This window comes from Celeribacter neptunius, assembly GCF_900113955.1.
In the GTDB taxonomy this organism is placed as follows: domain Bacteria; phylum Pseudomonadota; class Alphaproteobacteria; order Rhodobacterales; family Rhodobacteraceae; genus Celeribacter; species Celeribacter neptunius.
In genome coordinates, this window is the sequence record NZ_FORH01000002.1 from 171619 (window position 1) to 286358 (window position 114740).

110 protein-coding genes and 1 pseudogene (2 of these 111 only partly in view) are annotated in these 114740 nt (G+C 62.6%); 45 read left to right on the forward strand and 66 right to left on the reverse strand.

The window, feature by feature from the left end; genetic code table 11:
* The 7 genes from BM151_RS06970 to BM151_RS07000 all read right to left on the reverse strand — a co-directional run.
* On the reverse strand, positions 1–859 hold the 5' portion of the coding sequence (locus BM151_RS06970; RefSeq protein ID WP_177213052.1) for a GMC family oxidoreductase. 665 nt of this gene lie to the left of the window's left edge; the window shows 859 of its 1524 coding nt (coding positions 1–859); its start codon is at positions 857–859; its stop codon lies off the left edge, out of view.
* A 20-nt stretch (positions 860–879) separates the two neighbouring features.
* On the reverse strand, positions 880–1488 hold the full coding sequence (locus BM151_RS06975) for a thiamine pyrophosphate-dependent enzyme (RefSeq protein WP_090059467.1): 609 nt from the start codon (positions 1486–1488) through the stop codon (positions 880–882).
* Positions 1485–1985 (reverse strand): thiamine pyrophosphate-binding protein, encoded by a 501-nt coding sequence (locus BM151_RS06980; RefSeq protein ID WP_090059469.1) that lies wholly within the window; start codon positions 1983–1985, stop codon positions 1485–1487. The genes BM151_RS06975 and BM151_RS06980 overlap by 4 nt, the downstream gene beginning before the upstream one ends.
* 115 nt (positions 1986–2100) lie before the next feature.
* Positions 2101–3024 (reverse strand): LysR family transcriptional regulator, encoded by a 924-nt coding sequence (locus BM151_RS06985; protein ID WP_090059471.1) that lies wholly within the window; start codon positions 3022–3024, stop codon positions 2101–2103.
* A gap of 8 nt (positions 3025–3032) precedes the next feature.
* The gene (locus BM151_RS06990; protein WP_090059473.1) at positions 3033–3653 is read right to left on the reverse strand and encodes a glutathione S-transferase family protein; all 621 of its coding nucleotides are present in this window, start codon (positions 3651–3653) and stop codon (positions 3033–3035) included.
* Positions 3650–4288 (reverse strand): Rieske (2Fe-2S) protein, encoded by a 639-nt coding sequence (locus BM151_RS06995; RefSeq protein WP_090059474.1) that lies wholly within the window; start codon positions 4286–4288, stop codon positions 3650–3652. Before BM151_RS06995 ends, BM151_RS06990 begins: the two co-directional genes overlap by 4 nt.
* On the reverse strand, positions 4285–4539 hold the full coding sequence (locus BM151_RS07000) for a hypothetical protein (RefSeq protein ID WP_218151335.1): 255 nt from the start codon (positions 4537–4539) through the stop codon (positions 4285–4287). The genes BM151_RS06995 and BM151_RS07000 overlap by 4 nt, the downstream gene beginning before the upstream one ends.
* A gap of 382 nt (positions 4540–4921) precedes the next feature.
* Between BM151_RS07000 and BM151_RS07005 the strand changes: the two genes are divergently transcribed.
* From BM151_RS07005 to BM151_RS07035, 7 genes are read left to right on the forward strand one after another with little or no spacing between them, the layout of a single operon-like run.
* Positions 4922–6046, forward strand: coding sequence for a BMP family ABC transporter substrate-binding protein (locus tag BM151_RS07005; RefSeq protein ID WP_090059476.1), 1125 nt, complete (start codon positions 4922–4924; stop codon positions 6044–6046).
* 14 nt (positions 6047–6060) lie between these two features.
* Positions 6061–7635: an ABC transporter ATP-binding protein gene (locus tag BM151_RS07010; protein ID WP_090059477.1), complete on the forward strand. Its 1575-nt coding sequence runs from the start codon at positions 6061–6063 to the stop codon at positions 7633–7635.
* Positions 7632–8687 (forward strand): ABC transporter permease, encoded by a 1056-nt coding sequence (locus tag BM151_RS07015; protein ID WP_090059479.1) that lies wholly within the window; start codon positions 7632–7634, stop codon positions 8685–8687. The genes BM151_RS07010 and BM151_RS07015 overlap by 4 nt, the downstream gene beginning before the upstream one ends.
* Position 8688: 1 nt before the next feature.
* Positions 8689–9624 (forward strand): ABC transporter permease, encoded by a 936-nt coding sequence (locus BM151_RS07020; RefSeq protein WP_090059480.1) that lies wholly within the window; start codon positions 8689–8691, stop codon positions 9622–9624.
* Positions 9621–11039 (forward strand): 8-oxoguanine deaminase, encoded by a 1419-nt coding sequence (locus tag BM151_RS07025; protein WP_090059482.1) that lies wholly within the window; start codon positions 9621–9623, stop codon positions 11037–11039. Before BM151_RS07020 ends, BM151_RS07025 begins: the two co-directional genes overlap by 4 nt.
* Before the next feature lie 10 nt (positions 11040–11049).
* Positions 11050–11943, forward strand: coding sequence for an aromatic ring-hydroxylating oxygenase subunit alpha (locus tag BM151_RS07030; protein WP_090059483.1), 894 nt, complete (start codon positions 11050–11052; stop codon positions 11941–11943).
* The gene (locus tag BM151_RS07035) at positions 11940–13301 is read left to right on the forward strand and encodes an amidohydrolase family protein (protein ID WP_090059485.1); all 1362 of its coding nucleotides are present in this window, start codon (positions 11940–11942) and stop codon (positions 13299–13301) included. Before BM151_RS07030 ends, BM151_RS07035 begins: the two co-directional genes overlap by 4 nt.
* A gap of 18 nt (positions 13302–13319) precedes the next feature.
* On the opposite strand, the gene BM151_RS07040 is transcribed toward BM151_RS07035, so the two are convergent.
* The 3 genes from BM151_RS07040 to BM151_RS07050 are packed head-to-tail and all read right to left on the reverse strand — an operon-like array spanning position 13320 to position 15443.
* On the reverse strand, positions 13320–13832 hold the full coding sequence (locus BM151_RS07040) for an Lrp/AsnC family transcriptional regulator (RefSeq protein ID WP_090059486.1): 513 nt from the start codon (positions 13830–13832) through the stop codon (positions 13320–13322).
* The gene (locus BM151_RS07045; RefSeq protein ID WP_090059488.1) at positions 13829–14689 is read right to left on the reverse strand and encodes a VOC family protein; all 861 of its coding nucleotides are present in this window, start codon (positions 14687–14689) and stop codon (positions 13829–13831) included. The genes BM151_RS07040 and BM151_RS07045 overlap by 4 nt, the downstream gene beginning before the upstream one ends.
* Before the next feature lie 43 nt (positions 14690–14732).
* Entirely contained in the window at positions 14733–15443 is a 711-nt protein-coding gene (locus BM151_RS07050; protein ID WP_218151336.1) for an SDR family oxidoreductase, read from the reverse strand.
* A gap of 217 nt (positions 15444–15660) precedes the next feature.
* Between BM151_RS07050 and BM151_RS07055 the strand changes: the two genes are divergently transcribed.
* The 9 genes from BM151_RS07055 (at position 15661) to BM151_RS07095 (ending at position 26483) form a co-directional block, all read left to right on the forward strand.
* A complete protein-coding gene (locus tag BM151_RS07055; protein WP_090059489.1) occupies positions 15661–17247 on the forward strand; it encodes an ABC transporter substrate-binding protein in 1587 nt (528 codons plus the stop codon).
* A gap of 146 nt (positions 17248–17393) precedes the next feature.
* A complete protein-coding gene (locus tag BM151_RS07060; protein ID WP_218151337.1) occupies positions 17394–18383 on the forward strand; it encodes an ABC transporter permease in 990 nt (329 codons plus the stop codon).
* Positions 18380–19255 (forward strand): ABC transporter permease, encoded by an 876-nt coding sequence (locus BM151_RS07065; RefSeq protein ID WP_090059491.1) that lies wholly within the window; start codon positions 18380–18382, stop codon positions 19253–19255. Before BM151_RS07060 ends, BM151_RS07065 begins: the two co-directional genes overlap by 4 nt.
* A complete protein-coding gene (locus BM151_RS07070) occupies positions 19252–20898 on the forward strand; it encodes an ABC transporter ATP-binding protein (protein WP_090059492.1) in 1647 nt (548 codons plus the stop codon). The genes BM151_RS07065 and BM151_RS07070 overlap by 4 nt, the downstream gene beginning before the upstream one ends.
* A 9-nt stretch (positions 20899–20907) precedes the next feature.
* Positions 20908–22548, forward strand: coding sequence for an aminotransferase class V-fold PLP-dependent enzyme (locus tag BM151_RS07075; protein WP_090059494.1), 1641 nt, complete (start codon positions 20908–20910; stop codon positions 22546–22548).
* Entirely contained in the window at positions 22545–23843 is a 1299-nt protein-coding gene (locus tag BM151_RS07080; protein WP_090059495.1) for an NAD(P)/FAD-dependent oxidoreductase, read from the forward strand. Before BM151_RS07075 ends, BM151_RS07080 begins: the two co-directional genes overlap by 4 nt.
* A complete protein-coding gene (locus BM151_RS07085; RefSeq protein WP_245781134.1) occupies positions 23840–24334 on the forward strand; it encodes an L-2-amino-thiazoline-4-carboxylic acid hydrolase in 495 nt (164 codons plus the stop codon). The genes BM151_RS07080 and BM151_RS07085 overlap by 4 nt, the downstream gene beginning before the upstream one ends.
* A gap of 2 nt (positions 24335–24336) precedes the next feature.
* Positions 24337–25506 carry a M20 aminoacylase family protein gene (locus BM151_RS07090; protein ID WP_090059497.1) on the forward strand — a complete coding sequence of 390 codons (1170 nt, stop codon included), beginning with the start codon at positions 24337–24339 and terminating at the stop codon, positions 25504–25506.
* Positions 25507–25814: 308 nt separating this feature from the next.
* Complete coding sequence (locus tag BM151_RS07095; protein WP_090059499.1) at positions 25815–26483, forward strand: GntR family transcriptional regulator; 669 nt, start codon at positions 25815–25817, stop codon at positions 26481–26483.
* 30 nt (positions 26484–26513) lie between these two features.
* On the opposite strand, the gene BM151_RS07100 is transcribed toward BM151_RS07095, so the two are convergent.
* The 11 genes from BM151_RS07100 to BM151_RS07150 all read right to left on the reverse strand — a co-directional run bounded on the left by BM151_RS07100 (position 26514) and on the right by BM151_RS07150 (position 39619).
* The gene (locus BM151_RS07100; RefSeq protein WP_090059500.1) at positions 26514–27332 is read right to left on the reverse strand and encodes a sulfite exporter TauE/SafE family protein; all 819 of its coding nucleotides are present in this window, start codon (positions 27330–27332) and stop codon (positions 26514–26516) included.
* A 25-nt stretch (positions 27333–27357) separates the two neighbouring features.
* The gene (locus tag BM151_RS07105; RefSeq protein WP_090059502.1) at positions 27358–28944 is read right to left on the reverse strand and encodes a gamma-glutamyltransferase family protein; all 1587 of its coding nucleotides are present in this window, start codon (positions 28942–28944) and stop codon (positions 27358–27360) included.
* Positions 28945–28947: 3 nt separating this feature from the next.
* Entirely contained in the window at positions 28948–30273 is a 1326-nt protein-coding gene (locus BM151_RS07110; protein WP_090059504.1) for a TRAP transporter large permease, read from the reverse strand.
* A gap of 9 nt (positions 30274–30282) precedes the next feature.
* On the reverse strand, positions 30283–30807 hold the full coding sequence (locus BM151_RS07115; RefSeq protein ID WP_090059505.1) for a TRAP transporter small permease subunit: 525 nt from the start codon (positions 30805–30807) through the stop codon (positions 30283–30285).
* A gap of 4 nt (positions 30808–30811) precedes the next feature.
* On the reverse strand, positions 30812–31891 hold the full coding sequence (locus BM151_RS07120; RefSeq protein ID WP_090059507.1) for a TRAP transporter substrate-binding protein: 1080 nt from the start codon (positions 31889–31891) through the stop codon (positions 30812–30814).
* Positions 31892–32242: 351 nt separating this feature from the next.
* The gene (locus BM151_RS07125; protein ID WP_090059508.1) at positions 32243–33832 is read right to left on the reverse strand and encodes a gamma-glutamyltransferase family protein; all 1590 of its coding nucleotides are present in this window, start codon (positions 33830–33832) and stop codon (positions 32243–32245) included.
* 83 nt (positions 33833–33915) lie between these two features.
* A complete protein-coding gene (locus tag BM151_RS07130; RefSeq protein ID WP_090059510.1) occupies positions 33916–34794 on the reverse strand; it encodes an ABC transporter permease in 879 nt (292 codons plus the stop codon).
* Positions 34794–35741 carry an ABC transporter permease gene (locus BM151_RS07135; RefSeq protein WP_090059512.1) on the reverse strand — a complete coding sequence of 316 codons (948 nt, stop codon included), beginning with the start codon at positions 35739–35741 and terminating at the stop codon, positions 34794–34796. Before BM151_RS07135 ends, BM151_RS07130 begins: the two co-directional genes overlap by 1 nt.
* Positions 35742–35808: 67 nt before the next feature.
* The gene (locus tag BM151_RS07140) at positions 35809–37584 is read right to left on the reverse strand and encodes an ABC transporter substrate-binding protein (RefSeq protein ID WP_090059513.1); all 1776 of its coding nucleotides are present in this window, start codon (positions 37582–37584) and stop codon (positions 35809–35811) included.
* Positions 37585–37649: 65 nt separating this feature from the next.
* Entirely contained in the window at positions 37650–38630 is a 981-nt protein-coding gene (locus BM151_RS07145) for an ABC transporter ATP-binding protein (RefSeq protein WP_090059515.1), read from the reverse strand.
* Positions 38627–39619, reverse strand: coding sequence for an ABC transporter ATP-binding protein (locus BM151_RS07150; protein ID WP_090059516.1), 993 nt, complete (start codon positions 39617–39619; stop codon positions 38627–38629). The genes BM151_RS07145 and BM151_RS07150 overlap by 4 nt, the downstream gene beginning before the upstream one ends.
* A gap of 101 nt (positions 39620–39720) precedes the next feature.
* On the opposite strand from BM151_RS07150, the gene BM151_RS07155 reads away from it, so the two are divergent.
* From BM151_RS07155 to BM151_RS07215, 13 genes are all read left to right on the forward strand, one after another.
* Positions 39721–40455 (forward strand): GntR family transcriptional regulator, encoded by a 735-nt coding sequence (locus tag BM151_RS07155; protein ID WP_090059517.1) that lies wholly within the window; start codon positions 39721–39723, stop codon positions 40453–40455.
* A gap of 50 nt (positions 40456–40505) precedes the next feature.
* The gene (locus BM151_RS07160; protein WP_090059519.1) at positions 40506–41258 is read left to right on the forward strand and encodes a DUF1028 domain-containing protein; all 753 of its coding nucleotides are present in this window, start codon (positions 40506–40508) and stop codon (positions 41256–41258) included.
* Between the two features lie 374 nt (positions 41259–41632).
* On the forward strand, positions 41633–42514 hold the full coding sequence (locus BM151_RS07165) for a helix-turn-helix domain-containing protein (protein WP_218151338.1): 882 nt from the start codon (positions 41633–41635) through the stop codon (positions 42512–42514).
* A gap of 144 nt (positions 42515–42658) precedes the next feature.
* Positions 42659–43666: a TRAP transporter substrate-binding protein gene (locus BM151_RS07170; protein WP_090059523.1), complete on the forward strand. Its 1008-nt coding sequence runs from the start codon at positions 42659–42661 to the stop codon at positions 43664–43666.
* A gap of 99 nt (positions 43667–43765) precedes the next feature.
* Complete coding sequence (locus BM151_RS07175) at positions 43766–44257, forward strand: TRAP transporter small permease (RefSeq protein ID WP_090059525.1); 492 nt, start codon at positions 43766–43768, stop codon at positions 44255–44257.
* Positions 44254–45537 (forward strand): TRAP transporter large permease, encoded by a 1284-nt coding sequence (locus BM151_RS07180; RefSeq protein WP_090059526.1) that lies wholly within the window; start codon positions 44254–44256, stop codon positions 45535–45537. Before BM151_RS07175 ends, BM151_RS07180 begins: the two co-directional genes overlap by 4 nt.
* Positions 45538–45551: 14 nt before the next feature.
* Positions 45552–46394, forward strand: coding sequence for a dihydroorotate dehydrogenase electron transfer subunit (locus tag BM151_RS07185; RefSeq protein ID WP_090059528.1), 843 nt, complete (start codon positions 45552–45554; stop codon positions 46392–46394).
* On the forward strand, positions 46394–47332 hold the full coding sequence (locus BM151_RS07190; protein WP_090059529.1) for a dihydroorotate dehydrogenase: 939 nt from the start codon (positions 46394–46396) through the stop codon (positions 47330–47332). Before BM151_RS07185 ends, BM151_RS07190 begins: the two co-directional genes overlap by 1 nt.
* Entirely contained in the window at positions 47329–48594 is a 1266-nt protein-coding gene (locus tag BM151_RS07195; RefSeq protein ID WP_090059531.1) for a Zn-dependent hydrolase, read from the forward strand. The genes BM151_RS07190 and BM151_RS07195 overlap by 4 nt, the downstream gene beginning before the upstream one ends.
* A 14-nt stretch (positions 48595–48608) precedes the next feature.
* Positions 48609–49337, forward strand: a complete 729-nt coding sequence (locus tag BM151_RS07200; RefSeq protein ID WP_218151339.1) for an orotate phosphoribosyltransferase — start codon at positions 48609–48611, stop codon at positions 49335–49337.
* 26 nt (positions 49338–49363) lie between these two features.
* A complete protein-coding gene (locus BM151_RS07205) occupies positions 49364–49681 on the forward strand; it encodes a hypothetical protein (protein WP_090059533.1) in 318 nt (105 codons plus the stop codon).
* Between the two features lie 192 nt (positions 49682–49873).
* Entirely contained in the window at positions 49874–50128 is a 255-nt protein-coding gene (locus BM151_RS07210; protein ID WP_090059534.1) for a metal-sensing transcriptional repressor, read from the forward strand.
* Positions 50129–50135: 7 nt separating this feature from the next.
* The gene (locus tag BM151_RS07215) at positions 50136–51455 is read left to right on the forward strand and encodes an MFS transporter (RefSeq protein WP_090059536.1); all 1320 of its coding nucleotides are present in this window, start codon (positions 50136–50138) and stop codon (positions 51453–51455) included.
* Positions 51456–51473: 18 nt separating this feature from the next.
* Here BM151_RS07215 and BM151_RS07220 read toward each other — a convergent pair whose 3' ends face one another.
* The 5 genes from BM151_RS07220 to BM151_RS07240 all read right to left on the reverse strand — a co-directional run bounded on the left by BM151_RS07220 (position 51474) and on the right by BM151_RS07240 (position 55468).
* Entirely contained in the window at positions 51474–52859 is a 1386-nt protein-coding gene (locus tag BM151_RS07220; protein ID WP_090059538.1) for a multicopper oxidase family protein, read from the reverse strand.
* A 1-nt stretch (position 52860) separates the two neighbouring features.
* Positions 52861–53301, reverse strand: coding sequence for a c-type cytochrome (locus BM151_RS07225; protein WP_090059539.1), 441 nt, complete (start codon positions 53299–53301; stop codon positions 52861–52863).
* Between the two features lie 51 nt (positions 53302–53352).
* Positions 53353–53760: a hypothetical protein gene (locus BM151_RS07230; RefSeq protein ID WP_090059541.1), complete on the reverse strand. Its 408-nt coding sequence runs from the start codon at positions 53758–53760 to the stop codon at positions 53353–53355.
* A gap of 50 nt (positions 53761–53810) precedes the next feature.
* Entirely contained in the window at positions 53811–54215 is a 405-nt protein-coding gene (locus BM151_RS07235) for a MerR family DNA-binding protein (RefSeq protein WP_090059542.1), read from the reverse strand.
* Between the two features lie 392 nt (positions 54216–54607).
* Positions 54608–55468, reverse strand: a complete 861-nt coding sequence (locus BM151_RS07240) for a DMT family transporter (protein ID WP_090059544.1) — start codon at positions 55466–55468, stop codon at positions 54608–54610.
* Positions 55469–55592: 124 nt separating this feature from the next.
* Here BM151_RS07240 and BM151_RS07245 point away from each other — a divergent pair, with 124 nt between their 5' ends.
* Entirely contained in the window at positions 55593–56972 is a 1380-nt protein-coding gene (locus BM151_RS07245) for an aminotransferase-like domain-containing protein (RefSeq protein ID WP_090059545.1), read from the forward strand.
* A gap of 141 nt (positions 56973–57113) precedes the next feature.
* On the opposite strand, the gene BM151_RS07250 is transcribed toward BM151_RS07245, so the two are convergent.
* The 11 genes from BM151_RS07250 to atpD form a co-directional block, all read right to left on the reverse strand.
* A complete protein-coding gene (locus BM151_RS07250; RefSeq protein ID WP_090059547.1) occupies positions 57114–58484 on the reverse strand; it encodes an MBL fold metallo-hydrolase RNA specificity domain-containing protein in 1371 nt (456 codons plus the stop codon).
* Positions 58481–59536 carry an LOG family protein gene (locus tag BM151_RS07255; protein ID WP_090060108.1) on the reverse strand — a complete coding sequence of 352 codons (1056 nt, stop codon included), beginning with the start codon at positions 59534–59536 and terminating at the stop codon, positions 58481–58483. The genes BM151_RS07250 and BM151_RS07255 overlap by 4 nt, the downstream gene beginning before the upstream one ends.
* Before the next feature lie 66 nt (positions 59537–59602).
* Positions 59603–60448, reverse strand: a complete 846-nt coding sequence (locus BM151_RS07260; protein WP_090059548.1) for a F0F1 ATP synthase subunit gamma — start codon at positions 60446–60448, stop codon at positions 59603–59605.
* On the reverse strand, positions 60445–62070 hold the full coding sequence (locus BM151_RS07265) for a F0F1 ATP synthase subunit alpha (protein ID WP_090059550.1): 1626 nt from the start codon (positions 62068–62070) through the stop codon (positions 60445–60447). Before BM151_RS07265 ends, BM151_RS07260 begins: the two co-directional genes overlap by 4 nt.
* A complete protein-coding gene (locus tag BM151_RS07270; protein ID WP_090059552.1) occupies positions 62063–62794 on the reverse strand; it encodes a F0F1 ATP synthase subunit delta in 732 nt (243 codons plus the stop codon). The genes BM151_RS07265 and BM151_RS07270 overlap by 8 nt, the downstream gene beginning before the upstream one ends.
* A 12-nt stretch (positions 62795–62806) precedes the next feature.
* Positions 62807–63055 (reverse strand): F0F1 ATP synthase subunit C, encoded by a 249-nt coding sequence (locus BM151_RS07275; RefSeq protein ID WP_090059553.1) that lies wholly within the window; start codon positions 63053–63055, stop codon positions 62807–62809.
* A complete protein-coding gene (locus BM151_RS07280; RefSeq protein ID WP_218151352.1) occupies positions 63052–63753 on the reverse strand; it encodes a F0F1 ATP synthase subunit A in 702 nt (233 codons plus the stop codon). The genes BM151_RS07275 and BM151_RS07280 overlap by 4 nt, the downstream gene beginning before the upstream one ends.
* Positions 63750–64049 (reverse strand): N-ATPase subunit AtpR, encoded by a 300-nt coding sequence (locus BM151_RS07285; RefSeq protein ID WP_177213054.1) that lies wholly within the window; start codon positions 64047–64049, stop codon positions 63750–63752. The genes BM151_RS07280 and BM151_RS07285 overlap by 4 nt, the downstream gene beginning before the upstream one ends.
* Positions 64046–64375, reverse strand: a complete 330-nt coding sequence (locus BM151_RS07290; protein ID WP_090059559.1) for an AtpZ/AtpI family protein — start codon at positions 64373–64375, stop codon at positions 64046–64048. Before BM151_RS07290 ends, BM151_RS07285 begins: the two co-directional genes overlap by 4 nt.
* Entirely contained in the window at positions 64375–64839 is a 465-nt protein-coding gene (locus BM151_RS07295; protein WP_090059560.1) for a F0F1 ATP synthase subunit epsilon, read from the reverse strand. Before BM151_RS07295 ends, BM151_RS07290 begins: the two co-directional genes overlap by 1 nt.
* A complete protein-coding gene (gene atpD, locus BM151_RS07300; protein ID WP_342714551.1) occupies positions 64836–66287 on the reverse strand; it encodes a F0F1 ATP synthase subunit beta in 1452 nt (483 codons plus the stop codon). Before atpD ends, BM151_RS07295 begins: the two co-directional genes overlap by 4 nt.
* A gap of 461 nt (positions 66288–66748) precedes the next feature.
* Between atpD and BM151_RS07305 the strand changes: the two genes are divergently transcribed.
* The gene (locus tag BM151_RS07305) at positions 66749–67780 is read left to right on the forward strand and encodes a glycosyltransferase family 2 protein (protein ID WP_090059562.1); all 1032 of its coding nucleotides are present in this window, start codon (positions 66749–66751) and stop codon (positions 67778–67780) included.
* The gene (locus BM151_RS07310) at positions 67777–69420 is read left to right on the forward strand and encodes an ArnT family glycosyltransferase (protein WP_143093062.1); all 1644 of its coding nucleotides are present in this window, start codon (positions 67777–67779) and stop codon (positions 69418–69420) included. The genes BM151_RS07305 and BM151_RS07310 overlap by 4 nt, the downstream gene beginning before the upstream one ends.
* A 27-nt stretch (positions 69421–69447) precedes the next feature.
* Here BM151_RS07310 and BM151_RS07315 read toward each other — a convergent pair whose 3' ends face one another.
* The 13 genes from BM151_RS07315 to BM151_RS07375 form a co-directional block, all read right to left on the reverse strand.
* The gene (locus tag BM151_RS07315) at positions 69448–70287 is read right to left on the reverse strand and encodes a glycosyl hydrolase (protein ID WP_245781135.1); all 840 of its coding nucleotides are present in this window, start codon (positions 70285–70287) and stop codon (positions 69448–69450) included.
* A 130-nt stretch (positions 70288–70417) separates the two neighbouring features.
* Positions 70418–71401: an asparaginase gene (locus BM151_RS07320; protein ID WP_090059565.1), complete on the reverse strand. Its 984-nt coding sequence runs from the start codon at positions 71399–71401 to the stop codon at positions 70418–70420.
* 11 nt (positions 71402–71412) lie between these two features.
* Positions 71413–72609 (reverse strand): ABC transporter substrate-binding protein, encoded by a 1197-nt coding sequence (locus tag BM151_RS07325; RefSeq protein ID WP_090059567.1) that lies wholly within the window; start codon positions 72607–72609, stop codon positions 71413–71415.
* Entirely contained in the window at positions 72606–73658 is a 1053-nt protein-coding gene (locus BM151_RS07330) for a CobW family GTP-binding protein (protein ID WP_090059569.1), read from the reverse strand. The genes BM151_RS07325 and BM151_RS07330 overlap by 4 nt, the downstream gene beginning before the upstream one ends.
* Positions 73655–73987 carry a hypothetical protein gene (locus BM151_RS07335; RefSeq protein WP_090059570.1) on the reverse strand — a complete coding sequence of 111 codons (333 nt, stop codon included), beginning with the start codon at positions 73985–73987 and terminating at the stop codon, positions 73655–73657. Before BM151_RS07335 ends, BM151_RS07330 begins: the two co-directional genes overlap by 4 nt.
* A 77-nt stretch (positions 73988–74064) precedes the next feature.
* Positions 74065–74943, reverse strand: a complete 879-nt coding sequence (locus BM151_RS07340) for a polysaccharide deacetylase family protein (protein WP_090059572.1) — start codon at positions 74941–74943, stop codon at positions 74065–74067.
* A gap of 23 nt (positions 74944–74966) precedes the next feature.
* Positions 74967–76034, reverse strand: coding sequence for an ABC transporter ATP-binding protein (locus BM151_RS07345; protein WP_090059574.1), 1068 nt, complete (start codon positions 76032–76034; stop codon positions 74967–74969).
* A 78-nt stretch (positions 76035–76112) separates the two neighbouring features.
* The gene (locus BM151_RS07350) at positions 76113–77333 is read right to left on the reverse strand and encodes an ABC transporter substrate-binding protein (RefSeq protein WP_218151340.1); all 1221 of its coding nucleotides are present in this window, start codon (positions 77331–77333) and stop codon (positions 76113–76115) included.
* A gap of 79 nt (positions 77334–77412) precedes the next feature.
* Positions 77413–78165 (reverse strand): SDR family NAD(P)-dependent oxidoreductase, encoded by a 753-nt coding sequence (locus tag BM151_RS07355; protein WP_218151341.1) that lies wholly within the window; start codon positions 78163–78165, stop codon positions 77413–77415.
* A gap of 24 nt (positions 78166–78189) precedes the next feature.
* Positions 78190–78921, reverse strand: a complete 732-nt coding sequence (locus BM151_RS07360; RefSeq protein WP_090059580.1) for an SDR family NAD(P)-dependent oxidoreductase — start codon at positions 78919–78921, stop codon at positions 78190–78192.
* Positions 78918–79760 carry an ABC transporter permease gene (locus tag BM151_RS07365; RefSeq protein WP_090059581.1) on the reverse strand — a complete coding sequence of 281 codons (843 nt, stop codon included), beginning with the start codon at positions 79758–79760 and terminating at the stop codon, positions 78918–78920. The genes BM151_RS07360 and BM151_RS07365 overlap by 4 nt, the downstream gene beginning before the upstream one ends.
* 3 nt (positions 79761–79763) lie before the next feature.
* A complete protein-coding gene (locus tag BM151_RS07370; RefSeq protein WP_218151342.1) occupies positions 79764–80675 on the reverse strand; it encodes an ABC transporter permease in 912 nt (303 codons plus the stop codon).
* Positions 80675–81691: an ABC transporter ATP-binding protein gene (locus tag BM151_RS07375; RefSeq protein WP_245781136.1), complete on the reverse strand. Its 1017-nt coding sequence runs from the start codon at positions 81689–81691 to the stop codon at positions 80675–80677. The genes BM151_RS07370 and BM151_RS07375 overlap by 1 nt, the downstream gene beginning before the upstream one ends.
* 82 nt (positions 81692–81773) lie before the next feature.
* Between BM151_RS07375 and BM151_RS07380 the strand changes: the two genes are divergently transcribed.
* Entirely contained in the window at positions 81774–82991 is a 1218-nt protein-coding gene (locus tag BM151_RS07380) for a GntR family transcriptional regulator (protein ID WP_143093063.1), read from the forward strand.
* A gap of 10 nt (positions 82992–83001) precedes the next feature.
* Here BM151_RS07380 and BM151_RS07385 read toward each other — a convergent pair whose 3' ends face one another.
* The gene (locus tag BM151_RS07385) at positions 83002–83919 is read right to left on the reverse strand and encodes a LysR family transcriptional regulator (protein ID WP_090059586.1); all 918 of its coding nucleotides are present in this window, start codon (positions 83917–83919) and stop codon (positions 83002–83004) included.
* Positions 83920–84349: 430 nt separating this feature from the next.
* Between BM151_RS07385 and BM151_RS07395 the strand changes: the two genes are divergently transcribed.
* The 7 genes from BM151_RS07395 to BM151_RS07425 all read left to right on the forward strand — a co-directional run bounded on the left by BM151_RS07395 (position 84350) and on the right by BM151_RS07425 (position 89623).
* Entirely contained in the window at positions 84350–85129 is a 780-nt protein-coding gene (locus BM151_RS07395) for a 5-oxoprolinase subunit PxpA (protein WP_090059589.1), read from the forward strand.
* A 28-nt stretch (positions 85130–85157) separates the two neighbouring features.
* Positions 85158–85391, forward strand: coding sequence for an acetyl-CoA carboxylase (locus tag BM151_RS07400; RefSeq protein WP_090059590.1), 234 nt, complete (start codon positions 85158–85160; stop codon positions 85389–85391).
* Between the two features lies 1 nt (position 85392).
* Positions 85393–86769, forward strand: a complete 1377-nt coding sequence (locus BM151_RS07405) for an acetyl-CoA carboxylase biotin carboxylase subunit (protein WP_090059592.1) — start codon at positions 85393–85395, stop codon at positions 86767–86769.
* Positions 86766–87641 (forward strand): 5-oxoprolinase subunit B family protein, encoded by an 876-nt coding sequence (locus tag BM151_RS07410; protein ID WP_090059594.1) that lies wholly within the window; start codon positions 86766–86768, stop codon positions 87639–87641. Before BM151_RS07405 ends, BM151_RS07410 begins: the two co-directional genes overlap by 4 nt.
* Positions 87631–88602, forward strand: a complete 972-nt coding sequence (locus BM151_RS07415; RefSeq protein ID WP_090059595.1) for a 5-oxoprolinase subunit C family protein — start codon at positions 87631–87633, stop codon at positions 88600–88602. Before BM151_RS07410 ends, BM151_RS07415 begins: the two co-directional genes overlap by 11 nt.
* A 106-nt stretch (positions 88603–88708) precedes the next feature.
* On the forward strand, positions 88709–89188 hold the full coding sequence (locus BM151_RS07420) for a hypothetical protein (RefSeq protein ID WP_090059597.1): 480 nt from the start codon (positions 88709–88711) through the stop codon (positions 89186–89188).
* 12 nt (positions 89189–89200) lie between these two features.
* Positions 89201–89623, forward strand: a complete 423-nt coding sequence (locus tag BM151_RS07425) for a DUF1036 domain-containing protein (protein WP_090059599.1) — start codon at positions 89201–89203, stop codon at positions 89621–89623.
* A 370-nt stretch (positions 89624–89993) separates the two neighbouring features.
* Here BM151_RS07425 and BM151_RS07435 read toward each other — a convergent pair whose 3' ends face one another.
* The gene (locus tag BM151_RS07435) at positions 89994–91535 is read right to left on the reverse strand and encodes a GMC family oxidoreductase (protein ID WP_090059600.1); all 1542 of its coding nucleotides are present in this window, start codon (positions 91533–91535) and stop codon (positions 89994–89996) included.
* Complete coding sequence (locus BM151_RS07440; RefSeq protein ID WP_177213057.1) at positions 91525–92211, reverse strand: FadR/GntR family transcriptional regulator; 687 nt, start codon at positions 92209–92211, stop codon at positions 91525–91527. The genes BM151_RS07435 and BM151_RS07440 overlap by 11 nt, the downstream gene beginning before the upstream one ends.
* A 245-nt stretch (positions 92212–92456) precedes the next feature.
* On the opposite strand from BM151_RS07440, the gene ppaT reads away from it, so the two are divergent.
* Positions 92457–93641: a pyridoxamine--pyruvate transaminase gene (gene ppaT / locus BM151_RS07445; protein ID WP_090059603.1), complete on the forward strand. Its 1185-nt coding sequence runs from the start codon at positions 92457–92459 to the stop codon at positions 93639–93641.
* Positions 93642–93712: 71 nt separating this feature from the next.
* Here ppaT and BM151_RS07450 read toward each other — a convergent pair whose 3' ends face one another.
* The 8 genes from BM151_RS07450 to BM151_RS07485 form a co-directional block, all read right to left on the reverse strand.
* Positions 93713–94750: a 2,5-dihydroxypyridine 5,6-dioxygenase NicX family protein gene (locus BM151_RS07450; protein WP_090059605.1), complete on the reverse strand. Its 1038-nt coding sequence runs from the start codon at positions 94748–94750 to the stop codon at positions 93713–93715.
* A 17-nt stretch (positions 94751–94767) separates the two neighbouring features.
* On the reverse strand, positions 94768–95280 hold the full coding sequence (locus BM151_RS07455) for a flavin reductase family protein (protein WP_177213058.1): 513 nt from the start codon (positions 95278–95280) through the stop codon (positions 94768–94770).
* Between the two features lie 2 nt (positions 95281–95282).
* A complete protein-coding gene (locus BM151_RS07460) occupies positions 95283–96383 on the reverse strand; it encodes an AbrB family transcriptional regulator (RefSeq protein ID WP_090059608.1) in 1101 nt (366 codons plus the stop codon).
* Entirely contained in the window at positions 96380–97672 is a 1293-nt protein-coding gene (locus tag BM151_RS07465; protein WP_177213059.1) for an amidase, read from the reverse strand. The genes BM151_RS07460 and BM151_RS07465 overlap by 4 nt, the downstream gene beginning before the upstream one ends.
* A complete protein-coding gene (locus tag BM151_RS07470; RefSeq protein ID WP_090059611.1) occupies positions 97669–99108 on the reverse strand; it encodes an amidase in 1440 nt (479 codons plus the stop codon). Before BM151_RS07470 ends, BM151_RS07465 begins: the two co-directional genes overlap by 4 nt.
* Before the next feature lie 3 nt (positions 99109–99111).
* On the reverse strand, positions 99112–99582 hold the full coding sequence (locus tag BM151_RS07475) for a nuclear transport factor 2 family protein (protein ID WP_090059612.1): 471 nt from the start codon (positions 99580–99582) through the stop codon (positions 99112–99114).
* Positions 99583–99602: 20 nt separating this feature from the next.
* Positions 99603–101096 carry a 4-hydroxyphenylacetate 3-hydroxylase N-terminal domain-containing protein gene (locus BM151_RS07480; RefSeq protein ID WP_090059614.1) on the reverse strand — a complete coding sequence of 498 codons (1494 nt, stop codon included), beginning with the start codon at positions 101094–101096 and terminating at the stop codon, positions 99603–99605.
* A gap of 542 nt (positions 101097–101638) precedes the next feature.
* A complete protein-coding gene (locus BM151_RS07485; protein WP_177213060.1) occupies positions 101639–102196 on the reverse strand; it encodes a hypothetical protein in 558 nt (185 codons plus the stop codon).
* A 15-nt stretch (positions 102197–102211) separates the two neighbouring features.
* Between BM151_RS07485 and BM151_RS07490 the strand changes: the two genes are divergently transcribed.
* The 4 genes from BM151_RS07490 (at position 102212) to BM151_RS07505 (ending at position 106907) form a co-directional block, all read left to right on the forward strand.
* Entirely contained in the window at positions 102212–103246 is a 1035-nt protein-coding gene (locus BM151_RS07490) for a putative B6 ABC transporter substrate-binding protein (protein WP_090059617.1), read from the forward strand.
* Between the two features lie 64 nt (positions 103247–103310).
* A complete protein-coding gene (locus BM151_RS07495; protein WP_090059618.1) occupies positions 103311–104894 on the forward strand; it encodes a putative B6 ABC transporter ATP-binding protein in 1584 nt (527 codons plus the stop codon).
* 77 nt (positions 104895–104971) lie between these two features.
* Entirely contained in the window at positions 104972–105973 is a 1002-nt protein-coding gene (locus BM151_RS07500) for a putative B6 ABC transporter permease subunit 2 (RefSeq protein ID WP_218151343.1), read from the forward strand.
* A gap of 1 nt (position 105974) precedes the next feature.
* Positions 105975–106907 (forward strand): putative B6 ABC transporter permease subunit 1, encoded by a 933-nt coding sequence (locus BM151_RS07505; protein ID WP_090059621.1) that lies wholly within the window; start codon positions 105975–105977, stop codon positions 106905–106907.
* A gap of 292 nt (positions 106908–107199) precedes the next feature.
* Here BM151_RS07505 and BM151_RS07510 read toward each other — a convergent pair whose 3' ends face one another.
* The 5 genes and pseudogenes from BM151_RS07510 to BM151_RS07525 form a co-directional block, all read right to left on the reverse strand.
* On the reverse strand, positions 107200–108315 hold the full coding sequence (locus tag BM151_RS07510; RefSeq protein WP_090059623.1) for a hypothetical protein: 1116 nt from the start codon (positions 108313–108315) through the stop codon (positions 107200–107202).
* Positions 108316–108329: 14 nt separating this feature from the next.
* A complete protein-coding gene (locus BM151_RS07515; RefSeq protein WP_090059624.1) occupies positions 108330–109430 on the reverse strand; it encodes a hypothetical protein in 1101 nt (366 codons plus the stop codon).
* A gap of 12 nt (positions 109431–109442) precedes the next feature.
* Entirely contained in the window at positions 109443–112118 is a 2676-nt protein-coding gene (locus BM151_RS07520) for a hypothetical protein (protein ID WP_143093064.1), read from the reverse strand.
* A 760-nt stretch (positions 112119–112878) separates the two neighbouring features.
* Positions 112879–112986: pseudogene (locus tag BM151_RS21810) on the reverse strand (IS6 family transposase); the annotation flags it as partial.
* Positions 112987–113183: 197 nt separating this feature from the next.
* Positions 113184–114740: the 3' portion of an ABC transporter ATP-binding protein gene (locus BM151_RS07525; protein WP_090059627.1), read on the reverse strand. 252 nt of this gene lie beyond the right edge of the window; only the last 1557 of its 1809 coding nucleotides appear in the window; its start codon lies off the right edge, out of view — the gene reads right to left on this strand; the stop codon is at positions 113184–113186.

Genomic DNA, 114740 nt, shown 5'->3' on the forward strand with positions numbered 1-114740 from the left:
CAACGGCCTCGGATTTGAGCCGCACAGCAATGCCAAGCCGCGCCAGCGCCGCCTCCGACCCGATGCCCGAGAGCATCAACAGCCGCGGGGTCTCGAGCGCGCCGGCCGCCAGAATGACGCCGATGCTTGCGGTCAGATCGGCAACGCCTTCGGGCCCGCTGACTTGCACGCCGGTAGCCCGATCCCCCTCGAAAATCAGCCCGAGCGCCAAAGTCTCCGTCAGCACGGTGAGCCGCTCCGAGCCGATGATCGGCGCGAGATAGGCCGCGGCAGAGGTGTGCCGCCGCCCGGCTGCATCGATGTTGAAATTCGCCAGCCCGACGCCCAGCGGCTCCGGCCCGTTCGGGTCCTCGATCACCGGCAGCCCCATGGCCGCGCCGCCTTTCAGCATGGCCTGCGTCAGCGGATGATCCGCGTCGGGGCGAGTGATTTCCAGCGGGCCGGAGCCACCGCGCAAGGCCCTCTCACCGCCTTGCCAGCGCTCGCTTGCCTTGAACGCCGGCAGACAGTCCTCCCAGGACCAGCCCGGCGCCACGGCGTCCCAGCGGGCATAATCGGCCGGCACACCGCGATACCACATCATCGCATTGGTGGCCGAGGAGCCGCCCAACCCCTTGCCACGCGGAATGGCGATGTCCCGGCCCAGAATGCGCTCTGTCGGCGTGTAGTGATGGCCCCAGTCCCAGGCCCCGCTTTGCAGGCCGAACCATTGCGACGGGTCTTCGATCTCGGCCACGCCGAGGGTGGACCTGCCGGCCTCGATCACCGCGACCCTAGCGCCGGCGTCATGCAGGCGACGGGCCACCGCCGCACCGCCGGAGCCGGAACCAATCACGATATAATCGAAGCCCTCTGGCATGGGGTTTGACCTCATCCGCCTCAGTTGTGCTCCGACGGGCCCATGATGGTGATCCCTTCGGTCTTTTCGACATGGCGCACGAAGATGTATTTGTCCTCGCGCCCGTCGGAATGTTTGCGTTTGATTTCCGGCTGCACCGTACCGGCGACCTTCGCCACCACCACATAAGGCGTGTCGGATTTCAGACCGGCCTCGCAATGGGCGTCGAACTCTTCGAGCGTGGTGGCGGTATAGGCATGATCGATGCCCGAGGCCCGCGCGATCCCGGCGAGATCCACCCGCCCCGAGGCAGTATGGGTCTTTGGCCCGCCAATCGATTGATATTGCTCGTTATCCCAGACCACAACAAAGAGGTTCTTCGGCTGTTCATTGCCCAGGGTGGCGAGAATGCCGAGGTTGAACAGCAGCCCGCCATCGGTGTCGAGCGAGACGATCTGCCGCTCTGGCAGGCCACAGGCAAGCCCGAAGGCCTGCGGCGTCACACAGCCGAGCTGTTGCTGAAACAGCGAGGCTTCGCGCATATGCGGCGCGGCGTTGTACCATTCGTCGACGGAGGCCCCGAGCGACAGGATCACCAGCTCGTCGGAGAGCCGCGCGGCGAGTTTGCTCATACAGTCGAAACGTTTCATCGCACGAAACTCCCGGACAGGGCCACGGCCGTGTGGTAATAAGAGGAATAGGCCAGCTCATAGGCATCGACGATGGCCTGTTCGATCCGCTCTTCCTCGCGCTCCACCACATAGGGGATGCGCAGCGCCTTGAGCACCGGCTCCATGGTGGTCCCGTGCGGCACGGCCCACCAGTTGTTCTCGCCCATATCGCCGCGATAGCTCATCAGCATCACCACCGGGATACCGGCGCCGAGCCCCATGCGGGCCAAGGGTTCGACCGAGGCGCGCAGACCGGAGTTCTCCATCACCAGCGCCGCGCGTTGCCCCGACAGGAACACACCGCCGCAGATCGCGGCCCCCTCGCCCTCGTTGGTCACCTGAATGGTTCGGATATCCGGATCGGCATCAAGCGCCGGGTAAAGCTCCTTGAACAAGCTGTCGGGGAGATAACAGACGAGGGTGACACCGGCGCGCTTGAGCCCCCGGATCACCGCCTCAACGGCACTTTGTTGCATCTTTTTCCTCTGGCGTTTCTTGTTGGAATTCCCATGTGTTAGGCACAGCCTGTCAGGAAAAAGTTGTTCCGAAAAGACGATAATAATCGAACGAAATGTTCGACTTTACGCAACACTAGGCTTTCATCGCCTCGAGCATGGAGGCGAGCGTTGCCGCCAGCGCCTGCGCCGCTTCCGACACCTCGCCTTTCGGCCGTGACACCAGCGACAGACGACGCAGCCCGAGCCCCGGATCGGTCAGCGGGATGAACACCAGCTGGCCGCGGGCGATTTCGGCCTGCACCCCGATCTTGGTCTGCAGAATCGTGCCGAGCCCGCGGGTCGCCAGATCGATCATCAGCCCGATGGAATTGGTACGGGCACGGCGGGAGAACTCGACGAAGGAGCCGGAGAACATCTGTTCGACCGAGCTGCCGAGCGTCAGCGAACCGTCCGAGAGGATCACCCGCTCGCCCGCCAGATCATAGCCCTTGAGCTTGCCCTGCAACTTGATCAGCGGACTGCCCGGCGGCACCAGAACGCCAAGCGGCAGCGCCACCGATGTCAGCCGCCGGGCATTGCGCGGCACCCGCACATCAAAGGCCAGCGCCAGATCGGCTTCGCCCTGATGCACCAGATCGACCGCCTCCTGCGAACCGACGACACGGACATCGACGCTGATCTCGGGATGGCGCACCCAATAGCCCGCGAGCACGTCGGGCAGGATGCCGCGCGCCGCGCTTTCGATCACCGCCACGGTCACCGTGCCCCGCCGGAGCCCTTGCAGATCGCCGATCTCGGTCACCGCGCGGTTCATTTCCACCGCGGATTGCTTGATGTGATATTCCAGCAGCTCGCCGGCCGAGGTCAGGCGCAGCCGTTGTTTGGTGCGCTCGAACAGCGGCGTGCCGAGATCGTCCTCGAGCTGCTTGATCGCCCGCGAGATCGAGGACGGCGCGACATTGAGCGTCAGCGCCGCCTGACGGATCGAGCCGAGACGCGCCACCAGAGCGAAATGGTGGACGCGCGAGGACACAAGACCGAGACGATGAAGATCCAAGGCGGCTCCTAATGGTAATCCGGGATGCCCGGCATGGTGATGAAGCCCTCGATCTGACGCATCCGCCGCGCCCAGAGCCTGAGCTGCGGGAATTCATCGTGATCGAGGTTGAAATCGCGGCTCAGCGCAAAGGCCGGGAAAAGCGCGAGATCGGCGAGGCTCGGCGTCGCACCGGCGACGAATCCTTCGCCTTTGAGCGCTTGCCGGGTGAGATGATCGTCGAGAACGCGAAACAGCTCCCGGACCTTGGCACGCAGGGATGCGACATCGCCCGGCGCATCGAGAAGCGCCACGGCGCGTGCCTCGGCGGCCAGGGCGAGATCGCGGCAGGCAAAACCGAGCCAGTCGAACATCCGCGCCCGGGCCGCCGGATCTTTCGGCAGAAAACGCTGTTCCGAATCCTTTTCCGCCAGATAGATCAGAATCGCCGAAAGATCGCGCAGGGTCAGATCGCCGTCCTGGAGGATCGGCAGACGCCCCAGTGGATTAAGCTCCAGATAGGCGGGGGACTTTTCCTCCGCGCCCGGGAAAGCATCGACGTTCACCAGCTCCAATGCCTGATTTGTGCAAGACGCCAGCAGGCGTACCCGATAGCAATCTTCAAAAAGATCGTAATTGTGCAGGATCATGCGACCGCCTCCCGGGCTTCGACCTGCCGCCGCAGCGCCTCGCACCAGTCGAGCAGCATTGGTTTCGCCGAGTCGGGCGTGCCCTCCGGCAGGGTGATATGGAGCGCGGAACGGCGCTCACTCACGGCCTGAACCCCGATGCGCAAGGCGACGCCCGCATGTTCGATCGCGATCATGGAACCGGTGCGTTCAGCCCCGAGTGCGGCAATCACATCGGCCAGCGGCGCATCGAGATAGAGCGAGCGCAGCCCCTCCATCACGGGCAATTCCGACGCGGCTGCGGGCTCCGAGCCGAGCGGCAGATGCGCCCAGATCATGCCGCCACTTTCGGCCACGCCATAGCGGGCGACACAGATCGATTTCGGCACCTCGAGATCCGGATGCGCCGGAATATACTGGCAGGTGCCGCTCTCGTCATATTCCCAGCCGTGGTAAAGGCAGGCGATGTGATCGCCCCGCACAAAGCCGAAACTCATTTTCATGCCGCGATGCGGGCAGCGATCTTCCCAGGCATGGGCCGTGCCAGAGGTGTCGCGCCAGACGACGATCTCCGCCCCCTCCGCAACCACGCCCGCCGAAGTCCCCGGCTCGATCATTTTCGACAGCGCAACGGGCACCCAGCCGGTCTGCGTCATGGCTCAACTCCTTTGTCTGTGTCAGCATCCTCGCCGGCGCGAAACACCTCATGGACGATGCAATCGCGCGGCCCGAGGCTCATCGCCATTTCAAACGCATCGAGCAGATCGGCCTGTCCGGTCACCTGCATCTCGGCATGCGTGTCACTTTGGTTCCGCGTCACCAGACCGATCGACAACCGGGCCGCACGGTGTTGCGCAAACTCCGCAAAACTCGCCTCAGGCAAAATGCCCTGAAATGTGAATGTCACCTGTTCGGCCTTCATGATCTTCTTTCACGGGATCTGACAGAATTCCTTTGAATTCCTCCCTTTTTCGGGAGAGCCACAGCATGACGCGCCGCAGCATCGACAGTAAGACGATGGAAACATCCGCCGTCAAGTGTTGTCATGAAAGCAACATAAAGGTGTCGAAATTCGCTCTATTCAGCGCCCTAGACATTTGGAATCGTGCTCTCATCAAGACAACAGATGGGCATGTCAGACCGCCCGAGATCGAACACGAGTTTCACGTTTCCGGTTCGCCGGAAACGGAGTGTCCACGCACGTTCATTTGCGGCCCGCCGGGGACAACCCCGCTGCCAAAACCGGGGAACCGGCGCGGCCCGCACCAACAGACAAGAGGTTTCTGCCAATGATATCCACCAAATCCCTGTCCCGCCGCGGCTTTCTCAACATGGGTGCGGCTGCCGGCGCCGGGTTGCTGCTGCCGAAAACCGGGCTGATCACACCGGCCCATGCCGCAGGCCCGCTCGCCCCGGTGGCCGAGGAAGACGCGCATATCGCCTTTGGCCATACCGGCCCGACTTCGGATGAGGGCTGGACCTGGGCGCATGATCAGGGGATGAAAGCGGTCGCGGCGGCTTTCCCGAAACTGCGCACCTCTTACGTCGAGAGCATTCCCTATTCCGCCGATGCCACCCGGATCTATCGCCAATTCGTCGCCGATGACGCCTGCATGGTCTTTGCCACGTCGAACTATGGCGATTTTCTTTATGACGTGGCCAAGCGCGCGCCCGATGTGGCCTTCTATGAATGCGACGGCCGCAACCCGCTCGACAATCTCGGGACCTATTACGTCTCGCATTGGTACCCGTCCTATGTTGCGGGCATCGCGGCGGGCGCGATGTCGCCCTCGGGCAAGCTGGGCTATGTCGCCTCTTTCCCGGTGCCGTCGGTCTATTCCGGCACCAACGCCTTTTTGATGGGCGCGCGCACGGTGAACCCGGAGGCCACGCTTCAGACCATCGTGATCAACAGCTGGTTCGACCCGCAGGCCGCGACCCAGGCCGGCACCGCACTGATCGACAACGGTTGTGACGTGCTCTTTGGCATCATGGATGAGGCGGGCTATCTGCAGGTAGCCGAGGAACGCGGCGCCAAGGCCGTGATGTGGAACACCGATCTGCGCCGCTACGGCCCGAATGCCTATATTTCCTCGATCATCGTCGATTTCAAAGCCTTCTATGTCGAACAGGTGCGCCGTCGCCTCGTCGGCGAATGGACCCCGACCTATGATCTCCTGCCTTTCGGCGGCGGCGTCGATGTCGATGCCTGGGGTGAAACCGTTCCGGCCGATGTGGCGGCCAAGGCCGATGCGGTGAAAGCCTCGATCATGGACGGCTCGTTCAACCCGTTCTCGGGCGAAATCAAGGACAGCAAGGGCAATGTCAAAGTCGCCAAGGGCGAGACCATGAGCGAGCAAGAGCTCTATCACTGGAACTGGTCGATCGAGGGCGTCTCCGGTCTCGACGCCTGATCGGATCTCGCAAGATGACGGACATTCCCGATCCGATCCAACAGCGTCTCGGGCTCGCGCCCGGGACGCCGCCCATTCTCGCCCTCAAGGGGGTGAGCAAGTATTTCCCCGGGGTGATCGCCAATGAGGCGGTCGATCTCGAGGTCTACCCCGGTGAGATTCACGCGCTTCTGGGCGAGAATGGCGCCGGCAAATCGACCCTGATGAATATCGTCACCGGCATTTACAAGATGGATGCCGGCGAGGTGATCGTCGAAGGCGAGGCACGCGACTTCGGCTCGCCCACCGATGCGATCGAGGCCGGGATCGGCATGGTGCACCAGCATTTCAAACTGGTGCGCGCCTTTACCGTGGCCGAAAACATCCATCTCGGCTGGCCCGACACGCCGAAGCGGATTTCGCGCCGGGTGCTCGAAGCGCGCACCTCGGCCCTCTCCGACACATTGGGCCTGGCGGTCCAGCCCGAGGCGGTGGTGGCGGATCTTTCGACCGGCGAACAGCAACGTGTCGAGATCCTGCGGGTTCTGGCGCGCGATGCCAAGCTGCTCATTCTCGACGAGCCCACCGCCGTGCTGACCCCGGAAGAGGCGCGCGAGCTGTTCGTGGCGCTGCGGGCCTTTGTGGCGCGTGGCAATGCGGTGATCTTCATCTCGCACAAGCTCGACGAGGTGATGGAGATTTCCAACCGCGTCACGGTGCTGCGCGGCGGGCGCAAGGTGGCGACGGAATGGACCGAACGTTGCTCCGAAAAGAGCCTCGCCCAGATGATGGTCGGGCGCGAGATTGTCCTGACCGAAGCCGGCCAGCGCGCGCCCCTGCCCAAGGACACGCCCCCCTGTCTCTCGCTCGCCAATGTCAGCCTGACAAGCGATCAGGGCACGGTGCTGAAAGATATTTCCCTCGATCTGCGCCCCGGTGAAATCCTCGGCATCGCCGGGGTCGCCGGCAATGGCCAGCGCGAATTGACCTATGTGATGACCGGGCTTGCGACGCCCAGCGCCGGCACGATCACCCTGGACGGCAAAGATGTCACCCGGATCGGCGCCCGTGCCATGGCCGAGAAAGGCATCGGGCATATCCCCGAAGACCGGCTGCAGTCCGGCATGGCGCCGACGCTGTCGATCACCGACAATGCGGTATTGCGCGAATACGGCCAGCCGCCTCTGACCCGCAAGGGCTGGTTCTCGCCCCGTGGCGCCGGCAATCTGGCGCGCGAGATCGCCAAGGCGGCCGAGGTCATGGTGCCGGATTTCGCCATGCCCGCGCGCAATCTCTCTGGCGGCAACCAGCAACGTCTTGTGGCCCGGCGCGAAATGCGCATCGCCGACAAGATCCTGATCGCCGCCTACCCGTCGCGCGGGCTCGATGTCGGGGCGATCAACACGATGATGCGCTATTTCGTCGAGCTGCGCGATCAGGGCGTCGCCGTGGTGCTGATTTCCGAAGAACTGGAAGAGTTGATGAATTTCTCAGACCGGATCGCCGTGATGTTTCATGGTGAGATCATGGGCATGGTCGCCACCGAGGGCGCGGATGTCGAGGAAATCGGGCTGATGATGGGCGGCAAACGCCGGGAGGTCGCGGCATGAGCACGATCCGCCTGCAACGCATGCCGATTGCCCCGGCGCGCATCGCCCTCGTGCTGCGGCTCCTGTCGGTGGTGCTGGCACTTTTGACCACGGCGATCCTGCTCTGGGCGACCGGGCGCGATCCGATCGCTCTGGGCGCCAAGGTCCTCTCCTCGACCTTCGGCTCGTCCTTTGGCCTCGAAGATCTGGCGCTCTTGTTTTCGCCGCTGATCTATTGCGGGCTGGCGGTGGCCGTCGCCCTGCGCATCGGCGCCTGGAACATCGGCGCCGAGGGGCAGTTCAATTTCGGTGCCTTTTGCGCCACGGGAATCGCGCTCTTCGTGCCCGGCCCGACATGGCTGATGCTGCCGCTGATGGCGCTTGCGGGCATGATCGGCGGGGCACTGTGGATCCTGGTGCCGACGCTGGCGCGGGCCTATGCCGATGTCTCGGAGCTGATCACCACGCTATTGATGAATTTCATCGCCATGCTACTGGTCTATTGGGTCGCCACCGGGCCTTGGCTCGACCCGTCGGGCATGGCGCTCGCGACCACCGCGCGGCTGCCCGTCTCGGTGCCGCCGATCTGGGGCATCGTCCATTGGGGCCTGCCGGTGGCCGTGATGCTCGCCATCGCGCTGGCGCTCGTCTTCACCTACACCCGCTGGGGCTATGAGGTGCGGATCGCCGGCGCCAATCCCGGCGCTGCGGCCTATGCCGGCATGCCGGTGAAACGCCAGCTCATCGCCGTGATGCTGCTGTCGGGCGCGCTGGCGGGTCTTGGCGGCATGATGGAAGCGGCCGGAACGGTCGGCCGGCTGCAAGGCGGGATTTCCAACAATTACGGCTATATCGGCATCATGGTGGCGGTGCTCGCCCGCGCCGCGCCCTTGGGCGTGCTGGCCACGGCGTTTTTCATGGCGGTTATCCTGAACGGTGGCATCGTCCTGCAATCGCAGGGGTTGACCACGCACACCGTTCTGGCGGTGACGGGTCTGATCCTGCTCTATGCCGCGATCGGCGACGAGGCGGCACATTACAAGATCCTGCGCAACAAGACGGGGGAAAGCTGAGATGGATATTCTCGCGGGTCTCATTCAAACGGCCTTTCTCGCCGGGGGCGTGCTGGCTCTGGCGGCGCTTGGCGAAGTGCTCGCCGAACGCGTCGGCGTGGTGAACCTCGGCGTCGAAGGGCTCATCGCGCTCGGCGCCATGTCGGCGGTCGCGACCGTGGTGGGCACCGGCTCGCCCTGGCTCGGGCTCATGGTGGCGCTGCTGGTCGGTCTGGGCGCGGGGATGGTCTTTGCCACCGCCACCGTCCTCATTCGCGCCAATCAGGTGCTCTGCGGTCTGGCGCTGACCTATATCGGCACCGGCATGGCGGCGACCCTCGGCAAGCCGTTTTCCGGCTCACCGGTGCCCGCCACATTCGACGATATCCAGATCCCGATCCTCTCGGATCTGCCGTTTTTTGGACGTGCATTTTTCAGCCATAACATTCTGGTCTATGTGATCTTTCTCGCCCTGCCCTTGGCGCTTCATTACCTGATGTTCTACACCCGGCACGGGCTCAACATGCGCGCCGTGGGCGAGAACCCCGCCGCCGCCGATGCCGCCGGCATTCCGGTGATGAAAATGCGCTTCTGGTACACCTCGCTGGGCGCATCCCTCGCCGCCGGTGCCGGGGCCTATCTCACGCTCTCCTTCGTACCGAGCTGGTCCGAGGGCGTGGTGGCGGGCCGTGGCTGGATCGCCGTGGCTCTGGTGATCTTCGCGGGTTTCCGACCGGTGAACGCGGTGCTGGCCGGGCTGCTCTTCGGCTTCGTCACGGCGCTCGGCTTTGTCGGGCAGGCCCGCAACTGGCCGGTTGCCGCCTCGATCCTGTCGATGCTGCCGTATCTGGGCACCATGGCGCTGATGATCGTGCCGGTGATCACCTGGCAGCGCATGCGCCGGCTGATGGCGGCGCCCGAGGGCATCACCCAACCCTATTTTCGGGATCAACGATGAGCACCACCCTTCTGAAACACATCTCGCATCTCGCCACATTCGACGGCGCGCACCGCGACGCCGGCACTGAAATCTCCGACGGCTATGTGCTGCTCCGCGACAATGTCATCACGGCCTGCGGGCCGATGACGGAGTGCAGCGATGCGACCTGTCGCGCCGCCGAACGCGTGCTCGACATGTCGGATCACGTGGTGATGCCCGGCATGGTCAACACGCACCATCATTTCTATCAGAACCTCACCCGGGTGATGGTGCAGGACGACGCGCTTTTCGTCTGGCTCAAGACGCTCTACCCGATCTGGGCGCGGCTCGATGATCGGGCGATGGCGACCGCCTCACGCATGGCGATGGCGGAGCTGATCATGTCCGGCTGCACCACCAGCTCGGATCATCAATATATCATGCCCAATGATTGCACGCTCGACACGCCCATTCGCGTGGCCCGCGAAATGGGGCTGCGGTTTCACGCCGCGCGTGGCGCGATGAGCCGGGGCGAGAGCAAGGGCGGTTTGCCGCCCGACAGCTGTGTCGAAGAAGAGGAGGACATCCTCAAGGACGCCGAGCGGCTGATCAATCGCTATCACGACATGTCGGATCACGCGATGACGCGGATCGTGCTGGCGCCGTGCTCGGCCTTTTCGGTCACGCAAGGGTTGATGAAGGACGCGGCGGCGCTGGCGCGCTCCCATGAAGGCGTGCGGCTGCATTCGCATATCGCCGAGGTGCTCTCGGAAGAGGAATATTGCCTCGCAACCTATGGCATGCGCTCGGTCGCCTATGCCGAAAGCTGTGACTGGCTCGGTCCTGATGTCTGGTTCGCTCATGCGATCTTTCTCAACGATGCCGAGATCCGCGCCTTTGCCGAGAGCGGTACGGGGGCAACCTTCTGCCCCTCGGCGCATATGCGCTGCGGCCTTGGCATCATGCGGGCGCGCGAGATGCTCGACGCCGGCGTCACCATCGGTCTCGGGGTCGATGGTTCGGCCTCGAATGACACGTCGAACATGTTCTCCGAGGTCCGGTTTGCACAATTCCTGCAACGCGTCGCCCCGGATCGCTATCTCTCGGAGACTCCCGGCGGGCGCGGCGGCTTTGGCGGCACACCAGGGGCGCTCTCGGCGCGCGAAGCCCTTTGGATGGCGACCCGCGGCGGCGCCAAGCTTCTCGGCCGCGACGACATCGGCCAGATCGCCCCGGGCAAATCCGCCGATCTCATCGCCGTCAAACGCACCCGTCTGGGCATGGCCGGGACCCAGCGCGATCCGCTCGCCGCCCTGGTGATGTGCGGGCCGTTCGATGTCGATTATTCTTTCATCAACGGTCAGCCGGTGGTTGAAAAAGGCACATTCACCCGTCTGGATCTCGACGCCGCTCTCAGCGATCATGCGGCAACGATGGATCGCATTTACGCCTGAGGAACATGAGATGACCCAAGCCTGCCCCCCGGAACTCGACCAGGCCACGCTCGATCAATGGTATTGCATCCAGAACCTCGCCGAAATTCCCGCCGCGGGCATGACGACCCGGCTTCTGGGGGTCGATCTCGATCTGACCGGAAGAGAAAGCCCCTCGGTCGTCGCCCAAGAAACAGCAGGGCCGCGCGCCCTGCCCACCCGGCAGCGCTATGGCTATCTCTGGTCCACGCTGGGCAATCCCAACACGGATGTGCCCGATATTCCCGAGGCCGACGAAGCAGACCGGCGCTATGTGCCCTGTGGCGTGGTCAAGGTCCGCTCCTCGGCCCCACGGGTGATCGAGAATTTCCTCGACATGGCGCATTTTCCCTTTGTCCACACCGATATTCTCGGCTCGGAAGAGCATCCCGAGGTCGAGAAATACAAATGCGAGATCCGTCGCGATGTCGATGAGGTCTGGGCCACGGATTGCGTTTTTACCCAGCCGCAGGCGGCGAAATCGGCTCAGGGCGCGATCCAGACCGATTACATCTATCGCGTCACCACGCCCTTCACCGTGCTCTTGTACAAGACCTGTCCGATCTCAGACAGCCGCTGGGACGTGATCGGGCTTTTCGTGCAGCCGATGGAGCCGGGGCTGTGCCGGGCCCATCCGGTGATGTTCCTTCTGGACGAAGAGAACAGCGATGCCGATCTCATTGCCTTTCAACAGGTGATCTTCCTGCAGGATCGGATCATCCTCGAGAACCAGCGGCCGCTGCTGTTGCCGCTCGAGCCGCGCACGGAGACGCCGACCCGGGCCGATGCCTCCTCCATCGCCTATCGCCGCTGGCTCAAGGAAAAGGGCTGTGTCTACGGCACGACGCTCGGCCCCGCGCTCAATGCAGGCGATCAAGCCGCATGACCCTACCTGATCTTGCCGATCTGCGCGGGCGCCGGATCGTGTTTTCCGGCTATCACGCGCCGCGCCTGGGTGAAATCGAGGCGTTTCATGACGCGGTTCTGAGCCTCGATGAGAATGGCGTGATCACCTCCGTCGAACCGAAGCGCGCGCCGGACGGCAACACCGAAGACGCGATCCGCCTGCCCGAAGGCTGGCTCCTGATCCCCGGCCTCGTCGATCTGCATGTGCATGCGCCGCAATATGCCCAGCTCGGCACGGCGCTCGATGTGCCGCTGGAAGATTGGCTGCAAAGCTACACCTTCCCGCTCGAAGCGCGGTTTTCCGATCTCGCCTATGCCGAAGAGGTCTATTCTGCGCTGATCGACGATATGCTGGCGCTCGGCACCACCACGGCGCTGCATTTCGCCACCGTCCATGTGCCCGCGACCAAACGTCTGGCGGAGATCTGCCTTGAGAAAGGCCAGCGCGCGCTGATCGGCAAGGTGGCGATGGACGATCCCACGCAATGCCCGGCGTATTACCGCGACGCCTCGCCCGAGGCAGCGGTCGACGGCACCCGTGCGGTGATCGATCACATCCGCGCCCTTCCCGGCAATGATGGCCTGGTCTGGCCGGTGATCACCCCGCGCTTCATCCCGTCCTGTACGGACACCTGTCTCGAAGGGCTCGGGCAGCTTGCCGCCAAGACCGGCGCGCATATCCAGAGTCATATTTCGGAAAGCGACTGGCAACACGGGTATGTGCAGGACCGCTGTGGCTGCTCGGATGCCGAGGCCTTCGAGCGTTTCGGCTTGATGCGCGACAAGGCAGTCTTTGCCCATGGCACGCATCTCTCGGAGAGCGACATGGATCTGATGGTCACACGCGGCGCCGGTGTCGCCCATTGCCCGCTGTCCAACGCCTATTTCGCCGGCGCGGTGTTTCCGCTGCGCCGGGCCTTGGAGAAAGGCCTCCGTGTCGGCTTTGGCTCCGACATTTCCGGCGGGCCCTCCGGCTCGATCTGGGAAACGGCGCGGATGGGGATTGCCGCGGCCCGCCTCCGGGAAAGCGGCACCGATGCTGCGACCCCGCCAGAGGCCCGGGGCACTTCGGAGCGGCGGATCGATTTTCGCGAGGCGTTCCACCTCGCCACCCGTGGTGGCGCCGAGGCGCTCGACCTGCCGGTCGGGGCCTTTGAGCCGGGGATGCGCTTCGACGCCGTCGCCCTCGATCCGACCTGCCCGGCCGGCACGGTGCGGCTCTGGCCGGAAAATCAGGGGGATCTCAGGCTCGAGAAGCTGCTCTACACCGTGTCGAAACCCAATATCGCCACGGTCTGGACCGATGCGCAGGCGCGCAGCGGCTCGACCCGCGCCTGAATAGCCATCGCCCCATCGTCAAAGATAATTGGTCGGAATCGCCGTGGTGAATTTCAGCTCTTCCATCGAGATCATCGAATTGACCTGACTGAATTCCAGCCTCTGGATCATCTGTTTGTAGACCGCGTCATAAGAAGCCATGTCCGGCACCACCACCTTGAGGATGTAATCCACCGTGCCGGTGAGCCGATAGGCCTCGACCACCTCGGGGATTTCATCGATCAGGTCGCGAAACCGGTTGAGCCAGTCGATCTCGTGGCGCGAGGTGCTGATGCCGATGAAGACCGTCAGGGGCACATTGGCCCGGGTCTGATCGACGAGCACCACGCGTTTCTTGATCAGCCCGGCTTCCTCCATCCGCTTGATCCGCCGCCAACAGGGGTTGGTCGACAGGCCCACGGCCTCGGAAATCGCCTGAATCGGCGTATCACTGTCCTTTTGCAACATTTCGAGAATGCGCTGATCGATCTCGTCAAAGGTAATGCTTTCAATCGGTTTCGATCCGGTCTTGCGGGGACGCGGTTCTGTCATGCCGGGACAAACTCCATAATTACACCTGCTGCAAATTCCGGGCCGGTGGCGAGGCCCAGCGCGGTCTCACAAATAGTCACATTCGCATCTCTAAGGCAATCTTTTGCCGCCGCGAGGTCTTTCACCTTTACCCGCAAGACCGTGAACGCGCCGCGGGTGGTGGCCGAAAGGTCGATCCCGGGATAGGCCGCGGCCAGACGTTCCGCCGTCGCCAGAATGAGCGGTGCGGAGTTGGGCCCGGTGGCGATGCTGGTGAAGCCATCCTCGGTGCTCACCGCGCCCTCGGCCCAGAGCCGGGCGAATCCCCTGGCCTCGTCTTCGGGATCTTCCGAGATCGCCAGAATGGCCGCGAGACCACAGGCGGTGTTGGCATGGTCCAGAAGCTCCGGCACCCAGACGGTGTCGCGGGTCTTGTGCTGACACATGAAGACCATGCCACGCGGCGTGTCGGCGGGCGTGAAGGACACGGTCGAAAAGGCCGCGACGCCCTCGCTGCCATCCGGAAGCGGCACCGGGCGCGAGAAACTGCCCAGCCCCTGTGTCGCCAGACCGAGCGCGTTCAGCGCCTCTGCCGCCGCTTCGGCATCGTCGATCCGGCAGGCGATCGCATGCAGCCCCTGCCCCATCCGCGCCAGGGTCTCCCGGCGCGCGGCGTTCAGATCGGTGGCCGTCAGAATGCCCAGAAGCTCGAAATAATCCTCCGGGAACATGATGGTGTAATTCGCCGTGCCCTTGGCCGCCGAATGGGTGCCGCGCGGCGACAGGGTGAAGCCCAGCGCCCGGTATTGCGCGGCGGCCGCGTCGAGATCGTCAACGAGGGCAAAGCAATGGTCGATGCCTTTGACGGGATGGGTCATGATTGTCTCCAAATGTGCGATTTCATTGAATTTTGATGAGGTCTTAACGGCGGACCGGCGCCAGCACGATTTCCGGCAGGCTGATCCCCGGCTGCATCTCGGCCACGAAGAGCGCGGTCTTTGCCATATCCTCCGGCTGGATCATCGCCGCCATTTTCTCGGCGTCGAAACCGGGCCGTTTGGCGAGAAGCGGCGTCGCCACCTCGGCGGGACAAAGCGCGGTGGAGCGAATGCCGTTCCTGCCCTCCTCGTCATTGAGGCTGAGCGAGAGATCCGAGAGCGCGTGTTTCGAGGCACCATAGACGACGCCGCTCACCGGCGAATGGAACCGCCCGGCCCAGCTCGAGGTATGGATCATCACCCCGTCCTGTTGCGCCCGCATAATCGGCAGGCAAGCGCCGATGACATTGAGCGCGCCGGTGATATTGACATTGATCACCTGATCCCAGCTCTGCCAATCCAGCTCAGCCCATGTGCGTTTGGGGATGTTGAGCCCGGCATTGTTGCAGAGCACAGTGAGATCACCGGACCAGGCAGCGATCTCGCGGGCGGCCCCGGCCATGCCGCTGCGATCGGTGACATCGCCGGGCCGGATATAGATGTCCTCAGAGACCGGCAACGCGGCCGCGACGGCCTCGAGCGCCGCCGCATTGCGCGCCGTCAGCGCCACACGATAGCCCGCCTCGGCAAAGGCTTTTGCCATGGCCGCGCCGATTCCCGAGCCTGCGCCGGTAATCCATGCAGTTTTCTTCATGTGTTTTCCCTAATTTTTCAAATTTATAGGATCGTAACACCGATTTTTAATCAGAGTGTAGGTTAAAATACCAATTTTTGAAAAAATATTGGGTTTTAATGTTGACTGAGCGGAAAGCCTCTCGTCATGTGAAGCTGCGCAACACATGCACAGGGCCGCGAACAGGCCACCCAACCGACCGGGAGAACCAGAACACATGAATTGGAAGATGAAAAACATGAGCCTGACGCTCGCCGTGACCGGCGCGCTGTCCGGCGCGCTGAGCACCGTAGGCTTTGCCGCGGCGGCAGAGGAAGAGGTCCAGAAAGGCGGCACTGTCGTCGTTCACATGATTTCGGAACAGCGCATCCTGAACCCGGGGCTGCGCGCCTCGACCGGGGTGTACAACATCACCGGCAAGATCATGGAGCCGCTGATCGACAAGAGCTATGACGGCTATGAGCCGGTGCTGGCGACCGACTGGTCCGGCTCCGAGGATGGCAAGACCATCACGCTGAAACTGCGCGAGGAGGTGAACTGGCACGATGGCGAGCCCTTCACCTGTGACGACGTGGCGTTTTCGGCGATGGAGCTCTGGAAAAAGCTGCTGAACTATTCCTCGGCGCTGCAGGCCAATCTCGAAAGCGTCGACTGCCCGGACCCGCACACCGCGGTGTTCAACTACTCGAAGCCGATGCCGCTCGAACTGTTCGTCGCCGCCATGCCCGATCTCGGACACCCGGTGCCGAAACACCTCTATGAGGGCACCGATATCCTGAAGAACGAATACAACACCGCGCCGGTCGGCACCGGCCCGTTCAAATTCGTAGAATATCAGCGCGGTCAATATGTTCTGGCCGAAAAGAACAAGGATTACTGGCGCGAAGGCTATCCCTATCTCGACCGCGTGGTCTGGCGCTTCATCAAGGACAAATCCGCCGCCGCCGCCGCGCTGGAGGCCGGTGAAGTGCAGGAATCCGGTTTCATCGGCGTCTCGATGGCCGATGTCGAACGGTTCAGCAAGGATGACAGTTTCTCGGTCGGCACCATGGGTTATGAGAACAACGTTGCCCACTCGACCGTGGAATTCAATCACCGCAACCCGATCCTCGCCGATCTGAAAGTGCGTCAGGCGATGTATCACGGGCTCGACATCGACTATGCGATCAACACGATCATGCACGGTTTTGCCAAGCCCGGTCGCGGCCCGGTCCCGAGCGCCGGTGGCATCAACTACACCGACGATGTGCCGACCTATGATTACGATCCGGAGCTGGCCAAGCAGATGCTCGACGAGGCCGGCTATCCGGTGAAGGACGACGGCTATCGTTTCCACCTGCGTCACCGTCCTGCGCCCTGGGGCGAATATACCCAGCTCTGGGCCGAATATTACGCCCAGGCGATGAAAGAAATCGGCATCGACGTCGAGATCCTGACCAATGATGCGCCGGGTTTCTTGAACGGCGTTTACCGCGACCATGATTTCGACACCGCCAATGGCTGGCACCAGTTCCGTTCCGACCCGGCGGTCTCCACCATGGTCTGGCTGCGCTCCGGTCAGCCGGAAGGCACGCCCTGGACCAACCAGTTCGGCTGGAAGAGCGACGAGATCGACCAGATGATCGATGACGCGGCCTCCGAGCTCGATGTCGAGAAACGCGCCGCGATGTATCACGAGATCCAGGCCAAGGCGATGGCGGAACTGCCGGTGATCTTTGCCATCGAACACCCGTTCATCTCGGTCACCTCCAAGAAGCTTCACAACCATCACAACACGCCGCGGTGGAACTCGTCGAGCTGGTACGATCTGTGGATCGAACAGTGAGCTCTCCCCTGAACAAGAGCGCTGATCAGCATCCCTGATCGGCGCCCCAATCCACACCGTGACGGGCGCGCTCCCTCCCCCTTTTCGCGCGCCCGTCTCTTCCCCTCCTGCCCTTCCTGCCCCTGATCCCGAAGGATCCAAAGACAATGACATTGCACATGCCCCCGATCCTGAGCTACGCGCTCAGACGCCTGGTTCAGGCGATCCCCGTGGTCATCCTGATCATGATCGGTACGTTTCTCCTGCTCAAACTCGCCCCCGGCGACACGGTCGATGCGCTCGTCGGCGACATGGGCGGGGCCGACGCCGCCTTCATCGCCCGGCTGCGCGCCGAATACGGGCTCGATCAGCCCGTCTGGGTGCAGCTCTGGCGCTATATGGTCAAGCTCGCCTCCTTCGATTTCGGCTGGTCCTTTGTCTATGAGCAGCCGGTCTCGACCGTGCTGATGGAGCGCCTCGGCACCACGCTGATGCTGATGGCCAGCTCGCTGTCCATCGCCTTTGTCGCCGGGATCGTGCTGGGGGCCATCGCCGCGCGCCGCGCCTATTCCGCGACCGACAACCTGATCTCCGTTCTGGGCCTGGTGTTCTACGCGACGCCGTCATTCTTTCTCTCGCTGATGCTGATGCTGGTGTTCTCCGTCAAGCTCGGCTGGCTGCCAGTGGGCGGGATCAAGACCATCGCCGCCTTCTACACCGGTTGGGACCATGTCTGGGACGTGGTGCGCCACCTGATCATGCCGACCGCGGCGCTCTCATTGATCTATCTCGCCTTCTACCTGCGGCTGATGCGCGCCTCGGTGATGGAAGTGGCCGATCTCGATTACGTCCGCACCGCCCGCGCCAAGGGCGCCCGCGAAGGCCGGCTGATGACCCATCACATCATGCGCAACGCGCTTTTGCCGGTGGTCACGCTTCTGGGGCTTCAGTTCTCCACCGTTCTGGGTGGCTCCATCGTGGTCGAAACCATCTTCACCCTGCCGGGGCTGGGGCAACTGGCCTACCAGTCCGTGGTGCAGCGCGACATGAACACGCTGATGGGCATCATCTTTCTTTGCGCCATCATCGTCGTCGTCGTCAATTTCCTCACCGACCTGCTTTACGCACGTCTCGACAGCCGGATCGAACTCGCATGACCCTTGCCGATACTGAAATCGCCCCGCCCGAGCCGCCGCGCTACGTGATGTTCTGGCGCCGTTACAAACGCAACCGCGCAGCCCTTCTGGGCCTTGTGCTCTTCGCCCTCGTGGTGCTGATGGCGCTCTCCGCCGGCATCATCGATCCGGGCGACCCGCTGCGTCGCGCCGGCGAGCCGCTGACCCCGCCTTTCGTCAATTGGGAGACGCCTCTGGGCACCGACCAGCTGGGCCGCGATGTGCTGTCCGGCGTGTTCTACGGCGCCCGCATCTCGCTTCTGATCGGCGTGGTGGCCACATTGGTCGCCATCGTCATCGGCGTCGTCATCGGTGCGCTGGCCGGCTATTTCGGCGGTTGGGTCGATGACGTGCTGATGCGCATCACCGAAGCCTTCCAGACCATCCCGAACTTTGTCCTCTTGCTGACGCTGGTTGCCATCATGGGGTCCAAGATCGAATGGATCACCGTCGCCATCGGTATCGTCAGCTGGACCGCACCGGCCCGTATGGTGCGCGCCGAGTTCATGTCGCTGCGGCACCGCGAATTCGTCGATGCCGCGCGCAATTTGGGCGTGTCGAACACCTCGATCATCTTCCGCGAAATCCTGCCCAACGCCATGCCGCCGATCGTCGTTTACGCCTCCGTCATCATGGCGCTGTCGATCCTGATGGAAAGCGCGCTGGCCTTTCTGGCGCTGGGCGATCCGAACTACGCGAGCTGGGGCAATATGATTGGCCAAGGCCGCGCTGTGCTGCGCTCTGCCCCCTATTGCGCCGTCATCCCCGGCATCGCGATCATCCTCACCGTGCTGTCTTTCTCGCTTCTGGGCGAGGGGCTGAACGATGCACTCAACCCGAGGCAGAAGAAATGACCAAGACACCTCCTCCCGTCCTCGAACTGTGCAACGTACAGATTTCCCTGCCAAAAGGCGCTGACCGTCCCTATGCGCTCGAAGGGCTTGATTTGACCATCGAAGCGGGCGAAATCGTCTGCCTTGTCGGCGAAAGCGGCTCCGGCAAATCGCTCTGCGCCGGGGCCATCATGGGCCTTTTGCCGGAGCCGCATGTGCGCGTGACCGGCGGTGCGATCCGGTTCATGGGCGAAGAGCTTCGCGGGAAAACCGACGCCGAGATGCGCAAGCTGCGCGGCGCCGATATCTCGATGATCTTTCAGGAACCGATGACCGCGCTCAACCCGCAGAAGACCGTCGGCTGGCAGATCGATGAGGTGCTGCGGCTCCATACCAAGATGAGCAAGGCGGAGCGCAAGGTCCGGGCCATCGAGATGCTGGAGCGGGTACATATCCCCGATCCGGCCTCGGCCTATAATGCCCATCCGCATCAGATCTCCGGCGGGCAAAGGCAGCGCGTCATGATCGCCATGTCGCTGGTGCTCTCGCCCAAGCTGATCATCGCCGACGAGCCGACCACCGCGCTCGACGTGACGACCCAGCTGCAGATCCTCAAACTCATTCGCGAGTTGCAGGAGGAAGAAGGCGCCGGCGTGTTGTTCATCACGCACGATTTTGGCGTGGTCGCCGAGATCGCCGACAAGGTCGCCGTGCTCTGCCGCGGCGAGCTGGTCGAAAGCGGCACCACCGATGCGGTGCTCAACCACCCGCAGCACCCCTACACCAGGGCGCTGATCGGCGCCGTGCCCGCCCTCACCCCGCCGCCGATCAAAGCCGCCTCCGACGCCCCCGTGGTGCTCAAGGGCACGGGGTTGAAAAAGACCTTTGCCGCTCGTGGCGGGCTCCTGTCGGGCAAGCGCAAAGCGGTCACCGCGGTCAAGGATCTGACCTTCGAGCTGCGTCAGGGCGAAACCCTGGGCGTGGTCGGCGAAAGCGGCTCCGGCAAGACCACCGTGTCGCGCATCGTCACGCGTCTTCTGGAATGCGACCAAGGCTCCGTGGAACTCGACGGCACCGATCTTCTGGCCGCGACACCGCGTGAGCTGCGCGCCCTGCGCCAGCATATCCAGATGGTGTTCCAGGACCCGATGGCCTCGCTCAACCCGCGCAAACGCGTGGTCGATCTCATCGCGCAAGGCCCCATCGTCCACGGTGCCGATCCGGCGAAAGCCCGCGAGGACGCCAAACGGCTGCTGGAACTGGTGGAACTGTCGCCCGCCGCCGCCAACCGCTTTCCGCATGAGTTCTCCGGCGGTCAGCGTCAGCGCATCGGCATCGCCCGGGCGCTGGCGATGGAACCCAAGGTGATCGTCGCCGACGAGCCGGTCTCCGCCCTCGACGTATCGGTGCAGGCGCAGGTGCTCAAACTCCTGGCCGACCTGCGCGACCGGCTCAACCTGTCGCTTCTCTTCGTCACCCATGACCTGCGGGTCGCGGCCCAGCTCTGCGACCGGATCATCGTCATGCAAAAGGGCGAGATCGTCGAACACGGGCTGACCGCCGAGGTCTTCGCCAACCCGCAACACCCCTATACGCAAAACCTGTTGTCTTCCATTCCCGGCCGCGACTGGACGCCACCGTCGCTCCAGACCGACGCCGCTTAAGGACCTGAAATGTCACTTGAATTCAAAGATATCCGCAGCGCTCTGATTGGTGAGGGGGCGGCGATGTCCGGCCCCTTCGGACCGCGTGCCATACTCTATGCCGATTATGTCGCCTCGGGCCGCGCGCTCGCCTTCATCGAGGATGCGATCCGCACCCATGTGCTGCCCTATTATGGCAACACCCATACCGAGACCTCCTTTGTCGGGCGTCGCACCACCCAGCTGCGCGAAATGGCGCGCGAGAGCGTGCGCCGGGCGGTCAAGGCCGACGCGGATCACGCGGTGATCTTCACCGGTTCGGGCGCCACCGGCGCGGTGGACAAGCTGGTGCGCGGTTTCGCGATGAAAGGCCTCGCCCAAGGCGTTGTTTTCGTCGGACCTTACGAGCATCATTCGAACGACCTGCCCTGGCGCGAAAGCGGTGCGGAACTGGTGCGTGTACCGCTCAATGACGCGGGAACGATCTGTCTCGAGACGCTGGAACGCGAGCTTGCCGCCCATGCGGATCGCCCGCTCAAGATCGGCGCGTTCTCCGCGGCCTCCAACGTCACCGGGGTGCGCAGCGATCTGCGCGCCATCGCCAAACTGCTCCACGCCCATGGCGCCTATTGTGTCGCCGATTTCGCCGCCGCCGCGCCCTATATGCCGGTGGAGCTTTCTGAGACCTCCGAGGGCGCGGGCGACCGGATCGATGCCGCCGTGATCTCGCCGCATAAATTCCCCGGCGGCCCCGGCGCCTCCGGTGTGCTGATCGCCGAGCGCAGCCTGTTCGATGGCGCCCAACCGACGCTCACCGGCGGCGGAACGGTGAGCTATGTCACCGCCGAGGGCCACAGCTATATCGCCGATCCCGAGCACCGCGAAGAAGGCGGCACGCCGGCGATTGTCGACAACATCCGCGCCGGCATGGTGATGCAGCTCAAATGCGACATGGACGAGGCGCGGGTCGAAGCCCGCGAAACCGTGCTGACCCGCCGCATGGAAGAGGCGCTGCGCGCCATTCCGGGGATGGAACTTTTGGGGCCGTCGAACGTACCGCGTCTGGGGATTTTCTCCTTCAACCTGCGGGTTCGCGGCAAGCTTTTGCACCACAATTACGTCGTGGCTTTGCTCAATGACCTGTTCGGCATTCAGGCCCGCGGCGGCTGTTCCTGTGCCGGACCTTACGGCCATGCGCTTCTCGGCATCGACCTGACCACCAGCGCCCGGCACGAGGCCGCCGTGCAGCACGGTCACTCGATCTTTCGCCCCGGCTGGGCGCGGTTCGGCGTGAACTGGTTCTTCGACGAGGAAGATGTCGACAAGATCGCCGCCGCGATCCGCTTTGTCGCAGAGCACGGGCTCGACATGCTGGCCTATTACCAGCTCGACGCCGAGGAAGGCATCTGGCGCGCCACGCCCGGCTTCGAGGACAGCTGTCCGCCCGCGCTGTCCGCGCTCTGGCAAGAGCCGGACATGTCGGCGGGGCCGGCACCGGATTTCGCCACCTGCCTCGCGCAGGCGCAAGAACTGGCCGACAGCGCCAAGGCTTTGGGTTGTGCTGCCGGGCCGGAGCTTTCGGCGGAAGAAGAAGCATTGCGTTGGTTCTGGCTGCCGCAGGAAGTGCGCGATGGCAACACCGGGCTGAGCACGGAAGGGGCCGCAGGATGACCGTAGACTTCCCGAAATCGCTCTGGGCCGCCACGGCACCGGAGCGCCCGCTCTCTGCCCCGCTCGCAGGCATCGAGGAAACCGATGTCGCCGTCATCGGCGCCGGGTTCACCGGGCTCTCGGCCGCCATCGAGGCCCGCAAACGCGGCCATGCGGTCACCGTTGTCGAGGGCAAGGCCGCCGGATGGGGCGCGTCGGGCCGCAACAATGGTCAGGTCATTCCGATCCTGACCTCCGCCGAACCCGATGTCTGGGTGTCGCGCTATGGCGAGGCCGGCAAGCGCATGGTGCGGCTCATCGGCAATTCCGGCGATGTGCTGTTCGATCTGGTGCGCGAGTTCGACATGCAGGCCGAGGCGGAACAGAACGGCTGGTTCCAGCCGGCGCATAGCCCCGGTCGTGTGAAACTGTCGCAAAAACGCGTCGAAGCATGGCAGCGGCATGGCTTTCCGGCGGAGCTGAAAGACGCCAAGGCCTGCGCCGATCTCTTGGGCACGGAGTTCTGGTATGGCGGCATGTTCAACCCGACCGGTGGGCATATCAATCCGCTTGCCCTGGCGCGCGAAATGGCACGGGTGGCCGAGCATCTCGGTGCGGTGATCCATGAGGACAGCCCCGTGGTGTCTTATGAGCGCGTCGGCTCAGAATGGGTGATCAAGACGGCGCAGGGCGCGCTCAAGGCCCGCGCGCTGATCCTTGCCACCAACGCCTATACGGGCGAATTGGCGCCGCGTCTGGCGCCCCGCATCGCGCGCTCCGTCGTCCCCGTGCTGAGCTGGCAAATGGCGACGGCGCCTTTGGGTGACAACCTGCGTCAGAAAATCCTGCCGGGGCGGCAGGCGGTGTCGGACACGCGCGGGGACTTGCGGTTTTTCCGCTATGATGCGCGCAATCGCCTGATCACCGGCGGTGCCGTGATGGGCTCGTTCGATGTCGCCAACCGGGTGCGCAAGAAAGCCGCGAAGAGCCTTGCCGAGGCCTTCCCCGAACTGGGCGTGCCGGAGATGACCCATGTCTGGTCCGGCTATATCGGCATGAACTGGGACCGCTTCCCGCGTGTCCATAAACTCGGACCCGATGGCTGGGCTTGGGTCGGTTGCAACGGGCGTGGCGTGGCGCTCGGCACCTCTCTTGGGCGCGAGCTGGCCCGCGCCGCCACCGGTCAACCCGAAGACGAACTGGCCCTGCCGGTGACCGAGCCGCATCCCTTCCCGGTGCATGGCCTCATACGCCGCTTTGCCCCCACCTATCTCGCCTGGCTGAAGCGCCAAGACCACAAGGAGATCAACCTGTGAGTGACGAAAAATCCATGGATTTGAATGATATCCCGATCCTTCTGCGACGTCGGATCGAAGCGATGATGCTCAAACATGTGCTCGATGTGATCACCGAGCGGTCTGGCCGTGAAGAGGCCGAGGCCGTCATTGGTGCGGCGTGTTCAAAATCCGCGATCGAGCAGGGTCAGATGCTGGCCGAAGAGCTTGGCCACGCGCCCGACCTGACCGATTTCGCCGCGATCCAGCCCGCCTGGACCCGCGAGGACGCGCTTCGCATCGAGACGGTCGAAATGTCCGAGGAAAAGATGGATTTCAACGTGGTGAAATGCCGATACGCGGAGATGTATCAGGAGATGGGGCTGGGCGACATCGGTCACCTCCTGTCCTGCAACCGCGATGGCGATTTCTGCATCGGCTACAACCCGGAGATCGAAATGACCCGGACCCAGACGATCATGAAAGGCGCCAGCCACTGTGATTTCCGCTACCGCATGAAAAAGGAGGCCTGAAGATGGCTGTCGAAAATTGGGTCGCCGCACAGGTCGGAGAGCTGACGGAGTTTCGCCGCGATCTGCACATGAATCCCGAACTTCTGTATGACGTGGAACGCACGGCGCAGAAGGTCGCCGAAGCGCTCCGCGCCGCCGGGGTCGACGAGGTCTTTGAGGGCATCGGTCGTACCGGTGTGGTCGGGGTGATCAAGGGCCAGAGCAACAGCTCGGGCCGCACCATCGGGCTGCGTGCCGATATGGACGCGCTGCCGATCGAGGAAGAGACCGGCAAACCCTATGCCTCGCAGGTGCCCGGCAAGATGCATGCCTGTGGCCATGACGGTCACACCACCATGCTTCTGGGGGCGGCAAAACATCTGGCTGAAAGCCGGGGCTTCGATGGCACGGTGATCGTGATTTTCCAACCCGCCGAAGAGGGCGGCGCCGGGGCGCGGGCAATGATCGAGGACGGGTTGTTCAGCCGCTGGCCCTGCGATGAAGTCTACGGCATGCACAACCGTCCGAACCTGCCGGTCGGGCAGTTCACCATCAACTCCGGGCCGATCATGGGCTCGGTCGACGAGGTGAAAATCACCATCACCGGGCGTGGCGGCCATGCGGCCCGGCCGGAGCAGACCATCGACCCGCTGCCCATCGCTGGCGCGCTGTTGCAGGCGGTGCAGACTCTGACCTCGCGCAACCTCGATCCCATCGACAGCGCGGTGATCTCGCTCTGCACCATTCAGGCGGGCAACGCGTTCAACGTCATTCCCCAGGACGTCACGATGACCGGCACCGTGCGGACGCTGCGCGAAGAGGTGCGCGACATGATCGAGGAGCGGCTCACCGCCATGGTCGGCAATATCGCCGCGGCCTATGGTGCCAAGGGCACGACCGATTACATCCGCCACTACCCGGTGACGGTGAACCACGAACATGAAACCGGGCTGGCGGCGACAGCGGCGCAGGAGGTCGCGGGGGTCGAGAATGTCCATCTCGACATGCCGCAGACCCTGGGTGGAGAGGATTTCTCCTTCATGCTCAATGAGGTGCCTGGCGCGATGATCAATGTCGGCAACGGCCCGTCGGCGGCGCTGCATCACCCGGCCTATGATTTCAACGATGACATCATCAGCTGGGGCTGTTCCTACTGGACCACGCTGGTGCGGCAACGCCTGCCGCTGCGCTGAGGCGCGCCAGACGGATCGCAACCTGTCCGGCCCGGGTCTCGCACGATGCCCGGGCCGGATCGGTGATGCCGACTTGCGGCAGAGCTCGACAATGTGGCCGCATGCTCTCCCGGCCTCTCCCGGCGGCTCTCACGCCCAACCTGCAGGGGCGCGATCCGGTCCATGTCCCGGCTTCGGATTTTCCCGGAGAAGACGCGCAAATATGCCTGAGAAAACCAACATTTCCGGCAAATCGCATTGTCAAAAATCCACGGGATTGCTTTACTATCGGTGACCGGAAACGTCACACACCAAAGAAACGCGACGCAATGCAAGACCTCACCATCCCCTCCAAATCGGCGCCGCGCGAGCTGCACAGCACCTCGATTGCCGCCCAGCTCGAGAGCGAGATCGTCGCGGGCAAGATCAAGGCGGGGGAGAAACTCGACGAGCAATCTCTGACCAAGCGTTTCGGCGTCTCGCGCACCCCGATCCGCGAGGCGCTGCACGAGCTGGTGGCCCGCTCGCTGGCCGAACGTGTGCCCTACCGCGGCGTGCTCGTCGTCGATATCACCAAGGAGCGGATCGAGGAAATGTTCGAGGCCATGGGCGAGATCGAGGCGCTCTGCGGACGCTTTGCCGCCGAACGCATGACCGTCGGCGAGCGGGTCGAGCTCGAGGCGCTGCATCTGCGCATGTCCGAGCTCTCGGAACTGGGCGATGCGACGGGCTATGAGGCGGTGAATTCGGAATTCCACCAGCTGATCTTCCGAGCCTCACACAATGCCGATCTGATCGATCTGGCGAACAACCTGCGCCTGAAACTGGCGCCGTTCCGCAAGTCGCAGCTGCAAAGCCACAAGCGGATGAAACGCTCCAATGTCGAACATGAGGCCATCGTCACGGCGCTGATCGACCGGGATTCGAAGAAAGCCGAAAAAGCCTTGCGGCGACACCTTGTGAGTGCCGCCGCAGAAGTGATCACCACCATGTCGTGAGGCGGTCGGCCCGAGAGGCCAACCCGAAAATTACCCCAGCGCGCTGGACAGCATCCGCACCGCCGTGATCGCCAGGAAAACCGCAAAGGCGCGTTTGATCCATTTGCCGTCGAGCTTGTGCGCCAAGGCGGCGCCGACCGGGGCGAATGTGACCGTGAAAGGCAGGATCAGCAGCGCCGCCGGCACGCTGACGAAACCCAGCGAGAAAGGCGGACGATCCGGCGTGCCGAGCCCGGAGAGGACAAAGCCGATCACCGCCGGAATGGCGATCAGGATGCCAAAGGCCGAAGCGGTGCCGACAGCGCGGCGGATCTCGAAGGAAAACGCGCTGAGGATCGGCACCGACAGCGTTCCGCCACCGATCCCCATCAGCGAGGAAATCCCCCCGACGACATAGGAAATCATGACGTTCACGATACGGGCGCGCGGCATATGCGTGCTGAGCACGAGGGTTTTCGGTGTCGCCATATTGATCGAAACGAGCAAGGCGATCCCGCCGAAAATCAGTTTGAGACCGCTCGCATCGATATATTTCGCCGCCAGACCGCCGCTCAGCGCCCCGAGCACCAGTCCCGGCGCCCAAAGCTTCAACAGCCCGGCGTCCACGCCGCCGCGCTTGTAATGCGCCCGGGCCGAGGAGATGGAGGTGAAAATGATCGTCGCCAGCGAGGTGGCCACCGCCATATGCAGGGTCAGTTCCGGCGGGAAATCCGTCAGCGACAGGATCCAGAACAGCACGGGCACAAGCACGATGCCGCCGCCGACGCCCAGAAGCCCGGCCATGATCCCGGCGAGGATTGCGGTTGCGATAACGCCGATCACCAGCGGCAGAAGGTCAAGGAAAGTCATATCAGTCTTCGTTTCAGTTGTCGTTTCAATAGCAAAGCGCTGCGCCGTCGGCGCGGGGGTCGGTTGCGGCTTCCAGGAGGCCGCCGGGGTGGCGCAGAACGGCGCCGGCGTGGCCGGCCAGATCGGAGAAGGGCGCGATCAGCTCGACCTCATGGCCGGCGGCCTCGAGCGCGTCGACCAGCGCCGGGTCGAACCGGTCTTCGAGTTTCAGCGACGTTGCCGCGTCGCCCCAGGTCCGGCCCAGAAGCCAGCGCGGCGCAGTGACGGCCGCTTGCAGGTCCATGCCGAATTGCACGTAGCGGCTGAACACGGCGGATTGGGTCTGCGGCTGGCCCTCACCGCCCATGGTGCCATAGGCCAGGACGCGACCGTCCTTGAGCTCGGCCAGGGCCGGATTGAGCGTGTGGAACGGGCGTTTGCCGGGCGCCAGTTGATTGGGCCCCGGGGTGAGCGAGAATCCGGCGCCGCGGTTCTGGAAATAGACCCCGGTCTCGGGACAGGTGAGCCCCGAACCGAATTCCCAATAGACGCTCTGGATGAAACTCACCACCGTGCCCTCGGCATCGGCGGCGCCCATCCAGATCGTGTCGCCTTCTCGCGGCTCATAGGGCCACTCCAAGGCTTTTTCCCGATCGATCTTGGCCGCCATCGCATCGAGCCGGTCGGCGTCGAGCCAGCTCTGGGCCGGTTCCGCCATGCTGCGCGGATCGCCGAGCCCGGCGTTGCGCTGGAGGAAGGCCTGTTTCGTCGCCTCCACGAGGCCGTGGATATGCTCGAACCCCTCGCCCTCCTTGACGCCCAGCCGGTCGAACAAAGCGAGGATCATCAGCGAGGCCACGCCCTGGGTCGGGGCCACCATGTTGTAGAGCCTGCCGTGCGAAGTCTCGACCGAGAGCGGCGTGACGAACTCGGCTTCGCAGGCCGCAAAATCCGTCAGGCGCAGCGGGCTCCCCGCCGCTTCGAGAGTGCGGGCATGGGCCTCGGCGATCGGCCCCTCGTAGAAGCTCTTGAGCCCGTTTTCGACCAGCTTGTCGAGGGTCCGGGCCAGAGCCGGCTGGCGCAGGAGATGCCCCGGCGGCGGGGCGTCTCCGTCGATCAGAAACTGATCGGCAAACCCCGGAACCTCCTTGAGCCCCTCGAGCTTCTCGGCTGTGGTGCGCGACTGGTTGCCGGTCACCGCGATACCATTCGCGGCATAATCGATGGCCCGGGCGAGCAAGTGTGAGAGTGGTTTTCGCCGCCCCGCAGGCACCAGCGACAGCGCCTTGTCCCAGCCGCGGATCGTGCAGGGCGCGGTCAGCGCCGCCGCCCCGCCGCGGGTCGGCAGGATCTCGGTATGGCCGCGCTCGGCATACCAGTCCGGCGCCGCCAGAGCGGCGGCCTGACCACAGGCGGAGATGCCCAGCGGCGCCTCGCCCGGGCGGTGGATGATCCAGAACCCGTCGCCGCCGATGCCGTTCATATGCGGATAGGTCACGGCGATGGTGGCGGCGGCGGCGACCATCGCCTCGATTGCCGTGCCCCCGGCGTCGAGAATTTCTTGCCCGGCCAGGGCCGCGGCGCGATGCGGGGCCGAGATTGCCCCTTTATATCCAAGTGCAGAATGTAGCATGTTTCACCATCCGATTGCTTCGGGCAGCCATGTGGCCAATCCCGGAAAGAAGAACACCATCAGCAGGCCGACGAGTTGCAGGCCGATGAAGGGCAGCACCCCTTTGTAGATCTGCGAGGTCTTGACCGAATCCGGCGCCACCCCTTTGAGAAAGAACAGCGCCCAGCCGAAGGGCGGCGTCAGGAAAGAGGTCTGCAGGTTCACCGCCACCAGAATGGCGATCCAGGACATATCGACCCCGGCATTGAGGAAGATCGGCAGGAACAAAGGCAGGGCGATATAGGAGATCTCGATCCATTCAAGAAAGAAGCCCAGCACGAACAGCAGCAGCATCAGGAAGAAGATCTGACCGTTCAGCCCGCCGGGCACGAGGGCGAAAGCGTCCTGCACCAGTTTTTCGCCGCCAAGGCCACGGAAGGCGAGGCCAAAGGGTTGGGCGAAGACCAGAATGAGAAAGACCATGGCGCTGGTCACGAATGCCCCGCGCACCGCATCGGTGAGCACCGAAAGGGTAAGACGGCGGGAGAAGGCGGCCAGCAGGATACTGCCCAGCGCCCCCATGGAGGCGGCTTCGGTCGGCGCCGCGATCCCGCCGATGATCGAGCCGAGAACGGCGACGATGAGCGCAATCGGCGGCAACACCACCTGAAACACTTTCTGGCCCAGCATGGCGCGGGAATATTGCGCCCGCTCCTCGGCCTCGATGGCCGGAACCATCTCGGGTTTGAACACCCCGAGCAAGAGGACATAGGCGACGAAGAGACCCGCCAGCAGCAGCCCGGGAAAGAGCGCCGCGGCAAACAGCGTGCCAACGGATTCGCCCATGATATCGGCCAGAAGGATCAACACGAGGCTCGGCGGGATGATCTGTCCCAGCGTGCCGGAGGCGCAGATCACGCCGGCGGCGACGCCCGTGTCATAGCCACGGCGCAGGATCGGTCCTAAGGCAATGAGCCCCATGGTCACCACGGTGGCGCCGACGACGCCGGAGGCCGCGCCCATCAGCACGCCCACGAGGATGATCGCCAGCGCCATACCACCGCGCAGCCCCCCCATGGCGAGGCCTATGACGTCCAATAACTCCTCGGCGATCTTGGATTTCTCCAACATGATCCCCATGAAGATGAACAGCGGCAGCGCCAGCAGCGTGTAATTGGTGATCACGCCAAAGATCCGCGCCGGCAGCAGGGTGAAGAGAAACGGGCCGAAACCGGCATAGCCAAAGACCAGGCCGGTGATCCCGAGACAGGCGGCCACGGGGATCCCCCCGAGCAGCAGGATGAAAAAGCCCCCGATCATACACAGGGCGAGGATTTCGTTAATGGGCATCTGGGGGTCTTATTCTGCTTGAGGGGAGGAAGGGCGCAAGAGCGTCAACAGGCTGTGCCCGGTCATCGCCAGGCATTGCAGCGCCAAGACGGCAAAAGCCACGGGCATCGTGCCTTTCAACAGGTAGCGATAGCCAAGGCCACCGGGATCGGGCGAGCCCTCGTTGATCGCGTAGCTGCTCTGGACATAGGCGATGGAGAGCCAGGCGATGATCAGCGCCACGCTGGTCATCAGGAGATTGGCGATCAGATCGACAAAGGCCTGAAGCCGCGGCGACATGCGCGCGTAGAAAATATCGACCCGCACCTCGCCGCCCTGATTGAGCCCGTAGGACATGCCAAACAGCGCGCCGACGGCCATCAGGTGCCATTCGGCCTCCTGCAGCGCGACGGTGCCAAAGGAGATCAGATAGCGCGACAGCACGTTGAACGCGACCAGCAACACGAGCGCCAGCCCGGTCCAGGCCGAGATCTGGCCGATGACGCGAACGGTGCCCTGGGCACCGTTCGACAGTTTTTCGATCAGGGAGATCATCGGATCAGCCCGGCAGGTTGTGGTACGGCTTCTCGGAGATCGCCGCCCATTCCTGATGCTCGGATTTGAAAGCCATGAAAGCGTCATGCACCTTCTGCGCCGCCGGGTCCTGGGCCGCGAACTCGGCCAGCACCTTGTCGGTGACGGTCTTCAGTTCCGCCACCACCTCGTCGGGCAGAACCTGAGCGATCACGCCCTCGTTCTCGACCAGATCGCGCAGCGCCGCGGCGTTGTTGGCCTCGCACCAAGTGTGGCTCTCGAGGTTGCACGCCATGGCGGCGGTCTGAACGATCGCCTGCAGATCGGCCGGCAGGCTCGACCAGGCGGCCTCGTTGATCAACAGCTCGGTGACGTTCGACGGCTCGTGCCAACCGGTGGTGTAGTAATATTTCGCGGCGTTCTGAAGCCCCAGACGACGGTCCTGATAGGGGCCGACGAATTCGGCGGCGTCGATCACGCCACGTTCCAGCGCCGGGAAGATCTCGCCACCCGGCAAGAGTTTCACATCGACGCCGAGCGCGGCATAGACCTTGCCGGCGAGGCCCGGAATGCGCATTTTCAGATCCTTGAAATCAGCGACGCTCTCGATCGGTTTGCGGAACCAGCCGGTCATCTGCACCCCGGTGTTACCCATCGGCAGGGCCTTGAGCCCGAGCGGTGCGTAAAGCTCGTCCCAGAGCTCCATGCCGCCGCCATGGTAGAGCCAGGCGTTCATACCCTGAAAGTTCAGACCAAAGGGCACGGTGGTGAAATATTGCGCGGCGGGGATCTTGCCGGCCCAGAAATAGGCATTGCCGGCGTTCATCTCGACCGCGCCGGAGCGCACGGCGTCGAACCCTTCGAGCGCCGGGATCAGCTCGCCAGCGGCGAAATGCTGGATCTTGATCCGGCCGTCGGACATGGCCTCGACCTTTTTGCAGAAATCCGTCGGGCTGCCCGGGCCTTCGACATAAAACGGCGAGCCAGGCCCGTAGGCATTGGTCATTTTCCAGTTGAAGCTGGATTGCGCATGCGCGATCGAGGGGGCCGCGAGCGGGGCCACACCGAGCGTTGCAGAGGCTGCGAGAAACTTACGTCTGTCCATTTGTTTTCCTTTCACAAGAGAGCGTCACTTGAGGAAATGAAGACGCAAGTTTTCCCGATTCCCCATGGAAATAAGGGGTTTCACCGGAATAACACCGATATTTTGTATACAAAATATGATAATTATCGCAATCTTGAATACAAAATAAGCACGAAAAAAACGACCTGTCCGGATTTGGCCTTGCCGCAGAGCACGTGATTCCCGAGATCGTTTGACACCACGCCCTCTGACAGAGACCTCTGCCAGCGCCCCCTGCCCGCGCATAGCCTTGGCCCCAAAAACAAGAAACGCGGGCCAAGCCCGCGTTTCCCCTGCTCGATACTGGCCGCGTTTGCGGTCCCTCTTGTCGGCTCAATAACCGGCGGCATAGCCGTCTTTGCGCGGGTCGGACCCGCCGGCATAGCTGCCGTCCGGCAGGCGCTCGATCAGCTGCGCCCCGCCGAAGCCAAAGGCATTGTCCGGCGCTTCGATCTGGATCTGGTGCCCCAGCGCCCGCAGCCCGTCGAGCACCGCCTCGGGCATGGTCGGTTCACAGGCCACTTCGAGCCCTTCGATCATCCGCCAGCGCGGCGCATCGGCGGCGGTCTGCGGGTCCTGATCCCAGAGCTGGGTGCGCAGGAGAAGTTGCAAATGGCCCTGCGCCTGGATCGGTCCGCCCATCATGCCAAAGGCCATGAGCGGCGCGCCGTTCTTCATCGCGAAGCCCGGAATGATCGTGTGGAAAGGCCGCTTGCCACCGGCGACACAGTTCGGGTGCCCGATCTCGGTGTTGAAGCCGAAACCGCGGTTCTGCATCGACACGCCGGTGCCCGGCACCACCACACCGGAGCCGAAGCCCGCGTAATTCGACTGGATAAAACTCACCATCATGCCCGACGCATCGGCGACGCTCATCAAGACGGTGCCACCGCGTTTCGGCGCGCCGGGGCCGAAATCCTGCGCTTGCGAGAGATCCAAGAGCGCCGCGCGCGATTTGAGATACTCCGCATCGAGCAGCGACTCTTCGGTCACATCGGTCATAAAGCGGCGATCGGCGACGAAGGCGTGCAGGTCGCTATAGGCGAGCTTGATCGCCTCGATCTGCAGATGCACCGCCTCGAGATCGTCGGGGCCATAGTCGCGGATCGGACTGTGCTGCAGGATGCCCAGCGCCATCAGCGCCGCGATCCCCTGCCCGTTCGGCGGGATCTCGTGCAGCTCGACATCGTCGAAACTCTGGCTGATCGTGCCGCACCATTCCGGCTTGTGCGCCGCGAGGTCTTCGAGCGTCATCGCCCCGCCATGAGCCTTGGCAAAACCGACGATCTCTTCGGCGATCTCACCCTCGTAGAAGGCCCGCCCCTTGGTCTCGGCGATGGCGCGCAGGGTGCGGGCCGCGCCCGGGTTGCGGAACCGTTCACCGGCCTTGGGCGCGCGCCCGCCCGGCATGAAGGTCTCGGCAAAACCGGGCTGGCTGCCCAGCCGCTCCGCGCCGCGCTGCCAGAGCGCGCCGATGACCGGCGAGACGATGAACCCGTCCTCGGCATATTTGATCGCCGGCGCCAGAACCGTCGCCAGATCGAGCTTGCCAAAGCGTTCGGACAGTTCGACCCAGGCGCTCACCGCACCGGGGACGGTGACCGCATCCCAGCCGAGCTGCGGCATGCCATCGGGGAAGCGCTCCGGCGACCAGGCGGCAGGGGCACAGCCCGAGGCGTTCAGCCCGTGCAGCTCCTGGCCGTCCCAGAGAATGCAGAACGCGTCCGAGCCGAGACCGTTGCCGGTCGGCTCGACGATGGTGAGCGTGGCAGCGGTGGCGATGGCGGCATCGACGGCGTTGCCGCCCTGGGCCAGGATCGACAGGCCGGCCTGGGTCGCCAGCGGTTGTGAGGTGGCCACGACGTTTTCGGCCAGAACCGGCGAGCGGCGGGTGGGATATACGGGATCATGACGCAGCTGCATCAGGAGACCTCTTTCTGTTTCTTGTTCTTCTCAGATGGCGGAAATACCGGTCGGACCGAGGCCCGACCGGGCGCCGGGTGGGGTTAAATGGCCTTTTGGCGGACATCGAGCGCATCGCGCAACCAGTCGCCGATGAAATTGATCGACAGCACCACGAGCATGATCGCGAGGCCGGGGAAGACGCCGAGCCACCAGGCCTGGGTGATAAAGCTGCGGCCATCGGCGAGGATCAGACCCCAGGTCGGGGTGCTGACATCGACGCCGAGGCCCAGAAAGGACAGGCTCGCCTCGCCGAGAATGGCGTAGGACACGCTGACCGTGGCCTGAACGATGATCGGCGCCACGGCATTCGGCAGGATATGGACGAACAGCGTGCGCGGCTTGGAAAAACCCAAGGTGCGGGCGGCGTCGACATATTGCTCCTCGCGCAGCGTCAGGGTCATCGACCGGGCGATCCGGGCGAAATCATCGACGAAGGCCAGCGAAATCGCGACGATCACGTTCAGGAGCCCGGTGCCGAACACCGCCACGAGATAGACCGCGATGATGAAATTCGGGAAGGCCCATTGCAGATCGATGTAGCGCATGATGATCGTGTCGATCCAGCCGCCGAAATAGCCCGCGACGAGACCGAGGGTGACGCCGATGGCCAGCGCCAGCGCGACGGTGGAAATGCCGATGAACAGCGACACCTGCGTGCCGTAGAGGATGCGCGAGAGCAGATCGCGCCCGAGATCGTCGGTGCCCAGCGGATGCGCTGCGGACAGCCCCGCCATCATGTCGAGCGTCATCTCATTGGGATCATATTGCGCCAGAAGCGGCGCAAAGATCCCAGCCAGAGCGAAGAGTGCCAGCACGATCAAGCCGAACTGTGCCTTGCGGTCGCCGGCCAGCGTCACCAGGAGGCGCGAACGCCGCTTTGGCCGGGTGTTGTCTGCGGGGGAAAGGGTCGCGTCGCTCATCAGTGCAGCCTAATTCTGGGGTCGATCACGCCATAGAGCAGATCGACGATGAGGTTGGAAAAGACGAAGATGGCCGAAACCACCAGAATGGCGCCCTGCACCACCGGGTAATCACGATTGAGGATGCCTTCGATCAGCACCCGGCCGAGACCTTTGATGGCAAAGACATTCTCGACCACCACCGCGCCCGAGATCAAAAGCGCGAAGGCGATGCCCATCACCGTGATCACCGGGATCATCGCATTGGGCAGCGCATGGCCGAACATCAGCATTCGCGGCGTCAGCCCTTTTGAGCGCGCGGTGCGCATATAGTCGGAGCTCAGCACCTCCAAGAGAGAGGAGCGGATCATCCGGGCGATGATCGCCGAAAACGCCGTGCCGATGGCGATCGCCGGCAGGATCAGATGCCGGAGCCAGGGCCAGAAGCCTTCCGCGAGCGGGATATAGCCCACCGCCGGCAACCATTGCAGATTGGCAGCGAAAATGATGATCAACAGGATGGCGAGCCAGAAATCCGGCATCGACAGGCCGAGAAAGGCCAGGAAGGACACCGCATTGTCGGTGAGCGTGTTGCGCCGCGTCGCCGAGATAATGCCCGCGGGCAGCGCGATGACAATGGCGATGACGAAGGACAGAAGCGACAGCGACAGGGTGCGCGGGATCGCCTCGGCGATGATCTGGGTCACCGGCACGCGGCTGCCATAGATCGAGGCGCCGAGATCGCCCTGCAAGGCGTTGGAAAACCAGAGCCCGTATTGCACGAGCAGCGAGCGGTCGAGCCCGAGCTTGGCCTTCATCGCGGCGATCTCTTCCGGCCCGCCGACATCGGCGAGCATGGCGGCGATCGGATCGCCGGGGACGAGGCGCAGCATGAAAAACACCAGCGTCGCGACGGCCCACATGACCAGAACCGAGCCGATTAATCTGCGAAGCACATAGGCTGCCATGGATCTCTCCTGATTGAAACCCGGCCGGACCGGATTGCCCGGCCGGGTTGGGGGGGGGTATCTGCCCTTAGCCCAGCGTCACCCGATCGAGATCGGTGAGGCCGGGGATGCGGCTTTCGGCCGGGACATTGACCGACTTGGCGTAGACCAGCACATCGACCGGGTGATAGAGAAAGCCACAGGCGACCTTGTCGGAGGTCAGTTGGTTGGCCTTGCGCACCAGCTCACGGCGGGCTTCCGGATCGGCGGTGACGGCCTGTTGTGCCGACAGGGCATCCACTTCGCTCTCGGCAAAATAGCCAATCGGATATTTCACCGTGTCGCGGGTCCGGCCGTTGAACTTCGAATCCGAAATCATCCAGTCGATGAGACCGTCATCGGGATCGTAGTCTCCGCCCGAGCCGCCGAGGCGCATGTCGAATTCCATATTGTTGAAATCCTCGATGCCGACGGAGAATTCCTTCACCGCGAGATTGACGGTGATGCCGAGCACCTGTTTGAAGATATTGGCAACCACGAGCCCGTTGCGCTTGCCCGAAGGTGTCACCAGCATTTCAAGTTCCGGGAAGCCCTTGCCGCCCGGATAGCCAGCCTCGGCCAGAAGTGCGCGCGCGCCTTCCGGATCGAAGGCCTGCTCGGAAGTCTCTGCGATGCCCTCATCGTAATAGAAGGCCATGGCCGGATTGATCGTGCCATAGGCCGGCAGGGCGTAGCCAAAGCTCGCCTGTTGCACATAGGTGTCACGATCGAGCGCCTTGGCCATCGCCAGACGCACCATGAAACCCGGCTCTTTCTTCAACTCGTCCAGCGGCTTGTCGAAATCGGTGACCTTCATCGGATCGCGATGCGGGTTCATCCAGACCGACTGGAAGCCCGGGCCCGGCTTGATATCGACCACCAGATCGGGGTTCGCTTTGAACCGGTCGATCAGCTGCGGCGCGATCGGGTTGCCACCGATATACTGGATGTCGCCGGCTTCCAGCGCTGCGGCCAGCGGCTCCACCCCGTCGATCGGCTTGATCGTCACCTTGTCGAGCTTCGGACGTTCCGGATCATAGTAATCGGCGAATTTCTCGAGCGTCACCCCCTGACCCAGCACATGTTCGGTCACTTTGAACGGACCGGTGCCGACCGGGGCGAGGCCGTAGTCCGAGGCACCCATGCTCTCGAGCGCGCCTTTGCAGACGATGGTCATCGCCCGACCGGAGGCGCGTTCGAGAGTCTTGGTGAGGAAGGAGGCCTGCGGCTTCTTGAGGGTGAATTTCACCTCATGAGTGCCGAGTTTCTCGAGGCTCGCGACATTGGCCAGCACACCGGAATGGATCGATTGCTCCGGATCGGAAGAGCGCGCGTAGGTGTAGAGCACGTCATCGGCGGAGAACGCATCCCCATTGTGGAAGGTCACGCCCTCGCGCAGCTTGAAGACATATTCGAGACCGTCGTCGGACACGGTCCAAGTCTCGGCGAGATCGCCGCGCGCCACCAGATCGGCATCGATATGCATCAGGCCCGAGAGCACGTTCGAGGTGATCTGGAACTGCAGCACCTGACCGATCTGGGCCGGATCGAGGGTCTGGATCTCGGCCACACCGGCCCAACCGCAATTGAGCGTGCCACCCGGGGTGGCGGCTTCGGCCATGGCGGTCAGCCCGCCGGGCATCAGATGCGCCGCAGTTAGGGTGCCGGAGGCAGCCAGAAGACGCAGCGTAGCACGGCGCGACAGAACCGGGCCGGACATGTCCTTGGCGCTGAGGCCAAAGAGCGGGTCTTTCGGATCGAAATCGTGAGCCTCTTTCCACAGGGCGCGCAGCTTGCCACGCAGTTTGGTTTTATCGGCAGACATGGTCGTGGGTCCTTTTCGTTCGGTGTTCAAGGAATGAGATGTCAGGTGAGATGTGATCGGTCGCTTCAGCCCGCATTCCAGCAGGCCACGCTGTGCTCCGGCGCGACCGGCCCGAGATCGGGCGCCTCTTGCCGGCAGCGGTCCGTCGCCAAAGGGCAACGGGGATGAAAAACGCATCCCGAGGGCGGGTTGGCCGGGCTTGGCACCTCGCCTTGTAGGGGTTCGATATGCCGCCCGGCCTCGGCCGCGGGATCGGGGTTGGGCACCGCATCGATCAGCGCCCGCGTATAGGGATGGGTCGGATTGGCAAACAGCTCCTCGGAGGGGGCCATTTCGACGATCCGCCCGAGATACATCACCGCCACCTGATCGCAGATGTGACGCACCACCGAAAGATCGTGGCCAATAAACAGGTAGGTCAGCCCGAGATCGCGTTGCAGGTCTTCCAACAGGGTGATGATCTGCGCCTGGATCGACACATCGAGCGCCGAGACCGCCTCATCGGCGACAATCAGCTCCGGCCCGAGCGCCAGCGCCCGGGCGATGCCAATCCTCTGGCGCTGCCCGCCCGACATTTCATGCGGGTAGAGATTGGCAAAGCGCAGCGGCAGCCCGACCAGTTCCAACAGACGGTCGACCTCGGCCCTGACCTCGCCCGCCGGTTTGACCCCGTGCACCCGGATCGGCTCGGCAATGATCTGGCCGGCTTTCATGCGCGGGTTAAGCGAGGAGAACGGGTCCTGGAACACCGCCTGCATGCGCTTGCGAAATTTGATCCGCTCCTCACCGGTGAACAGCGAGATATGCTCACCCGCATAGCGGATACTGCCCGAAGTCGCCTCTTCGAGCCTGAGCGCGGCACGGGCGACGGTGGATTTGCCACAGCCGCTTTCGCCGACCAGACCAAAGGCCTGCCCCTTGCGAATGGTGAAGGAGACGCCGTTGACCGCGCGGATGCGGCCAACCTCTTTCTTGAAGAACCCGGCGCGGATCGGGAAATGCACATGGACATCGGTGAATTCGAGCAGCGGCAAGGCTTTGGTCATGCCAGTTCCTCCGAAATCGTCTGATCGGCCGGCACCGGGTTCCAACAGGCCACCTCATGCCCTGCCCTCTGTTCCATCTTCGGCACCTCTTGTGCGCAGGCCGCGGTGGCCGCGGCACAGCGCGGGTGGAACCGGCATCCGGGAACATGTTGCATCGGATCGGGCGGCGCGCCGGCGATGGGCCGGAGCGGCAGGTCGCGCGGCGTGTCGAGCCGCGGCACCGAGCTCAGCAGCCCGCGCGTATAGTGATGCATCGGTGCGGCATAGAGCGCGGCGGCCGTCCCCGCCTCGACGATCCGCCCGCCATACATCACCGCCACTTTCTGGGCATAACGGGCGACGATGCCGAGATTATGGGTGATCAGCACCAGACCGACGCCATGGTCGCGACAGATCCGCGCCGTCAGCGACAGGATCTGCGCCTGAATCGTCACGTCGAGCGCAGTGGTCGGCTCGTCGGCGAGGATCAGGCTCGGTTTTGACGACAGGGCAATCGCGATCATCACCCGTTGGCGCATGCCGCCGGAGAGCTGATGCGGATATTGCCTGAGCCGCTGCGCCGGATCGGAAATCCCGACCTCCTCCAGAAGCTCGATGGCCCGCGCCGTGGCCTGTTTGCGATTGAGCCCGAGCTTGAGCCGCATGCCTTCGGTGATCTGATGGCCGATGGTGCGCACCGGGTTCAGCGAGGTCATCGGCTCCTGAAACACCATGGCGATCTCGCTGCCGCGCAACTGGTTGCGCGCGCGCTCGTCAAAATGAGTGATGTCCTGCCCCTTGTAGCGAATCGTCCCGGCGCCGACCGAGAGCCCTTCGCTCAGAAGCCCCATGACCGCGAGCGCACTCAGGGACTTGCCAGAGCCGGATTCGCCAACAATCGCCAGCGTTTCCCCCGGCTCCACCGAAAAGCTCGCATCATGCACGAGGCGGTGACACGCCTCACCAACCGCCACATCGATCGCCAGATTTTCCACCGCCAGAAGGCTCATTCTTTTCCTCACTTTGCATCGATGTCTTGCTGGACATCCGCGCGACTTATCATTATCAATATTGTTATCGATAATTAAGTCCAGTCAAAAAAGAGTTGTCAATGGGTTCGAGACAGTCACTTCAGGATATGATCGCCGCTGCCCCAAAAATCGGCGGAAAAAAGTCGGATGTTGCCTACGGAATAATCAAACGGGCGATCATCTTCCGCTATTACGCACCCGGCACCCTGCTCCGCGAACAGGAACTGGCGCGCGAGCTTCAGTGCAGCCAGGGCACCGTGCGCGAGGCGCTGATGCATCTGGTCGAGGACGGGCTGGTGCAGCGCTCGGGCTATCGCGGCACCCAGGTCACCGACATCAGCCATGCCGAAGCCGCCGAGATGGTCCGCGTCCGCCTCTCCATCGAACGTTCGGTCGCTCAGGGCATCGCGCAAAACGGCATTTCCGCCGTGGATCGCGACGCCCTGGAGGCGATGATCGCCGACATGGAACAGGCGCATATTCGCGAGGACCAGTTTCAGGGTGCCGAGCTCGACCGCGCCTTTCACGCCCGTATCGCCGAGGCCGCCGGCATGGCGCTGCTTTCGCCGATTCTGCAACGCTGCTCGCTGCATATCCATCGCTTCACCCTCGGCGGGCTGGAAGTGCCCCGCGACTTCTTTCAGGAAAGCGGCGTCGGCAAGGAACATCAGGCGCTCCTCGACGAGCTTCTGTCCCGTGACGAGGCGCGCGCCACCGCAGCGATGGCCGGGCATCTGCGGCACATCCTGACCCGTTGGGCCCCCTCCCTGCTCGAGACCGTCGGCGATGCCGCCTTCAGCATGCCCGCAGCCTGAGCCCAAGAGCCCAAACGACAGCCAGCCCAAATAACAGAAGAGACACTCAGATGACCTATTCGATCGTCGCCCGGGACCCGGACACCGGCCATCTCGGCATTGCCGTCGCCAGCCGCTTTTTCGCCGTCGGCTCGCTGGTACCGCAGATCGACGGTAAGGTCGCGGTGGCCAGCCAGGCTTTCGTCAACCCGCTCTGGGGCGTCGACGGGGCTGCGCAAATGGCCGAAGGCCTCTCTGCCGCCACGGTGATCACCGGGCTGGCCGCGCGCGACACGTTTCAATCCCAGCGCCAGGCCCATATGATCGATCTCGAGGGGCGCTCTGCCGCCCATACCGGGGCGGATTGTATCGACTGGGCCGGGCACCGGATCGCCGACGGGGTGTCGGTCGCCGGCAATATGCTGGTGGGGCCGGCGGTGGTCGAGGACACGCTCGCCGCCTATCTCGATCATATGGACCTGCCCTTTGCCGAGCGCCTGCTTCTGGCGATGGAGGCCGGTGAGGCCGCCGGCGGCGACAAGCGCGGCAAACAAGCTGCGGCCCTGCGCATCCATCGTGGCGAAGCCTTCCCCTGGATCGACATCCGCGCCGACGATCACGCCGATCCGCTGGCCGAGCTGCGCCGACTGCTCTCTGTGGCCGGCGAACGCGCCCTGTTCTTTGCCGACGAGCTGGGGCATTCCGGATCGTTCAGCGGGCGCGCCGACCGCAGCATTCTCGAAGCGGGCATCGCAAAGGCCGAACAAGACCGCGCCGCGCGCGGTCTGAGCTCGCAATCTTTCGCCACCAACACAGACATCTGACCGGGCGCCCAATCGGGACCCCAATCAGAAGCCCGACAAGACGCGCAATCCGCTCCTGCAGAGATCACGATCGGCGGGGGCGACAAGCACGCCCTGCCCGATCCGCCGGTCTCTTCCGGCCGCTTTGCCCAGCCCGGGAACCGCGCCGCAACACCGGCGCGACGCAACCTCCCGCCGCCCGGCCCCACTCCACACGCATCCCCTACCCGCGGAGATCGCGAATCTGACGCGGTCAATTTATTCGGGAGGCGTTTTGGAATCCCCCTTGCGACGCCCTGCAATTCATGCTTGTCTCATATTTGAGACAAATCTCTTTGCGTGGCCAAAATTTAGGCTCCGCACTCAGATTTCATGAGATTTCAAACGAGTCCACCGTGGAAGAGACGCAAATCAATTTCAAAGACATCGGCGCGCGGCTGAAGGCCCATCGCCTTGGTCGCAACCTGTCGCCCGAGGATCTGGCCACGCGGCTGAACATTTCCCGCGCCGCCCTGTATCGCGCCGAGAAAGGCGAAATCGCCAAGATTGACATGCTGTCCGCGATTGCCGGCGAGCTGCAAGTATCGCTCCCGAGCCTCCTGGGCGTCGGCATCGAATATGTCGACAATGCCCTGAGCTTTTTCGAGCGCATGCGTCAGATCGAGGAAGATTGCGACCAGATCATCGGCCTGTTCAGCCCGATTTCCTATCTCGTCACCACCGATCAATATGACACGATCCTCAAGGATGTGCTCGAGGAGGGAGCACAGCCTGACGAGCACGAGGATATCGCAAGAATATTGGAGATCCTGAAACAAAGAAAGCGGAGTTTTGGCCAGCGGCGACCGCTGCTCGCCTCGATCATCGCCGACGCGGACATCCGGAAGTTCCTGCGCGAAGGACTTGAAGGCAGCGCCGAACTGACGCCCGAAGTGCACCGGCAGCGCCGTCAGATGGCGCTCCGCGAAGTGCGCCATATCGTGGAAATGCTGCGCTCTCCCGACATCGGCGTGCAGATCGGCGTCGCGCGCGAACCGATCCCGTCCACCTCGTTTCAGATCATGCGCCAGGCCGGGCGCTCGATCCTGACCATCAGCCCCTTTCGCCTCGGCCACAACCCGAACACCCGCATCGGCGTGGGCCTGATCACCTCTGCGCCCGAAGCTCTGGAGCTGCACGAGGGTATCGCGGAGCGACTCTGGAACACCGCCCTGAAAGGCCGCGAAGCCGCCGACCATGTGGAGGCGCTCATCGCGCATGAGGGGGTGAAAGCCTGAAACATGCGCCCAAAAATGCGGCACAAAAATAAATCAACTGATCAAAACTGAGTTTCGTCTCATTTTTTAGACTTTGCTATTGACCTCACCGGAGCTTTCGGGAGTCAATGCTGTCATAACAAACCTGACAACCGGGAGCACCTCATGCCTCACCCCCAATCCCTTCTTTCCGCTGCATTGCTTGCCGGGCTGGCGATGACCAGCCCCGCACTCGCCCAGGACTACGTGGCCCGTATCGGCCATCTCGAAAGCACCCAGCAAAGCCGCCACATCCATCTCGAGAAAGTGGCAGAGCTCGTCGCAGAGCGCACCGATGGCGATGTCGAATTCCAGCTCTTTCCGCAGGGCCAGCTCGGCAACCAGCGTCAGATGAACGAAGGCGTGCAGCTCGGCACGCTCGAGGCCACCGTTGCCCCCGCCGCCTTCCTCGGCGGTTTCAACCCGCTGGTCTCGGTCCTCGACATCCCCTATCTGATCCCGGAAGACGCCGACAAAGCCGCCGCGCTGCGCGACGGTCCCTTCGGTCAGGCGCTGCTCGACAGTTTCTCCGACAAGGGCATGGTGGCGATCGACCTCTGGCCCAATGGCAAGAAACAGTTCACCTCGAACGAACCGCTCGACACGCTTGCCGATTTCGCCGGTCAGAAATTCCGCGTGATGGACAGCTCGATCCTGATCGAACAGTTCAACGCGCTTGGCGCCTCCGCCATCGCACTGCCGTTCGGCGAGCTTTACACCTCGCTGCAAACCGGCGTTGTGGACGGCGAGGAAAACCCGCTCGACACGATCAAGGCGATGAAATTCTACGAGGTGCAAAAGAACCTCGTGGTGTCTGACCATGGCGCGATGGAGGATGTGATCCTGTTCAACCCGATGTTCTGGAACAGCCTGCCGGAAGACTACCAGACCATCATCAAGGATGCCTTTGCCGAGGTGATCCCGGATCTGACCGCGCACAAGGCCGCCGCCGTCGACGCCGCGCTTGAGACCATCAAGGAGGCGGGCACCAATGTGCGTGTCGCCGACGAGGCCGAACGCGCCGAATTCCGCGAAAAAATGTTCGGCCCGGCCTCTGCCGCCTATGTCGCCAAGACCGGCGACGCGGGCCAGGCGCTTCTGGACATCTACACCGAGGCCTACGGCAGCCTCTAAATCCCTGAGGGACCCGGGTTCATCCCGGGCCCCTCGCGCCCCGCCCCGGCCCTGTCCGACCGCGGTGCCTCTCCTTCCACGGTGATCGAAAGCCCTCTCATGAAAGCTCTCAATCTGCTCCGTACGGTCGAAAGAACCGTGCTCATCGCGCTATTTCTCTTCATGGTGTTTCTCTACACCGGCTCGGTGGTGACCCGCGAAATCGGCGGCACCTTTGCCAGCCGCTTTGCCTGGATCGAGGAAGCGGTGCGGATCATGAACCTGTTTCTGGTGTTTCTGGCCCTCGGGCTGGCGCTGGAACGCGGCAAACATGTGGGCATCACCAACCTGCGCGACAGGCTTCCGGCTCCGATCATCTCCCTGTTGTTGAAGATCATCGATCTGGTCGGCCTCGGCATGAGCCTCTACGTGGCCTGGCTGGCGCTCGATCTGGTGCAATTCGTGCTCAAAACCGGCCAGAAATCCCCGACCCTGGGCGTGCCCATGGGCTATATCTACCTCGCTCCCGTCGCCGGTTTCGCCCTCCTGGGCCTGCGCTACGGGCTGAGCCTTCTCGGCCTCATCGACCGCTATCAGGAGGCCTCCGAATGATCTTTGCCCTCATCCTCCTTCTGGCCGTCCTGCTTCTGGTGGCAGGCTTTGAAATGCTCCTCGTGCTGAGCATTCCGGCACTCGCTTACAAGGAAGCCTTCTACGCCCGCCTGCCCGACGCCGCCGTGGTGCAAAAAATCGTCGGCGGCATCGATCACTCGACGCTTCTGGCGATCCCGTTCTTCATCTTCGCGGCCAATCTCATGGGCTCGGGCCAGATCGCGCGCCAGCTCATCTCCGTCGTCAAGGCGCTCGTCGGCCACACCAAGGGCGGCATGGGCCATGTCGTCGTCGGCGGTTCCATGGCGTTCGGCGCGGTCTCCGGCTCGGCGCCGGCCACCGTGGCCGCGATGGGCCGCATGGTCTATCCGGAGCTGCGCAAGGCCGGATATTCCGACCGGTTCAGCCTCGGACTTCTGGTCTCCTCCGCCGAAACCGCGCTTTTGATCCCGCCGTCGATCACCCTGATCGTCTATGGCTGGATCACCGGCACCTCGATCTCGAAACTCTTCGCGGGCGGGCTGGCCGTCGGCATCGTCCTCGGCCTCGCCTTTTCCGTCTATGTCCGCATTCAGGCGGCCCGCGATGGTGTCAGCCATGATGCGCGCCTGCCCTGGTCCGCGCGGTTCAAGGCGATCTGGGAGGCGAAATGGGCCTTGGGCATGCCGGTGATCATCCTCGGAGGCATCTATTCCGGCATCATCACCCCCACGGAGGCCGCCGCCGTCAGCGTGGTCTATGCCATCCTTGTCGAGATGTTCGTGTTCCGCGCGCTCGATCTCAAAGGCCTCGCCAAGATCACCGAGGACAGCGCGGTGAACACCTCGATCATCTTTGTCCTGCTGGCGATGGGCGGGTTGATTTCCTTCTTCGTCACGCTGGCGCAGGTGCCGAATGAGATCATCGGCTTTCTCGAGGCCACAGGGGCCGGCAAGATCACCTTCCTGATCGCAGTCAACCTGTTGTTCTTCGTCGCGGGCATGTTCATCGATCCGAACTCGACGCTTCTGGTGCTGGTGCCGCCGCTCTACCCTGTGGCGATGAGCTTTGGCATCGACCCGGTGCATTTCGGCATGCTGGTGACATTGAACGTCAGCCTCGGGATGATCACACCGCCCTTCGGGCTCGACATTTTCGTCGCCTCCTCGACGCTCAACAAACCGGTGGCGGATATCATCCGCGGCGTCTGGCCCTTCGTGCTGGTGAACCTGATCGTGTTGTTGCTGATCACCTATATTCCGCAAATCTCCCTCTTCATTCCCAAGCTGATCTACGGCTGAGAAAAGGCAGACCAATGACCCACATTCCGACCACCGTGTCCGTCCCTGTTCCGCAGGGGCTGCGGCCCCGCTGTTCCGAAGCCACCTGTCGCGTGGTCTCGAACACCCCGGTGAATGGCGAATATCGCCTGCTCACGCTCGACGCCCCCGAAGCCATTCTCGACTGCCAGCCCGGTCAGTTCTTTCAACTGCTCTGTCCGGCACCCGAGGGGGAAAGCCCGTTCCTGCGCCGTCCGATGAGCATCTACGGCTATGACAAAGCCGCAGGCCGGCTGGAGTTTCTCTACAAGATCGCGGGGGCCGGCACGCGCGGCCTTGCCACGCTCACGCCCGGCGACGCCTTCAACGTGCTCGGCCCGCTGGGGCATGGGTTTTCCATGCCGGACGTTTGGCAGAACCTCCTGCTGGTGGCGCGCGGCGTCGGGCTTGCCACCCTCGCCCCTCTGGCGCGCATGGCGCAGGACAAGGGCCGCAAGCTGACCGCGATCTGTTCCGCACGCCGCCCCGATCTGGCGATGTCTACCGCCCTGTTCGAAAGCTACGGCGCCGAGGTGATCGTGGTGCATGACGAGGACGGCAGCTCCACCCCCGAGGCGCTGCGCCCGCTGATCGAAGCGCGCATCGCCCGTGGAGACGTGGACGCCTTCTACACCTGCGGCTCCTCAAGGCTTCTGCGCCTGTTGCAGGAGCTTGGCGAGATCCACGGCATCCCCGGCGAGATCGCCATGGAACAGCAAATGGCCTGTGGCCTCGGCATGTGTCAGGCCTGTGTGCGCAGCTTCCGGGTCGGCGAGCGGATCATTCAGCGCCGGGTCTGCCGCGAAGGGCCGGTGTTCGCCATTTCGGAGGCCATGTAATGAAAGATCTGTTCTCTCCCGACCTGAGCGCCCGGATCGGATCGCTGACGCTGCAAAACCCGATCATGCCCGCCTCCGGCACGTTTTCCGAGGACCTTGCCGATGTCTTTGACCTCGATGTTCTGGGCGCGCATGTGCTCAAGACCATCATGCACGGCACCCGCGCGGGCAATCCGACGCCGCGGGTCTGTGACATGCAATCGGGCATGATCAACGCCATCGGCATCCCGTCCAAGGGCATCGACTATTTCCGCGACGACATGCTGCCCTATTGGGCCGGGTTCAGATCCCCGCTCGTGGTGTCGATCTCGGCGCATTCCATGGATGAATTCGCAAGGCTGTGTTCCGAGGTCAGCCTGCCCGGCGTCACCGCGATCGAGGCGAATATCTCCTGCCCCAACATCGAGGCCGACGGCAACGCCTTTGCCATGCGCCCCGATACCACCCATGAGGTCGTGACGCGGCTGCGCGCGGAGACCGATCTGCCGCTCTGGGCCAAGCTGACGCCCAACACCGGCACCCCGGTCGAGGTGGCCCAGGCCGCCGAAGCCGCAGGCGCCGACGCTCTGGTCACCGCCAACACCATGCTCGGCATGTCGATCGACATCGACAGCCGCCGCCCGCGTCTCGGCAATGTCATGGGCGGCATGTCCGGCCCGGCGATCAAACCCATCGCGCTCCGCATGACCTACCAATGCGCCCGGGCCTGCAACATTCCGGTGATCGGCTGCGGCGGCATCTCGACCCTCTCCGATGTGCTCGAATTCCTCATCGCCGGCGCACGCGCGGTGCAGATCGGCACCGCGACCTTCCAGTCGCCCACCGTCATGGCACGTCTCATCACCGAGCTGCAGGGCTGGATGGTGGCACGCGGCATCGCCTCGCTCGACGAGATCATCGGCAGCATCGAGGCGCCCGAGGCCGGGGTGTTCGAATGAAACATCATCGCACAGAGGAACTCTCCGTCCTCGCGGCTGAGATATTCGAGGACATTCGCGCTCTGTCCCGCGACACGGCGGGCGTCAGCCGTCCGGCCTTTTCCGAGACCGAGAGCGAAACGCTGGACTATCTCGCCGCCCGCGCCCGGGCGGAAGGCTTGTGCGTTACAGAAGATGCGGGACACAACCTTTTGTTTTCTCTTCCGGAACACGAGGAGGCCGGCAGGTTCTCCGTCATCGGCAGCCACGTAGACAGCGTCCCCATGGGCGGGAATTACGACGGGCTCGCGGGTGTGATCGCCGGGCTGATCGTGCTGATCGCCGCCCGCCGCGGGCAGCGCAGCCTCTCTCGCCCGGTCAAGGTTCTGGCCATGCGCGGCGAGGAAAGCGCCTGGTTCGGGGCCTGTTACATCGGTTCGAAAATGCTCACCGGCACCCTGCCCGAGGGCGAATTCAACGCCGCGCACAAGGGCGACGGTCGCCCCCTGAGCGCACATCTCGAAGACCTCGGCATCGACACCGCACCGGTCAAGGCGCATCGGCCGCTCTGCGATCTGAACCGGATCGACGCCTATCTCGAACTGCATATCGAACAGGGGCCGCTTCTGGTCGAACGCAACATCCCCGCCGCTGTGGTCACCGGCATTCGCGGCAATTTCCGCTACCGCGACGCGCGCTGTATCGGCCAGGCCGGGCATTCGGGCGCGGTGCCGCGCGCCTATCGCCACGACCCGGTTCTGGCCTTTGCCGAGCTGATGCACCGGCTCGACGGCACCTGGCGGCATCTGCTCAACACCGGACAGGATCTCGTCTTGACCTCGGGCGTGGTCGGCACCGATCCGACCCGGCACGCCATCGCCCGCATCCCCGACGAGATCGCCTTTTCCCTCGACATCCGCTCGCAGGACGCCGCCACGCTCGACCGGATGCGCAGCTATCTCAAGAGCGAGATGGAGGATATCGCCCGCAGCCGTGGTGTGCGTTTCACCCTCGGCGCCGAGGTCGCCGTGGCCCCGGCGCTCATGGACCCGACACTGGTCAAAGCGCTGGAAGAGGCCATGGCAAATGTCACCGGAGAGGCCTTTTCCATGGCTTCGGGCGGCGGTCACGACGCGGCGGTGTTCGCGCAGGCGGGCGTGCCCTCGGGCATGGTCTTCGTGCGCAACCGCAACGGCTCGCACAATCCCGACGAGGCGATGGAGATCGCCGATTTCATGGTGGGCGTCGATATTCTTTCCAACTACATGGAGGCGGCATCATGAAGGACCCTCGCGCCATGCCCAAGACTCTCCCCCAGCCCCTCTCCCAGACCATGCCCCTCAGCCCCGAGACCCGGGCCGATTTCGCCCGCCGCACCGCGCTGGCGCTGCTCGACATCCGGGCCGTGGAAGTGGCCGGTGCCCGACCGTTCATCCTGTCCTCGGGGATCGCCAGCCCGGTCTATATCAACGTGCGCAAGGTGATTTCCGTCCCCGCCCTGCGCGAGAAACTCATGAGCTTTGCCACAGAGGTGATCGACGCCGAGATCGGCCGCACCAATATCGACGCCATCGCCGGTGCCGAAACCGCCGGCATCCCCTTTGCCGCCTGGATCGCCGCCCTGACCGGCCTGCCGATGCACTATGTGCGCAAGCGCGCGCAGGGCTTTGGACCAGAGGCGCATATCGAAGGCATATGGGAGCCGGGCCAACGCGTCCTTCTGGTCGAGGACCTGACCACCGACGGCGCCTCGAAACTGCGGTTCTGCGAGGCGCTGCGGGCGGCGGGGCTCGCGGTGCAGGACGTGTTCATGCTGTTCCAGTATGACATCTTTCCCGAGACCCGGGTGGCGATGTCGGAGGCCGGCATCCGCCTGCATGCGCTGGCCACCTGGCAAGATATTCTCGACGTGGCCCGCGCGCATGACCGGTTCACCCCGCAACAGCGTGATATGATCGCCGACTTCCTCGACAACCCGCTCGACTGGTCCGCCGCCCATGGTGGCGCACGCAGCCTGACGTTTTAATCCCCCGATGTTTTAAGGAGACACCGATGTTCACCTTCCTTCTCGATCTGATCACCGAAAAAGGCCGCGGCATTCACGCCTATTCGGCGGCGGCCAAAGCCGCATTCGAACGCGCCCTGACAGAGCCCGAACATGCCGCCGCCTTCTATTTCCTCGCCACCAGCGCCGAGAATTTCGTTGACCTGCACGAACGCCAGCCGCTCTCGAGCGAGGCGCTCGAACGGAACTTCAACGCTTTTCAGGCCGACATCCAGGCCCTTGAAAAAGTGGCGCAAGACAGCCCCGAAAAGCGGCTGTCCGTGCTCAACACGATGGTGAAAACCAGAATCGCGCAGAGCCGCTGAACCTGCCCGCCAACATGCCAACCTGACGGACGGCCTGGCGGCCCGGCACGAGAGGGCGAGCTGTATCCGCCCTCTCCCCTGAACACCGGAACGGGCGCCGGGCGGGGACCGAGACCGGGCGCAGACAATGGGTCGATACCGGTTGCGACCTCGCATCTTGCCACATCCTCCCCCGGGGGATAGTGATGAGCCATGACACACCCGCATCGGCATGCAAGCCACCCCAAGGTCATCGCCCGCCTCAAACGCGCCGACGGGCATCTGCGCTCGGTCATAGAGATGATCGAAGAGGGCAGGTCCTGCCGCGACATCGCCCAGCAATTGCAGGCGGTGGAGAGCGCGATCCGCAATGCCAAACAGACGCTGATCCACGACCACATGGAGCATTGCCTCGATGCGGGCGAAGCCGACCGGGCGGAGATGAAAGCCATCTCGCGCTACCTGTGAGGCCCCGATGCTCGACATTCTCAAGGACCGAACCTATCGCCATCTCTTCCTGGCGCAGATCGTGGCGCTTCTGGGCACCGGGCTCGCCACGGTGGCGCTCGGGCTTCTGGCCTATGATCTCGCCGGTGAAAATGCCGCCCTTGTGCTGGGCACGGTGTTCACCATCAAGATGGTGGCCTATGTCGGCATCGCGCCCGTGGCGGGAGCATTCGCCGATCGGGTGAACCGGCGGGCCTTTCTGGTGACGCTCGATCTGATCCGGGGCGCTGCGGCGCTCGCCCTGCCCTTCGTCACCGAGGTCTGGCAGGTCTATGCGCTCATATTCCTGCTGCAATCGGCCTCCGCCGCGTTCACCCCGACATTTCAGGCAACGATCCCCGATGTCCTGCCCGAGGAGGCGCGCTACACCCGCGCGCTCTCTCTTTCTCGTCTGGCCTATGATCTGGAGAATATCGTCAGCCCGACGCTCGCTGCGCTCCTGCTCGCGGTGATGAGCTACAACAGCCTGTTTCTCGGCACGGTGGCGGGGTTCATCGCATCGGCTCTGCTCGTAGTCTCGATTCTGCTGCCGAGCCCGAAAGCCTCGGAGCCGCGCGGCATCTATGAGCGCACCACACGGGGGCTGCGCATCTATCTTGCCACGCCGCGGCTGCGCGGGCTTCTCGCCGTCAACCTCGCGGCGGCGGCGGCGGGCGCCATGGTGTTGGTCAATTCGGTGGTGATCGTGCGCGGCGAACTTGGCCTCTCCGAGAGTGCCCTGGCCTGGACCATGTTCGCCTTTGGCATGGGCTCGATGGCGGCGGCGCTGTTTCTGCCGCGCCTGCTCGAGCGCCGGCCCGACCGGCCGGTCATGCTCACCGGGGCGGCGCTGATGATCGCGGTGCTGCTGGCGCTGGCGGTCTGGATCTCGTTGCGGGGGCTGTCATGGCCGGCGCTGCTTGCCGCATGGGCGCTCACCGGCTTGGGCTATTCGACGGTGCTGACGCCGTCGGGGCGGCTCCTGCGCCGCTCCGCCCATGCCGAGGACCGGCCGGCACTTTTCGCCGCGCAATTCGCCCTGTCGCATGCCTGCTGGCTCCTGACCTATCCGCTCTCGGGCTGGTTGATCACCCGTTTCGGCACCGTACCGGCGCTGATCGCGCTCTCGCTGCTCGCGGCCCTCGGCCTTGCCGTCGCGCTGCGCCTCTGGCCCAGGGGCGACCCGGTGGAGATCGAGCACAGCCACGACAACCTGCCGCCGGATCATCCGCATCTACAGGGGCACGCGACCCACCGTCATCCGCTGGTGGTCGACGATCTGCATCCGCGCTGGGGCACCCGGTTCTGAGCGCCCCTCGCCGGAGGTTCAGGCCACCTCGATCCAGGTGGTCATGCCCGAGGCGGCATGGCCGAGCATATGACAGTGGAACAGCCATTTGCCGGGGTTGTCGGCCGTAAAGGCAATCTCGGTCGTTTGCCCCGGCAGGCTCAGCAGCGTGTCACGCATCGGTCCCTGCACCTCCCCGACGATTTCGCGGAAATGCTGGCCGTGCAAATGCATCGCATGCGGAAAGACCGTGTCGTTGATCAGTTTCAATCGCACCGGTTCGCCGCGCGACAGCCGGGCAAACGGCGCCTCGTCCATGCCCGCCACGCCCGCCAGCGTCCAGAACATGCCGTCTTGCATCATCTGGCGAAAGCCCATCATCTGACCGTTCATCCGGCCCGAGGGCATATTGCCCATGGCACCGCCCTCCATCCGCATCTCGAGCTTTGTGGCGCGGCCGAGATCGACCGGGGCCATGCCCGGGTTGGGCGGCAACGGCAGCGGCTCCGCCGCGCGCCCTGTTGCCTCACCGGACAGATCGAACCCGACCTGCACCCGCCATTCTTCGTCATCGTCGGCGCGCAGGATGGCAACCTCCTGGGTCTCCTCGGCGCTGACATCGACGATGAGATCGACCCGCTGTGCCGGCGCGAGGATGATCTCGCCATCGACCTTCTCAGGCGCGTCCAGAGGCATGCCGTCGAGCGCCACGGTCCAGCCGGAAAGCCCGGCGAGCCGCAGCACGAAAATCCGCGCATTCGCGGCGTTGATCAACCTGAGCCGCAACCGCTCGCCACGTTTTGCGGTGAGCCGATAGCCATAGCGGCCGTTGGTGCCAATCAGATTGCCCCGGCGCCCGGCATGGCTGAGATCCATCGGATGGTCAAAAGCCGGATCGATCTGCGCCGTTTCGGGATCGAGCAGCCAGTCATCGAGCATCAGCACCTCATCGCGATCGACATCCGGGCCGTCGGCTTCCTCCACGATCAGCGGGCCATAGAGCCCGCGCGCGACCTGTTCCATCGAGCTGGTATGGGCGTGATACCAATAGGTTCCGGCATCCGGCAGGGTGAAATCATAGGTGAAGCTCTGCCCGGGCGACACCGCTTCCTGGGTCAGACCGGCCACCCCGTCCATCGCATTGTCGATGCGGATGCCATGCCAATGTATCGAGGTCGGCACCGGCAAATTGTTGAGGAGTTCGCGTCTGATCCGCCCGCCTTGCGGGAGACGGATCATCGGGCCGGGGAAGGCTCCGCCATAGCTGTAGACTTCGGTCACGGGATAGGTCTCCGGCGCGATCTGCGCCTGTGCGACCTCCGCGGTCAGCCCTTCCGGCCCTGCGGCAAGGCTTGCCCGGGGCAACAGGCTCAGCGCGCCCGTCCCGGCAAGGAACTGACGACGGGAAAATGCAATCGGCTTCATCTCAGTTGATCCCGTTCGCCAGTTGCATTTCCCGGACATAGGCGACGATCGCCTTGACGTCGCCCCGTGTCACGCCCGGTTGCGGCGGCATATTGCCGAAGCGCCAGTGATGCGCCTGCACACCGCGTTCGGCGGCCATGACAAAGGCCATGTCGCCATGATGTGAAGGCTCATAGATCTTATGCACGAGCGGCGGACCGAAGCCCTCTTTGCCGGCGGCATTTTCGCCATGGCAGGCGGCGCAGACCGCATCAAAGGCGCGTTTGCCGATCTCGGCATTGGCCGAAAGCATATCCGGCAGGGCGACCTGGACGATGGCGGCGCCTTCGGCGGGTTTCGAGGAGGCGGCCATGGGGGCGCTCGCCGGTGCGGGTTTCAAGGTGAGATAGGCCCCGAGCGCCAGTGCAATGACACCGGCTGCGGGCAGGACAAATTTGTTCATGGGTGTTTCCGTATCGAGACGTGACGCGAGGCTGCGCCACCGAAAAAAGGTTCAGACGAGGCCGAACCCGATACGGGGAGGCGGCAGATCGAGCGCCGGCGCGCGCGTCACGGGAGTTGCGATCGCAAGCGTCGGATAATCGACAAAGCGCATGGCGCGCGCGACGCGCAACTCCGCCATACCTGTCACCGTGACGATCATGCACAATGCGCCATGCGGGCATGGGATATCCCCCTGGGCGAGATCGCTCATACCCCCGGGACAGTCCGGGCAGGCGCTGTGCTGATGCGCCAAGACGATCATAGTCAACGCGGCGGCATCCTCAGAGGTAGTGTCTTGGGCGACGGCGTCCTGTGCGGCGCGCGCCATGTCATGCCCCATCCCCATCGCACCGCCTGTCCGAGGGACGGAGAACAAGGCCAGAAGCCCGATCAGCAAGAGGGTGACGATGCGATGCACGGGATCTCCGGGGTTGCTTCGTTGGACGATGTGTCTTCTCAGCCCTCAGGTCAAGCCCGGGACTGCGGCGCCCCGTGGCACAGCCCGTCGAGGATCGCGCATTCCGGGGCCTCATCGCCGTGACAGCGCCCGATCAGATCGGTGAGCCGCGCCTCAAGCGCCTGAAGGCTGGTGATCTTGTCGCGCACGGCCTGCAGGTTGTGTTCGGCCAGGGCCCGGACATCGCGGCTGTGGCGCTCCGGATCGGCATCGAGCGCCAGGAGGCTGCGGCACTCCTCGAGCGAGAACCCCATGATCCGCGCCTGTGCCAGAAGATTGAGCTGATCGAGCGCGCCGTCATCGAAGTCACGATAGCCGTTTTCCGCCCGATCCGGTCTGATCAGATCGATTTCCTCGTAATAGCGGATGGTTTTGATCGGCAATCCGCTGCGCGCCGAAGCCTGTCCGATGTTCATGGTGGTCTCCTTTGATCCCGTTCTAAACCCTCCAGCCACTGGAGGGTAAAGTCACATCGGCGTGAACACGGGGCGCCCTAGGCACGACGCCGGGCACGCGAGACAGCGAGGATGCTCGCGCGACCTTCCGCGCCCGGCAAACCTGTGACGCGCAAGTTTTGACGCAGCCGGGGAGGCGGACCGGGATGAGAGACCAGACCTTCGGCCGTTCACCGATCGGCAGCAGGCGCTCGCCCCCTGCCCGGCTCAGCGCCCGAAATCATCCCGGGACTGTGGCGGGAAAGGCCGCTGCCCCCGCATGGTCCTAGTCGCATCGACACCTGCGCCAAGGCAACTCAGACGCAGAAACCAGAGAAGGATGTGAAACATGGGGTTTCCTCGCGGGTCATTCCTCAGGCGAAACGCTTGGCGCCGGCAACGCAGAGCACGGTGATCCCGGTGCAGGCGACCATCTGCCAGGCGATGGGCTCGTTCAGCAGCAGCGCCGCCAGCAGCAGACCGAAAAAGGGCTGCAAAAGCTGCAATTGCCCGACTTGCGAGATCCCGCCGAGCGCAAGCCCGCGATACCAGAAGACAAAGCCCAGCATCATGCTGAACAGGGCAACATAGCCGAGGCCGATCCAGCCGGGGCCGGACACCGTGGACAGCGTCTCGGGCCAGGTCAGCATTGCCAGACCCGCCATCGCCGGCAGAGCGATCAGAAGTGCCCAGGAGATCACCTGCCAGCCGCCCAGACGGCGCGACAGGGTCGCCCCTTCGGCATAGCCGAGACCACAGATCACGATGGCCGCGAGCATCAACAGGTCTCCGCGCAGCGCGCCACCCGCGCCTTGCGACCAGGCAAAGCCGGAGACGGTCGCAGCGCCCAAAAGCGAAAAAAGCCAGAACGCCGGTTTCGGTCGTTCGCCGCCACGGATCACGCCGAAGATCGCCGTGGCGAGTGGCAAAAGCCCGATGAAGACGATCGAACGCGCCGCCGGAATGGATTGCAGCGCCAGCGCGGTCAGAAGCGGAAACCCGATGACCACGCCAAGCGCGACCACGGCCAGCGCGCCGAGATCACGCCGATCAGGGCGGGTCTGGCGCAGGGCCAGGAGGCAGAGCAGCCCCAGCAGCGCCGCGATCACCGCCCGCGCCGAGGTCAGGAACAGCGGCGCGAAATCCGCCACCGCCACCCGCGTCGCCGGCAGCGAGCCGCTGAATATCAGAACGCCAAGAAACCCGCTGCCCCAGCCCGTCAGTTTGTGATCCATGATGCCTCACCTCATTTTCCTCTGGGTATGTGGGAGACACCGGGATAGACAGGGACAATCCCATACAATTTCACAGAACTGTATGGGGTGTTCGAGCGATACACTTTTCCTGCGGGGGACCGGAATGGCCGCGACGAAAACCGATATGTTGATGCAGGTCCTGCGGGATCGGATTGCCCGCCGCGCGCTTGGACCCGGCGACCGCATGCCGTCGATCCGACGCTTTGCCGAGCAGATGAAAGTCTCGCCCTCGACCGTGGTCGAAGCCTATGACCGGCTCGCCGCCGAAGGCGTGATCAGCGCCAAACGTGGCTCCGGTTTCTATGTGTCGAACAGCAACCTGCCGCCGATGAAACTGACCCCGGCGGGATCGCCGCAGACCCGCAATGTCGATCCGTTCTGGGTCTCGCGCCAGTCGCTCGATGCCCAGCCCGGCGCGGTGCAACCGGGGTGCGGCTGGCTGCCCGAGGATTGGATGCCCCATGAGGCGATGCGCAAAGGGTTGAGAACGCTGGCGAAAAGCGATGCGGCGACCCTGACCAATTACGCCCCGGCGCGCGGGTCGCTGGTGCTGCGGCGCTGCCTTCTCGGGCGGTTCGCCGAGGAAAGCCTGAGCGCCACGCCGGAACACCTCATGCTGACCGCCTCGGCCTCGCAGGCGCTGGATCTGATCTGCCGGCTGCTGTTGCGGCCCGGCGACACGGTGCTGGTCGACGATCCGGGTTATTTCAATTTCCGCGCCCTGCTCCGGGCGCATCAGGTGAATGTCATCGGCGTTCCCTATACCCGGGAGGGGCCGGATCTCGCGGCATTCGAAGCGGCTCTGGCCGGGGCGCCCCGGCTCTACATCACCAATTCGGCGCTGCACAATCCGACCGGCGCGACCCTCTCGCCGCAGATCGCGCATCGGCTGTTGGCCCTGGCCGCGGCGCATGAGCTGACGATTGTCGAGGATGACACGTTCGTCGATCTCGAGCCGGAGCCGTCACCGCGGCTGGCCGTGCTTGACGGGCTCAATCGGGTGTTGAAGATCGGCGGGTTTTCCAAGACGCTCTCGGCCTCGGTGCGCTGCGGCTACATTGCCGGGCGTGCCGACTGGATCGAAGCGCTGGTCGATTTGCAGGTGGCAACGAGTTTCGGCGGGCCGAGCCCAGTGGCCACCGAATTGCTGGCCCATGTCCTCACCGGGGGCGGCTATCGCAAACATATTGCCGAGCTGCACCGCCGCCTGGCCGGCGCGCGCAAGGCCGTGGCAGCACAGCTCGCGCCTCTGGGGATCACGCCGTGGACCCTGCCCCGGGGCGGTTTCTACCTCTGGTGTCGCTTTCCGGAGGGCACGGACACCGGTGACATCGCGCAACGTGCCATGGAAGACAACGTGATGCTGGCCCCGGGCAATGTTTTCAGCCCGTCGCAATCCGCCACCCGGTTCATGCGGTTCAACGTCACCCAGATGAGCGATCCGCGTGCCCATGAGGCGCTAGCGAAGGCCATGGCCGCGTGACCGGGCATGGCAACAGACTTGGCAACGGGCCTGAAGTTGGACCTGAAGTTGGGCCTGGGGTTGCACAGGCGATGGCCCCTGCCCTGCGCCCGTGACATAAGACACCTGCGGCTCCCGTCCCGGTCGGCGCGGAGAGGTTCCTTAGAGATCGAAACTCTCATGCGGCTCGGGGATTTCGACCTTCGGACCTTTGATCCCTTCGGCGAAATGGTGCATCGCGCCCGTTTCGCCATGGACCAGAAAGACCCGCTCGACCCCCTTGATCCGGCCCAGCCAGCGGGTGAGATCCTCGGCATCGGCATGGGCGGAGAACCCGTTGATCGTGTGGATATGCGCCCGCACCGGAATTTCATCGCCAAAAAGTTTCACCTGTTTCGCCCCATCGATGATGATCCGCGCCAGCGTGCCCTCGGCGGCATAACCAACGAAAATGACGCTGCAATCCGAATGCGGCAGGTTGTGGCGCAGGTGATGGCGCACCCGCCCGCCGGTGCACATGCCGGAGCCCGCCATGATCACCGCGCCGGAGCGGATGCGGTTCAAGGACATGGAGTCATGCGCCTCGCGGATGAAATGCAGATCCGGCAGGGCAAAGGGATCGCCGCCATGTTCGATCTTCTGGCGCAGCTCGGGACGCAGGGCCTCCTTGTGGCGCTGAAAGATCCGGGTCGCAGAGATCGCCATGGGGGAATCGAGGAACACCGGCATGGTCTTGCGCAACCGGCCGCTGTTCATGCCCACCCGCAGATACCACAGCAATTCCTGCGCCCGCTCGAGCGCGAAGGTCGGAATGATCACATTGCCGCCGCGGGCATCCGCCGCTTCGACCGCCTCGTAGAATTCCTCGATCGAGGCCGGCAGGCTGCGGTGATTGCGATCGCCATAGGTGGTTTCCATCACCACGATATCCGCCTCTTCCGGCGGCGCGGCATCGTTGAGCAGCGGCCGCCCCTCCGGCCCCAGATCGCCCGAGAACAGGATCTTGCGCGTCTTGCCGTCTTCCGACAGCTCGAGCAGGATCGACGCCGAGCCGAGGATATGCCCGGCATCGTGGAAACTCGCGGTGATTCCGGGAAAGAGATGGATCGGCTGGCGGTATTTGGCGATGCGCCCGAACCGGTCCACCGCATCGAGCGCGTCCATCGTGTCATAGAGCGGCTCGGCGCGTTCACCGTGGCGATGGTGCCGACGCGCGTTTTCCTCGTGCAGATGCGCCGAATCCATCATCACCAGCCGCGCCAGATCGCGGGTCGCGGAGGTGGCGATGATCTCGCCCCTGAACCCCTGATTGACCAGAAGCGGCAGGCGGCCGCAGTGGTCGAGATGGGCATGGGTGAGCAGCACGACATCGATCTCGGCGGGCGCGAAACCGAAGGGGGCGGCATTGTCCGCATGCAGCCCGTGCCCGCCCTGGAACATGCCGCAATCGATCAGGATCTTGCGCCCGGCACATTCGATCAGATGGCAGGAGCCGGTGACCTGGTGCGCGGCACCATGGCTTGTGAGTTTCATCGTGAACCTCCTCTTTCGAGATCTTCCTCATGCGGCGCGACGATCTCGCGCCCGCTCAGCTTGTACCAATGCAGGATATCGTGCCAGATTTCCTGCGCCTCCTCGGCATACCAGAACAGATCCCGGTCCTCGGGATCGATCACCCCTTCCTCGACCAGAAAATCGACATCGAACACCCGCTGCCAATAGGCCCGCCCGACGAGAACCACCGGCACCGGGGCAATCTTGCGGGTCTGGATCAGGGTCAGGGTCTCGAACAGCTCGTCCAGCGTGCCATAGCCGCCGGGAAACACCACCAGCGCCCGCGCGCGCAGCAGGAAATGCAGCTTGCGCAGGGAGAAATAGTGAAACCGGAAACACAGGCCGGGGGTGACATAGGGGTTGGGATATTGCTCATGGGGCAGCGAGATGTTCAACCCGACCGTGCGCGCCCCGGCCTCGGCGGCGCCACGGTTCGCGGCTTCCATCATGCCGGGGCCACCGCCGGTCATCACCACGAGGCGGTTGCCGCGCGGCCCTTCGGAGGCGCCGACAATGCGCCCGAACTCGCGCGCAACCTCGTAATAGCGGCTCTTCTCGACCAGCCGTTCCGCGATCCGGCGCTGGCGCTCGAGATCCCCATCGTCGGGGCAGCGCGCGCATTGCGCCTCGAGCGCCTGCAGCCGGGTCCTCGCCTCTTCCGGTTCGGCGATGCGGGTGCCGCCGAACACGATGATCGAATGGGCGATGCCATGGGCGCGCAGCAGGGTCTCGGTTTTCTGATAGTCGAGCATCAGGCGCGTGCCCCGCATCTCCGCACGGTCGAGAAAATCCGTGTCCTCTTCGGCCATGAGGTAATTCGGATCTTGCATGATCGCCTCGACCAGTTCCGGGGCAAGACGATCCTCCTGCGAGGATTTCGGCCGGCATTCCGGCAGATCGACGAGGCGTTTCAGGGTGTGGGGCGGACGTGGTTTGGCCCCCGCCCCGCTCTGCGCCCCGGACTCCCTTTGCCCCCTTGTCTCCGTCTGCGCGGTCACACCCTCTGCAGTGTTCTTTTTCTCATCTTGCATGTTCATGCCTCTTCTTGCCCCGCATGGGGTCTCCTCCCCAGGTTGTTCTCTTGTCCGAACCTCCACTCACAGATCCGCCGTCGCCAGTTCGATGATCTCCTCGGTGATCTCTTCCTGGCGCAACCGGCGCGCCAGTCTGGTCATGTCGTCGAGCGTCTCCGCAGTATTGTCCTGTGCTGCGATCATCGCGCGCATCCGCGCTTCGTTCTCGGCCGCGAAAGACAGCATCACCGCAGCGCTCAGCTCGGCAAAGAGATATTCCTCGACCAGCCGCTGCAGCAGCCGCTCGGGCGGCAGGGTGATCCGCGGCGGCACCTGGCTCTGCGGAGGGGCGAAGCGGTCATAGTCGAAGGGCAGCAACGGCTTATGCGCGATCTGCACCTCTTCGGAGAGCGAAGGAATGGCATGCAGGATGCTGAGCGAGGTGATCTCGCCCGCCGCCATCGGCGCAAAGAGCGCATCGCCGATCCGGGTGGCAAGGCTGGCTGCCTGCGCCGCATGGGCAATCATCGGCGCGGACCAGGCAAGCTCGACGTCGTGCTCCTCGGCCATGGCGAGACCGCGCTCGCCGACGAGAAACACCAGCGGCGCCGGGTCCTGCCCGAGCTCTTGCTGCAACGCCTCGAAAATGCGTTCGGAATAGCTGCCGACGAACCCCTGTTCCGTGGCAAAGACCAAAAGCCCCGGGCGTGCCCTGCCGGCCGTCTGTGCCTCGGCCTGTGGTGCCGGGAATAGCGCCAGAGCTTCACCGATGGCACGCCCAATGGTCTCTTCGAAACGGTGAATGCTGTCGAGATGGGCCTGTGCCTCATGCACCCGGGCGGCGGCGATGCCGCGCATGGCGCCGATCACCGTGTCGAGCTTGTGCACGGTTTCGATCCGGGCGGTGATATCGGCAAAACGTTCGCTCATGGCGCCTCGCCTTCCGCGCCGGAGACAGCCGCGCCCCGTTCGGCGCTCTGTTCGGCGCCGTGTCCCGCGCCTGTCGTCGCCAGCCCTTTTGCCAGGGCCCGGACCTCCGCCACCAGCCGGTCGCGCAAGGCGTCATTCAGGGCCTTCTGCTCCGTCAACTCCCTCAACGCGTCGGGCGCCCGGGCGCCGAGCCAACCGGGCAGTTGCCGTTTCAGCTCGGGGATCGCCTCCGGCGCCAGATCATCGAGCACACCATCGGCCAGCGCCGCCAAAAGCGCCACCTGATCGACCATGCCCAGCCCGCTGAAGCGTGGCTGGGTCAGAAGCGCGCGGATGCGACTGCCGCGGGCGATCTGCGCCTTGACCCGCGGGTTGGAGATACCGCCGAAGCGGGTGAACATTTCAAGCTCGAGAAACTGCGCATAGTCCAGCCGCACCCGGCCCGAGACCATGCGCAGCCCCGGCGCCTGCGCCTTGCCGCCGACCCGGCTCACCGAGAGGCCGACATCGACGGCGGGGCGCTGATCGGCGGAGAACAGATGGCTGTCGAAGACGATCTGGCCATCGGTGATCGAGATCAGATTGGTCGGGATATAACCGGACAGATTCCCCGCTTCGGTCTGGGCGATCGGCAGCGCCGTGATCGAGCCGCCGCCCAGCTCCGGCGCCAGTTTCGCGGCGCGTTCCAACAGCCGCGCGTGGAGATAGAAAATATCGCCCGGATAGGCCTCGCGCCCCGGCGGCTCGCGGGTCAGAAGCGCCAGTTCGCGATGGGTGGCGGCATGCAGCGTCAGATCGTCGATGACGATCAACACATCCTGCCCCCGGTCACGGAAATATTCCGCCATGCTCATCGCCGCGAACGGCGCGATCCATTGCAGCCCCGGCGGAGACGAGGCCAGCCCCAGCACGAAGATACAGCGCTCCGGCGCGCCATGGTCGCGCACCGCGGCCACGACCCGTTCGACCGCCGAGGCACGTTGACCGATGGCCACATAAATGGTGATCACATCGGTGGATTTCTGATTGATGATCGCATCGACGGCGAGCGCGGTCTTGCCGGTGGCGTGATCGCCGACGAGCAATTCGCGCTGGCCGCGGCCGATGGCAAAGAGGCTGTCAACCAAGAGCACGCCGGTTTCCAACGGTTCGGCGACCAGATCGCGCTCGATGATCTCCGGCGCCGGGCGTTCGATTGGCAGGCGTTCCGAGGTCTTCGGCACCGGCCCGGCGTCCAGTGGCCGCCCCAGCGGGTCGATGATGCGCCCGAGCAGCGCCTCGCCCACCGGCACCTGCAGGACCTCGCCCGTGTCATAGACCTTTTGCCCGACCTCGACCGAGGCGCTCTCGTCCAGAAGCACCGCGTGGATCAGATCCGGCGCGAGGCTCCGGGCAAAGCCGGAACTGCCGCTCTCAAAGCGCAAGAGCGCCCCCAGCGGCGCCTCTGTGAGCCCGGTGACCTGCACGATGCCATCGGCGACATGCGACACCCGGCCAATGGCCTCGGCCGCAGGCTGAAGCGCGGTCCGGGCCAGCCTGGCGCGGCTGGTCTCGAGCCAGTCCTCAAGCCCTGTGTCCTCCGGATACTTCTCTGGATGCTTCTCAGGGCGTTTGTCACTCATCGCTCAACTCCGCCTTGATCCGCTCGAGATCGGCCCGAAGATTGTTGCGCACCATGGCCGTGCTGGCATCGAGCTCCAGCCCGGCGATCAGCCCCGGGTCGGTCGTCACGTCAATCTCGACCGGGCGCCCGAGCACTGTGCCGAGGCGGCTCTTGAGCGCCTCGCGCTCGGCTTCGGTCGGCTCTGCCGCCGCCCGCAGGCCAATCGGTCCGGTGCGGCCCAGCTCCGTCCGGGTCGCCTCCGGCAGCTCCGCCACGGCCTCGGCGAGCCCGTCGATGAACCCCGAGAGCGGCAGCGGATCGGGCAGACGGCTGAGCAGGCGTTCGGCGATCTCGAGTGCCAGCGTGCCAGCCTTGTCCCGAAGCTCGCCCTGTTGCGCGCGCCTGAGCCCGGCGAGCTCCGCCTCGGCGGCATCACGCGCCTTCTCGAGTGCCGCCTCGGTCTCTGCCATGAGCCGGGATTTCTCGCGCGCCGCCGCGTCGCGGGCCTCGGCCAGCCGGGCAGCATGCGCGGCATTGAGCGCCTCAGCCTCTGCCTCGGCCGTCGCACGGGCCCGATCAGCCCCCTGTTGCGCGGCCTCCGCCGCGTCCAATGCGGCCTGGGTGACGGCCTGACGCTCGTCGAGCATGCGCGCAACCGGGCGGAACAGGAACCGCGCCAGAATCCAGATCAGGATCACGGCGTTGATGGTTTGCAGCCCCAGGGTCCACCAGTCGATATGCATGGTCTGCTCCGATCAGACGAAAGGATTGGCGAAAAGCACCAGAAGCGCGATCACCAGCGTGTAGATCGCCATGGTTTCGATCATGGCGAGGCCGACGAACAGGGTCCGGCTCAGCGTGCCCGCGGCTTCGGGCTGGCGCGCGATGGCATCCATGGCGGCGGCCACGGCACGCCCTTCGGCGAGTGCCGGTCCGATGGCGCCGAAGCTCACGGCGATGGCCGCGGCGAGGATCGAGACGATTTCAATGAGATTACCGGTCATGGTTTTGAGACCTCCTGCGAAGATAAATTGCGTTTGGGGCGCTCGCCGACGGCGGCGCCGATAAAGACGGTGGCGAGAACGGCGAAAATATAGGCCTGCACGGCGCCGGTCAGCAGCTCCAGCGCCATCAAGGGGATCGGCACGAAGAGCCCGGCGAGCGACAAAACGATGCCGACGACAAACACCCCGCTCATGATATTGCCGAACAGGCGCACGATCAGCGAGAAAGTGCGGGTGATCTGCTCGATGATATTGAGCGGGATCATCACCCAGCTCGGTTCGGCAAAGGTGGCGAGATAACCCCTGAGCCCGCGCGTGGCGACGCCATATCCGAGCGTGGCGGCAAAGACGACGAGCGCCAGCGCCGCGTCGGTTTCGATATGTGCGGTGGGCGGCTCGATCCCGGGGATCAGCGAGCACCAGTTGGCGAGCAGCACAAACAGGAACACCGTGCCAATGAGCGCCCGGTAGGGCGCCGGATCGCGGTTCAGCGTGTCGCGCAGCTGGCCGTCGATGGTGGTGACGAAAAGCTCGAGCAGGGTCTGGATCTTGCCGGGTCTGAGCGTGAGATGCCGGGTGGCGAAATAGGCGCCGCCGCCGATCAGCACGATCAGCCCCCAGGTGACCAGAACCGGCGCGGTGATCGGCACCGGGCCAAGCTGGAACAGCGGGTCGAGCGTGAGCGGATTGTCCATCAGCCCTGCCCCCTTTCACCAGTCGCCTTTGCGCCTCTGAGAACGACAAAGCGGGCGATCAGCACGCCGAGCGCGCCCGCCAGAAGCGGCAGCGCGCCTTGTCGCGCCAGGAACACCATGACCAGCGCCAGAAGCACCAGCCGTATGATTTGCAGCGCCACGGCCCAGATCACCCGGCCGCCGCCGAGATAGAGCGCGGTGACACGTTTGAGCGTCGAGAAATGCACAAAGCCCAGCGCCAGCCCGAGCAGGAGGCCGAGAAGCGGGATCAATATCGTGTCGGTCATAGAATGTGTCATTGGCTGTGCATCCATTTCCAGGCGGCGTGAAACCCGATCCCGGCGCCGATGAAGATCAGCGGCGCGGTGAAGAAGATCCCGGTGGCGAGGCTGCGGTCGAGAAACCGGCCCAGAAGGATCGCCAGGAGGATCGGCGCGACGATGGCCCAGCCGAGAATGCCGATCTGGCCAAGCCGGGCGCCCAAGGAGGGCTCCGGGTCGTCACGGCTGAGCTGATCGCGCTCGACCGCCCGCCGGGCAGCCCGTTCGATCTCCTTATGCCCGCCGTTTTGCTCACCGTTGCCTTGTTCAGGCTCGACGCGTGGTGTTTCGGGTCTCTCCGCCATCACTCACCGCCTTTCCCGCCGGCGGTCACCGAGGGCGGATGATCCAGCATGCCGGGCCGCGCCGGACGCAAAAAACGCATCATCTGGCGCACCGCATTGGCATGGAGCCGCATCTGTTCGACCCGCGCCTGCCGGTCGAGGTCCGCCTCGCCTTGGCGCAGCTCGCGCACCTCGGCCTCCAGCTTGTCGAGCTCGTCGCCCAGAATGGCCTTGCGGCAGGAGACCGCGACCTGATCGCCGCCCGAGACGGTCAAAAGCCCCGGCCCGACCGCGCAATAGCGCGTTTCCCCGGCTGCGGAGATCCAGCGCAGGATCGAGGCCGGCAGCACGGTGAGAAAATCCGTATGACCCTTGAGAATGCCGAAACTGCCGCTCTCATCCTCGGCGCGCAGCGACAGCACCGGCACCTGATCCAAAAGCAGTTCCATCGGCGTGGTGATCGTCAGGCGGAAGGTCTTTGTCATAGGCTTCCTCCCGTCGCTTTCGCGGCCGCTTCCTTGTCCCGGGCCTCGTCGATGGTGCCGATCATATAGAGCGAGGACTCATCCCAATCGTCCGCCTCGCCGTTGAGAATGGCGCGACAGCCCTTGATCGTGTCCTCGAGCGCCACCGAGCGCCCCGCCATGCCGGTGAAGGCCTCGGTGACGGAGAACGGTTGGGTCAGGAAGCGTTGCAACCGCCGGGCGCGTTCGACGATGCGACGATCCTCGCGGCCCAGTTCCGACATGCCGAGCAGCGAGATGACATCCTGCAATTCGCGGTAATGTTCGATGGCGCGGCGCACTTCGGTGGCGGTCTTCACATGCTCCTCGCCCAGCAATAGCGGGTCGAGCAGCACCGAAGAGGAGGCAATCGGATCGATCGCCGGGTACATGCCATCGGCGGCCATGGCGCGCGACAGCACCACCATCGAATCCACATGACCGGCAATCGCGGTCACCGCCGGGTCGGTGAAATCGTCGGCCGGCACATAGACCGCCTCGATCGCCGTGACCGAGGCGCTGCCGCCCGAGGCGATGCGTTCCTGCAATTGCGCCACTTCACTGGCCAGCGTCGGCTGATAACCGACCCGGCTGGGCAGACGCCCCAAAAGCCCGGAGACCTCGGAGCCCGCCTGAACGAAGCGGAAGACATTGTCCATCAGCAAAAGCACGTTCTTATGTGCCTCGTCGCGGAAATGCTCGGCAATCGTGAGCGCGGTCAGCGGCACGCGCCAGCGCGCGCCAGGCGGCTCATTCATCTGGCCATAGACCAGAACCGTGCGATCCAAAACGCCGGAGCCGCCCATTTCCAACAGCATCTCGTGACCCTCGCGCGAACGCTCGCCAATACCGGAGAACACCGAGATCCCGTTATAATCGGCGACCATGGCGCGAATGAGTTCCATCACCAGGACGGTCTTGCCGACCCCCGCGCCGCCGAACATCGCGGCCTTGCCGCCCTGCGCCAAGGGCGTCAACAGATCGATCACCTTGATGCCGGTGCGGAAAATCTCGGCCTTGGCCTCGCGGGCCTGAAACGGCGGCGGGGCGCGGTGGATCGCCCGGCGCGGCACGTCTGCGGGCAAGGGATCTTTCTTGTCGCCGACCCGCCCGGTGACATCGAGCAGCCGGCCGAGCACGGCATCGCCGACGGGCACCGCAATCGGCCCACCGACCGGGATCGCCTCCGCCCCGCGCTTCAGCCCGTCGGTGGCCTGCAAGGCGATGGTGCGCACGGTCCGGGCATCGATCTGCGATTGCACTTCCAGGAGCAGCGGTGCACCGCGCTCTGTCTCGATGCGCAACGCGTCATTGATGGCCGGCAGGCAGGCGGGCGAAAAGGCGACATCCACCACCGGGCCGGAAACGGCCACAACATGGCCGGGATCAACCGCCCCGCTCTCTTCTTCCGTTCGCAATCCCTGCAGCACAGCTCAGCCTCCGGACATCTGTCTGTCATAAGATATAGTGCGTTTCCCGAGAGTTGTACGACTTGTGTCAATCTTCTCCAAAATGCTTTGAGCAGCGCGGAAGATCTGATGAAGCTACTGTGCCTTTCGCATCGCAACAAAACAAGGCGGAGGATTTCGGCGCCGTCAGACCATCACCTGTGCCTTCACCGGGAACATCACCGAGGACTTCACCGACGACTTTATCGGGGCTTGTCGGCAGTTCCCCGCAAATCCCGAAGCGTGACGCCGCAAGAATGCGCCCGGCCTTTGGTCCGCACCTGCAGTGGCCCCCATAGCCCCCTCAATCGCGCCGGCAATTTCCGCTGTATTTTCAATTTCCGTTGCATTTTCACGGCCATGCCTGAGCTGGGAAATTGTCTCGGAGACGAAGCTGCGCTAGACTCGCCGTGCTGCATCCTGGGGAAGCTTGTGGGGGACACATGTCGAAGTTGGACACATCGGTCGAACGATCGGGACAAACGGCACAGGAACCCGTCACGGGCATTTCCGTCGTCGTCCCCATTTTCAACGAAATCGAGAATATCGATCTTCTCTATCAGGAGCTGACTGCGGCGCTCGAGCAGATTGGCAAGCCCTATGAGATCGTCCTCGTGGATGACGGATCGACCGATGGCAGCGGCGCGGCGCTGGCCGAGAAAGCGCGGCTGGATACCCGGGTGCGGGTGGTGCAGTTCCGCCGCAACTACGGGCAGACCGCCGCGATGAAGGCCGGGCTGGATTTCGCCTCGCATGACGCCATCGTCACCATCGACGGCGATCTGCAGAACGATCCCGCGGATATCGCACCGATGCTGGCCAAGCTCGAAGAGGGATACGATCTCGTGCATGGCTGGCGGCGGCATCGCCAGGATGCGATGCTGAACCGCAAACTGCCCTCGATGATCGCCAACCGGCTGATCTCCTGGAGCACCGGTTTTCCGATCCATGATCTGGGCTGCACACTCAAGGTGATGCGGCGAGATCTGGTGTCGGAGATCGAGCTTTACGGCGACATGCATCGCTTTATCCCGATCCTGCTGTTCGAGCGCGGTGCGCGCTGTTTCGAGATGGAGACCCATCATCGGCCGCGCCTCCACGGCGAGACGAAATACGGCATCAGCCGCACCTTCGTCGTGATCCTCGATCTGTTGACGGTGCGTTTCCTGCTCGGCAATGCCGGGCATCCGATGATGGTCTTCGGCGGGCTCGGGCTTTTCAGCTTCGTGCTGTCTTTCCTCGCCGCGCTGATCACCGTGGCCATGAAGATCTGGGGCGATGTCGATATGACCGGCAACCCGTTCCTGCTGCTGTCGGTTCTCTCCGTTCTGGCCGGGTTCCAGCTTCTGAGCATCGGCCTGATCGGTGAAGTTCTCGCCCGGGTCTATTTCAACCAACGCGGTCGCAAACCCTACACGGTGCGGCATGCCCTGAATTTCGACGCGCACCCCACCCATACGGGGCCGGAACAGTGAGCGAGGCGCATGTCGTGACGCCCACCAACACAGCAAAACCTGTCGCAGCGAAACCTGTCGCGCCGAAACCCGTCGCAGCGAACTCGGGACCATTGCCGTTCGGAACATTCGATCAGCTGGCCTTCTTCGCGATCCTCGCCTTTGCGCTCTACCTCCGGCTGCCCTACATGACCCAGCCGCTTGTCGATGTTTTCAGCTGGCGTGAGGCCAGCACGGCGATGATCGCCGAGAATTATTGGCAACATGGCTGGAACATCTTCCTGCCGGAAGTGAACTGGTCCGGCCCCGGCCCGAGCTATCAGGGCCGTGAATTCGGCCTCTATGGCTATCTCGTCGCCATTCTGAATGCGGTTTTCGGCTGGCATGACTGGTTTGGCCGGCTGGTCGCCATTGGTTTCGGATTGCTGACGGTCTTCGCCCTGCATCGGCTGGTCGCGCTGATCTGGGATGAGCGGCACGCCCATGCGGCGGCGCTTGCCTATGCGGTGATGCCGGGCGCGATCGCGATCGAAAGCTCGGTCCTCCCCGATCCGGCGATGCTCGGGCTGATCACCCTCGGGATCTGGCTCTACGCCCGCGCCTGGGCCGCCGGGAGCAAAGCCTATCCGGTCTGGGCCGCTCTGGCGTTCACTTTGGGAGCCCTGTCGAAATTGCCGGGGCTCGGCGTCGGGCTGGCCATCCTGTGGTTGATGGTGCTGTCGCTTCTGCGCGGTGATCGCACGACATTTCTCAGAACATTGATCGCGGTTGCCATCGGACTGGCGGCGATCATCGGCTATTACGCCTGGGCCATTCACCTCGGGCGCTCCACCCCGCCCTACCATGTCGCCGGCAGCGGCTATGTCTGGGACCACGGGCTCTCGGCCTTCATCGCCGAAGCGTTTTATGCCCAGAGCCTCTGGGATATCTCGATCTGGTGGTTCTATGGCTATGCCTTCCTCGCGCTGATCGCGCTCGGTCTCTGGTTGCCGCCACGCTTTGCGAAAGAAGAACCGCGAGCCCCGGGACTGACCCGTCTGCCCTATGTCTGGTTGCTCGCCGCGATCATCGTCTACCTCTGTGCCGCCAAGGAGATCAGTACCAATCCCTGGAACCTGCATCTCTTCCATGTGCCGCTGGCGATCTTTGCCGGACGGGCTCTGATCCTGCTTGCGGAACTGGGCGGCGTCAGCTTCCCGTCGCTGGCGGGCGTTGCCCGTTTCATCGTCATGGGGGCGATCCTGGCTGCCCTGTCGCAGTTTCAGATCCTGCCGCGGCTGAAAACCCCGCAGGGCGAAGAAGCGCGATTGATGGGTCAGGCCATCGATCGTCTGGCGGGGCCGGATGATCTCGTCGTCACCATCAGCCCGGAGGTTGGCGACCCGATCGCGGTCTATTACAGCCGCCGGAACGGCTGGACCCTGCCGCCGGGCGGTGGCGCAAGCGACTGGTCGACCTTTGCCGAGGACGATGCGACACCGATCGCCCAGCTCAACGACATGAAATCCCAGGGCGCGCGCTGGTTCGGTGTAACCAGGAATGCCGAGGACCGCCTGGACCGTCCGTTTCTCGAGCATCATGCCGGCGTGATCGCCTATCTCGATCAAACCGCCGAACGGGTCCTGGAGACGCCGGAGTTCATCCTCTTCCGGCTGCAGTAGGAATGGCAGAGGAACATCGGGAGATGATCAGTCGCGGGTTGCAACCCGCGCGCCGCCAAGACGGCTGACCACCCGGTCAAAGGTCTGGCCTAATGGCGTCGGTGTCAGATTGTCGCTCACCAGATTGATCTTCGGATAGCGTCCGTTCTCGACATCCGGGTTGGCGGCAAACCAGGCGTGACGTTCGACAAAGGGCAGCTTTTCCATCATCACCATCGCGGCTTCGGCGAAGGCGGCATTCTTGGCATAGCTGGCAGAACCCGGCCTCCCCCAGTCGACATAGGCATATTCGGTGACCCAGATCGGCCGTTTGTATTCGGCATGGACGGCTTTCAGCCAGGTCTCGAATTCCTTGACGCTGCCGGAGGTCGAATAGTAATGCACGGCCATGAAATCGACGCGCAACCCGCGCTTTTCCACCTCTGTCATGAAGCGGCGCTGCCAGGAGTTCCTGCCCAATGTGCCGCTCTGAAGCGTTGCCGGGCTGCCAAGACGCAAGCCGCGCCTTTCGAGCTTAGGCCAAAGCGCGACAGCCTCTTCGACCGTCATTTTCGGCGTACCACGGCTGGCGCCCGCGTCGGGTTCGTTGAAGCCCAGAAGCGTCGAGACCCGCAGATCGGAGACGATCCGCTTGTTCACATCGCGACGGTTGTGGATCATCGGCACGAATTCGACCGAGCGGCGGGGTCTGCCCTCGGCCCACATCTGATCCGGGCGCCAGTTGTAATACCAGCCCAGCGCCGGCGTATCCTCGATCCAGCCCAACATGGTGTAATCGGAATTTTCCCACGCACCGATCCCGGCCTTGCCGGCAAAAAGCGCGCCAGGCATCAGCATCAAACCGATCAGGAGCAGTGTTCTAAGCATGGCGACCTTTTCATGAGACGCCACGTTTATTCCGGAGAATTTGGGTCACAATAGGGCAGAAATGTAGTGAAATCCGTCTAGGCCAGGCCCGCGAACCGATGGGTCACGCATGGCAGGCAGGGCATGCGGATCAGAGATAGGGCACGAGCGCCTCCGTGAGCGCCGGCCCTGTCAGCCCCTTGCCGATCAGCGCGGCGAGCAGAAGGCGCGCCTTGATCGCCGAGAGATCGCCCGCCAGCACCGCGCCTTGCGCCACCAGAGTGACGCCGCCGCTGTCCTTGCCATAGATCGCCTGTGTGCGCCCTTCATGACAGCGGGAGGCGACCAGCACCGGACAGCCCGCAGCGACCAGACGCCCGGTCTCATCGGCGAAGCCCTTGGGGGCATTGCCGCGCCCGAAGGCAGAAAGGACAATCCCTGTCGCGCCATCCGCGGCGGCGAGCCGCATCAGCCGCGGCGTGGCGCCGAGGCCCAGCGCAATCAGTTCCACATCTGGATCGATTGCCGGCGTCTCGAGACCCGGGCGCGCATGCGCCGGACGGCTGTAGAGATGGACCTGTCCGCCATCGACCTCGCCCAGCTTGCCCTGCCCGACGGAGCGGAAGGTGTCGACCCGCGAGCTATGTGCCTTGGTGACGTAGCGCGCACCGTGGATATCGCCTTCGAACAGGATCACCGGACCGATGCCGCGCATCGCCGGGCTGGCTGCGGCACAGATCGCCTCATGGATGTTGCGCGGACCATCGGTGTCGGGCTGACCGGCATGGCGCTGCGCCCCGGTGAACACCACCGGCTTGTCGCTTTTCACCAGAAGCCAGGCGAGAAAGGCGCTTTCCTCCATCGTGTCGGTGCCATGGGTCACCACGACCCCGTCCACCGCATCGCTGGCCAGAACCGCGTCGATCCGGAGACAAAGCCGGTGGATCGTCGCCAGATCGAGCGCATAGCTGCCGGCGGCTTCGAAATTCTCGACCGAGACAGCGATCCCGTCGAGCGGTGCATGCAGGCTTTGCAGCAAGGTTTCACCGCTCAGCCCGGCATTGACGGCACCGGCCGATTTATCCGCAGAAGAGGCAATGGTCCCGCCAGTGGCGATCAATGTGACGTTTTTCATCGAAGACTTTCTCAGCTTGCGCGACGCTGTGTCCGCCCTTTCGCGGCGGCAAGGGTCACAAGTTCGTTCCAGCGACGGACGAGGTAATTGTGCTCATCCATCGTCGAATTCCAGATCGCGATATGGCGCGCGCGATCCAGCCGCGAGCCGCCGGAGCGGGTCTCACCGGCCTTGATCGCCGGGCGTCCGGCGATGTCGTTCAGATCCTGCGCCGCCGGACGACCTTCGTACCAGTAGTCCCAATCGGCCTCGGGAAGATGGGCTTTTACCCGCTCCGGCACCGACATGTAATAGCCCTGACGCGCCACCACCGAGCCGGCGTAACCGTCGAGATACCAGTTCAGCCAGTCATAGGCCCGGTCGAGCTTTTCGCCGGCCAGCGCTTTCGACAGGCACATGCCGCCATGCCAGGCCCGATAGCCTTCGGCCGGCCGCGCCTGACGCACCTTGATGCCGTTTCGCTTCATCTCGACGATGGTCGGCGACCAGATCGAAGCGAGTTTCAGCTCGCCGCTCAGGAACCGGTCGACGGGCTCGGTGGCGCGCAGCCAGAACGGGCTCAGATGACCGTTCTGGATCAGGCCGATACCATGTTCGATGAGCGCGTCGATCTCTTCCACCGACATGTTGCCCATGTCCTCGAACTGCATCCGCCCGGCCGAGGACAGCGCCATCGCCAGATCGAACAGGCCGATTGCCGGCTCGTCCACCAGCGCCACGCGCCCGGCCCATTTCGGATCGAGCAGCGCCGACCAGCTCTTGATCTCCTGATCGACATCGATATCCGATGCTTCGACCGCGAAACTGTCGAAATTGTAGAAGGTCGGCAGCATCGAGATCCGCTCGCTCGGCGTGTCCGAAAGCGTCATGTCCTGCTGCACGAAAAGCCGTGTCGCCGGGACATCGCCCATGCCGCTGCGGCCATTGGCCCGCGACACCCGGGCGAATTCGTCGAGATTGTCCCATTCGGTGATGCGGCGCGTGTCAATCGGCTGCACGGCCCGCCAGTACCAGACGATGTCGAGGTTGTGAAAACACTGGTCATAGACATCGTAGCTGGTCGGTTCGAGCGCCGCGGTCCGCTGCGCATTGTTGAAATCCATCTCGATGAATTCCAGCGGAAAGCCGAGATCGGCCTCGGCGCGGTCCTTGATCAGGCGCCAGGGTTGGATTTCGGTCGTGAGAATGCGGAGCGGCTCTCTGGTCACGCAGCGGCCCTCACGTCCGAAAGACCGGTGAAAGCGGTAAAGGAGCGCCGGATCAGATCGGGCGAGAGGCCTTCGAGAATGAACACCAGGCGCGACTGGCGCGGGCCTTCGGGCCAATGATCCATATGGGTGGGGGCATGAACAAGATGCTGCACGCCATGCACCGCGACCGGTCTGTCTTCGCCTTCGAGCGCCAAAATACCCTTCACCCTGAAAATTCTTTCGCCATGTTTATGCAGAAGCAACGTAAGCCAGGTCCCGAACATTGTCCAATCGATCGCGCCCTCGATGACGAGGGAAAAACTCGTCACCCCGAGGGTCTCGTCATGATGCGGTTGGGCATGGTGGTGATGGTCGTGATGGGGATCGGGGTGATGATGCTCCGGATGATCGCAGGACGGGCCACAGCCATGCGCACCGCCCTGCCCCTCTGAGAAGGCCCGCAGAAACTCCGCCGGGCCGAAGCCGCCGAGAATCGCCTCGATCGGATCAGCCGTGGTGAGGATACCGGCCGCCGGGTTGAGCTGCGCCAGGCGAAACCGCAGGGCGGCTTCCTGGCCCGGCTCGGCCAGATCGGTTTTGGTCAACACGATCCGGTCCGCCGCCGCGATCTGGCGCACCGCTTCGGCGCGGTGTTCGACCTGCAGGCGGGCATTGACGGCATCGACCGTGGTCAGCACCCCGCCATTGGTGAAATGCGATCGCAAAACCGGATGCGCGGTCAGGGTCTGGAGCACCGGATAGGGATCGGCGAGCCCGGTGGTCTCGATCACCACCCGGTCAAAGCCGATTTCGCCGCGCGTGCGCAGGCTCTCGAGATTGGAGAGCGCATCGGCCACTTCGCCGCGCACGGTGCAACAGATGCAGCCAGATTTCAAAAGCACGACCGTGTCGTCGATCCGGTCGAGCAGATGGTGATCGAGCCCGACCTCGCCGAATTCATTGATCAGCACCGCCGCCCCGGCCATCGACGGGTCCGTGAGCAGACGCTGCAACAGTGTGGTTTTCCCGGAGCCGAGAAACCCGGTCAGCAAAATCACCGGCGTCATACCCGCCCCCTCTCTTCCATCCAGGCGATCAGCCCCTCGTCCAAAGGGTCGAAATCGCGCCCGGCAAGTGTTTCTGCCTCGGGCCAGAGATGCGACAGGGCTTCGAACACGCTCGAGGCGCCGGTCGGCGAGCTGACCACATAGGAGCGGCCCTGCCAGACATCGAGCGTGACACGACGAAAGGAGAGGATGGCATTCGCCGCCTTGATCCGCCGCGCACTTTCGGTCCGGCGCGATTGCGCATCATGGTTGCGCGAATAGACGCCCGGACGCGCGATCGCGTTGGTCCAGTGGTCGTCACAGCCGAGAATGCCGCAGAGCGAACACATGCTCCACTCCTTTCAATTTATTCAAAAAGGGCGGACGGAACAGGGGAAGTCCGTCCGCCTAGGGAACCTGCGAGGGGTCAGCCGCGCGGGAATTTCGCGTCGTAATTGTCGGCCATCTCATCCATGGTCACGAATTTCACACCCTCATGCGAGGCCATGTGCTTGAACAGGCGTTCGAGCATCAAAAGCACCTGCGGACGGCCGGAGACGTCGGGGTGAATGGTGATCGGGAAGACGGCGTAATCCATGTTCTCATAGACCCAGTCGAACTGGTCCTGCCACATCTGTTCGATGTCGCGCGGGTTCACGAAACCATGCGAGTTCGGCGATTTCTTGATGAACATCATCGGCGGCAGGTCGTCGAGATACCAGTTGGCCGGGATCTCGATCAGATCGGTCTCCTCACCGCGCACCAAGGGCTTCATCCAGTCCTCGGGCTTGCCAGCATAGTCGATCTTGGTCCAGCTGTCGCCAACGCGCACGCGGTAGGGTTCGAAATCCTTGTGCATCAGGGAGTGGTCGTACTTGATGCCCTTCTTGAGCAGGAGCTCGTTGGACACCGGCGAGAATTCCCACCACGGCGCCACGTAACCGGTCGGGCGTTTGCCGGAGATCTCGGTGATCAGGTCGATACACTTGTCGAGAACGGCCTCTTCCTGCTCGGGCGTCATGGCGATCGGGTTCTCGTGGCTGTAGCCGTGAATGCCGATCTCGTGGCCGCGTTTGGCGACCTCTTTCATCTGCTCCGGAAAGGTCTCGGCCGAGTGGCCGGGGATGAACCAGGTGGTCTTGATGCCGAGCTTGTCGAACAGATCGAGCAGACGGATCGAGCCGACCTCGCCCGCGAACATGCCGCGCGAAATATCGTCCGGGCTGTCTTCGCCACCGTAAGAGCCGAGCCAGCCGGCCACGGCGTCCACATCGATCCCGAAACCGACGAGAATTTCTTTTGCCATTGGATTTGTCTCCTGTTGGATGATTAAGCGTGAATGAGAGTGACCGAGGCCGGGTCGATGCCGAGGGTCACCGGGGCACCCGGAATGAGCGCCCGGACCTCGGGGCGATCGGCGCTGACCTCGACCGCGACCTCGCGATCGCCGGGCAGACGGACCTTGAGATGCCCGACCGCGCCGACCAGCTGGCGTTCGGCCAGGGTGCCGTCGAGGCGGATTTCATCGGGCGTACCCAGGGGCGCGATGCGGAAGGCTTCGGCCGGGACCACGGCCAGGGTCTCGTTCCCCTGCCCCACGCCCTCGAAAGTGCCCAGAGGGGTTTCCAGACGACCGAAGCCCGCAGCCCCGGCACCCCTGGGAATGCCTTCGAACACCGTGTTCGAGCCGATGAAATCGGCGACAAACGGCGTCGCGGGCCGGCGATAAAGTTCTTTCGGCGGGGAAATCTGTTCAACCACGCCATTCGACATGACCACCACCCGATCCGACAGGCCAAGTGCCTCGGACTGGGCATGCGTCACGAAGATGAAAGTGATCCCCAGTTCGCGCTGCAACAGCTTGAGCTCGTTCTGGATGATCCGCCGCAGGTTCGCGTCAAGTGCACCGAGCGGTTCGTCAAGCAACAGGATCTCGGGTTCGACCACCAACCCGCGCGCCAGGGCGATCCGTTGGCGCTGGCCGCCCGACAGCTTGTCAGCCTTGCGGTCGGCGAAAACCTCGAGATCGAACATGTCGAGGATGCGGTCCACCTTGCGGTCGCGTTCCGCCCTGGGCGTGCCCTTGACATCCAGCCCGAAGGCCACGTTTTCGCGCACCGTCATATGTGGAAACAGCGCATAGTTCTGGAAGATCATCGAGGTCGGGCGTTTTTCCGGCGGCACATGGGTCACGTTGTGCCCCATCATCATCACCTCGCCATTGGTGATATCTTCGAATCCGGCGATCATCCGCAGGGTCGTGGATTTGCCACAGCCCGACGGGCCGAGAAAGGCCACGAACTCGCCCTTTTCTACCTTGAGATCAAAATCGGAGACGGCAACGGTGCCGTCTGAATAGGTTTTGCCGACGGAAATCAGCTCGAGGTCATGGACCATGGCGGGCAACTTTCGATTTTCAAGCGTTTGCAATGGGCGGGCGCCCGAAGAGGTAGGGAGAGCGCCCGCCGTCTCGGATCAGGCGTTCAGGAACTCGTCCCAACGCATGATCAGGTGATCGTACTCATCCGGCCACTGGTGCCAGTAAGCGACGTTGGAGGCGCGCTCTTCGAGCGACCCGCCATCGCGCAGATCCCCCGGGTTGATGCCGCGCTCGGCCTCGCCTTTCCACGGCTGGCCTTCGTACCAGAAGGCGTATTTGTCCGGGTCCATTGCCGCTTTGATGTTGGTCGAGGGCGAGTAGTAGCCCTGTTCCGTCACGGCGATCCCCGGCTCACCCGAGAGCCAGAAGTTGGCATAGGCGATCACGGCTTCGCGGTTCGGCGTGCCCTTGAGCATCGACGGGCCGATGGCCCAACCGCGATAGCCCTCTTTCGGGGTCGCGTATTTCGCCGGTTTACCTTGGGCTTTCACCGCCATGACGGCCGGCTGCCAAGCATCGCAGACCACCATTTCGCCGGAGGCCATCAGGTTCACCAGCTCGCCGAAATCGCCCCAGAGCGCACGGAACTGACCGGCTTTCTTCTTGGCAATCAGGAATTTGGCAGCTTCGTCGATCTCAGCCATCGTCGGGTTGCCCGGGTTCTTGGCTTCCAGAAGGCCCAGCGAATTCATTGCCAGGACGGCCTGACCGATGGCGATCAGCGGATCGACGTTGAGGCCGGATTTGCCCTTCCATTTTTCGTCGAACAGCGCGGTCCAGGTGTTGGCTTCCTCAGCGGAGAGCACGTCCGGATTGTAGCCGATCGAGTCATAGTTATAGACCGCCGGCACCATGTAGAGCTGGGTCTGCGCCTCATCGGCCCAGATCTGGCCGGAGATTTGCGCGCGGGCGTCCCATTTCGGGTCGGTCTTGGTGAAGGTGTCGCGGATCGAAGCCCAGTTCGGCAGCTCGGCCGCCGGAATGGTTTCGACATTGTCGGTGGCGATCAGCGCCGGCAGACGTTCGCCGATGATTTCCCAGCAATCGTAATCCGAGGAACCGGAAAGGATCTTGGTCTGGGCATCCGGGTAGGTCGAGGGCGTGCCGGAGGTGGCGCCGACACCGGTCTGTGCCTTGAACATCTCAAGGATGCGGTCCTGCACCGTGGTCGACAGACCGGTGGTGCGCAGCTCCTGATCGGACAGGTTCGCGGCATAGGCCATGCGCGACCACGGATGGATACCGGACCCGAGAGCCGCGGCGCCGGCAGCGGCCCCGTATTTCAGGAAGGTGCGGCGGTTGGAAGTCAAAGTCATTTTCATTTTCCCTATTGGTGAGAGCTTGACGTTGAGTGTGGGCTTGCGGGGCGTTCATCACCCCTTGTCGTTGGCGTTCTCAGTAGCGGCCGGGGGTCAGCCCCCCATCCACCGTGATGACCTGACCGGTCAGGTAAGAGGCATCTGAGGACGCAAGAAACTTGATGACATTAGCGATCTCGGAGGGCTCGCCGAGACGTTTCATCGGGATGTAGGGCGAGGCGATCTCGGCCGCGTCCGGCCCGAGGCTATGGCCCGGGTTCAGAAGCTGGGCGGTCCGGATATACCCCGGCGCCACGCCGTTCACGCGGATGCCCTTGTCGGCGAATTCGACGGCAAGACCACGGATCAGACCGATCACACCGGATTTGGCGGTCGAGTAATGGACATGCTCATCCCAGCCGTAATTCGTGCCCATGATCGAAGAGAGACAGATGATCGACGCGCCTTCCTTCATCGCCGGAAGCGCCGGGCGAATGACCCGCAGCATGCCGTAGAGATCGACATCGAGCGTCTCGTGCCAGGTTTCATCACTCATCTCCGCCATCGGCACGCGCAGGGCGATACCGGCATTGGCGACGATCACGTCGATGCCACCAAAGCGCGCGTTGAGATCCCCGACCAAGGCGTCGGCGGCCTCGGTCGAACGCACGTTGAGCGCCTGGAATTCGGCGGAACCACCTGCGGCTTCGATCTCGGCGACGGCCGCAAGCCCCTTGTCTTCGAGCACATCGGTGACGATCACATGATCGCCCTGGGCGCCAAAGGCCAGGGCCGCGGCCCGACCGATGCCGATGCCGGCACCGGTGATGAGAACAATACGTTTATCCATTTGATCCATATCCATTTTCTGGGGTCAAAGCATGACGTCGCCGGAATTCGGCCCGAGCGTCTGTCCAACAAAGAGCGCCGCATCGTCGGAGACGAGGAAGGCGACGACACCGCCGACCTCGGCCGGGCTGCCAAAGCGCCCGAGCGGCAATTCGGCGCGTTTCGCGGCTTTCCAGTCTTCGGAAAGCGCCTCGACCAGCGGTGTGTTGATCGGCCCCGGGGCGACGGCATTCACCCGCACGCCCTTGTTCGAGACTTCGCGGGCCAGCGATTTGGTCATGCCGATCACCGCGGCCTTGGCGCCGGCGTAATGGGTCAGCTCCACGCCGCCGATCTGGCCGAGCTGCGAGGCGATGTTGACGATATGCCCCGCGCCCTTCTCGAGCATCGCCGGCAGGCAGGCCCGGGTGCAGAGGTAATTGCCGCGCACATGCACCGCGAAAATCTTGTCGAACATCGCCGGCTCGATCTCGAGGAACAGCGCCTGATGGCCGAAGCCCGCATTGTTGACGAGGATCTCGGGCGCGCCGAAGTCTTCGGTCACGGCGGCGACCATGGCATTGACCGCGCCCTCGTCGCTGACATCGGCGGCATAGGCCTTGGCGGTGCCGCCTGCGGCCTTGATCTGGGCGACGGTGTTCTCGGCGGCGGATTGCGAGAGATCGTTGACGGCGACCCTGTGGCCCTCGGCGGCGAGACGGATGGCGATGGCGGCGCCGATGCCGGAACCGGCGCCAGTGACAAGCGCGATCATCATGCGTCCTCCTGACCGGTAAAGCGGGCGGCCTTGGCGGTGAAGCGTTTCATCAACAGCCCGTAGATCACCAGAAGCGTGAAGCTGAACAGCGTGGTGAGCACCCCGAAGGCGAAGATGTTGGGATAGATCTCCACCGAAAACGTGCCGTAGATCGCCAGTGGCAGGGTCAGATCGCGCCCGGCGGTGAACAGCGTGCGGGCAAATTCGTCATAGCTGAGCGTGAAGCTGAACAGCATGGCCGAGAGCACGCCCGGGAAGATGATCGGGAAGGTCACGCGGCGGAAGGTCTGCGCCGGGCTGACGCCCAGGGAGAGCGAGGCCTCTTCGACGGTGCGGTCGAACCGGTTGAAGATGGCGAGCATCACCAGGAAGGCGAACGGATAGGTGTAGACCACATGCAGGACAAAGGACGTCCCCCACCAGGCCCGGGCAATGCCCAGCGTATTGGACAGAAGTGCCATGCCGAGGCCGACCAGAACACCCGGCACCATCATGCCGAGGATGATCAGGTAAAAGGCCGGGCCGGATCCCTTGAACTTGGTGCGGAAGGCTTCGGCGCTCATCACGCCCAGAACGGTGGAGACCACGGTGGTCATGAAGGCCAGAATGATCGAGCGGATCAAGCTGTCGCCGACCGGCAGCTGCGACACGCGCGAGGTTTCGGCCATGCCAAGCAGATGCTGGTACCAGTAGATCGACCAGTCGCGGATCGGGAATTGCGGACCGCCGTCGATGCTCTGGAACGACAGGATCGCCAGCACGATCATCGGACCGTAGAGAAACAGCAGGAAGGCGACGGTATAGAGGGCGAGTGTGGGGCGGAGGATACGGGATTCCATGGCTCACATTTCCTTTCGCAGATCGACGAGACGCAGGGCGAGCGCGATCACGGCGGTGATGATGATGGTGAGAACCACACCGGCGACGGCGGCAAAGGCCCATTTCAGCGAGCCGACCTGGCTCACGATGATATTGCCCAAGAGGTTGGTCTTGCGGCCCGACAGCGAGGCGGCGGTGGCAAATTCGCCCAGAACCATGACCGAGACAAAGATCGAACCGACCATGACCCCCGGCAGCGAGAGCGGCAGGATGATGCGGCGGAAGATCGTCCCGAAGGAGGCGCCGAGATCGCGCGCCGCCTCGATGACAGAGACATCGATCCGTCCGAGCATGAAGGTGATCGGCCCGACCATGAAGACGCAGTAGATCTGGGTCATGCCGACGAGCACGGAAAATTCGGAGAACAACAGGAAGGTCAGCGGTTCATGGATGATCCCGAGCTTCATCAGGATCATGTTGATCGCGCCCTCGGTGCCGAGCATCGGGCGCCAGGCGATGACCCGGATCAGGAACGAGGTCCAGAACGGGATGACGCAGGCGACCAGGAGCGCGGTCTGAAGCGTCTTGTTGCGCACGAACAAGCCGATGAACAGCGCCACCGGATAGCCCACGACGATGGTCGCCACCAGAACGATCGCCCAGATCCGAAGCGTCGTCCAGATCGCGCCGAGATAGGTGGCGGAGCTCAGAAAGCGTTCCCAACTCGCCGTCGTGAGGGTGGAGTTCACCGAAAAGGTGGTCTGGGTCCAGAAGGACACGTAGATCACCATGGCCATCGGCAGCACCATGAACAGCGCCATCCAGACAAGGCCCGGCGTCAAGAGACCGAGTGCGCGGCGACGATCCTTGCGTTCGCGCAGCTGCGCAGGGGAAAGGGCGGGCGTGTCGGGGGTTTCTGTCGTCAGGGTTGACATCAGGCGGCTCCGTGGAATTGACGCAGGGCGTCGGGGGCGAAATGAAGGGCATAGCGCGCGCCCTCGTCGAGCTGCGGCAGGCGCGGCTGGCTCAGGTGATCGATGATCTGCAACAGGGTGCCGTCATCGGCCCGGAAGAAGGACAGCGCGGTCGGACCGTTGAATTCCCCGGTCAGATATTTGGCACCAAGCGTGAGACGCCCCTCGGGCACCTGGCCTTCGGCGCAGACATCGATCTGGTCAAAGCGCACGGCGATCTGGCCCTGCCCCGCGCCGCACAGGCCGGCGTCGAAAATGTTCCAGGCATTGAGATGGCGGGCGGCTTCGGCATTCATCGGCTGGTTGAACAACAGGTCCGGCGTGTCCGATTGCATGATCTTGCCATCGGCCAGAACCGCGACCTTGTCGCCCATGGTGAGCGCCTCGGTCTCGGAGCCGGTGACATGCAGGAAGCTGACGCCGAGCCGTTCGCGGATCGCTTTCAACTCGTCGCACATCCGCGCCCGCAGGTTGGCATCGAGCGCGCCGAGCGGCTCGTCGAGCAACACGATCCGCGGCTCACAGACCAGGGTCCGGGCCAGGGCCACACGCTGACGCTGACCGCCCGAGATGGCGCTCACCGCGCGATGTCCGAACCCGGTCAGACCGACGAGCTCCAGCGCGGCCTCGGTGCGATCCTTGATCTCGGTCTCGTTCTTGAGCGCATCATGGGTGCGGTGGCGCAGACCGAAGGCGACATTCTCCGACACGCTCAGATGCGGAAACAGGGCAAAGTTCTGAAACACGAAGCCGATGTCGCGCAGATGCGACGGCTGGCCGTCGATCCGCTCGCCATTGATCGCGATCTCACCGCGATCCGGCTCTTCGAACCCGGCGATCAGACGCAAGAGCGTGGTCTTGCCCGCGCCCGAGGCGCCGAGCAGCGACATGTAAGTGTTTTCCGGCACCGTGAAATTCACCCCGTCGAGGGCGACGGTGTCGCCGTAACGGCGGCTCACGCGAGTGAGTGTCAGCACTGATTTTCCCCTGATCTGTATTTTTCGGTTTTTTGAATACAAACATCGATTCATAGACTCTCGTAAAGATAAAAAATGATCTTTGCATTACAAAAATCATTTTATTGGACTTATCGAAGTCGTGGAAGACGCGCAATTTTACAACAATTTCAGGAGCATTTATGGAAATTGCTCAAAAATGACGCAAAACTTTAACGCGTCAAAATTTTCGATTTTCGCATACAAAAATAAAATGCTTCCAACAGAAGAAGCACGCTTCTATGGTTTTCGGGACAGAATCCATGACGAGACCGAGATGCCGATTACAGCCGACCACGCACGCAACACGGAGGACTCCGACAAACGCGCGCCGCTGTTCGAAGTTGCCGCGGAGTTCATCCGTCGCAACATCGCGTCCCGACACCTCTACCCTGGCCTCGTCCTGCAGGAGAGCGCGCTTGCCGAGCGGCTCGACATGTCCCGCGCCACCGTCAAACGCGCGCTCGAGATCATCGAGGACGAGGGACGAATCGAGAAGTTCAGCGGCCGCGGCTTTCTCGTTTCCGGCGCGAGCGCAGAGCCGAAACGCGATGACCTGAGACAGATCGAGCTCGACCTCTCGACCCTGAATGACACTGTCGGCAAACCGAGCTGGCTGCGGGTCTACGACGATGTCGCCTACCACGTCACACGCAGCCCGGTGTTTGGCCGCTATCGCATCTTCGAGGCGCAGATGGCCGAGGAATACGGCGTGTCGCGCACGATTATCCGCGACGTCCTGGGCCGCCTTCAGGAACGCGGGCTGGTTCAGAAGAACCGCACCTCGCGCTGGGTCGTAGAACCCCTCACCTCGCAGAAAATAAAAGATAAATACGAACTTCGGAGCATCCTCGAAACGGCGGCGCTGGCCTCGGCAAAACTGCCTGCAAAAAAGCTAAGCGCGCTGGCAGAAGAAATCCGCACGCTGCCGGACGGCACCCGCCTCACCCCGGAAGAATGGTTCTCTTTTGATCGCCGTTTTTTCGAACTGGCGGTCCTATCGACCCCGAATGTCGACCTGGCGACCTGCGCCTCCGGCAACCGCATCGCGCTCGAAGCCTGTCAATCCGCGCTCTTCTCGCTCGGCCTGCCACCGGACAACCAGTCCATCCTCGAGCTCGGCAAGGTCATCGAGCTCTCGCTTTCGGGCTCGGCCGCGGCCGCCGCCAGCATGCTCACGATGCATCTCGAAAAGGCCAGAGACCGCACGATCGCCCAGTTGAAGATCACCGCAATCATCGCACCGCCGCCAGATTTTCCCGCCTATCTGCAATTCAGCTGACGGCGCCATCCTAGCTCCGGTGCCCGAGATGTCCCATTTGCGGAGCCTGGAACGCGTCCATGAAATAGTCGAAGAAGACCCGGGTTGCCTCGCTCCAGTCTCGCCCCTTGCGCCAGGCGAGGCCGACATCCATCGACGGGATCTCGCGATCGGTGACCACGGTGCCGATCCGGCGCCCCTCGAGCGACCATGGCCGGTGCACCATATCCGAAAGAATTGTCACGCCCTGGCCATTGGCCACCATCGAGCGCACGGCCTCCGTCGACGAGGTGCGCAGCTTCACTTTCGGGGTCAGCCCGGTCGGCCCCCAGTATTTCATCGAGGTATGCGCCGCCTCGTCCACCGTGAGCATGATGTAATCCTCTTCGGCGATCTCTTCGAACGTGGCCTGCCCCTGAATTTGCAGCGGATGGTTCTGCGGCACCCAGAGCCGGCGTTGCGAACGCAACAGGGTTTGCGTGTCGAGCTCCATGCTCTGGGTGTTCGAGGTCAGAACCATGGCCATGTCGAAACGATCGGTGATCAGCCCCTCCTCGATGCTTTCACGATTGAGCTCGCTCAGCCGGATCTCGAGCCCGGGAAACCGATGCTTCAGCCGGTCGAGATGAAAGGGCAGGAAATACCCGATCACCGTATAGGTGGCGGCAATGTTGATCACGCCTTCGATCTCGGAATGGCCGTGCACCACGTTGCGGGCCATGTCGACCTTTTCCATGATCTCCCGTGCAGCGCCCAGAAGCTCGCGTCCGGGCGCGGTCAGCTCCATGCCATGGGCGGTGCGCACGAACAGAATGGCGTCGAGATCCTGCTCCAGATCCCGCACCGCCGAGGTGATCGAGCTTTGCGAAATCCGCAGCTCGCTGGCGGCGCGACTGACCTGCCCCAGCTCCGCGGTGGCAATGAAATATTTCAGCTGGCGTAGATTCATGTTCACCTCCCCCTTCGGATTCTCCGAAACCGCTCGCGTCGAAATCGCGACATATCATGCCCGAACACCGGATCAGCGTAAATTTCGATTTTTGATATATACATTATCGAAAAATCAGAACAACCATGAGGCGACCCGGTTCTCAAAATGCCCGAATTTTGGACAAAATCATAGATTTTCGGATATTTTTCCGATCTGCCTGTCGATGCATAATTCGGAAAATTCGATAATGCATGCTCTATATTTTGAATTTTACAAACAGCCGTTTTCTTTCCGATGCTGTGTCCAACGAAACGGAAGCGTTTCACCAAATCGCCTCGACAAAAGATCTGGCGAGAGATTTGGGCGAAACGCAGAACACCAAACATTGCGCGCGCCTCGCCCTTCTCTGGGGGCTCAGGCGAATGGCGTGACGCTTTAAGGACCAGACATGCAAACGATCATCGACCTGAATTGCGATATGGGCGAGGGCTTCGGCCATTGGGTTCTGAGCGAAGCTCCGGATGAGGAGCTGATGTCTCTGATCTCCTCGGCCAATATCGCGGCGGGCTTCCATGCCGGCGACCCCAATTCGATGGACCGGGTGATCAAACTGGCTCAAGATTACGGCGTCGGCCTCGGGGCCCATCCCGGCTACCGCGATCTCCAGGGGTTCGGCCGCCGCTATATCAAGACCACACCGGAAGAACTCGTCAACGACATCATCTATCAGGTCGGCGCGGTGCGCGAGTTCGGGCGCCGTCACGGCATCCGCCTGCAGCACGTCAAACCCCATGGCGCGCTTTATATGGAGGCCGCCGTCAACGAAGACCTGTCGCGCCACATGATCGAAAGCCTGGCCGCGATCAGCGGCGATCTCTTGATCTTTTGCATGGGGGCCTCGAAAACCTTTGAGGTCGCCAAACGTCTCGGCCATCCGGTGATCCGCGAATTCTATGCCGACCGTGATTATGGCGATGACGGTTCGATCGTCTTCACCCGGCGCGTCTCCCGCCCCGACCCGGAGGAGATCGCCCAGAAATGTTTACGTGCCTGCGTCGAGGGCAAGGTGACGACGGTCACCGGCAAAGATATCGACATCGCGTTCGAGTCGATCTGTTTCCATTCCGACACCCCCGGCGCGGTCGACATCGGGCGCGCCATTCGCAAGAGCCTCACCGAGAACGGGATCAACATCGCACCGGCTTCTGCCGTGCTCGAGACCGCCTGAAACCGGCCCCAACAACAGGGAAAAGAAAATGAGCGACATCCAATCTCCCCTCCCCGGCACTTTCTACCACAAGCCCTCCCCCGAAGAGCCGCCGTTCAAGGCGCCGGGGGATGCCGTGGCCATCGGCGATCAGATCGGCCTGATCGAAGTGATGAAAACCTTCATCGCGGTGAATGCCGAGGTGGCGGGCACGTTCAAGGGCTATAGCGTCGAAGATGCCACCCCCGTCACCGCCGGAGCCGTGCTGGCGGAGCTTGACTGACATGGCGATCGAAAGACTGTTCATCGCCAACCGTGGGGAGATCGCCGTGCGCGTGGTGAAAGCCGCGAAAGTCTTGGGCATCCACACGATCCAGGCGCATTCCGAGGCCGACACCGAGATGCTGGCCGTCAAGCTCGCCGATGAGGCGATCTGCATCGGGCCGGCACCGTCGAAAGACAGCTACCTGAACATTCCCGCCATTCTCGAGGCCGCAAAGACCACGAGAGCGGATGCGATCCACCCCGGCTACGGCTTTCTCTCGGAAAGCCCCGCCTTCGCCCGCGCCGTCGAAGAGGCCGGCCTGATTTTCGTCGGGCCCTCTGCCGACACGATCGAGCGCATGGGCGACAAAGTTGCGGCCCGTCAGGCTGCCGAGGCCGCCGGCGTGCCGGTTGTCCCCGGCTCTGACGGGCGGATTGATGTGACCGAAGCGTTATCCGTGGCCGAAAAGATCGGCTATCCGGTGATGATCAAGGCCGCCGCCGGTGGCGGTGGGCGTGGCATTCGTATCGCGAAAGACGAGGCGGAGCTGAAGACCCTCGCACCGCAGGCCAAGGCCGAAGCCGAAGCCGCCTTTGGCGACGGCGGCCTCTACATCGAACGCGCGATCCTGTCGCCGCGCCATATCGAGGTGCAGATCCTCGGTGACGGTGAAAACGCCGTGCATTGCTATGAGCGCGAATGCTCCCTGCAACGCCGTCGCCAGAAGGTCTGGGAAGAAGCCGGCGCCATGTGCCTCGATGACGCGACACGCGAAAGCCTCTGTGCCTCTGCTGTCGCGCTTGCAAAAGCAGTGAACTATCGCGGCGCGGGCACGCTGGAATATCTCTATGACGAAGCCGCCAATGAGTTCTATTTCATCGAGATGAACACCCGCATTCAGGTCGAACATCCCGTGACCGAAATGGTCACCGGCGTCGATCTCGTGGCGGAAATGATCAAGGTCTGCGGTGGCGCGAAACTGTCGATGACCCAAGATGAGATCCAGAAGACCGGCCACGCCATCGAGGTCCGTCTCTGCGCCGAAGATCCCTACATGAATTTCATGCCCTGGCCCGGTGTCGTGTCCACGCTCAAGGAACCCACCGGCGAGGGCGTGCGCTTCGATCACTTCCTCTCCGAGGGCTATCAGATCCCGCCCTTCTACGACTCGCTTCTGGGCAAGGTCATCGTCCATGCCGACACCCGCGACGCGGCCATCGACAAGCTGGTCAACGCGCTCGAAGAGATGGAGATCGGCGGCACCAAGACCACCGCAGCCCTGCATCTGGCGCTGGCATCCGATGCGGAGGTCCGCGCGGGGGCCTTCCACACCCAATGGCTCGAGCCCTGGCTCGAGGACGGCAACCTGTCCGCAACCAAAGGAGACGCCGCATGAAAACGCGTTACACATATGGCGGGGACGAACATATCTATGTCGAGGTCGACGATGAAATGTCGCTCGACGCCTTCTTCATCGCGCTCTCGCTCTCCAATCTGGTGCGCGCGGCCAATATCCCCGGCGTGACCGAGATCCTGCCCGCCAATGCCTCTTTCGAAGTGCGCTTTGATCCCGATGTGATCGCCCCCGACGCGATGATGGCGAAGATCAAGGAATTCGAACATCAGGCCGAGGCACAGGAAAAGCGTCTCGACACCCGGATCATCGAAATCCCGGTCTATTACGAAGACCCCTGGACCCATGAAACGCTGATGCGGTTCCGCGAACGGCATCAGGACCCGACGGGCAGCGATCTCGACTATGCCGCCCGGATCAATGGCTATGACACGGTCGCCGATTTCATCGAGGCGCATCACAGCCAGCCGTGGTTCGTCTCCATGGTCGGCTTCGTCTCCGGGCTGCCGTTCCTGTACCAACTCGTCGAGCGCGAAAAACAGCTCGAAGTGCCGAAATACCTGCGGCCGCGCACCGACACGCCGAAGCTGACTGTGGGCTATGGCGGCTGCTTCTCCTGCATCTATTCCGTGCGCGGCGCCGGCGGCTACCAGATGTTCGGCATCACGCCGATGCCGATTTTCGATCCGGAGCAAAAGATCAGCTACCTCAAAGACTTCATGGTCTTCTTTAAACCCGGCGACATCGTGAAATGGAAACCCATCGACCGCGCCGAATACGACCGCATCACCCAGGCGGTCGAGGATGGCAGCTACACGCCGCGCATCGCCGAGGTCGCATTCGATCTCGACGCGTTCAACCAGGATATGACCGGCTTCAACGCCAAACTGATGGAGGCCCTCAATGACGCTTGAGATCATCAAACCCGGTCTGGCGACGACCATTCAGGATCTGGGCCGCCCCGGTTATTTCCACCTCGGCATTCCCGAAGGCGGCGCGATGGATCGCCTGGCATTTCGGGCCGCGAACATGCTTGTCGGCAATGACGAAGGCGCCGCGGGATTGGAAGCCGTGTTCATGGGGCCGGAGATCAAATTCGGCACCGAGATGAGCGTGGCGGTCACCGGCGCCGAGATGCCGATGATGCTCGATGGCGAGCCGCGCGAGACCTGGACCTCCTTTACCGTCAAACCCGGTCAGGTGCTGTCCTTCGGCTTCCTGAAAACCGGCGCGCGGATCTATATCGCTGTCTCCGGCGGCATCGACACGCCGCCCGCGCTTGGCTCGCGCTCGACCTATCCGATCGGCGCCCTGGGCGGGTTCGAAGGCCGTGCCATTGCCGCAGGCGATGTGATCCCAGTCGGCAACGGGTCGGTGATGGCGGAGGGGCGCGTGGTCCCCGATGCGCTCCGCCGCCGCCCCGGCTCTCCGGCCGAATTGCGCGTCCTGACCGGCCTCTATTGGCACCGCCTGACGGAAAAGAGCCAAAAGGCGTTCTTCGACGACGATTGGGTGGTCGCGCCCGAGGCCGACCGCATGGGCTACCGCTTCCGTGGCGGTCAGCCGATGGAATTCGTCGACCGCCCGCAGCCCTTTGGCGCAGGCTCCGACCCGTCGAACATTGTCGACGGCTGCTATTCCTACGGCTCCATTCAGGTGCCCGGGGGCCTCGAGCCCATCGTGCTGCACCGTGATGCGGTGTCGGGCGGCGGGTACTTTACCCTCGGCGCCGTGATCTCCGCCGATATGGACCTGATCGGCCAGTTGCAGCCGAACACGCCGGTGAAGTTCAAACGTGTCGAAATGGACGAAGCCCTGGCCGCGCGCAAGCAACGCAAAACCATGATCGAAGACATTCGTCAGGCCCTCGCATGAGGGGCTGACGCTCTCCCCCGCGAAATCTCTCAGCACGATGTAGTGTCTGCTCACCCTTGATGCGGGCTGTCATTTGCAAACCATTTGTGGTTCAAATGCAGAACAGATGATTTTCAACAACCCATTGATATTCGGCCCCTTCCGCATGAACGCCCCTATACCATCACACCGACAGTTCTCTCTTTTCATGCGCCCGGTCGTGATCGGCCTCAGCGCGGCGTTTTGTGCCTCTGCATCTGCCTCTGCCACGGCATCAGTGAAAGTCAGGCTTGAAAGCACCTGCGATGCGGAAATGTATGTCTATCTCCGGTATCGTAACAAGAAAGACGAATGGCGCAATGCAGGGTGGTATACGATGGAGCCTTACGAGAGCTTCTATATCAATTCTGACGGACCGGTTTTGTCGAACAATTTGATCTTTTATGTCTACGCAGACACCAAAGACGGTCGCGGTTTCTTTTCGCGAACACGTGAGAATGATGACCACATATTGAAGATGCGCAACAGCAAAGCGTATCTTCCTGCTTTGAGACTCGTGGGGCAGCCATATGACGATTACATAAACGTATCAGTCGGCTGCGAGTGAGGAGACGTGGCAATGACGAAATATCTTTCGAACGGTTTTTGCCTCCTCACGCTTTGCGCGAGTGTCCTGTTTCCGTTACCCGGGAATGCAGAGCGTAATTCGAACCGCACCCGCACGATCGTACTTGTGAGCGATTGTACCTACGAAGAGATGGAGGTTTTCATCTCCTATTCTCCGCAGCCGGATTACTGGCGCAAGGACGGCTGGTGGCGCCTTTCGCCGGGCAAGCGCGCGATTGTGACGGGGAATGGTCACGATCTTTACCATCGCGACAATGCCGCAATCTACTATTATGCAGAGAGCCCAGCCAGCGGCGTTCGGGTCGACGGCTATCACGGCATGAATTTCGATGGCGAGCATTTTGAAGGCGGGGAAGCCAAACGCCTTTTCCGTGGCAATTATGTTGAAGTCCATGTCGGCTGGAAGGGGTGTTGAGGGGGCTGTCAGACGAATTCGACCCCGTCTCAACCTGGACAGTGAGACTGCTCTTTTTCAGCACAAAAACCGCGCCACCCGGCGAGAGCAGCGGCGCGGTTCAGTTTGAAATTGTCTCGACGGTAGAGCGCCCGCTCCTGATTGAAATGGTTGTGGACGGAAGCATGAATGGCGGTGAATTTCTGCAAACGTCACATTTGCCTGCAGCAACGCATCGCGCATCCCCGCCAAACGAATAATCTTAGGGCTGGTTTTGAAGCCGCGAAACGGTCAGCATTCGGTCATAGCCTAAGGCCACGTGACCGCCCTGCTCAATCGAGTTTCTCCTGACAGCCCCCATCGTCTGGCATAACCGCCCGGCGTTATATTTCTAGGCCTTTGAAATGAAATCCGAAGCAAAGCTTTCCGCAATTGCCATCACGACGGCATGGATCGGACCGGCCGTGATTTCGGGGATCACGGAAGAGTCGACAATCGACAGGTTGTCGAGACCGCGCATCGCAAGGCTTGCATCGACAATCGACTCTTCATCCGCCCCCATGCGACAGGTGGCAACCGGGTGATGATGCGTGATGACGGCCTTTGCGATAAAGGCATCCATCGCCTCTTCACTCTCAAGATCACTGGCCGTCGGATGCATTTCCTCGGCCATCCAAGGCACAAGCATTTTGCTCCGCCCCACCATCCGCGCCCGTTCAAGCGCCACGCGGAACAGGTGGCGGTCTCGCTCTGTCTGAAGATAGTTCGGGTTGATCACCGGCCGATCCGAAAGCTCCGGCCCCGTGATGTAAAGCGCGCCACGGCTTGTCGGGTTCGTCACTCCGAACAAGAGCGTGAACCCTTCCCCCAACTCGGGCGCGGTTAGCATTTCGGATGCGCTCGGGGCAGCAACGCAGCCGACCACGATATCGGGGCGCCCGGTCGTTTGGGCGGGATCTTCCGCTTGATAGCTCAGCGACTCGGAAATCTGCAGCTTGGACGGGCCGACATGTTGTTTCGCACGATAGATATTGCCTGCACCAAGCAGGTGGTCGTGCAAATTCTTACCAAGCTCACGTCGCTCGAGGACACAATCAACCCCCGCTGCGCGCAGCATTTCGGGATCGCCGACGCCCGAGCGCATCAGGGTAAGCGGGCTGCCAATGGCCCCCAGCGACAGGATCACATGATCGCCTGTGTAGAGTTCGAACTCATCGCCACGCTGAATTTCTGCCGCTTTGACACGCGTACCTTCCAGAACCAGGCGACGCACGGGGCTATTTTTGACGATGGTGAGGTTGGGACGGGCACAGACCTCTTCGGTCAGCCAGGCATCCGCGACACTCACGCGCCTGCCATCCCGGATCATAAGCGCATTCGGCGCGGTCCCGATCAGCTCGCGACCACAATGGTCATGCAGGCGCGGCATGCCAAGTTCGACCCAGCCATCGATATAAGCCCGCACGAGCGGATGGGTTTGCCCCGAAGGCAGCATGATCGGCATAGGCCCATCACCGCCGTGTAGCTCATCGCCCCCCGTGCTCCAGCTCTCGGTCGCCTTGAAATGCGGCAGCAGCCCTTCGAAACTCCAGCGGTCATCTCCGGTCAATTCCGCCCAACGCGCAAAATCCTCGGTATGACCACGCACGTGGAACATCGCGTGAAGATTGCTGGACCCACCCAGCACCCTGCCCCGCGCCCAGCGGTGGACGCGCCCCGCCGTTCCGGGTTGCGGCGTTGTCTCGAAATCCCAGTCAAAATCGCGGCCCTGAATAAACGGCCACATATCCGGTTTCGCGATGTCGGGATCTTTCGCCTCTTCGCCGGCCTCAACCAGCGTCACCTGCACATCCGGATTTTCACTCAATCGTGCTGCAAGAATACAGCCTGCCGACCCGCCGCCGAGGATCAGGATATCAGCGTCATGCGGCATCGCCAGACCTCAGCCCAAGCCCCATCAGCTTGCGCTGCGTGCGTTCAAGATGTTCATACATTGCCTTTTCTGCCGCCAATGCGTCGCGGTCAGCGATTGCTTCCGCGATCCGTTGGTGTTCCTCATCGCGCATTTTCACGCGCGCGTCAGTCTTTTGTTCGTCCGCATCGCTATCGGTAAATCGCAGCCGCGCATCGTTTTGAACGCGGTGCAAAAGGATATGCAGTTCCGACGCAAGACTGTTGCGAGAGCCGGCCGCAACCGCCCGGTGGAAATCCTGGTCGGCCTGTGCGGGGCTCACTTCTTTCGGCGAATGGGCCGTCTGCAAAATGCGGGCGATCTCGTCGGGAGACGCCCGAAGCGCCGCCAGACGCGCAAGAGCTGGCTCGATCATGAGACGCATCTCCATGACTTCGAGCGGATTGGTCGACTGCACCAGCTTCGTGTCGGTCGAACGCGCCTCAGAGCTGGCCCGCCGGCCGCTTTTGGCAGGCGTGAGCTCCCCGCTGTCGCGAAGCGTTTTCAAAGATTTGCGGAGCGTGTGACGGGAAACCCCGAGTTGCTCGGCCAAAATGCGCTCGGGAGCAAGCTCACTTGCGTCCTTCAGCATGGAGCGCAGTTGTTCCGTCACCCCCGTCGCCTTATCCACATTTTTTTCTGTTTCCTGCTCACTCATGCAAACTTGTCCTCCTCGGGATCCCGGCACGTCACACATCGTCCCTCCAACCAGTGTCAGATCAGCGGGGGTCGTCAATATTTTCGTCAATACTGGTGGAATTTTCAGCGCGCCGCAACCAAAAAAACATAAATGGTCAAATTATGGTTGAGTTTGGTTGAGCACTTATGCCTTGGTGTAGATGCGCGGTTTTTTTCCAAATCTCACAAGAGGTTTTAGGCCGCTCTGACAACAGGAAGACATTCATGACACATACCCAGAAGGCCGCCGAGGTCCCCGCGCTTTTCACCCTCACGACCGGACCGGTCAATTGTTACCCCGAAGTGCTCTCTGCGCTGGGCAAGCCCGTGCTTTACGACTACGATCCGGCATTCATGGCGCTCTATGAGCGCGTCATGAAAAAACTCGGCAAGGCGCTGCGTGCACCGGACGTCCCGATCGTCCTTCAGGGTGAGCCCGTACTTGGACTGGAGGCGGCCGCGCATTCCCTTGTGGCGCCTGACGACAAAGTCCTCAATCTGGCCTCTGGCGTTTACGGCGCTGGTTACGGGGAATGGTTGAAACCGCGTGCCGAGTCGTTTCACGAGATCCGAACCTCTTACAACGATGCCATTGACCCGAAAGCGGTCGAAGCGTTCCTTGCGCAGAACCCTGACACCGCTGTCGTGGCCATTTGCCATCACGACACCCCCTCCGGGACCATCAACCCGATCCAAGAAATCGGTCAGATCGTACAGAAACACGGTGCGCTTTACGTCGTTGATTCCGTCTCTGCCTGGGCTGGCGTCGAAGTGGACATTGAAGCCTGCTGCATTGATGTCCTCGTGACCGGCCCCAACAAATGCTTGGGTTGCCCGCCCGCCCTGTCCATCCTGACCGTGTCCGAAAAAGCCTGGGCCAAGATGGAAGCCAACCCGACCGCTCCACGCGCCTCGATCCTGTCCATTCTCGACTGGAAAGACGCATGGAAAGCCTCCGAGGGCTTCCCCTTCACCCCCTCCGTTTCGGAAATTTACGGGCTTGAGGCCGGGGTCGATCGCTATCTCGAAGAAGGACCGGAAGCCGTCTGGGCGCGCCATGCCAAAACGGCAGAAGCCATGCGGGCTGGCGTGAAAGCCATGGAGCTCGATCTTTGGGCCGCACGCGAGGAGATCGCCTCCCCGACCTGCACGACGATCAAACTGCCCGAAGGCGTGGACGAAACCGAATTGCGCAACAAGATGAAAGAACAATACGGCGTGGTGATCTCGTCCGGGCGCGCGGAAACGTTCAACAAGCTTGTGCGCGTCGGCCACATGGGGCCAACGGCCTATCCGCTCTACAGCATTCTGGCGCTGACGGCTCTGGGTGGCGCATTGAGCGAGATCATGAACAAACCGATGGATATCGGTGCAGCGGTCGCCGCAGCTGAGGCCGTCATCAGAGGCTAAACCCTCCGCAACAGAGCAACACGAAAGGCGGCCCCGAGAGGCCGCCTTTTTCCTTGATAGCTGACTGAGACTTAGTCGTGGACGACAACGCCGTCTTTGGTCATCGGCACGCCATCCAAAGACAGCGAGCAGCCCCGCAGCGGAATATCGAGGTGACAGGGCGTGTCGCGCGAACCGCCGGCCTCCGTATTCGGCCCGGTCGAGAACAGGAAGTTGCCCGCAAAACAGCGCGCATCCATCGACAGAGCCGCCTCGCGATCATAAAGCCCCAGCGTCGTCCAGTTCGCCCGGTTCTCCAACCCCCAGCCGACATGCGCCATCGCATAAGCATCCGGATCGTTGAAGCTGTCCATGAAACTCTTCATGTACTCCGCCGTCCAGCCCCCTTCGATTTTCGTGACGAACCCTTTCTCGATGGTGAGATAGATCTTGTCGGCTGCGTAGCGCTTGAACGGGAGCAAAATATCCCCCTCATCAATCACGATCAGCCCTTCAGCGGAGCCTTCATCGGGCCAGCGTGCAATCATACAGCTCGGCCAGTGATCCCAACGCCCCGGCTCATCAGCCAGGCCGTATTGCAAGAGCACCGGGTACTGACCGAGCTTGCAACGGAAATCCGTTCCGGCTTTCGAGGTGACGGTCATTTCCTTGGCGGGTTCCATGTATCTATTGGCGGCGATCACCTTGTTCTTCGCTTCCGGCGAGGGGATCATCCGCAGCATGGTTTCCGGCGGCTCGACGGCCAGAAGCATACGTGTGCCAGACTTCAAAATCTCTTCCTGCTCATGGGAAAAGAGCAGTTGCAGCGTATCAACCACAAGATCGGCCGCCTTGAGCGCAGCCAAGGCAGACGTATTCACCCCCAGCTGGGTCGTCTGTCCGACATAGCCAGATTTGTCGCGCGACAGCGCTTTGTCGCCATTGATCATAGGCAGATTGATCATTGTGATGATCCCGCCCAAAAGCCCTGCGGCTGTGCGCGCGCATTCGACGATCTGCATGTTACTGTCATCGGACGTGAGGATCGCGACCTGTTCGCCGGGCTTGAGCTGGCACTGTTCCAGCACATTTTTCCAAGCGATGACGAAATCTGCGTTACTGATCGACATAAGTCTCTCCTAGAGCGTTATTTGAGGGCGCCGATGGCGTGAAAGCCACGGTTGAAATGCAAAAGCGGTGTCCGGTCGGGATTGGTCGCGGCCTCGCAGACCTCACCGATAAAGATCGAATGACTGGCCGTTTCGAGGGTCTGCGTCAGCTTGCAGGCGACAGCCGCCTGCGCAAAGGCGTAGGCCGGCGCACCGACACGGGTTTCGATCCATTCGAAGCCTTCGAATTGATCCGCGCCGGTTTTCCCGGTCATACCGGCAAAGCTCTCCGCAACATCGCGCGCCTCTTCACAAAGGACATTCACACAGAAATGGCCGTTTTCCACGATGGCGTCATGCGCCTGCCCGTTGCGATTGACACAGACCAAGACCGTCGGCGGGTCCATCGTGACCGAGGTAAAAGCCGTTGCGGTCAGACCACGACGCCCGGCGCCCTGGCCTGCGGTGATCACGGTGACACCAGAGGCATAGAGCCGCATCGCAGATTTCAGACCTTCGGTGACATCAGCTTCGGGAAAAATCGTCGACATGATCATGTCTCATTCCTTGTTGGAGCATTGTTGTGCCAGATTGGCAGGCGCATCAACTGGTCCACGATGAATGGGCCCAAGAGCACCACGGTGAACATGCGAACGGTCTGAAACGCGAGCACCGCCGCCACATTCGCCTTGGTCGCGATTGCCACCAAGGCCACGGTTTCGATACTGCCCGGAGCCGCGGCGAGAAGTGCGGTTTTCATATCAAGATCCGTCACGGCCATAAGGATCAGACCAAGACCTGCGCTGATGATGATCAACACCAGAGAGGAAATGACCACCGCAGGAATTAGACGCAGAACATGGCCCAACACATCGCGGGTGAATTTGAGCCCGACCTCGAGGCCGATAATCCCGAAAGTCGCGAGGATCAGCACATTGGGCATCTGAAGATGCATCCACCCCGTCGCCTCGACAATTGCGCACAGGATCATGGGAATGAGCATACCGGCCGCCGGGAGCGCCTTGATCCGAGCCGCAACAAGCGCGAGCGCCGCAAGAGCAGGCGTGAGGATCGGCGACAGTGGCGAAATCTCTCGCTCCGGCAGTTGCCCCACCTGACTATCCGGCAGGAAGGATGCAAACAGAGCCACGGAGATTATGACGGAGGCCAATCGCACATATTGCATCAACGCCACGATCCGAGCATCTGCGCCGCGTTCATTCGCGATGATCACCATGGCACCCGACATGCCCGGCAGGCTGCCATAGACAGCGACATCCTCGGGAATGCCGGTCAGACGGTTCATGATCCAGCCGATGGAGAATGCGACAGTCAGGGTCGCTAAGGTCAGGACGAGAAGCAAAGGCCATTCCTGCACCGCATCCACAAAGATCGCGGGAGACATGGAGGTCGCGATAAAGACCCCGGCGGCCCCTTGCGCCAGAAGATAGGCCGGACGCGGAACGCGTAGCGGGCTGCCTCCTGCACCGAACGCAATCCCTGCGATCATGGCCCCCAGCAGCGGAGCCGCCGGAAAGCGGATCAGTCCGAGCATCGCCGCGAGCGCAATCGCACAGGCGAGAAGAGCAATCCATTGCGCGCCCCGCCGCACATCGGCCGAAGCGATGCGCTCTAATGGGTTGAAGCCACTCATACCGGCTCCTTAACCACGTCCAGAGCGGCTTCCACGAACTGCGCAGCGGCAAGCGTACGTGCATCCTCGCCGCGCCGCCCGATGACTTGCACGCCAACCGGAAGGCCATTTTCAAAATATGCAGGCACGCTGAGCGCAGGCATCTGCAAAAGCGTCCAAGGCGTATTGAATGTCGGTGCGCCCGTGGAGCTCAAACCTTTCGGGGCCGTTCCCGGCGCAGAGGGGGCGAGCAGAACGTCGACATCGGCCATCGCCTCGGCCAGCGCTGCGCGCACAGCAGGCAGGGCGGCACACGCCTTGTCATAGGCGGGCGCATCAACCAACGCCTTTTCGGTCAGAAAGTCTCGGGTGGTTTGTGTCAACTGATCCCACAGGACCGTGCGTTCATAGGACAACGCGCGCGTCACTTCCCAGCCCATCACCGCGGCATGAAGCTCGTGCGTCGAACCAAAATTCGCAGGCACCTCAATCTCGACAACCGTACCTCCTGCCGCTTCGATCCGCGCCACGGCACGCTCAAGCGCCGCAGCGGTCGCGGGGTCTGCGGCATCGAAAGGCGGCGTCCGGAACAGACCAACGCGAGGGGCGGTTGAAAGCTCATCAGACAGTACAAGCCCCGGACGGCCCGCGAGCACGGACGCCACCAGTGCGGCATCCCGAACGGTGCGCGTCACAAGCCCAAGCGTGTCGAGCGAATGCGCCAACACCTTGACCTCGGCAGGCTCCAGCAACCCGAAGGACGGCTTATATCCGACCACGCCACAATAAGAGGCCGGGCGGATGATCGAGCCTGCCGTCTGGGTTCCAAAAGCCATCAGAGCCATTCCGGCCGCCACTGCGGCGCAGGAGCCGGAGGAAGAACCGCCCGGCGTATGCTCCAAATTCCAAGGGTTGCGGGTTTTTCCCGGACTCGCCATGGCAAATTCGGTCGAAACCGTTTTGCCGAGGATCAATCCACCTGCCGCTTTGGTTTGTGTCACGCAGGGGGCATCCCAGAACGGGCGACGCCCCGCATAGGCTTCCGAGCCGTAGCCCGTCGGCATATCCGCCGTGTCAATCACGTCCTTCACACCGACCGGCAGGCCAGCCAAGCGCCCGGCCTCTTGCGCATCAAGCGCATCTGCTGAGGCCCGCACCAATTCAGGGTCACAATGGATATAAGCCCCGAGATCTTGGTCCTTCTCGGAAATTCTCTCCAGATAGGCCTCCGCCACGTCGCGATGACGGACTTTGCCAGACTGAACCTGAGCAATCAGGCTGGTTGCGTCGCATTTCAAAAGATCGTTCATGCCAACAACTCCGACAGGTTCGGGCGCAGGCCGCCCCATGGCGCGGCCCGTTCGATTTGCCCGGCCACAGAGAACAACAGGTTTTCGCCACCGAGCGCTGCGCCGAAATGCACGCCGATCGGCAAGCCCTCGTCCGACAGCCCAAACGGGATGCTCATCGCCGGGAAACCAGACGCATTAAAGGCGCATGTGAACGGGCTATGCGCCCAGAAGCGGTCATAGAACGCATCCAAGCCCGGCGCTTCACTCGACATCTCCCCAATTTTGGGCGGCAGTTCCGCGCTTGTCGGAGACATCAAAAGATCGAAACGCTCGAAGAACTGACCAAGACCACGCGCCGTCGCGTGCAGCTGGTTGACCGACGCGAGATAATCCATGCCCGTCAGCGTCAAAGCCTTGCGGATCCATTCCTCATTCACGGGTTCGAGCTCAGCAATAGGATCCTCGATCCCGAGCGCACGGCCCCGCGCCAAGACGGCTGCGGCGACATTCACACCGGGAATGACTTGCCATGCGGTTTTCAGAGCCTGCGCATCATATCCGGCATCGGCGACGATCTCGACATGGTGGCCCAGGCTTTCCATCAATTTGGCAGCTTCCTCGCACCGCGCCCGCAGCTGCGGGTCCACAGGCGTCCCCAAAGGAGAGTCCAAGGTCAGCCCGATCCGCAACTTCTGCGGATCACGGTTCACAGAAGCAGCATAGCTTTCGGTTTTCACCGGCTGTGCATAGGGATCGCCGATATCAGCTCCACCGGACACATCCAGCAGCGCCGCACTGTCTCGCACCGTTTTGGTCAACGCATGGGGCGTCGACATCCCGGCAATTCCTTCGACGGCGACAGGCCCCAGAGGGTTGCGCATCCGGCTCGGTTTAAACCCGAAAAGCCCTGTATGCGCAGCCGGAAGACGCGTTGAACCCGCACCGTCGGAACTGTTGGCGAAGGGGACAAGCCCCGCCGCCACCGCCGCCGCAGAGCCGCCCGAAGACCCGCCTGGGCCATGCTCCAAATTCCACGGGTTGCGCGTGACGCCAAATTCGCGCGGTTCGGTTGCAAAACTCAGTGCGAACTCCGGTGTGTTCGACTTGCCAAGCACCACGATCCCTGCCGCCCGGTAGCGGGCGACCAGCGTACAATCGGATGGATCGACATGACCTTTGAACAGACGGCAGCCCGTGGACATTTCCATGCCACGCACCGCGATGCCGGTATTCTTGACCAGAAAGGGAACCCCCTTGAACGGCCCCTCCGGCAGCCCCGCGTCGATATCGGCCTCGGCCAGATCGAAATGAGGATGGACGATGGTATTCAGGTGAGGTTCCAGCTTTTCGATACGGTCCATCGCCGTCTCGAACACTTCTTTTGCAGAAACCTCTCCGGTCCTGACAAGGGCGGCAACGCCGGTTGCGTCCAGCCTGTCATATTCACTGAGCATGTCTTATCCGATCTGGGCAAGGAAGACGTCCTTGTCCCAATAGTCTTGTGTCGTCTCGATTTTTCCGTCCGCGACCTTCAACAGGTGCAGACCATCAATCGCCACTTGCTTGGACAGCTGTGCCGACTGGTTTTCTTTGGGGCGCGGTGTGAACGTGCCTGTCATCCGATAATTGACCGCCAGCCAATCGCCTGAGCGGATTACCTCTTTCGGCGACCAGACGACGTCCGGCAGCATTCGGAAGAACCCTTCGAGACCGTCCTGCAATGCAGCCGTCCCGCAGCGGCTTTTGCCCATGGCAATCTCGTCATGTCGGCCATCTTCGGCATAAAGCGCGGCCGCAGCGGCAGCATCATGGGCATTGTAGGCGGCATAGAACGCCTCAAGCACAGGGTATTCGGTCATTGGTGTTCTCGATGGAATTTCGATGAAAGAAAAATGTGGCGCGCCCACATCAGGGACGAGCGCGCCCATGCGTCATGGATTGGAAGGGGTCACCAATCCATGCCGGAGATGGTCTTGACCTGATCCACGAAAGCTTCGCGCTTAACTTCATCAAAGAGACGCGCACGCAGGCGCGGAGCCGGCGAAGAGTTCACGTTCTCGAACAGAGCGACACGACCGGCAAGAGAGCCGCTGGTCATATCCCAGATGAAGTTCATCAGCAGTTCTTTCTGCATCGCGCTCACACCGTGGCCCGGCAGAAGATCGTTGAGATAGTGACCGATATCCGGGTTCTCAAAGGCGGCTTTGCCAAAGCGCATCACGAGCCCCTGACCACACATTTCCTGCAGCGTGTGAATGATCCGCGGATAATGTTCGATCGAATACAGGCGACCTGCGGTCAGCATCGACACATCCGGCGTCACGACACCCGAGCTCAGAAGTTGCGGCGTGGCTTCGGCAGCGACCACAAAAGCCCGCAGGGTTTGAGCATATTGGATCAGCTCGCCCAGCATTTGCTGAACCGCTGGGATTTTTCCCGTGCCAAGCACATCCAAAACGAGTTGACCGGCTCCGACGAAAAGCTCCGCCTTGACGGCCATACGGGTCAGCACGTGCCAATGCGCGAAAACGGTCGCACGGCCGTACCAGGACATGCCATCCGGGTCGCCGAGGTTGAAGATGCGTTCTTTCGGGACGAAGACATTGTCGAACACGATGAACTGGTCTGCCTCTTCCCCCATGGAGGACACAGGGTGGTCGAATTTATCGGCCCCCGGCTGAGATACCATCTCGCGAGAGATCATGCGGATGCCGTCGGCATTGATCGGAACGGCGCCCCAAACACAAGCCTCTGGCGGGGTCGTGGTCAAACCACCGAGGTTGGTGAAAAAAATGTCATTGGCCTGCGCCGCAATCGAGCCCACGGTTTTTGCGCCGGAGACATAAATACCGTCCTTCGTCGCCTTTTTGACGCGCAGGAACGCCATTTCGGCGGCCTTGGGGTTGGAACGGTCGGTCTGCGGCCCCGCCAAGCTTTCGGACGCGGTCAGGTTGGTGTTGCGACCGAAATCCATATAGGCTTCGATGTTTTCCGCGAAATCCGGCTCACAGCCATCGATCATGGATTTTTTCTCTTTGAAAACATCCTGATAAGCCATCAGGCCTGCAACGATCGCGGGCGAGAGATCCGGCGGACGTCCAAAAGTCCCTGCGGTTTTGAGGCTGGTATATTCAATCATCTTGCGGCGGTCAGCGAGTTCTTCGACAGTGGTCGGAAGCTGCCAGGCCCGGCTGACGACCTCACCGGTTTTCGGATCCAGATAGGTTGTTGCCTCTTCAAATTCCGGCTTGAACTGATCGTCAAACATGTCTGCGATCAGATCGACACCAGCGGCCAGCGCGGGCTCATCCGTGACTTTGTCGAGTTTCTTCCCGCCGATCCAAATTTGGCGACCATCATCGAGCGAGGCCTTGAATTCTGCGCCAGTCTTGAGGCGATGCGCGGGCTTTGCCGCGTCGGTGGATGTTTGTTGCACTGTCATAACGTCTCCTGAACGTCCCTGTTGGTGAGGGGCGGCTGTGCCCTAAGGCGACCCTGCCGTTTGCTGACCGAAGTCTGCGATAGGGTCAGGTTGCGCGGTCAACCCAAAAATCGCAACCAAAAAATAATGGTTGAGCAAAAAAACTGAAAAAATTTTACCGGGATGCGAAGAATCTCATCAAACCCGTTGGGGCATTTTTCTAAAATCGCCCATTTTTTTCACAATTATCCGCCGAAATGACGTAATTTGGTGGAAATTTATGCGATCAGCCTCAACCATTTCCCAACAGCGCACTTTCAACCATTAAAACGGTTGAGACTTATTGACGACCAAAAGTCGGGCGATATGGTTCAGTTGAATTGGTTGATTGGTTCGCACATGACTGCGCGAACCGGAACAAGGCCAAGAAACGCCCACGCACACTCTCAGACTGTAGTCCATTAGGAAAGGTCCCCGAGCGACATGACCATCCGCGCGCCAAAGCAGAGCATCGAGCATGCGAACGAGACCCGGCACATGGCCAGGCCTCTTCGCGCAACGGCTCAGCGTCGCGTGCATTCCGTCTGCGCCGCCTCGTCCAGAACCGCACCTGCCGGTTCTGCAGCGCAAGACAAGATCATGTCATTCTCTGCTTCACCGGCCCGCCGTTTGAGCGGCATTTCGAATCGGGTTTCCCAACTCCGCCCTGCCACGCCGCACCACAGACGCTCAACCGGCATCTGGTCTCCGATAGGGTTGAGCAAGAAAACTGCGCCGTCTTCCGGGTTCGACCAAAGCGTCGCGGACAAGGTCACACCATGGGCCGCCTGCCCCAATTCCAAAGAATACCAATGCGCCAGCTTCACGTTACAGCTGAGCGGCAATTCTCCCGTGTTTTCAATGCTGAACGCGACAGATTCCAAACCTTCCGTTCCCCGGTCCGGCGTCGGCCCGTGGCCCTGTGCAACGGCGGGAGCCGTGCCGATGGCAACGAAAAGAGCGGCGGTGAAAATGCGGATGAGTTCAGTCACGGGAAAAGCCTCTTGTGGGGGAAAGAAATTCGATGCGCGGCTGCGCAACGATGGAACCGGAAACGGAGAACTAAAAAAAAGATTTGTCAACAGATGGAGTAAATCATGACAAACAGGACCACCAAAAGCGCGGTACGGCTGATCTCAGCCCTTGCGCTCGCCGCAGGCCTTGGCACCTCCGCCCTGGCCGAAGAGATCACCAGCATGGCGATTCTGACGCCTGAAACCGGGACGGATTTCGGCTGGAACCAACAGGGCATCGACGGCGCGAAAGCCGCCGGTGACGCGCTTGGTGTCGACGTGATCGTGGCCGAAAACCTCGGTTATGGCGACGTCCGCCCGACTCTGCGTGAGCTGGCCGAAGAAGAACCCGGTCTGATCATTGCACACGCCAGTGGCTATAACACAGCGGCTCCGGAAATCGGTGCGGAAACCGGCGTGAAAGTGGCCATCGTTGACAGCCCGAGCGCTTTGACCGAAGGCGCCGTGGTCGATTATACTGCCTCCGGCCATGAAGGCTCATATCTCGCTGGCGTTCTGGCCGCGAAAATGACCCGCTCCGGCACGGTCGGGATCGTCACCTCCGGTGAGCCGCCGTCATGGAACTCCCAGTCCGCAGCCTTCGCCGAAGGCGTCAAAGCCACCAATCCTGAACTCGTCATTCGTTATGCGGTGATCGGACCGGCTGCTTACTCTGACGCTGCGGGCGGCAAACGCGTCACTGAATCCCTGATCGCTGCTGGCGCCGATATCATCTTCGGTCAAGGCAACGGTTCGTCCTTCGGCATGCTACAGGCGGTTGAAACGACTCCGGCTGCAGATGGCGGCAAAGTCATGTTCATCGACGTGATCGGCGACAAGACCCCGATCGACAAAGGCTACCTTCTGTCGTCCGTGCTCTGGAACCTGATCCCGGTCTACGAGGCCATGATCGAAGATATCCGCGCCGACAAATTCGGCACCCGGAACTACGGCATCAATCTCGCAGACGGTTCTGTTGCCCTGCTCAAAAGCCCGCAGATCCCCGACGATATTTGGGCCGAGGTGATGACGGTCAAGGATCAAATCGTGTCCGGCGAACTGACCATCGAACCGAAATTCGATGCTGAATCCGTCCATGCGCTTGTGACCGGTGAGTGATCTCGCCTGATAAAATTCGGACGGGCCTTCGGGCCCGTTCCGCCTATTTCCCCCGGAGACGACCATGTTAGACGCACACCCTTCCTCGCCCTCGACGACACCGAGCACGGAGGCGCCCCCGATCGTCACCTTTGAAGGTGTGACCAAGCGCTATCCCGGGATTATCGCAAACGACAGCATCGACATGGAGTTCCGCGCCGGTGAAGTGCATGTTCTGCTCGGAGAGAACGGCGCCGGGAAATCCACCTTGGTCTCCATGCTGTCCGGCCTTCAACAACCCGACGACGGGCGCATTCTGATCGACGGGGTGGAAAAGCCAATCTCCTCTCCTGCAGAGGCCCTCGATATTGGCATCAGCACGGTGTTCCAGCATTCGATGCTTGTCCCCAGCCTGACCTTGGTTGAGAACGCGACGCTCGGTCGAAAATGGTGGCAACGCCCGGATCGCTCCGGCACGGCCAAGGCAATGCAGGACGCCGCAAAACGGATCGGCGTCACACTCGACCCGATGGCTGTGACCGGCGATCTGTCGCTTGGGGAACGCCAACAGGCAGAAATCACCCGCGCCCTGATGCGCGGTGCGCGTTTTCTGATCCTTGATGAAGCAACCGCCATGCTCACGCCCAACGATGCCGCGCGTCTTGGAGAGTTGATGCGACGTCTGGCAGCAGAGGGGATGGCCGTCGTTTTCATCACCCACAAACTCAACGAAGCTGTCGCCTATGGGGACCGCATTTCGGTTCTGCGCCTCGGCAAGAAAGTCGGCGGGCTCAGCCCGGAAGACCTCAAGAGCCTTGATGCCCAGGAAGCAACCAATCAGGTCGTGCGCCTGATGTTCGGCACGCGGGACACCACTGCGAGCGCGGATCAGAAACCGGACATGTCGACAGTTGATCGCGGTGCAAAACCCTCGCTTGAAGTGTTGGCGCTTTACGCGGACGCCGCGCGCGTGCCGCTCTCCAACCTCGAATTCAAAGTCTGGCCGGGGGAAATCCTCGGGATCGCCGGGATTGATGGCAACGGACAAAAGCAGCTCGCTGCCGCGCTAGCGGGGCAGGCTCCGATCAGCGATGGCCGGATAGTCCTGGACGGCGCTTATATTGATCGCCTCTCCATCGGACAGCGCCGCGCAAAAGGGCTACGTTACGTGACCGACGACCGGCTTGGCGAGGGCACCGTGGGCGGTTTCCCGATGTCGATCAATCTGTTGCTCAAGGAAATCGGCCGAATGCCTTATTGGCGCGGCGGGCTTGAGCAGCCGGAGGCCATCCGAGAGAACGCCCGGCAAAAGGTGAAAGATTTCGACATTCGCACCCCATCCATCGACACCCCGGTCGGCAAATTGTCCGGTGGCAACATCCAGAAGGTTCTTCTGGCCCGGGAATTGTCGGGCAGCGCGCGCGTCGTGATTTTTGAGAAACCGACATACGGGCTTGATCTCGCAAATATTTCCGCGACCCAAATGCGGATCAGAGAAACCGCACAGAACGGTGCTGCGGTCATCCTGATTTCAACAGAACTCGACGAGCTCCTCTCCCTCAGCCATCGCATCGCGGTGATGGATCAGGGGGGGATCGCAGGCATTGTCGAGAACACAGAAGATGCGCGCCACAAGATTGGCGAACTGATGAGCGGAGTGGAAAAATGAGCGCGGACACGATGACAGACACCGCCCAAACCGGCAATTTGCAGAGAAAACTCCACGCCATTTCAAACACATTGTTGATGAGTCTCGGCCCTGTGGCCGCGGCCTTCGTACTCTCCGGCGTCATTCTACTCATCCTTGATGTAAATCCGTTCTCCTACTACGGATATGTCTTCGGGCGCGGGCTACTCTCCCCAACCGGGGTGCAAGCCACCCTGACCCGGATGGGCCCCTTGTTGCTGATTGCGGCCTCGTTGATCGTGGCCTTCCGCGCCGGGATCTGGAACCTTGGCGGCGACGCACAATTTCTCGTCGGCGCCGTGTTTTGCGCGGCATTCACCCCGCTGATGGCCCCGCATGTGCCCGTTTGGATCGGGCTTCTCGCGGGTGCAGCGATTTCGGCCATTTTCGGCGCGCTATGGACATTGGTTCCGGCCTTTCTGCGCGCCTATCAGGGGCTGAACGAGATCATCACCACCTTGATGATGAACTTTCTGGGCATTTCTCTCGCCTCGGTTCTGGTCAAACTGGTCTTCCTCGACCCGAACACCACTGTCCCGCAGACACGTACGCTTGCCGTCGAGGATCGCCTGCCGACCCTGTTCGGCACCACGATTTCCAGCGGGCTTATCATCGGCCTCGTCGCCATTCTCGCCGTGCATTTCATGATGACCAAGACCGCTTTCGGCCTGCGACTTCGCGTCGTCGGAGGCAATGCCAGCGCCGCCGTCCATGCAGGCCTTGCCGTGCCGCTTCTGACCGTAGCGGTGTTCGCCATTTCCGGCGCTCTCGCCGGACTTTCCGGCGGCGTTGCGATCCTTGGTCAATATGGCAACGTGCGTGCCGACTGGAACCCGGGCTACTCACTGGCCGTTGTCCCGCTTGTGTTCCTCGCCCGTTTCAACGGCTTTGCCGCGATCGGCTTTGTCGGCCTGTTTTCCATCATGTCAATCGGGGCTGAAAGCGCGGCACGCCGAACCGGCGTCCCCAACTACTTTACCCTCGTCACCATCGGCATCCTGCTCGTGATGCTGGCCATTTCCGAATACTACGGCGCCAAGCGCCAGAAAGCTGGGGCGTAAGATGACCCTTTTCACCGATACATTCCTCATTGCCCTGATTGCGGGCATGGCGGCCTCTGGCGTGCCTCTTCTCTTGGCTGGGCTCGGCGAACAACTTTCGGAGAAAGCTGGCGTTCTGAACGTCGGTATTGAAGGCATGATGCTCGGCGGCGCTTACCTTGGCTTTTACATTGCCTGGGCGACAGAAAGCGTCGGTCTCGGTTTTGTCGGCGGGGTTGCAGGCGGCATTCTGGTTGCCGCTTTGATGGCCCTGTTCTGTGTCCGCATGGGCCTGAACCAGATCGTCATCGGGATCGCCCTCACCTTGGGAGCCGAGGGGGCGACAGCACTGCTGCACCATGTGCAGTTCAGCCGCCTCTACCCCCGCCTCCCCGATGTTGCCACCTGGCGCATCCCGGTGCTCGCAGATATCCCGATTGTGGGCCCTGCCCTGTTCGACCGGGAACCCGTCGTGTACCTCGCCGTCGCCCTCGTCCCGTTTCTCGTCTACGTTTATCGTCGGACGCATCTCGGACTGGCCCTGCAGGCTGCCGGTGACAAACCTGCCGCACTCGACTCTGCCGGGCAGAACGTTCTCATCATCCGAAGCTTTGCCGTTCTGGGCTGTGGCGCGCTTGTCGGGCTTGGCGGCGCGTTCATGTCCATCGTCGGCGCAGGCGTGTTCGTCCCGTTCATGTCCCACGGCAATGGCTTTATTGGGATCGTTCTGGCGATGTTGGCGCGTGGCCGCCCGCTTTGGGTGCTGCTCGGCGCAGCCCTGTTCGGAGCCTGCCTCTCTGCCGCCACGGCCCTTCAGGTTGCCGGCGTCGACATTCCCACGGATGTTGTCCAAATGTTGCCCTTCCTCGCTGTCATGGCCGTGCTTCTCATTGCGGGCCGCAACGCCAAACTCCCTGCGGCGCTCGGTGCAGCGTATGTCCGGGGGGAAAGGTAATCTTCCGAGTCCATTTCTCCCGCACGGCGATGGAGCAAAGTGCAACACAAAAAGGACCGCAGAGAACGGTGCTGTCAGACGGGGTCGAATGCGTCTGACAGCACCTGCAGACCCAATCCTCTCAAAGAACGCATTGGCGTGAAATTGCTTGTGCCAGACGCATTCGAACCCGGTCTCTGTTTGCGGGAAACGACTGTCCTCAGGCCGCGCCGGGCTGGCGCCGCTGGGCAGCGCGACGGCACCTATAAATTACGAACCAATTGCCCTCGAACACCTGACGTCATTGCTGTTCCTATTGCCACTCGGGTTTCCACTTCGAGGGATGGAACGTGTTGGCGGGAACTGCGGTTCGGTAATTGATGTCACTTACAAACAGCCCGCCTCTTCGGAATGCTTCTGTATAGAGATCGAACTGAAGCTGAAGGTCGGCGATAAGCTGCGGCGGCATTTTCGTCAGCCCGGCCCTTTTCAGCGCCTCGATATGGGCGTCCCATATCTGCTGGGGTGAGAAATGCTGCACCAGCTCGTAGGGGATAAGTTCACGCAGGGCCTGGGTCTTTATGCTGTGGATATACGGCGTTTTCTGTCCGCGGCCCTCCAGCAACCTGGCGGCATGGGGGCTCTTGGCCACCACCATGGTTGGCCCCTGCGAGGTGATGTCGACAATGTAGTTGCCGCGCGGGTCGTTCCGGATGACATGCTGTTCGAACACGTGGTCCCCCTCGGCGAATGTGCCCAGGGTGCCCCTGCGCACGCTGTTATAACTGTCCTTGAGTTCCAGCCATTCCGCGTAGGGTATGGGCCCGCGGCGGACGAGTCGGCCAAACTCGATGGCTTCACGCGAGGTGATATCAATCAGCACGCCTTTCGGCCGCAGAGCCTTTAGCTGAACGATATAATCGTCACCCAGCAGCTGCTTGAGGCGGGATTTTCCCTTTGCGCTGCCAGTAGACAAAGCCCAGCTATAGGCATCCTTGACCTTTGGCGGTTTGCCCTGAGTGAACGCGGTCTTGCGGGTCTGGGCCGCGTATTTGTTGTATTGGCGGCGCATGATGGCATCGGAAAAGTTTGTCAGCCCCGGCTCGAACACAGCGGGAATTCCGAACAGGTGAATTTCGGTCTGAATGCGTTTTTCCAGACCCTTCAACCGCGCCCGTTCCGTGATTTCGACAATCTGTTTCAGAAAATCACGCCCATAGGTGTTCGGCAGAAGCAGGGATTTCTGCGCGAGTTCCAGCAAATCGTCGGCCTCGCGGGCGCTCAGGCCGGCCACGGCATCGATCATCTCGTCCGAGATGTGATCGCTCAGCGCACCGATGGCTTTCGGGTCAAAGGCATCGCCTGCCTTCATCCCGACCCGCGCCGCCGCCGACAGGGTGGCAAGGGTGACTTTTCCTCTGGGTGCCATGGTTTACGACCCGATCACTTCAATTTCAGTGCGCCGGGCAGCAGCACGCCCGCGCCCAACACCAACATGTCTGTGCCTTCCACCTTGCGGCCAAAGAAATCTTTTCCATAGGCCGCGCCATAGGCAAGCTGGCCCAGATCATAGATCGTGCCCGCGACGGGAAGCGACCCAAGCACGGTATCGGCCAGCGTGATGAACAGCTCCTTCAGGGCCTTTTCCCATTGCAGGTCATCATCCAGGGTCGAGGAATACGTGCTGTTTTCTTCGAACGCTGCAGCTAAGTCATCCGTAAGATCATCCAGAGCGGGGCCAAGTTCCGGCACCTTCCCGATGGGAAACCTGACCGACTTTACATTGCTCAGCTTCTTGTCCGGGACAGTTCTGTAGGATCGCTGCACGTATACATTGGACGAATGGATAACCGGCAGTCCGAACGGAGGTTCCTGCAGGTATTCGATGATTTCCTCGAACCAGTAGGCGGCGGGTTTCAGGGGATCCTTGATCCTGATCCTGATCTGGAATTCCCCAAGCACCTGGTGAAACATGATGCCGTTCATTTCCGGCACCACGTGCAGGATCAGTTCGCGCCGGTTCCGGCGGTGATCATAGTTGCGCGAAGGTCCAAGGACATAGGGCGGCGGCAGGATGTCAGCAGGGCGAATGCGCGCCGTGTCATCCTGCACGACAAAGCCCGTTTGCGGGCGATAGATCTGGATGATCGGATGCCCCGGCCCAACCAGGATATCTCCCTGGTCCTCGTAGTTTTCCAGGCCATAGGTGCCGTGTGGAAATTTCAGATCAATCGGATAGTAGGAATCGGTCTTGAGGTGAAACCGGGACGAGTCTCTGATGCGTTTGAACCCGTAGTTGTCGCTGGTCTTGGCCGTTATCCGAACCGACCGCCCCGCCACGATCCGCAGGATCGGCCATTCGCGTTGCCCGCCCGGCTTGACCAGTTCCCAGTAGAACGGGCGCAAACCGGTCTTGCGCCATGGCGTGCCTTTCAGCTGCAGTTCAAGGTGATATTCGCCAGTGTCGATCCACAGCACCGCCGTCCCCTTGCTTGGGTCGGTCTGGTGAACGATTTCGTTGACGATTGGAGGTGCATTTCCCATGTCCGGCGGATCTCACGGCTGTTCGTCGGGCTCGCCGGTGATGGGGTTCCACGACGGCAGACCCGGCTTGGCGGCATCACGCAACATCACAAAACTGGTGGGCCGAACGATATCCCACTCGGCCGGATTGTCCGGCGGCCACAAGCGTTCGTTGCCCGGCGCCCCGTCCTGCGACAGGCGTTCGTCGACATAGGATAAATAGCCCGGACTACCCATCGAGGGCATGTCATTGCCGCCATACACTTCCCGGGTTTCCATGTAGTGCTTGACCAAATCCTCGAACCCCGGCGTCACCGGCACCTGGACCCGCGCGGCCCCGGCCCGCAGGAATTCACCGAATTCGTGATCGGCATGGGTTTGCAGTACCGTGCTCTTCCATTCCGAGCGCCGTCCCCAGAAATAGGGATACAGGATCGACGTCATGTGTTCCCATTCAAACGCCTGCGACAGGAACCTGATTTCCGGGCCCGACGTGTCAAGCTGATCCAGATCCGGGATCGGGTGCAACTCTTCGGCGGGCGCGCCACCAACCGCCAGTTGTCTGATCAGGTCAAAGCTTGGCGGGTCGTTCCGCATGATCGCTATGGCCGCGCGCTGAAGCTCGAACCGGATCATCCGCTGCAATCGCCGATGCGTGCCACTGGGGATGTTCACATCGCGATCGGTATCCAGCGCGTTGGCCTGTTGCACGGCTGTCTCAAAGTTGCGGCGCATCCTTTCATAGGCTTCGGTCACCTTGCCAAACGCCTTCAGCGCCCATTGCCGCTTGTATTCATCCGTTACCGTGCACCGAACCACCACCGTGATGGTGATCGACGAAAAATTGTCGGCGTTAAAGGCAACGGGTATCTGCGGCCCGTTGATACCGTTCAAAGGCAGGTTGATCTGCCGGCTTGCCAGATTTCCATCCAGCTCGTTTTCGGGGATAAGCCAGGTCTCGGTCTGATCCGCGATCGAAACACCGCCATTGGGTGAAATGTCGCCTTCGGTCTCAACGCTGATCGCAATGTCAGCCGTATCGGCAACGTAGCCGTCGGGGATCGAGACATCCTTGCTTGCCGCCAGTTTTGCGCTGTTGCCCTTGCCGGTCTGGCTGGCAGCGTAGGAAACCGTTTGCTCGTCCTTGGGTTTTGCCGGGATGTCGAACACGCCAAAGGCGCGGATCACCTCCTCCAGCCGGTCGCCGATATTCTCAACCGTCAGTTCGCCATAAAGGTCGGCATCCGGCTCGAGCAGCGGGATCCTTGCCTGCGGTTGCGACATCGACAGCGCCCACAGCAGGGCAGCCGGTTCCGGCACGATCAGGTCATAGAGGTCGCGTTCACCATAATTGTAAAGCCTCGCGCGACTGACTTTTTCGAGATACTGATAGATGCCCGTCACATGCGCATCTGCGGTTGGCGGCACCTGCGACGTGCGGAAATCATCCTGTGTCGTTTCCACCCTGAACAGCGTCCTGCGGGAATATTGCCGGGTTTCCTGGGTGCGCTCAATCGCCCGCCGAATGGTTTCGCGGGCAAATTCCTGCGCGCGCTCGGCGCTTGTTTCGGTGGACTTGTCATAGGCCACCGACCCCTCGGCCGTGATCTTGGTCGGCCCGCGGCTGGAAACCGTGACGCTACCCGCGGTGGCCAGATCCTCGCGCACAATGTCGGATGCCGCGTTCCTGACCGCCGTGCTGTCGGCTTTCTCGACCTCCTCGACATTTTCCGAAATGCTTTCAAATCTTTCGATGAACTCTTCTTCACGCGTGGCGCGCCGGGTTTTGCGCGCCTCAAGCGTTTCGCCGATCATCGTGTTCGATATGTATTCGATATCCGCAAGGCGATAGCCCGTCAGCGTTTCCTTGACCAACAACAGGTCGCTGCGGCCCGCCGGTTGCAGCAATGACGGGCCCCGGTCCTGTTCCTGGTCCGGCGTGCCACCGGGTGCCATGCCCGGATGCGCAACGTCCCAGGCCAGAGCGTCGATCCCCAGATCAGCCAGAAAATTCCGGGCCTCGGCCCCAAAGGATGCCACCGGGCTGCTGCGGGCCGGGCCTGCGACATCGGCCATGACCGGAACGCCCGAGATATGCGTCAACGCCAGCCGTGGCCGCCGGGGCCGGGCGGGCACAAAGTGGTTGCGCAGTCGCATGACCGCACGTTCAACTTCGGAATTGCCTTGCCCGCCAGCCGCCGCAAAGCGCGTCTCAATCAACACCCGCGCGCGTTCCTCGCTGCCAGCCAGTCGTAGCACGTCATCTATTGCCGCCAGCAAGCCCTTGGGCAAACCGGCCCGCACGCCCGGAGCCGATGGGTCAGAGACGGTGTTTTCAACGCCAGTGCCGGACAATGCAGCAGGGATCACGAAAGGCGCGGCCAATACGTTGCCCAGCCAGTTTCCCTGATCAGCGGCGGGCTTGTCGAACAGCGCCACACACAGCCTCAGCAACTCTGCCAGCCGTCCGATTGGCCGGGGTTTTCCCAGCCTCGCGTATTTCAGAACCAGCAGCGCATCGTTCAAAAACGCGCGCCAGTCCTCGGCCTTGAAACGCTGGTCGAGGGTTGCGAAGTCAAGTGCCAGAAGGTCTTGCACAAACCTACGCAACGCAGCCTGATCCGAGGGCATTTTCGTATCGTCCAGCCCCTTCACAGCCTGATTTGCAGGCATCAGCACATCCCGCACACCGGGCAGGTTTTCAATCAAGCAACCGGGCCCCATGGCCTGCGCTGCCGCTGTCCTCAAAAGCGCGGTTCTGGCCTTGGACAAACTGTCCGGTGATGCGCTCGTGACCTCCGACGGCAGGGACAGTTCTATATGAACAGGGGCCGCTCGGCCTGTGTCGGGTGCGCGCAACGTGGTGAATGAAAGCAAGGACTGAGACAAGACAGAATACCTGTGTAGCTAGTGCCAAGATCACATCAGTGTATCACAGACCGGGTTTTCAACCATCATATCATCTTCAACGCAGGGGGAGCTTGCGCGATAGCCGGGATCGTTCCAGGCGTTATCCTCCCTCCTCTTTCCTGAAAATCATCAGGCCGCCGTCCCGGCCTTCGCCTACACCGAAAAGACAATGCTGAACCTGCAATGTGATTTCTGGTTTCATATCATTGACTTGTCAAAGATGAAGACGCGCGCCTTGCCATGGGCCAGGTGACGCAGCATCGCCGATGGTGGCTGACCCAGGGGGCTGAGCGCCAGCGATAAGACCGAACGCTTTGCAAGGCACGGCGTGGCTTTCCGGAAACCGGAGCCGCGCCGTTTTCATTTGGGCAGCTCTAGACACAGGAGACCACCAGGCGGAATCTCAGCATCACCAACCTGGCCATCGATAGGTGCTCCCATACACATACACATTCAAACTCGTCTCAGTTCGGCCCGTGAGACTGTCCCGTATTCAGCACAGAGATAACGCCACTCGGCGAGAGCGGCGGCGCGCCACAAGTAGTGCCGCTCACCGTTGATCTTCAACATTCCGAAGCGAAAGCAGAAAACGAACGCAGAGCATAACAGCCAGACGGATGATCTCGGGGCTGGTTTTGACGTACTCGAAGGGTGAGCGTTTAATCATGGCGCGAGGCTACGAAACCGCCCTGCCCTGCTCAACCACGGTTCGTCTCAGCCTCATCACCGCCCACACTCGATGCTCGACGGGCTCACCCCGCAGGGATAGCAGCAACGGTCGGAAAAGGGCAAAAACCCTGAACAGAGCGAGCTCATAAAAGAGGCCATCGAGGGGAACAGATCAAGTTTTTTTAGCCGCGCCCTTTATCCGACAGCCACCAAATGCCCGTCCCCGATGTTCTTGAGCAACAACCGCTCCGGCTGCTCCCCCAGACTGTAAATCGGGCTCGGAATATCCCCTGTCAAACGTGGACGCAGCGGACGCTCGAAACTCGGGTCCGGTACGGGCACCGCCTCGATCAATCGCTTGGTATAGCTATGCTGCGGATTGCCAAAGACCTGGGCACGCGTGCCCATCTCGACGATCTGACCGAGATACATCACCGCGATCCGATCCGAGATATTCTCGACCACCGCCATATCGTGGCTGATGAACAGGTAGGAAACGCCGAAATCCGCCTGCAGCGATTTCAACAGGTCGAGCACGCGTGCCTGCACCGAAACATCGAGCGCCGAGACGCTCTCGTCGCAGATGATCAGTTTCGGCCTGAGCGCCAGCGCCCGGGCGATACAGATCCGCTGGCGCTGACCGCCCGAGAATTCATGCGGATAGCGGTCGATCCAATCCGGCGAGAGCCCGACCCGGTCGAACAGCTCGCGAGCGGTGGCGCGGCGGCTTTCCGACGAGCCGATGCCATGGATCAATAGCGGTTCGGCCACCAGATCGCCGACGCGCATGCGCGGATCGAGCGCCGCCATCGGGTCCTGAAACACGATCTGAACATCGCGGCGCAGCGCCTTCTGATCCTGGGCCGACAACCCGCCCAGCACATGGCCATTGAGCTCGATCCGACCGAGATGCGGCACAAGCCCCACCAGCGCCTTGGCGATGGTGGATTTGCCACAGCCGGATTCGCCGACCAGAGAGAATGTCTCCCCCGGGTAGACGTTGAACCCGACATTCTCCACCGCGTGGACCCGATGGGTCACGCGCGACAGGATGCCGCCGCGAATGTCGAACCGCACCTTGACCTCGCTGAGCGAAGCGATCGGTGTTTGTGACACCGGCTCGGGCAGCGCCTGCGCGCTACTCCCGTCGCCGAGACGCGGCACGGCGGCAAGCAGATCTCGGGTGTACTGTTTTTTCGGGGCGGCAAAGAGATCGCGCACCGGCGCCACCTCGACCATCTGCCCCTGTTTCAGGATCACCACGCGGTCGGCCATTTCCGCCACCACCCCCATATCATGGGTAATCAGGATGATTGCGGTGCCATGTTCGCGTTGCAGGTCGCGCAGCAGATCGAGCACTTCGCGCTGTACCGTCACGTCGAGCGCGGTGGTCGGCTCGTCGGCGATCAGCACATCTGGTTCCAGCGCCAGCGCCATGGCGATCATCACCCGCTGCCGCATGCCGCCGGACAATTCATGCGGATATTGCGTCATGCGCTTTTCCGGCTGCGACAGGCGCACGGCCTTGAGCGCCTCCAGCGCACGGACGCGAGCATCGGATTTGCTCACCGGTTCATGGGCGCGGATCGCCTCGGTCAATTGCGCGCCAATCGTGAGGATCGGGTTGAGCGAGGTCATCGGCTCCTGAAAGATCATCGCGACACGGTTGCCGCGCAAACCGCGCAGGGCGCTCTCCGGCAATGCGGTCAGATCCGTATCACGCAGACGGACAGCGCCACCGCTGACCCGAAG

Bases quoted from the DNA above. Each gene is read 5' to 3' on its own strand.
- BM151_RS06975 (WP_090059467.1), bottom strand. From the start codon at position 1,488: ATGAAACGTTTCGACTGTATGAGCAAACTCGCCGCGCGGCTCTCCGAC.
- BM151_RS06980 (WP_090059469.1), bottom strand. From the start codon at position 1,985: ATGCAACAAAGTGCCGTTGAGGCGGTGATCCGGGGGCTCAAGCGCGCC.
- BM151_RS06990 (WP_090059473.1), bottom strand. From the start codon at position 3,653: ATGATCCTGCACAATTACGATCTTTTTGAAGATTGCTATCGGGTACGC.
- BM151_RS06995 (WP_090059474.1), bottom strand. From the start codon at position 4,288: ATGACGCAGACCGGCTGGGTGCCCGTTGCGCTGTCGAAAATGATCGAG.
- BM151_RS07005 (WP_090059476.1), top strand. From the start codon at position 4,922: ATGATATCCACCAAATCCCTGTCCCGCCGCGGCTTTCTCAACATGGGT.
- BM151_RS07010 (WP_090059477.1), top strand. From the start codon at position 6,061: ATGACGGACATTCCCGATCCGATCCAACAGCGTCTCGGGCTCGCGCCC.
- BM151_RS07015 (WP_090059479.1), top strand. From the start codon at position 7,632: ATGAGCACGATCCGCCTGCAACGCATGCCGATTGCCCCGGCGCGCATC.
- BM151_RS07020 (WP_090059480.1), top strand. From the start codon at position 8,689: ATGGATATTCTCGCGGGTCTCATTCAAACGGCCTTTCTCGCCGGGGGC.
- BM151_RS07025 (WP_090059482.1), top strand. From the start codon at position 9,621: ATGAGCACCACCCTTCTGAAACACATCTCGCATCTCGCCACATTCGAC.
- BM151_RS07030 (WP_090059483.1), top strand. From the start codon at position 11,050: ATGACCCAAGCCTGCCCCCCGGAACTCGACCAGGCCACGCTCGATCAA.
- BM151_RS07035 (WP_090059485.1), top strand. From the start codon at position 11,940: ATGACCCTACCTGATCTTGCCGATCTGCGCGGGCGCCGGATCGTGTTT.
- BM151_RS07040 (WP_090059486.1), bottom strand. From the start codon at position 13,832: ATGACAGAACCGCGTCCCCGCAAGACCGGATCGAAACCGATTGAAAGC.
- BM151_RS07045 (WP_090059488.1), bottom strand. From the start codon at position 14,689: ATGACCCATCCCGTCAAAGGCATCGACCATTGCTTTGCCCTCGTTGAC.
- BM151_RS07050 (WP_218151336.1), bottom strand. From the start codon at position 15,443: ATGAAGAAAACTGCATGGATTACCGGCGCAGGCTCGGGAATCGGCGCG.
- BM151_RS07055 (WP_090059489.1), top strand. From the start codon at position 15,661: ATGAGCCTGACGCTCGCCGTGACCGGCGCGCTGTCCGGCGCGCTGAGC.
- BM151_RS07060 (WP_218151337.1), top strand. From the start codon at position 17,394: ATGACATTGCACATGCCCCCGATCCTGAGCTACGCGCTCAGACGCCTG.
- BM151_RS07065 (WP_090059491.1), top strand. From the start codon at position 18,380: ATGACCCTTGCCGATACTGAAATCGCCCCGCCCGAGCCGCCGCGCTAC.
- BM151_RS07070 (WP_090059492.1), top strand. From the start codon at position 19,252: ATGACCAAGACACCTCCTCCCGTCCTCGAACTGTGCAACGTACAGATT.
- BM151_RS07075 (WP_090059494.1), top strand. From the start codon at position 20,908: ATGTCACTTGAATTCAAAGATATCCGCAGCGCTCTGATTGGTGAGGGG.
- BM151_RS07080 (WP_090059495.1), top strand. From the start codon at position 22,545: ATGACCGTAGACTTCCCGAAATCGCTCTGGGCCGCCACGGCACCGGAG.
- BM151_RS07090 (WP_090059497.1), top strand. From the start codon at position 24,337: ATGGCTGTCGAAAATTGGGTCGCCGCACAGGTCGGAGAGCTGACGGAG.
- BM151_RS07095 (WP_090059499.1), top strand. From the start codon at position 25,815: ATGCAAGACCTCACCATCCCCTCCAAATCGGCGCCGCGCGAGCTGCAC.
- BM151_RS07100 (WP_090059500.1), bottom strand. From the start codon at position 27,332: ATGACTTTCCTTGACCTTCTGCCGCTGGTGATCGGCGTTATCGCAACC.
- BM151_RS07105 (WP_090059502.1), bottom strand. From the start codon at position 28,944: ATGCTACATTCTGCACTTGGATATAAAGGGGCAATCTCGGCCCCGCAT.
- BM151_RS07110 (WP_090059504.1), bottom strand. From the start codon at position 30,273: ATGCCCATTAACGAAATCCTCGCCCTGTGTATGATCGGGGGCTTTTTC.
- BM151_RS07115 (WP_090059505.1), bottom strand. From the start codon at position 30,807: ATGATCTCCCTGATCGAAAAACTGTCGAACGGTGCCCAGGGCACCGTT.
- BM151_RS07120 (WP_090059507.1), bottom strand. From the start codon at position 31,891: ATGGACAGACGTAAGTTTCTCGCAGCCTCTGCAACGCTCGGTGTGGCC.
- BM151_RS07125 (WP_090059508.1), bottom strand. From the start codon at position 33,832: ATGCAGCTGCGTCATGATCCCGTATATCCCACCCGCCGCTCGCCGGTT.
- BM151_RS07130 (WP_090059510.1), bottom strand. From the start codon at position 34,794: ATGAGCGACGCGACCCTTTCCCCCGCAGACAACACCCGGCCAAAGCGG.
- BM151_RS07135 (WP_090059512.1), bottom strand. From the start codon at position 35,741: ATGGCAGCCTATGTGCTTCGCAGATTAATCGGCTCGGTTCTGGTCATG.
- BM151_RS07140 (WP_090059513.1), bottom strand. From the start codon at position 37,584: ATGTCTGCCGATAAAACCAAACTGCGTGGCAAGCTGCGCGCCCTGTGG.
- BM151_RS07145 (WP_090059515.1), bottom strand. From the start codon at position 38,630: ATGACCAAAGCCTTGCCGCTGCTCGAATTCACCGATGTCCATGTGCAT.
- BM151_RS07150 (WP_090059516.1), bottom strand. From the start codon at position 39,619: ATGAGCCTTCTGGCGGTGGAAAATCTGGCGATCGATGTGGCGGTTGGT.
- BM151_RS07155 (WP_090059517.1), top strand. From the start codon at position 39,721: ATGGGTTCGAGACAGTCACTTCAGGATATGATCGCCGCTGCCCCAAAA.
- BM151_RS07160 (WP_090059519.1), top strand. From the start codon at position 40,506: ATGACCTATTCGATCGTCGCCCGGGACCCGGACACCGGCCATCTCGGC.
- BM151_RS07170 (WP_090059523.1), top strand. From the start codon at position 42,659: ATGCCTCACCCCCAATCCCTTCTTTCCGCTGCATTGCTTGCCGGGCTG.
- BM151_RS07175 (WP_090059525.1), top strand. From the start codon at position 43,766: ATGAAAGCTCTCAATCTGCTCCGTACGGTCGAAAGAACCGTGCTCATC.
- BM151_RS07180 (WP_090059526.1), top strand. From the start codon at position 44,254: ATGATCTTTGCCCTCATCCTCCTTCTGGCCGTCCTGCTTCTGGTGGCA.
- BM151_RS07185 (WP_090059528.1), top strand. From the start codon at position 45,552: ATGACCCACATTCCGACCACCGTGTCCGTCCCTGTTCCGCAGGGGCTG.
- BM151_RS07190 (WP_090059529.1), top strand. From the start codon at position 46,394: ATGAAAGATCTGTTCTCTCCCGACCTGAGCGCCCGGATCGGATCGCTG.
- BM151_RS07195 (WP_090059531.1), top strand. From the start codon at position 47,329: ATGAAACATCATCGCACAGAGGAACTCTCCGTCCTCGCGGCTGAGATA.
- BM151_RS07200 (WP_218151339.1), top strand. From the start codon at position 48,609: ATGCCCAAGACTCTCCCCCAGCCCCTCTCCCAGACCATGCCCCTCAGC.
- BM151_RS07205 (WP_090059533.1), top strand. From the start codon at position 49,364: ATGTTCACCTTCCTTCTCGATCTGATCACCGAAAAAGGCCGCGGCATT.
- BM151_RS07210 (WP_090059534.1), top strand. From the start codon at position 49,874: ATGACACACCCGCATCGGCATGCAAGCCACCCCAAGGTCATCGCCCGC.
- BM151_RS07215 (WP_090059536.1), top strand. From the start codon at position 50,136: ATGCTCGACATTCTCAAGGACCGAACCTATCGCCATCTCTTCCTGGCG.
- BM151_RS07220 (WP_090059538.1), bottom strand. From the start codon at position 52,859: ATGAAGCCGATTGCATTTTCCCGTCGTCAGTTCCTTGCCGGGACGGGC.
- BM151_RS07225 (WP_090059539.1), bottom strand. From the start codon at position 53,301: ATGAACAAATTTGTCCTGCCCGCAGCCGGTGTCATTGCACTGGCGCTC.
- BM151_RS07235 (WP_090059542.1), bottom strand. From the start codon at position 54,215: ATGAACATCGGACAGGCTTCGGCGCGCAGCGGATTGCCGATCAAAACC.
- BM151_RS07240 (WP_090059544.1), bottom strand. From the start codon at position 55,468: ATGGATCACAAACTGACGGGCTGGGGCAGCGGGTTTCTTGGCGTTCTG.
- BM151_RS07245 (WP_090059545.1), top strand. From the start codon at position 55,593: ATGGCCGCGACGAAAACCGATATGTTGATGCAGGTCCTGCGGGATCGG.
- BM151_RS07250 (WP_090059547.1), bottom strand. From the start codon at position 58,484: ATGAAACTCACAAGCCATGGTGCCGCGCACCAGGTCACCGGCTCCTGC.
- BM151_RS07255 (WP_090060108.1), bottom strand. From the start codon at position 59,536: ATGCAAGATGAGAAAAAGAACACTGCAGAGGGTGTGACCGCGCAGACG.
- BM151_RS07260 (WP_090059548.1), bottom strand. From the start codon at position 60,448: ATGAGCGAACGTTTTGCCGATATCACCGCCCGGATCGAAACCGTGCAC.
- BM151_RS07265 (WP_090059550.1), bottom strand. From the start codon at position 62,070: ATGAGTGACAAACGCCCTGAGAAGCATCCAGAGAAGTATCCGGAGGAC.
- BM151_RS07270 (WP_090059552.1), bottom strand. From the start codon at position 62,794: ATGCATATCGACTGGTGGACCCTGGGGCTGCAAACCATCAACGCCGTG.
- BM151_RS07275 (WP_090059553.1), bottom strand. From the start codon at position 63,055: ATGACCGGTAATCTCATTGAAATCGTCTCGATCCTCGCCGCGGCCATC.
- BM151_RS07285 (WP_177213054.1), bottom strand. From the start codon at position 64,049: ATGACACATTCTATGACCGACACGATATTGATCCCGCTTCTCGGCCTC.
- BM151_RS07290 (WP_090059559.1), bottom strand. From the start codon at position 64,375: ATGGCGGAGAGACCCGAAACACCACGCGTCGAGCCTGAACAAGGCAAC.
- BM151_RS07295 (WP_090059560.1), bottom strand. From the start codon at position 64,839: ATGACAAAGACCTTCCGCCTGACGATCACCACGCCGATGGAACTGCTT.
- BM151_RS07305 (WP_090059562.1), top strand. From the start codon at position 66,749: ATGTCGAAGTTGGACACATCGGTCGAACGATCGGGACAAACGGCACAG.
- BM151_RS07315 (WP_245781135.1), bottom strand. From the start codon at position 70,287: ATGCTTAGAACACTGCTCCTGATCGGTTTGATGCTGATGCCTGGCGCG.
- BM151_RS07320 (WP_090059565.1), bottom strand. From the start codon at position 71,401: ATGAAAAACGTCACATTGATCGCCACTGGCGGGACCATTGCCTCTTCT.
- BM151_RS07330 (WP_090059569.1), bottom strand. From the start codon at position 73,658: ATGACGCCGGTGATTTTGCTGACCGGGTTTCTCGGCTCCGGGAAAACC.
- BM151_RS07335 (WP_090059570.1), bottom strand. From the start codon at position 73,987: ATGTGTTCGCTCTGCGGCATTCTCGGCTGTGACGACCACTGGACCAAC.
- BM151_RS07340 (WP_090059572.1), bottom strand. From the start codon at position 74,943: ATGGCAAAAGAAATTCTCGTCGGTTTCGGGATCGATGTGGACGCCGTG.
- BM151_RS07345 (WP_090059574.1), bottom strand. From the start codon at position 76,034: ATGGTCCATGACCTCGAGCTGATTTCCGTCGGCAAAACCTATTCAGAC.
- BM151_RS07350 (WP_218151340.1), bottom strand. From the start codon at position 77,333: ATGACTTTGACTTCCAACCGCCGCACCTTCCTGAAATACGGGGCCGCT.
- BM151_RS07355 (WP_218151341.1), bottom strand. From the start codon at position 78,165: ATGGATAAACGTATTGTTCTCATCACCGGTGCCGGCATCGGCATCGGT.
- BM151_RS07360 (WP_090059580.1), bottom strand. From the start codon at position 78,921: ATGATGATCGCGCTTGTCACTGGCGCCGGTTCCGGCATCGGCGCCGCC.
- BM151_RS07365 (WP_090059581.1), bottom strand. From the start codon at position 79,760: ATGGAATCCCGTATCCTCCGCCCCACACTCGCCCTCTATACCGTCGCC.
- BM151_RS07370 (WP_218151342.1), bottom strand. From the start codon at position 80,675: ATGTCAACCCTGACGACAGAAACCCCCGACACGCCCGCCCTTTCCCCT.
- BM151_RS07385 (WP_090059586.1), bottom strand. From the start codon at position 83,919: ATGAATCTACGCCAGCTGAAATATTTCATTGCCACCGCGGAGCTGGGG.
- BM151_RS07395 (WP_090059589.1), top strand. From the start codon at position 84,350: ATGCAAACGATCATCGACCTGAATTGCGATATGGGCGAGGGCTTCGGC.
- BM151_RS07400 (WP_090059590.1), top strand. From the start codon at position 85,158: ATGAGCGACATCCAATCTCCCCTCCCCGGCACTTTCTACCACAAGCCC.
- BM151_RS07405 (WP_090059592.1), top strand. From the start codon at position 85,393: ATGGCGATCGAAAGACTGTTCATCGCCAACCGTGGGGAGATCGCCGTG.
- BM151_RS07410 (WP_090059594.1), top strand. From the start codon at position 86,766: ATGAAAACGCGTTACACATATGGCGGGGACGAACATATCTATGTCGAG.
- BM151_RS07415 (WP_090059595.1), top strand. From the start codon at position 87,631: ATGACGCTTGAGATCATCAAACCCGGTCTGGCGACGACCATTCAGGAT.
- BM151_RS07420 (WP_090059597.1), top strand. From the start codon at position 88,709: ATGATTTTCAACAACCCATTGATATTCGGCCCCTTCCGCATGAACGCC.
- BM151_RS07425 (WP_090059599.1), top strand. From the start codon at position 89,201: ATGACGAAATATCTTTCGAACGGTTTTTGCCTCCTCACGCTTTGCGCG.
- BM151_RS07435 (WP_090059600.1), bottom strand. From the start codon at position 91,535: ATGCCGCATGACGCTGATATCCTGATCCTCGGCGGCGGGTCGGCAGGC.
- BM151_RS07440 (WP_177213057.1), bottom strand. From the start codon at position 92,211: ATGAGTGAGCAGGAAACAGAAAAAAATGTGGATAAGGCGACGGGGGTG.
- ppaT (WP_090059603.1), top strand. From the start codon at position 92,457: ATGACACATACCCAGAAGGCCGCCGAGGTCCCCGCGCTTTTCACCCTC.
- BM151_RS07450 (WP_090059605.1), bottom strand. From the start codon at position 94,750: ATGTCGATCAGTAACGCAGATTTCGTCATCGCTTGGAAAAATGTGCTG.
- BM151_RS07455 (WP_177213058.1), bottom strand. From the start codon at position 95,280: ATGTCGACGATTTTTCCCGAAGCTGATGTCACCGAAGGTCTGAAATCT.
- BM151_RS07460 (WP_090059608.1), bottom strand. From the start codon at position 96,383: ATGAGTGGCTTCAACCCATTAGAGCGCATCGCTTCGGCCGATGTGCGG.
- BM151_RS07465 (WP_177213059.1), bottom strand. From the start codon at position 97,672: ATGAACGATCTTTTGAAATGCGACGCAACCAGCCTGATTGCTCAGGTT.
- BM151_RS07470 (WP_090059611.1), bottom strand. From the start codon at position 99,108: ATGCTCAGTGAATATGACAGGCTGGACGCAACCGGCGTTGCCGCCCTT.
- BM151_RS07475 (WP_090059612.1), bottom strand. From the start codon at position 99,582: ATGGGCGCGCTCGTCCCTGATGTGGGCGCGCCACATTTTTCTTTCATC.
- BM151_RS07480 (WP_090059614.1), bottom strand. From the start codon at position 101,096: ATGACAGTGCAACAAACATCCACCGACGCGGCAAAGCCCGCGCATCGC.
- BM151_RS07490 (WP_090059617.1), top strand. From the start codon at position 102,212: ATGACAAACAGGACCACCAAAAGCGCGGTACGGCTGATCTCAGCCCTT.
- BM151_RS07495 (WP_090059618.1), top strand. From the start codon at position 103,311: ATGTTAGACGCACACCCTTCCTCGCCCTCGACGACACCGAGCACGGAG.
- BM151_RS07500 (WP_218151343.1), top strand. From the start codon at position 104,972: ATGAGTCTCGGCCCTGTGGCCGCGGCCTTCGTACTCTCCGGCGTCATT.
- BM151_RS07505 (WP_090059621.1), top strand. From the start codon at position 105,975: ATGACCCTTTTCACCGATACATTCCTCATTGCCCTGATTGCGGGCATG.
- BM151_RS07510 (WP_090059623.1), bottom strand. From the start codon at position 108,315: ATGGCACCCAGAGGAAAAGTCACCCTTGCCACCCTGTCGGCGGCGGCG.
- BM151_RS07515 (WP_090059624.1), bottom strand. From the start codon at position 109,430: ATGGGAAATGCACCTCCAATCGTCAACGAAATCGTTCACCAGACCGAC.